The sequence below is a fragment of the Rhizobium glycinendophyticum genome, from assembly GCF_006443685.1.
Classification (GTDB): Bacteria; Pseudomonadota; Alphaproteobacteria; order Rhizobiales; family Rhizobiaceae; genus Allorhizobium; species Allorhizobium glycinendophyticum.
On sequence record NZ_VFYP01000001.1, the window covers coordinates 2,191,237 to 2,305,505 of the forward strand.

General features: G+C 61.4%; 102 protein-coding genes, 1 pseudogene and 1 riboswitch (2 of these 104 only partly in view). Of the genes and pseudogenes, 52 read left to right on the forward strand and 51 right to left on the reverse strand.

The annotated features are described in order from the left end of the window. The 3 genes in view from FJQ55_RS10745 to FJQ55_RS10755 are tightly spaced (at most 24 nt apart) and all read right to left on the reverse strand, a layout consistent with a single transcriptional unit that may run on beyond the window. A protein-coding gene (locus FJQ55_RS10745; RefSeq protein WP_140827818.1) for a vWA domain-containing protein crosses the window boundary here: on the reverse strand, positions 1 to 975 show its 5' portion. Its footprint begins 303 nt before the window's first position; 975 of the gene's 1,278 nt are visible here — the first part of the coding sequence; it begins with the start codon at positions 973 to 975; the stop codon falls past the left edge of the window. A 2-nt stretch (positions 976 to 977) separates the two neighbouring features. After that, entirely contained in the window at positions 978 to 1,910 is a 933-nt protein-coding gene (locus FJQ55_RS10750; protein ID WP_140827820.1) for an AAA family ATPase, read from the reverse strand. Positions 1,911 to 1,934: 24 nt separating this feature from the next. Further along, the gene (locus FJQ55_RS10755) at positions 1,935 to 2,426 is read right to left on the reverse strand and encodes a flavin reductase (protein WP_246085073.1); all 492 of its coding nucleotides are present in this window, start codon (positions 2,424 to 2,426) and stop codon (positions 1,935 to 1,937) included. A gap of 176 nt (positions 2,427 to 2,602) precedes the next feature. Here FJQ55_RS10755 and FJQ55_RS10760 point away from each other — a divergent pair, with 176 nt between their 5' ends. Beyond that, a complete protein-coding gene (locus tag FJQ55_RS10760) occupies positions 2,603 to 3,679 on the forward strand; it encodes a branched-chain amino acid ABC transporter substrate-binding protein (protein WP_140827822.1) in 1,077 nt (358 codons plus the stop codon). A gap of 6 nt (positions 3,680 to 3,685) precedes the next feature. Here the strand turns inward: FJQ55_RS10760 and FJQ55_RS10765 are convergent, their stop codons facing one another. After that, positions 3,686 to 4,450 (reverse strand): SDR family NAD(P)-dependent oxidoreductase, encoded by a 765-nt coding sequence (locus FJQ55_RS10765; RefSeq protein ID WP_140827824.1) that lies wholly within the window; start codon positions 4,448 to 4,450, stop codon positions 3,686 to 3,688. Positions 4,451 to 4,659: 209 nt separating this feature from the next. Here FJQ55_RS10765 and rpe point away from each other — a divergent pair, with 209 nt between their 5' ends. From rpe to purB, 4 genes are all read left to right on the forward strand, one after another. After that, the gene (gene rpe, locus FJQ55_RS10770) at positions 4,660 to 5,337 is read left to right on the forward strand and encodes a ribulose-phosphate 3-epimerase (protein WP_140827826.1); all 678 of its coding nucleotides are present in this window, start codon (positions 4,660 to 4,662) and stop codon (positions 5,335 to 5,337) included. Beyond that, positions 5,334 to 6,053, forward strand: a complete 720-nt coding sequence (locus FJQ55_RS10775; protein WP_140827827.1) for a DUF2259 domain-containing protein — start codon at positions 5,334 to 5,336, stop codon at positions 6,051 to 6,053. The genes rpe and FJQ55_RS10775 overlap by 4 nt, the downstream gene beginning before the upstream one ends. Positions 6,054 to 6,118: 65 nt before the next feature. Next, entirely contained in the window at positions 6,119 to 6,532 is a 414-nt protein-coding gene (locus FJQ55_RS10780) for a hypothetical protein (protein WP_246085074.1), read from the forward strand. A 61-nt stretch (positions 6,533 to 6,593) separates the two neighbouring features. Continuing rightward, complete coding sequence (purB, locus tag FJQ55_RS10785) at positions 6,594 to 7,895, forward strand: adenylosuccinate lyase (RefSeq protein WP_140827830.1); 1,302 nt, start codon at positions 6,594 to 6,596, stop codon at positions 7,893 to 7,895. A gap of 80 nt (positions 7,896 to 7,975) precedes the next feature. Here the strand turns inward: purB and FJQ55_RS10790 are convergent, their stop codons facing one another. Then, complete coding sequence (locus FJQ55_RS10790) at positions 7,976 to 8,782, reverse strand: DUF2189 domain-containing protein (RefSeq protein WP_140827832.1); 807 nt, start codon at positions 8,780 to 8,782, stop codon at positions 7,976 to 7,978. A gap of 326 nt (positions 8,783 to 9,108) precedes the next feature. Here FJQ55_RS10790 and FJQ55_RS10795 point away from each other — a divergent pair, with 326 nt between their 5' ends. Continuing rightward, the gene (locus FJQ55_RS10795) at positions 9,109 to 9,657 is read left to right on the forward strand and encodes an RBBP9/YdeN family alpha/beta hydrolase (RefSeq protein WP_140827834.1); all 549 of its coding nucleotides are present in this window, start codon (positions 9,109 to 9,111) and stop codon (positions 9,655 to 9,657) included. A gap of 135 nt (positions 9,658 to 9,792) precedes the next feature. After that, entirely contained in the window at positions 9,793 to 12,318 is a 2,526-nt protein-coding gene (locus FJQ55_RS10800) for a putative bifunctional diguanylate cyclase/phosphodiesterase (RefSeq protein ID WP_246085075.1), read from the forward strand. Positions 12,319 to 12,352: 34 nt separating this feature from the next. Here the strand turns inward: FJQ55_RS10800 and FJQ55_RS10805 are convergent, their stop codons facing one another. Further along, entirely contained in the window at positions 12,353 to 12,667 is a 315-nt protein-coding gene (locus FJQ55_RS10805) for a DUF1476 domain-containing protein (protein ID WP_140827836.1), read from the reverse strand. A gap of 243 nt (positions 12,668 to 12,910) precedes the next feature. On the opposite strand from FJQ55_RS10805, the gene purC reads away from it, so the two are divergent. Genes purC through FJQ55_RS10830 form a run of 5 tightly spaced genes read left to right on the forward strand, consistent with a single transcriptional unit; the run spans position 12,911 to position 15,330 of the window. Then, positions 12,911 to 13,675, forward strand: coding sequence for a phosphoribosylaminoimidazolesuccinocarboxamide synthase (purC, locus tag FJQ55_RS10810; protein ID WP_062278580.1), 765 nt, complete (start codon positions 12,911 to 12,913; stop codon positions 13,673 to 13,675). A gap of 18 nt (positions 13,676 to 13,693) precedes the next feature. Then, positions 13,694 to 13,936: a phosphoribosylformylglycinamidine synthase subunit PurS gene (gene purS / locus FJQ55_RS10815; protein ID WP_062278582.1), complete on the forward strand. Its 243-nt coding sequence runs from the start codon at positions 13,694 to 13,696 to the stop codon at positions 13,934 to 13,936. A gap of 19 nt (positions 13,937 to 13,955) precedes the next feature. Next, complete coding sequence (locus tag FJQ55_RS10820; protein WP_140827838.1) at positions 13,956 to 14,213, forward strand: hypothetical protein; 258 nt, start codon at positions 13,956 to 13,958, stop codon at positions 14,211 to 14,213. Then, positions 14,210 to 14,881, forward strand: coding sequence for a phosphoribosylformylglycinamidine synthase subunit PurQ (gene purQ / locus FJQ55_RS10825; RefSeq protein WP_140827840.1), 672 nt, complete (start codon positions 14,210 to 14,212; stop codon positions 14,879 to 14,881). Before FJQ55_RS10820 ends, purQ begins: the two co-directional genes overlap by 4 nt. A 59-nt stretch (positions 14,882 to 14,940) precedes the next feature. Continuing rightward, complete coding sequence (locus FJQ55_RS10830; protein WP_140827842.1) at positions 14,941 to 15,330, forward strand: hypothetical protein; 390 nt, start codon at positions 14,941 to 14,943, stop codon at positions 15,328 to 15,330. On the opposite strand, the gene FJQ55_RS23875 is transcribed toward FJQ55_RS10830, so the two are convergent. Further along, positions 15,331 to 15,684 (reverse strand): DUF1127 domain-containing protein, encoded by a 354-nt coding sequence (locus FJQ55_RS23875; RefSeq protein ID WP_140827844.1) that lies wholly within the window; start codon positions 15,682 to 15,684, stop codon positions 15,331 to 15,333. Here FJQ55_RS23875 and FJQ55_RS10840 point away from each other — a divergent pair. The 3 genes from FJQ55_RS10840 (at position 15,666) to FJQ55_RS10850 (ending at position 19,795) form a co-directional block, all read left to right on the forward strand. After that, positions 15,666 to 17,084, forward strand: a complete 1,419-nt coding sequence (locus tag FJQ55_RS10840; protein ID WP_140827846.1) for an aminotransferase-like domain-containing protein — start codon at positions 15,666 to 15,668, stop codon at positions 17,082 to 17,084. The genes FJQ55_RS23875 and FJQ55_RS10840 overlap by 19 nt on opposite strands. A gap of 145 nt (positions 17,085 to 17,229) precedes the next feature. Beyond that, on the forward strand, positions 17,230 to 19,452 hold the full coding sequence (purL, locus tag FJQ55_RS10845; RefSeq protein ID WP_140827848.1) for a phosphoribosylformylglycinamidine synthase subunit PurL: 2,223 nt from the start codon (positions 17,230 to 17,232) through the stop codon (positions 19,450 to 19,452). A gap of 109 nt (positions 19,453 to 19,561) precedes the next feature. Beyond that, complete coding sequence (locus FJQ55_RS10850) at positions 19,562 to 19,795, forward strand: BolA/IbaG family iron-sulfur metabolism protein (protein WP_062278593.1); 234 nt, start codon at positions 19,562 to 19,564, stop codon at positions 19,793 to 19,795. Positions 19,796 to 19,861: 66 nt separating this feature from the next. On the opposite strand, the gene FJQ55_RS10855 is transcribed toward FJQ55_RS10850, so the two are convergent. Continuing rightward, positions 19,862 to 21,004 carry a hypothetical protein gene (locus tag FJQ55_RS10855; RefSeq protein WP_140827850.1) on the reverse strand — a complete coding sequence of 381 codons (1,143 nt, stop codon included), beginning with the start codon at positions 21,002 to 21,004 and terminating at the stop codon, positions 19,862 to 19,864. 121 nt (positions 21,005 to 21,125) lie between these two features. Here FJQ55_RS10855 and FJQ55_RS10860 point away from each other — a divergent pair, with 121 nt between their 5' ends. The 3 genes from FJQ55_RS10860 (at position 21,126) to FJQ55_RS10870 (ending at position 23,123) form a co-directional block, all read left to right on the forward strand. Beyond that, complete coding sequence (locus tag FJQ55_RS10860; RefSeq protein WP_140827851.1) at positions 21,126 to 21,359, forward strand: hypothetical protein; 234 nt, start codon at positions 21,126 to 21,128, stop codon at positions 21,357 to 21,359. Between the two features lie 98 nt (positions 21,360 to 21,457). Further along, a complete protein-coding gene (gene grxD / locus FJQ55_RS10865) occupies positions 21,458 to 21,790 on the forward strand; it encodes a Grx4 family monothiol glutaredoxin (RefSeq protein ID WP_054149756.1) in 333 nt (110 codons plus the stop codon). Between the two features lie 127 nt (positions 21,791 to 21,917). Then, on the forward strand, positions 21,918 to 23,123 hold the full coding sequence (locus FJQ55_RS10870) for a multidrug effflux MFS transporter (protein ID WP_140829229.1): 1,206 nt from the start codon (positions 21,918 to 21,920) through the stop codon (positions 23,121 to 23,123). 61 nt (positions 23,124 to 23,184) lie between these two features. Here the strand turns inward: FJQ55_RS10870 and FJQ55_RS10875 are convergent, their stop codons facing one another. Continuing rightward, positions 23,185 to 24,009: an inositol monophosphatase family protein gene (locus tag FJQ55_RS10875; RefSeq protein ID WP_140827852.1), complete on the reverse strand. Its 825-nt coding sequence runs from the start codon at positions 24,007 to 24,009 to the stop codon at positions 23,185 to 23,187. Positions 24,010 to 24,185: 176 nt separating this feature from the next. Between FJQ55_RS10875 and FJQ55_RS10880 the strand changes: the two genes are divergently transcribed. Beyond that, positions 24,186 to 24,803 carry a thioesterase domain-containing protein gene (locus tag FJQ55_RS10880; protein WP_140827853.1) on the forward strand — a complete coding sequence of 206 codons (618 nt, stop codon included), beginning with the start codon at positions 24,186 to 24,188 and terminating at the stop codon, positions 24,801 to 24,803. A 15-nt stretch (positions 24,804 to 24,818) separates the two neighbouring features. Here the strand turns inward: FJQ55_RS10880 and FJQ55_RS10885 are convergent, their stop codons facing one another. The 5 genes from FJQ55_RS10885 to rpsD form a co-directional block, all read right to left on the reverse strand. Further along, positions 24,819 to 25,400 carry a protein-S-isoprenylcysteine O-methyltransferase gene (locus FJQ55_RS10885; RefSeq protein ID WP_140827855.1) on the reverse strand — a complete coding sequence of 194 codons (582 nt, stop codon included), beginning with the start codon at positions 25,398 to 25,400 and terminating at the stop codon, positions 24,819 to 24,821. Then, positions 25,397 to 26,602, reverse strand: coding sequence for a lipase (locus FJQ55_RS10890; RefSeq protein WP_140827857.1), 1,206 nt, complete (start codon positions 26,600 to 26,602; stop codon positions 25,397 to 25,399). The genes FJQ55_RS10885 and FJQ55_RS10890 overlap by 4 nt, the downstream gene beginning before the upstream one ends. A 181-nt stretch (positions 26,603 to 26,783) precedes the next feature. Further along, complete coding sequence (gene ttcA, locus FJQ55_RS10895; protein WP_140827859.1) at positions 26,784 to 27,671, reverse strand: tRNA 2-thiocytidine(32) synthetase TtcA; 888 nt, start codon at positions 27,669 to 27,671, stop codon at positions 26,784 to 26,786. A gap of 44 nt (positions 27,672 to 27,715) precedes the next feature. Then, on the reverse strand, positions 27,716 to 28,642 hold the full coding sequence (locus FJQ55_RS10900; protein WP_140827861.1) for a glutaminase: 927 nt from the start codon (positions 28,640 to 28,642) through the stop codon (positions 27,716 to 27,718). A gap of 108 nt (positions 28,643 to 28,750) precedes the next feature. Next, positions 28,751 to 29,368, reverse strand: a complete 618-nt coding sequence (gene rpsD / locus FJQ55_RS10905; RefSeq protein ID WP_140827863.1) for a 30S ribosomal protein S4 — start codon at positions 29,366 to 29,368, stop codon at positions 28,751 to 28,753. A 336-nt stretch (positions 29,369 to 29,704) separates the two neighbouring features. On the opposite strand from rpsD, the gene FJQ55_RS10910 reads away from it, so the two are divergent. The 3 genes from FJQ55_RS10910 (at position 29,705) to pepT (ending at position 32,947) form a co-directional block, all read left to right on the forward strand. Continuing rightward, entirely contained in the window at positions 29,705 to 30,703 is a 999-nt protein-coding gene (locus FJQ55_RS10910) for a TerC family protein (protein ID WP_140827865.1), read from the forward strand. Between the two features lie 154 nt (positions 30,704 to 30,857). Further along, positions 30,858 to 31,715 carry a D-alanyl-D-alanine carboxypeptidase family protein gene (locus FJQ55_RS10915; RefSeq protein ID WP_425467533.1) on the forward strand — a complete coding sequence of 286 codons (858 nt, stop codon included), beginning with the start codon at positions 30,858 to 30,860 and terminating at the stop codon, positions 31,713 to 31,715. Further along, on the forward strand, positions 31,712 to 32,947 hold the full coding sequence (pepT, locus tag FJQ55_RS10920) for a peptidase T (protein WP_140827869.1): 1,236 nt from the start codon (positions 31,712 to 31,714) through the stop codon (positions 32,945 to 32,947). The genes FJQ55_RS10915 and pepT overlap by 4 nt, the downstream gene beginning before the upstream one ends. 32 nt (positions 32,948 to 32,979) lie before the next feature. Here the strand turns inward: pepT and FJQ55_RS10925 are convergent, their stop codons facing one another. The 7 genes from FJQ55_RS10925 to FJQ55_RS10955 form a co-directional block, all read right to left on the reverse strand. Beyond that, positions 32,980 to 34,506 (reverse strand): helicase HerA domain-containing protein, encoded by a 1,527-nt coding sequence (locus tag FJQ55_RS10925; RefSeq protein ID WP_167507699.1) that lies wholly within the window; start codon positions 34,504 to 34,506, stop codon positions 32,980 to 32,982. Positions 34,507 to 34,772: 266 nt separating this feature from the next. Further along, the gene (locus FJQ55_RS10930; protein WP_140827870.1) at positions 34,773 to 35,009 is read right to left on the reverse strand and encodes a DUF1127 domain-containing protein; all 237 of its coding nucleotides are present in this window, start codon (positions 35,007 to 35,009) and stop codon (positions 34,773 to 34,775) included. Between the two features lie 416 nt (positions 35,010 to 35,425). Next, positions 35,426 to 36,706, reverse strand: a complete 1,281-nt coding sequence (locus tag FJQ55_RS10935; protein WP_140827871.1) for a hemolysin family protein — start codon at positions 36,704 to 36,706, stop codon at positions 35,426 to 35,428. Between the two features lie 114 nt (positions 36,707 to 36,820). Beyond that, on the reverse strand, positions 36,821 to 37,651 hold the full coding sequence (gene murI, locus FJQ55_RS10940; protein WP_140827873.1) for a glutamate racemase: 831 nt from the start codon (positions 37,649 to 37,651) through the stop codon (positions 36,821 to 36,823). Next, positions 37,629 to 38,465, reverse strand: a complete 837-nt coding sequence (locus FJQ55_RS10945; RefSeq protein ID WP_140827874.1) for an RNA methyltransferase — start codon at positions 38,463 to 38,465, stop codon at positions 37,629 to 37,631. The genes murI and FJQ55_RS10945 overlap by 23 nt, the downstream gene beginning before the upstream one ends. A gap of 64 nt (positions 38,466 to 38,529) precedes the next feature. Next, entirely contained in the window at positions 38,530 to 39,105 is a 576-nt protein-coding gene (locus tag FJQ55_RS10950) for a hypothetical protein (RefSeq protein WP_140827876.1), read from the reverse strand. A 9-nt stretch (positions 39,106 to 39,114) separates the two neighbouring features. Next, a complete protein-coding gene (locus FJQ55_RS10955; protein WP_246085076.1) occupies positions 39,115 to 39,654 on the reverse strand; it encodes a hypothetical protein in 540 nt (179 codons plus the stop codon). A gap of 286 nt (positions 39,655 to 39,940) precedes the next feature. Between FJQ55_RS10955 and FJQ55_RS10960 the strand changes: the two genes are divergently transcribed. Next, complete coding sequence (locus FJQ55_RS10960; RefSeq protein ID WP_140827878.1) at positions 39,941 to 41,155, forward strand: NADP-dependent isocitrate dehydrogenase; 1,215 nt, start codon at positions 39,941 to 39,943, stop codon at positions 41,153 to 41,155. A gap of 53 nt (positions 41,156 to 41,208) precedes the next feature. Here FJQ55_RS10960 and FJQ55_RS10965 read toward each other — a convergent pair whose 3' ends face one another. Continuing rightward, entirely contained in the window at positions 41,209 to 41,730 is a 522-nt protein-coding gene (locus FJQ55_RS10965; protein ID WP_140827880.1) for a hypothetical protein, read from the reverse strand. Positions 41,731 to 41,827: 97 nt separating this feature from the next. Between FJQ55_RS10965 and FJQ55_RS10970 the strand changes: the two genes are divergently transcribed. Then, the gene (locus tag FJQ55_RS10970) at positions 41,828 to 42,457 is read left to right on the forward strand and encodes a glutathione S-transferase family protein (RefSeq protein ID WP_140827881.1); all 630 of its coding nucleotides are present in this window, start codon (positions 41,828 to 41,830) and stop codon (positions 42,455 to 42,457) included. Between the two features lie 148 nt (positions 42,458 to 42,605). Beyond that, a complete protein-coding gene (locus FJQ55_RS10975; RefSeq protein WP_140827883.1) occupies positions 42,606 to 44,228 on the forward strand; it encodes a SulP family inorganic anion transporter in 1,623 nt (540 codons plus the stop codon). A gap of 96 nt (positions 44,229 to 44,324) precedes the next feature. On the opposite strand, the gene alaS is transcribed toward FJQ55_RS10975, so the two are convergent. Beyond that, a complete protein-coding gene (alaS, locus tag FJQ55_RS10980) occupies positions 44,325 to 46,979 on the reverse strand; it encodes an alanine--tRNA ligase (RefSeq protein WP_140827885.1) in 2,655 nt (884 codons plus the stop codon). 164 nt (positions 46,980 to 47,143) lie between these two features. Next, positions 47,144 to 48,232, reverse strand: coding sequence for a recombinase RecA (gene recA, locus FJQ55_RS10985; protein WP_140827887.1), 1,089 nt, complete (start codon positions 48,230 to 48,232; stop codon positions 47,144 to 47,146). Positions 48,233 to 48,474: 242 nt separating this feature from the next. Between recA and FJQ55_RS10990 the strand changes: the two genes are divergently transcribed. Continuing rightward, positions 48,475 to 49,419, forward strand: coding sequence for a carbohydrate kinase family protein (locus tag FJQ55_RS10990; RefSeq protein ID WP_140827888.1), 945 nt, complete (start codon positions 48,475 to 48,477; stop codon positions 49,417 to 49,419). Between the two features lie 28 nt (positions 49,420 to 49,447). Continuing rightward, positions 49,448 to 50,374, forward strand: coding sequence for a pseudouridine-5'-phosphate glycosidase (locus FJQ55_RS10995; RefSeq protein WP_140827890.1), 927 nt, complete (start codon positions 49,448 to 49,450; stop codon positions 50,372 to 50,374). An 80-nt stretch (positions 50,375 to 50,454) separates the two neighbouring features. On the opposite strand, the gene cckA is transcribed toward FJQ55_RS10995, so the two are convergent. Further along, positions 50,455 to 53,082 (reverse strand): cell cycle histidine kinase CckA, encoded by a 2,628-nt coding sequence (gene cckA / locus FJQ55_RS11000; RefSeq protein ID WP_140827892.1) that lies wholly within the window; start codon positions 53,080 to 53,082, stop codon positions 50,455 to 50,457. Positions 53,083 to 53,344: 262 nt separating this feature from the next. On the opposite strand from cckA, the pseudogene FJQ55_RS23985 reads away from it, so the two are divergent. Beyond that, positions 53,345 to 53,626: pseudogene (locus FJQ55_RS23985) on the forward strand (flagellar biosynthetic protein FliO); the annotation flags it as partial. A gap of 1,575 nt (positions 53,627 to 55,201) precedes the next feature. On the opposite strand, the gene dksA reads toward FJQ55_RS23985, so the two are convergent. Then, the gene (gene dksA / locus FJQ55_RS11010) at positions 55,202 to 55,621 is read right to left on the reverse strand and encodes an RNA polymerase-binding protein DksA (protein ID WP_062278662.1); all 420 of its coding nucleotides are present in this window, start codon (positions 55,619 to 55,621) and stop codon (positions 55,202 to 55,204) included. A 275-nt stretch (positions 55,622 to 55,896) separates the two neighbouring features. Between dksA and FJQ55_RS11015 the strand changes: the two genes are divergently transcribed. The 4 genes from FJQ55_RS11015 to FJQ55_RS11030 all read left to right on the forward strand — a co-directional run bounded on the left by FJQ55_RS11015 (position 55,897) and on the right by FJQ55_RS11030 (position 59,796). Continuing rightward, positions 55,897 to 56,388, forward strand: coding sequence for a SixA phosphatase family protein (locus FJQ55_RS11015; protein ID WP_140827896.1), 492 nt, complete (start codon positions 55,897 to 55,899; stop codon positions 56,386 to 56,388). Positions 56,389 to 56,533: 145 nt separating this feature from the next. Then, positions 56,534 to 58,003, forward strand: coding sequence for a YcjX family GTP-binding protein (locus FJQ55_RS11020; RefSeq protein WP_140827898.1), 1,470 nt, complete (start codon positions 56,534 to 56,536; stop codon positions 58,001 to 58,003). Further along, positions 58,000 to 59,103: a YcjF family protein gene (locus FJQ55_RS11025; RefSeq protein WP_140827900.1), complete on the forward strand. Its 1,104-nt coding sequence runs from the start codon at positions 58,000 to 58,002 to the stop codon at positions 59,101 to 59,103. The genes FJQ55_RS11020 and FJQ55_RS11025 overlap by 4 nt, the downstream gene beginning before the upstream one ends. A 141-nt stretch (positions 59,104 to 59,244) precedes the next feature. Next, on the forward strand, positions 59,245 to 59,796 hold the full coding sequence (locus FJQ55_RS11030; RefSeq protein ID WP_140827901.1) for a hypothetical protein: 552 nt from the start codon (positions 59,245 to 59,247) through the stop codon (positions 59,794 to 59,796). 38 nt (positions 59,797 to 59,834) lie between these two features. On the opposite strand, the gene folK is transcribed toward FJQ55_RS11030, so the two are convergent. The 3 genes from folK to folP are packed head-to-tail and all read right to left on the reverse strand — an operon-like array spanning position 59,835 to position 61,583. Next, complete coding sequence (gene folK, locus FJQ55_RS11035) at positions 59,835 to 60,359, reverse strand: 2-amino-4-hydroxy-6-hydroxymethyldihydropteridine diphosphokinase (RefSeq protein WP_246085077.1); 525 nt, start codon at positions 60,357 to 60,359, stop codon at positions 59,835 to 59,837. Next, on the reverse strand, positions 60,340 to 60,711 hold the full coding sequence (gene folB / locus FJQ55_RS11040) for a dihydroneopterin aldolase (protein WP_140827902.1): 372 nt from the start codon (positions 60,709 to 60,711) through the stop codon (positions 60,340 to 60,342). The genes folK and folB overlap by 20 nt, the downstream gene beginning before the upstream one ends. After that, positions 60,708 to 61,583, reverse strand: coding sequence for a dihydropteroate synthase (folP, locus tag FJQ55_RS11045; protein ID WP_246085078.1), 876 nt, complete (start codon positions 61,581 to 61,583; stop codon positions 60,708 to 60,710). Before folP ends, folB begins: the two co-directional genes overlap by 4 nt. Positions 61,584 to 61,700: 117 nt before the next feature. Between folP and FJQ55_RS11050 the strand changes: the two genes are divergently transcribed. Next, positions 61,701 to 62,321 carry a DUF922 domain-containing Zn-dependent protease gene (locus FJQ55_RS11050; RefSeq protein WP_140827904.1) on the forward strand — a complete coding sequence of 207 codons (621 nt, stop codon included), beginning with the start codon at positions 61,701 to 61,703 and terminating at the stop codon, positions 62,319 to 62,321. Between the two features lie 292 nt (positions 62,322 to 62,613). On the opposite strand, the gene FJQ55_RS11055 is transcribed toward FJQ55_RS11050, so the two are convergent. Both FJQ55_RS11055 and FJQ55_RS11060 read right to left on the reverse strand, forming a co-directional pair. Next, positions 62,614 to 62,934 carry a 2Fe-2S iron-sulfur cluster-binding protein gene (locus tag FJQ55_RS11055; protein ID WP_062278681.1) on the reverse strand — a complete coding sequence of 107 codons (321 nt, stop codon included), beginning with the start codon at positions 62,932 to 62,934 and terminating at the stop codon, positions 62,614 to 62,616. Between the two features lie 118 nt (positions 62,935 to 63,052). Beyond that, a complete protein-coding gene (locus FJQ55_RS11060; RefSeq protein ID WP_140827905.1) occupies positions 63,053 to 63,427 on the reverse strand; it encodes an Hpt domain-containing protein in 375 nt (124 codons plus the stop codon). Positions 63,428 to 63,904: 477 nt separating this feature from the next. Here FJQ55_RS11060 and FJQ55_RS11065 point away from each other — a divergent pair, with 477 nt between their 5' ends. Further along, positions 63,905 to 69,604 carry an apolipoprotein A-IV repeat region-like domain-containing protein gene (locus tag FJQ55_RS11065; RefSeq protein ID WP_140827907.1) on the forward strand — a complete coding sequence of 1,900 codons (5,700 nt, stop codon included), beginning with the start codon at positions 63,905 to 63,907 and terminating at the stop codon, positions 69,602 to 69,604. 110 nt (positions 69,605 to 69,714) lie between these two features. Here the strand turns inward: FJQ55_RS11065 and FJQ55_RS11070 are convergent, their stop codons facing one another. The 5 genes from FJQ55_RS11070 to FJQ55_RS11090 form a co-directional block, all read right to left on the reverse strand. Continuing rightward, complete coding sequence (locus FJQ55_RS11070) at positions 69,715 to 70,374, reverse strand: ABC-type transport auxiliary lipoprotein family protein (RefSeq protein WP_140827909.1); 660 nt, start codon at positions 70,372 to 70,374, stop codon at positions 69,715 to 69,717. Beyond that, complete coding sequence (locus FJQ55_RS11075; RefSeq protein WP_140827911.1) at positions 70,371 to 71,744, reverse strand: MlaD family protein; 1,374 nt, start codon at positions 71,742 to 71,744, stop codon at positions 70,371 to 70,373. Before FJQ55_RS11075 ends, FJQ55_RS11070 begins: the two co-directional genes overlap by 4 nt. Before the next feature lie 4 nt (positions 71,745 to 71,748). Then, entirely contained in the window at positions 71,749 to 72,561 is an 813-nt protein-coding gene (locus tag FJQ55_RS11080) for an ABC transporter ATP-binding protein (protein ID WP_140827912.1), read from the reverse strand. 9 nt (positions 72,562 to 72,570) lie between these two features. After that, positions 72,571 to 73,722 carry an ABC transporter permease gene (locus FJQ55_RS11085; RefSeq protein WP_425467515.1) on the reverse strand — a complete coding sequence of 384 codons (1,152 nt, stop codon included), beginning with the start codon at positions 73,720 to 73,722 and terminating at the stop codon, positions 72,571 to 72,573. A 174-nt stretch (positions 73,723 to 73,896) separates the two neighbouring features. Continuing rightward, positions 73,897 to 74,745: a UDP-2,3-diacylglucosamine diphosphatase gene (locus FJQ55_RS11090; protein ID WP_140827913.1), complete on the reverse strand. Its 849-nt coding sequence runs from the start codon at positions 74,743 to 74,745 to the stop codon at positions 73,897 to 73,899. 210 nt (positions 74,746 to 74,955) lie between these two features. On the opposite strand from FJQ55_RS11090, the gene FJQ55_RS11095 reads away from it, so the two are divergent. The 4 genes from FJQ55_RS11095 to FJQ55_RS11110 all read left to right on the forward strand — a co-directional run bounded on the left by FJQ55_RS11095 (position 74,956) and on the right by FJQ55_RS11110 (position 80,104). Then, positions 74,956 to 77,271 carry an NADP-dependent malic enzyme gene (locus FJQ55_RS11095; protein ID WP_140827914.1) on the forward strand — a complete coding sequence of 772 codons (2,316 nt, stop codon included), beginning with the start codon at positions 74,956 to 74,958 and terminating at the stop codon, positions 77,269 to 77,271. Between the two features lie 125 nt (positions 77,272 to 77,396). Next, positions 77,397 to 78,146: a helix-turn-helix transcriptional regulator gene (locus FJQ55_RS11100; RefSeq protein WP_140827916.1), complete on the forward strand. Its 750-nt coding sequence runs from the start codon at positions 77,397 to 77,399 to the stop codon at positions 78,144 to 78,146. Between the two features lie 122 nt (positions 78,147 to 78,268). Continuing rightward, positions 78,269 to 78,910, forward strand: coding sequence for an acyl-homoserine-lactone synthase (locus tag FJQ55_RS11105; protein WP_140827918.1), 642 nt, complete (start codon positions 78,269 to 78,271; stop codon positions 78,908 to 78,910). Positions 78,911 to 79,039: 129 nt separating this feature from the next. Beyond that, positions 79,040 to 80,104: a DUF2865 domain-containing protein gene (locus FJQ55_RS11110; RefSeq protein WP_140827920.1), complete on the forward strand. Its 1,065-nt coding sequence runs from the start codon at positions 79,040 to 79,042 to the stop codon at positions 80,102 to 80,104. 9 nt (positions 80,105 to 80,113) lie between these two features. On the opposite strand, the gene bluB is transcribed toward FJQ55_RS11110, so the two are convergent. From bluB to FJQ55_RS11125, 3 genes are all read right to left on the reverse strand, one after another. Then, positions 80,114 to 80,818: a 5,6-dimethylbenzimidazole synthase gene (bluB, locus tag FJQ55_RS11115; protein WP_140827921.1), complete on the reverse strand. Its 705-nt coding sequence runs from the start codon at positions 80,816 to 80,818 to the stop codon at positions 80,114 to 80,116. A 44-nt stretch (positions 80,819 to 80,862) separates the two neighbouring features. Beyond that, a riboswitch (cobalamin riboswitch) is annotated at positions 80,863 to 81,054 on the reverse strand. A gap of 37 nt (positions 81,055 to 81,091) precedes the next feature. Beyond that, positions 81,092 to 81,928, reverse strand: coding sequence for a TolB family protein (locus FJQ55_RS11120; protein WP_140827922.1), 837 nt, complete (start codon positions 81,926 to 81,928; stop codon positions 81,092 to 81,094). A 30-nt stretch (positions 81,929 to 81,958) separates the two neighbouring features. Beyond that, a complete protein-coding gene (locus FJQ55_RS11125) occupies positions 81,959 to 83,638 on the reverse strand; it encodes an NAD+ synthase (protein ID WP_140827923.1) in 1,680 nt (559 codons plus the stop codon). Between the two features lie 227 nt (positions 83,639 to 83,865). On the opposite strand from FJQ55_RS11125, the gene FJQ55_RS11130 reads away from it, so the two are divergent. Together FJQ55_RS11130 and FJQ55_RS11135 are read left to right on the forward strand one after the other, a co-directional pair. Beyond that, complete coding sequence (locus tag FJQ55_RS11130; RefSeq protein WP_140829241.1) at positions 83,866 to 85,761, forward strand: LTA synthase family protein; 1,896 nt, start codon at positions 83,866 to 83,868, stop codon at positions 85,759 to 85,761. A gap of 212 nt (positions 85,762 to 85,973) precedes the next feature. Continuing rightward, complete coding sequence (locus FJQ55_RS11135; protein ID WP_140827924.1) at positions 85,974 to 86,867, forward strand: hypothetical protein; 894 nt, start codon at positions 85,974 to 85,976, stop codon at positions 86,865 to 86,867. Between the two features lie 16 nt (positions 86,868 to 86,883). On the opposite strand, the gene FJQ55_RS11140 is transcribed toward FJQ55_RS11135, so the two are convergent. Further along, a complete protein-coding gene (locus tag FJQ55_RS11140) occupies positions 86,884 to 87,282 on the reverse strand; it encodes a GFA family protein (protein ID WP_140827926.1) in 399 nt (132 codons plus the stop codon). Positions 87,283 to 87,370: 88 nt separating this feature from the next. Then, positions 87,371 to 88,747 (reverse strand): class II 3-deoxy-7-phosphoheptulonate synthase, encoded by a 1,377-nt coding sequence (locus FJQ55_RS11145; protein WP_140827927.1) that lies wholly within the window; start codon positions 88,745 to 88,747, stop codon positions 87,371 to 87,373. 242 nt (positions 88,748 to 88,989) lie between these two features. Between FJQ55_RS11145 and FJQ55_RS11150 the strand changes: the two genes are divergently transcribed. Beyond that, positions 88,990 to 89,862, forward strand: a complete 873-nt coding sequence (locus FJQ55_RS11150) for an alpha/beta hydrolase family protein (RefSeq protein WP_140827928.1) — start codon at positions 88,990 to 88,992, stop codon at positions 89,860 to 89,862. 472 nt (positions 89,863 to 90,334) lie between these two features. Here the strand turns inward: FJQ55_RS11150 and gor are convergent, their stop codons facing one another. The 3 genes from gor to rpiA form a co-directional block, all read right to left on the reverse strand. Further along, positions 90,335 to 91,723 (reverse strand): glutathione-disulfide reductase, encoded by a 1,389-nt coding sequence (gene gor / locus FJQ55_RS11155; protein ID WP_140827929.1) that lies wholly within the window; start codon positions 91,721 to 91,723, stop codon positions 90,335 to 90,337. Positions 91,724 to 91,838: 115 nt separating this feature from the next. After that, positions 91,839 to 92,378 (reverse strand): DUF2059 domain-containing protein, encoded by a 540-nt coding sequence (locus tag FJQ55_RS11160; protein WP_140827930.1) that lies wholly within the window; start codon positions 92,376 to 92,378, stop codon positions 91,839 to 91,841. 17 nt (positions 92,379 to 92,395) lie between these two features. After that, on the reverse strand, positions 92,396 to 93,097 hold the full coding sequence (rpiA, locus tag FJQ55_RS11165; protein WP_140827931.1) for a ribose-5-phosphate isomerase RpiA: 702 nt from the start codon (positions 93,095 to 93,097) through the stop codon (positions 92,396 to 92,398). Between the two features lie 146 nt (positions 93,098 to 93,243). Between rpiA and FJQ55_RS11170 the strand changes: the two genes are divergently transcribed. After that, positions 93,244 to 93,927 (forward strand): HAD family hydrolase, encoded by a 684-nt coding sequence (locus tag FJQ55_RS11170; RefSeq protein ID WP_140827933.1) that lies wholly within the window; start codon positions 93,244 to 93,246, stop codon positions 93,925 to 93,927. Between the two features lie 61 nt (positions 93,928 to 93,988). Here the strand turns inward: FJQ55_RS11170 and FJQ55_RS11175 are convergent, their stop codons facing one another. Further along, a complete protein-coding gene (locus FJQ55_RS11175; protein WP_140827934.1) occupies positions 93,989 to 95,845 on the reverse strand; it encodes a L,D-transpeptidase family protein in 1,857 nt (618 codons plus the stop codon). A 442-nt stretch (positions 95,846 to 96,287) separates the two neighbouring features. On the opposite strand from FJQ55_RS11175, the gene fumC reads away from it, so the two are divergent. Next, positions 96,288 to 97,676, forward strand: a complete 1,389-nt coding sequence (gene fumC, locus FJQ55_RS11180; RefSeq protein ID WP_140827936.1) for a class II fumarate hydratase — start codon at positions 96,288 to 96,290, stop codon at positions 97,674 to 97,676. 40 nt (positions 97,677 to 97,716) lie between these two features. On the opposite strand, the gene FJQ55_RS11185 is transcribed toward fumC, so the two are convergent. After that, positions 97,717 to 98,586: a GGDEF domain-containing protein gene (locus FJQ55_RS11185; RefSeq protein ID WP_140827938.1), complete on the reverse strand. Its 870-nt coding sequence runs from the start codon at positions 98,584 to 98,586 to the stop codon at positions 97,717 to 97,719. Between the two features lie 171 nt (positions 98,587 to 98,757). Between FJQ55_RS11185 and FJQ55_RS11190 the strand changes: the two genes are divergently transcribed. Both FJQ55_RS11190 and FJQ55_RS11195 read left to right on the forward strand, forming a co-directional pair. Further along, positions 98,758 to 100,365, forward strand: a complete 1,608-nt coding sequence (locus tag FJQ55_RS11190) for a fumarate hydratase (protein WP_140827940.1) — start codon at positions 98,758 to 98,760, stop codon at positions 100,363 to 100,365. 215 nt (positions 100,366 to 100,580) lie between these two features. Continuing rightward, positions 100,581 to 101,645 carry a GGDEF domain-containing protein gene (locus FJQ55_RS11195; protein ID WP_140827942.1) on the forward strand — a complete coding sequence of 355 codons (1,065 nt, stop codon included), beginning with the start codon at positions 100,581 to 100,583 and terminating at the stop codon, positions 101,643 to 101,645. 15 nt (positions 101,646 to 101,660) lie between these two features. On the opposite strand, the gene FJQ55_RS11200 is transcribed toward FJQ55_RS11195, so the two are convergent. Together FJQ55_RS11200 and FJQ55_RS11205 are read right to left on the reverse strand one after the other, a co-directional pair. Beyond that, positions 101,661 to 102,269: a pyridoxamine 5'-phosphate oxidase family protein gene (locus tag FJQ55_RS11200; protein WP_140827944.1), complete on the reverse strand. Its 609-nt coding sequence runs from the start codon at positions 102,267 to 102,269 to the stop codon at positions 101,661 to 101,663. A 59-nt stretch (positions 102,270 to 102,328) separates the two neighbouring features. Further along, entirely contained in the window at positions 102,329 to 103,261 is a 933-nt protein-coding gene (locus FJQ55_RS11205) for an alpha/beta hydrolase (protein WP_140827946.1), read from the reverse strand. Positions 103,262 to 103,309: 48 nt separating this feature from the next. On the opposite strand from FJQ55_RS11205, the gene FJQ55_RS11210 reads away from it, so the two are divergent. Beyond that, positions 103,310 to 103,813, forward strand: a complete 504-nt coding sequence (locus FJQ55_RS11210; protein ID WP_140827948.1) for a MarR family winged helix-turn-helix transcriptional regulator — start codon at positions 103,310 to 103,312, stop codon at positions 103,811 to 103,813. On the opposite strand, the gene FJQ55_RS11215 is transcribed toward FJQ55_RS11210, so the two are convergent. Continuing rightward, positions 103,794 to 104,156, reverse strand: a complete 363-nt coding sequence (locus tag FJQ55_RS11215; protein ID WP_140827949.1) for a gamma-butyrobetaine hydroxylase family protein — start codon at positions 104,154 to 104,156, stop codon at positions 103,794 to 103,796. The two genes, FJQ55_RS11210 and FJQ55_RS11215, sit on opposite strands and share 20 nt — an antisense overlap. A 204-nt stretch (positions 104,157 to 104,360) precedes the next feature. Between FJQ55_RS11215 and moaA the strand changes: the two genes are divergently transcribed. Then, on the forward strand, positions 104,361 to 105,347 hold the full coding sequence (gene moaA / locus FJQ55_RS11220) for a GTP 3',8-cyclase MoaA (RefSeq protein WP_140829243.1): 987 nt from the start codon (positions 104,361 to 104,363) through the stop codon (positions 105,345 to 105,347). A 29-nt stretch (positions 105,348 to 105,376) separates the two neighbouring features. Here moaA and FJQ55_RS11225 read toward each other — a convergent pair whose 3' ends face one another. After that, positions 105,377 to 107,911, reverse strand: coding sequence for a methyl-accepting chemotaxis protein (locus FJQ55_RS11225; protein ID WP_140827950.1), 2,535 nt, complete (start codon positions 107,909 to 107,911; stop codon positions 105,377 to 105,379). 233 nt (positions 107,912 to 108,144) lie between these two features. Here FJQ55_RS11225 and FJQ55_RS11230 point away from each other — a divergent pair, with 233 nt between their 5' ends. From FJQ55_RS11230 to mobB, 4 genes are read left to right on the forward strand one after another with little or no spacing between them, the layout of a single operon-like run. Continuing rightward, on the forward strand, positions 108,145 to 109,050 hold the full coding sequence (locus FJQ55_RS11230; RefSeq protein ID WP_167507700.1) for a DMT family transporter: 906 nt from the start codon (positions 108,145 to 108,147) through the stop codon (positions 109,048 to 109,050). A 31-nt stretch (positions 109,051 to 109,081) separates the two neighbouring features. After that, positions 109,082 to 110,296, forward strand: coding sequence for a multidrug effflux MFS transporter (locus tag FJQ55_RS11235; RefSeq protein ID WP_140827951.1), 1,215 nt, complete (start codon positions 109,082 to 109,084; stop codon positions 110,294 to 110,296). Next, positions 110,296 to 110,913 (forward strand): molybdenum cofactor guanylyltransferase MobA, encoded by a 618-nt coding sequence (gene mobA / locus FJQ55_RS11240; protein WP_342781707.1) that lies wholly within the window; start codon positions 110,296 to 110,298, stop codon positions 110,911 to 110,913. The genes FJQ55_RS11235 and mobA overlap by 1 nt, the downstream gene beginning before the upstream one ends. After that, positions 110,910 to 111,431, forward strand: a complete 522-nt coding sequence (gene mobB, locus FJQ55_RS11245; RefSeq protein ID WP_140827954.1) for a molybdopterin-guanine dinucleotide biosynthesis protein B — start codon at positions 110,910 to 110,912, stop codon at positions 111,429 to 111,431. Before mobA ends, mobB begins: the two co-directional genes overlap by 4 nt. A gap of 74 nt (positions 111,432 to 111,505) precedes the next feature. On the opposite strand, the gene FJQ55_RS11250 is transcribed toward mobB, so the two are convergent. After that, positions 111,506 to 113,857 (reverse strand): OmpA family protein, encoded by a 2,352-nt coding sequence (locus FJQ55_RS11250; RefSeq protein WP_140827955.1) that lies wholly within the window; start codon positions 113,855 to 113,857, stop codon positions 111,506 to 111,508. Positions 113,858 to 114,214: 357 nt separating this feature from the next. On the opposite strand from FJQ55_RS11250, the gene FJQ55_RS11255 reads away from it, so the two are divergent. Next, on the forward strand, positions 114,215 to 114,269 hold the beginning of the coding sequence (locus FJQ55_RS11255) for an ABC transporter substrate-binding protein (RefSeq protein WP_140827957.1). Its footprint extends 719 nt past the window's final position; the window shows 55 of its 774 coding nt (coding positions 1-55); it begins with the start codon at positions 114,215 to 114,217; its stop codon lies beyond the right edge, outside the window.

A 114,269-nucleotide genomic window follows, 5' to 3' on the forward strand; every position in this document is an offset into this window, starting at 1 on the left:
AAGCACGATCGCGCCCTGCCCCAGCACCCGACGCCCCCATTGGCGGTTGAACTGACGGAGTGTTTCGCCGATGCGCGTGCCGCCAGACCAGTCGGCCACGGCATCGCTACACTGGGCAATCGCCTCGTCCGGATCGCGATGGCGCAATTGCCGGGTGACATTGGTGAGCCGCGTGCCGAACAGAAAGGTGTGCACCCGTCGGCGCCGCTCGGTCAGAACATGCAGGAAATGCAGGAAGATGCGGGTGTACTGGCTCATCGAGCCGGAAATGTCGGCAAGCACCACGAGCGGCGGCGGCTGTTCGCGGTGCGTGCGAAAGCGCGGCAGCATCAGGTCACCGCCGGACCGCAGCGACTGGCGCATGGTAGCGCGTGCATCGAATATCCGTCCTCGATTGGACGGCCGGAAGCGCCGGGTCTGGACCGCGTCGTCCGGCATCACCAGCCGTCCGATCGCCCGTCTGGCCTCGGCGAGTTCGGTCGCCGTCATCTGGCCGAAGTCGAGACGGCGAAAGACTTCCTGGCCAGACACGGTGAGCCGCGCGTCGATCTCGACATCAGGTTCGTCACGCGGCGCCGGTTGCCGACTCTTCTCGGCAAACAGCGCATCGCTCACCCGCGCGCCGCCGGCCTTCGGCTTCTGTCGCTCGCCGATCGCCGCCACCGGGGACATCAGCGCGATCATCTTGCCGATGAGATCGCGCGATCGCCAGAAGACGGAAAAGGCCTCATCGAAGACTGGCTGGTCCTCGTGGCGTTTGACGAAGATCGCCGAGAGCGCTGCGTGAAACTCGATGCGGGAGCCGATGCCGATCGCGTCGACCGCAGCGATGGCGTCGATCACGGCGCCCGGCCCGGGCTTCAGTCCCGCCCTGCGAAGCACGCGGGCGAAATGCACGATGTTGTCGGCAAGCTGTCCGTCACCCTGGACCGGTAGCGGCACGAGGATGCCGTCCTGTGCCTGCCCTCCTGCCATGGTCACACCGCCGCCGCCAGCAGATCGGCCTTCACCTCGGACAAAAGCGCTTGGCCCTCGCTGCCCTGAATGCGGGCAATGTCTTCCTGGTATTTCAACAGCGTACCCAGTGTATCCCCGATCGTCTCCGGATCAAGTGCCAGCCTGTCTAGCTCAGTCAGCGCCGTTGCCCAGTCGATGGTTTCCGCAATGCCGGGGTTCTTGAAGAGATCGATGGTGCGCAGCTTCTGCACATAGGCGACGATCTGGCTCGACAGCTGCTCATTGCAGCCGGGCACCTTGCGCCTGATAATCGCCAGTTCCTCGGCAGCGGCGGGATAATCTACCCAGTGATAGAGACAGCGCCGCTTCAAGGCGTCATGCACCTCACGCGTCCGGTTTGACGTGACGATGACGATCGGCGGCTCGGCCGCCTTTACCGTTCCGAATTCGGGGATCGTGACCTGAAAGTCCGAGAGTACTTCGAGCAGGAAGGCCTCGAAAGCCTCGTCGGTCCGATCCAGCTCGTCGATCAGGAAAACGGGGGCGCGGCCGCCTGTGGATTTGAGCGCCTGCAGCACCGGACGACGGATCAGGTATCGTTCGGAAAAGATGTCGCTCTCCAGCCGTGAGCGGTCGGAAAGGCCGCTCGCTTCCGCCATACGGATTTCGAGCATCTGAGCCGGGTAGTTCCACTCATAGACAGCGGATGCGACATCCAGGCCTTCGTAACACTGCAGGCGGATCAGCGGCCGATCGAGCGCCTTGGCCAGCACCTTGGCGACCTCGGTTTTGCCAACGCCGGCCTCGCCTTCGAGAAACAGCGGCCGCTTCATCCGGAGCGCCAGAAACAGCACCGTGGCGAGTGGCCGACCGGCCAGATAATCCTCCTCCGCGAGCAGATCGATGACAGCATCGATCGTCTGCGGCAGTCCCGAGTCCGAGCTTTCTGCCATGTCTCCTCCTCTTGCGGGAAAAGCTTACAGCGTGTGAAAGCCCCGGTCCAGATAGATGAGCGCCGGCTGTTTGGGACCGATCTGGATGGCAAGAACCTCGCCGAAGAGCACGGTGTGGGTAGCCGTCACCTTGCGATCCACCACCCGGCAGTCGAAGGCCGCAAGCGCATCGTCGAGCACGGGTGCACCGGTTTGGAGGCTCCGCCAGCTGCCGAGGGCAAAACGCTCTTCCGAGGAAAGTTTGCCAAAGCCGGCAAAGGCGCCAGCGAGCGTCTCGTGGTGAGCGGCAAGAGAATTCAGCGCGAAAAAACCACTTTCGAACAGGACATCATTGCTGGGATTGCCATTGTTCAGGCAGACGAGCACCGTTGGCGGATTGTCGGAGACGGAGCAGGCCGCAGTGATCGTGACGCCACGCCGCACGCCCCGATGCTCTGATGTCACCACCTGCACATGGCCGGCATAATGGCTCATGGCTTCGCGGTAGGAGGCCGGATCCAGACGTTCAAGACTCAAATGCTGTTCCCCCTGCATGCTGTTCCCTCTTCGCAGGCGAATATGGGCGCCAAGCCTTACCTTTTCCACAACACGCGATCGGTTTTTCGGGAAAGTGGCTGAACCGGGCGGAAAGCCAGCATTTCCAAATGCCTAAGCTTTCGTCTAGGATAGGCGGGAACAACATGGATCCGCCGATGAAACGACTTCTGCTGACCGGCGTCATGACCGCCTTCGCCTGCATGCCGGCCCTTGCCGAACCTTTGACACTGGCTGTCGTTGCACCGAAGTCCGGCCTCTTCGACGTGCTGGGCGAGCAGGTCCGGCAAGGTGCGCATCTCGCAGCCGACCGGCTGTCGATCTCCCTCGTCGACATCGATGAAAGCTGCACGGAAGGCAGCGGCCCGAAGATTGCCGAAGAAATCCGCAAGGCAGGCGCCAGGGCGGCGATCGGCTTCCTTTGCAGCGAAAGCCTTGTCGGCGGGCTTCAGCCGCTGGCAGAGGCCGGCATCCCTGCCATCACCCTATCGGTGCGCTGGAAGGGCCTGATGGAAGATGCCGGCAAGGAAGGCTGGCCCTTCTTCCGGCTTGCGCCCGACAGCGATGCGGAAGCAAAGAAGCTCTCCGAGATCATCCTGCGCGACTGGGCGGGCGATGCCGTGGCACTCCTCGACGACGGCACCATCCGGGGGCGCGAACTTGCGGATGCCATTCGGGGCAGCCTCGAGGAAAGCGGTCTCAAACCGGTATTCACCGACACGTTCCGCCCGGGCCAGGAACAGCAGATTGCCCTCGTCCGGCGCCTGCAGAAGGCGGGCGCAACACGGATCTTCATCGGGGGCGATCGCAATGATGTCGCGGTTATTGCCCGCGACGCCAGGGCGGAAAATCTGTCTGTGACCATTCTCGGCGGGGATGCCATGCGCGCAGCCGATGAACCGGTTCCCCTGGAAGACGGCGTTCTTGCCGTGGGCCTCGATGAGACGCCGCAGGGACCCGTCTCGGAAGCGCTGACTGCGGAACTTGCGGAGAAGAAGGTCGTCGCCGAAGGCTATGTCCTGCCAGCCCATGCCGCCGTCACCATCCTCGCCGATGCCGCCGGCATCTCCTCGGCGATGGGCACGCCCCTGCCAGACGCCTTGGTCGGCACCTCCTTCGAGACGGTCATGGGGACCGTTACCTTCGGCGACGATCACGAGCTGAGCGAGAACCCTTACCGTCTGCTCGAATGGAAAGGCGACGCCTTCGTCGCCGTGCCGGACAAGACGCAGTAGCAGCGGTCAGTCGCGATAGGGCCAGAACGCCTGGGTGAAGACGCCCCCATCGACCCAGATGGTTTGCCCCGTGACGAACGAGGCCTGTTCGGAGCACAAGAACAGCACCGGCCCTGCGATATCCTCGGGCGTGCCGACGCGACGAAGCGGCGTCACGTCGCCCCAGGTCTTGGCATAGTCAGGGGCTTCAGCCTGGGTCCGGGCCGTCTCGATGGCACCGGGCGCGATGCAATTGACACGGATGCCCTGCGGACCCAGTTCGCAGGCCGACACCTTGGTTAGCTGCTCGATCCCACCCTTCGACGCCGTGTAGTCGACGAGCTTCGGGAAGGCGAGCTTGTTGCAGCCGGAGCCGAGATTGACAATCGAACCGCGCTTGCCGGCCGCCACCATGCGTCGGGCTACGCGCTGTGTGTTGAGGAAGGTGCCCTTCAGATTGGTGCTGATCACGGCATCCCAGCGCTCTTCGCTAAGTTCGAGCAGCGAGGCCCAGGTCTGGATGCCGGCATTGTTGATCAGCACATCCGGCGCCTGCCCTGCCCAGGCAATCGTTTCATCCAGAAAGGCTTCGATGGCGGCACTACCCGCAACTTCGCATTCGCGGCCGATTGCCCGACCACCAAGTGCGACCGCGTCCGCTTCGACCGCAGTTGACGCTTCCGGCTGGCCAAGATGGGTGAAAGCGACGTCATAGCCTTGCTTGATGAAGGCCGAGACGAGATGCCGCCCGATGCCCGAACTGCCGCCGGTGATGATCGCGAATTTGGCCATGTCGTCCTCCCAGACTGTCGCTTGCTGTCAGGTCAGAGGGATGGACGCCGAAAAGGGAGCCGTCAAGCGCCGATGCGTCTCATCCCAAGGCATGGTTGCCGCATGGCACCGCCGGTGCTATGCGGACCGGAAATGACTGCCATGATCCCGCATGGACCCGGCACCGGATATCGCCGAGGTCATGCAGCCGCGCTGCCGAGGAACACGCCATGACACGCCCCCTGCTGATCTCCCCCTCCATTCTCGCTGCCGACTTCTCTCGCCTCGGCGAAGAAGTCCGGGATGTCGTCGATGCCGGCGCCGAATGGGTGCATCTCGATGTCATGGACGGACATTTCGTGCCGAACATTTCCTTCGGCCCGGCGATCATCAAGGCGCTGCGCCCCTGGACCAAGGCCGTTTTTGACTGCCATCTGATGATCGCCCCCGCTGATCCCTATCTTGCGGCCTTTGCCGACGCGGGATGCGACGTGATCACGGTGCATGCCGAAGCCGGCCCGCATCTGCACCGTTCGCTGCAGACCATCCGCGCGCTCGGCAAGAAGGCTGGCGTGTCGCTCAATCCGGCAACGCCACTCTCGGCAATCGAGCATGTGATGGATGATCTCGACCTGATCCTGATCATGAGCGTCAATCCTGGCTTCGGCGGCCAGAAATACATCCCCGCCATGACCGACAAGATTGCCAAGGCGCATGCCCTGATCGGCAACCGCCCCATCACTCTTGAAGTCGATGGCGGCGTGACGGCCGACAACGCGGCAGAGATCGCAAAAGCCGGCGCCAATGCGCTGGTTGCAGGGTCTGCCATCTTCAAGGGCAAGGGTGTGGACGACTATCGCAAGACCGTAGATCTGCTGCGCAAGGCGGCGGAGAGCGGACGCGGATGAGAACGCGCCTCTCCGCCGTCGCAATACTGCTCCTGACGGCCTTTGCAGCGAGCGCTGGCGATGTGGCTGAGATGCGGCCGCTTGGTTATTCCCCCGACGGACGGTTCTTTGCCTTCGAGCAGTTTGGCGAACAGGACGGATCCGGTCTCCCCTATGCCGAAATTCAAGTGATCGACACCGAAACGGATACCTATGTCGAAGGCACGCCGGTCGAGGTTATGGTCCGTCGGGAAGAGGCCTCGATCGGCGAGGCGCGGCGGCGAAGCCTGAGCCAGGCAAAGGCGCTGCTAGAGAGCCGCAAGATCGGTGACGACCCCGGACATCTCGTCGCCTTTTCCCCAATTGGCGAACTCACAGAAAAGCCGCAGGAGTTGCGGTATCAGGCCTTCCCGAGTTTCTACGTTTCGGACGGCGTCTATAGAATGTCTCTGCAGCAATTCGATGCCAAGGGCGCGGAACTCTGCGGAAAGATGAATGTCAACGTTCGCGGATTTGCGCTCTCCATTGCCGATGACTCCAAGCCCGAGGCAAAACGTGAAGCCTACCGGGACAAGAGCGTGCCGAAGAGCCGCAACTGCCCGAGCGCCTATGCCATCGGCGGTGTCGTCACACCGGGGTCGGGGTCTACGGCGCCGCACATGGTCATGGTCCAGGTAGTCTCGCTCGGCTTCGAAGGCAGCAATCTGCGCTGGCTCGCCATTCCGGTGAAGCCTTGACCCGACGCTTCCGGCTCCCATCCCTGCCTTTGTGGAGCCTTGGCGCGCTGGCTTGGGGCCTTACGATGGCCTCGTGCTTTCTGCTCTCCATCCATGTCTTCGGACGCGCAAGCGGCAGCCACGACATGGCACTCACCGCCATCTATGCGGCAGGCGGCATGCTCGGCTGGCTGGTCGCACTTCCGCTGGTACAGGTCAGCGGCGATGGGCGGGATGCACCGAAAGTCTTCGCGGCCTGGTTCCTCCTGCTCGGGCTCGCGACCATGGCTGCAACGGCTGGTCTGTTTGCTCTGCAATACCGGTTCTTCTACGCCCACTGGCATGCGCCCTTCCCGTCCCGCATCTGGGTGTACCAGTTTGTATTCACGTCAGCCTCGGCGCTCTACCAGTTTGCCGTGCTGGGCCTGCGCCACTTCCTCCCAACGGCCTTCCTGATTTTGCTGCTGCTCGCCGTCCTCATGGCCCGCCGCAGCCGTTGAGCTTGCCGCCCCACTTTGCTAAGGGGGGCCAGAAATTCCGTTCCAACGAAAGACGAGCCCGATGATCCCGCGTTACTCCCGGCCGGAAATGGTCGCCATCTGGTCCCCCGAAACCAAATTCCGCATCTGGTTCGAGATCGAGGCCCATGCCTGCGACGCCCTCGCCGAACTCGGCGTCATCCCGAAGGAATCCGCCCGGATGATCTGGGAAAAGGGTGGCGCCGCCGAGTTTGACGTTGCCCGCATCGACGAAATCGAGGCCGTCACCAAGCATGATGTCATCGCCTTCCTCACCCATCTCGCCGAGTTCATTGGCCCTGATAGCCGTTTCGTCCACCAGGGCATGACCTCGTCCGACGTGCTCGACACCACGCTCAACATCCAGCTGGTGCGCGCCGCGGACATTCTGTTGGCCGACATGGACCGCGTGCTGGCGGCCCTCAAGACCCGTGCCTTCGAACACAAGGACACTGTTCGCATCGGCCGCAGCCACGGCATCCATGCCGAGCCGACGACGATGGGCCTGACCTTCGCCCGCTTCTATGCCGAGATGGCGCGCAACCGCACCCGTCTCGTCAATGCCCGCGCTGAAGTCGCAACCGGCGCGATCTCTGGCGCGGTCGGCACCTTCGCCAATATCGATCCGCGCGTCGAAGAACATGTCTGCGAAAAGCTCGGCCTCATCGCCGAGCCGATCTCGACCCAGGTCATTCCGCGTGACCGTCACGCGATGTTCTTTGCGACCCTCGGCGTCATCGCGTCGTCGATCGAAAACGTCGCCATCGAAATCCGCCATATGCAGCGCACGGAAGTGCTGGAAGCCGAAGAATTCTTCTCGCCCGGCCAGAAGGGCTCGTCGGCCATGCCGCACAAGCGCAACCCGGTGCTGACTGAAAACCTCACCGGCCTTGCCCGTCTGGTGCGCATGTCGGTCGTCCCGGCCCTGGAAAATGTGGCGCTGTGGCACGAGCGGGACATCAGCCATTCGAGCGTCGAGCGCGCCATCGGCCCCGACACGACGATCACGCTCGATTTCGCTCTGAACCGCCTTGCCGGCGTCATCGAGAAGCTGGTGATCTACCCCGAGAACATGTTGAAGAACATGAACAAGTTCAAGGGCCTCGTTATGAGCCAGCGCGTGCTGCTTGCGTTAACGCAAGCCGGCGTGTCGCGCGAAGACAGCTACCGTCTGGTCCAGCGCAACGCGATGAAGGTCTGGGAAAAAGGCGCTGACTTCCTCGAGGAACTGCTGGGCGACGCCGAAGTGCGCGCGGCACTCTCCGAGGAGGATATCCGCGAGAAATTCGACCTCGGCTATCACACGAAGCACGTCGACACGATCTTCAACCGCGTCTTCGGTTGAGACCTTTCAGGTGATCGTGACAATCGAGGCCCGACGGAAACGTCGGGCCCTTTTTGTTTCGAAGTTTATGTCTTGAAGGGTCAGACGCGCGGTCGCGCCACTACCAGCTTGCGATAGAGGTGCCAGGTGGCGTGTCCCAGCACCGGCACGATGATCACCAGCCCCACCATCAGCGTCGCCATGCCAATGGCAAGCAGTCCTGCAACCAAGAGCCCCCAGACAGCAACCGGCACCGGGTTGGCAAGGCTCGCCCGGATAGAGGTGGAAACGGCGGTGACAGCGCCGACATCGCGGTCCAGCAACAACGGGAAAGCCACGATGCTCACAACCAGAGCCACCAGTGCCAGCACGAAGCCCAGACCGTTGCTCCAGATCAGGAATGCTGTGGCATTGGGATGGTTGAAGACACCGGACATGAAATTGAACACGCCGGGCGCGAGATTATCGCTGATCATCGTGTCGTAGAGACCACGCGCGAGGAACAGCCAGACCATGAAAATCAGAAGCAGGCCGATGCTCATCATCAAAAGAGACGGCAGCGAAGGCGACTTCAGGATCGACGGCACCTGGGCCCAGCTTGCATCTTCGCCACGTTCGCGCCGACGGCTGATCTCCATGAGGCCCAGCGCCAAAAGCGGGCCGAGCAGGGCAAAGCCCGTCAGCAAGGGGTAGACCATCGGCAACAACTCGGCACCGGCGCTCCAGGCGATCATGATAGCGCCCGCGAGCGGATAGATCAGGGCCACGAATGCATAATGCGACGGCTTCTCGCGAAAATCGTCATAGCCTTTGGCAAGCGCATCGAACACGTCAGCCACCGAAATCCGGCGGATGTCGGGCCGCTCCAGAAGTCCGGCCGGGTTAGTCAAAACATGAAAAGACGACATTCTCACTTCCTCCTCGAATTCCCAGGAATTGCAGTCTGCAAAGTGAAAAGCACGAAAAACGGCATCCTCCCGATGCCGCAAAGACCGGAGGTGCGAGAGGCGTCAGACGCAGTCCCGGGCCGGCGGTCCCATGTGATGTTCCGCGCCTTGGCGGGAACATCTGGAATATCATACCACGCCTGCGCCATGGTGTCGCGCCATAGCAGCAATACGCACCGGATCGTGAAGGGGGAATCGCCGGCAGGCTTGTTGCTGGGCCGCATTTTTTGAGCGGCAACGGCCGTGAAAACCTTGACGTGAGGCGTCACCAAACGCAGATAGGCGCCATGAAAGTCTCAGACGTCGATATCCTCATCGTTCCCGGTTACACCAATTCCGGACCCGACCATTGGCAGAGCCGGTGGGAGCAGAAGCTGTCGACCGCGCGTCGCGTGGAACAGGCGGAATGGTCTAAGCCAGTTCGCGAAGACTGGGTCGCCCGTGTCGTTGAGGAAGTTAACGCCTCAACGCGGCCGGTCGTACTCGTTGCCCATTCACTGGGCGTGCCGACAGTGATCCATGCGATTCCGGAACTGAAGCAGAAAGTGGCCGGCGCCTTCCTCGTCGCCCCGCCCGACGTCGCGAACCCTGAAATCCGTCCGAAGCACCTGATGACCTTCGGCCCCTATCCACGTGATCCCCTCCCCTTTCCATCGATCACCATTGCCAGCCGCAACGATCCCTTCGGCGAATATGCCCATGCCGAAGATATAGCCAACGCCTGGGGCTCGATGTTGATCGACGCGGGAGAGTCCGGCCATCTCAATGCGGATTCCGGGCATGGACCCTGGCCCGAAGGAACGATGGTGTTCGCCCAGTTCCTGAGCCGCCTGTAGGGCGGCAAGACTCCGGCACAGTCGGAACATTGCTATCGCGTTAAGGCGCTCCACCTGCTTCGGCCAGACCGGTTAAGCGCTTCTTAAGTTAAGCAACCTAATGTTTCGGACAGCTTCCAGGTCCAGAGCACGATCTTGCGTAACGGCGCTACAGTAACAAAAGACCACCCAATCGACGGGATCAGCCTGACGCTCTCTGTCCTTGCTTGGCCCTCTGCCTGGCTTACCCCCGAAGGCAATCTCCAGCACCCCAACCCGCCTATGGAGAGGTGGCTCGCCGAGACGGGCATCAGCGCGGACGATCTTTTCGTCTTTCTGGATCTCGACGGCGCGACCGCCCTGCGTCTGGCCATTGCCAGACTCATGGCCTCGGGCGAGCCGGTCCGCACCGAACTCCGGCTCACAGGAAAGCGAACCCACCACGTCATCGCCTCTCTCTCGCTGCGATCAGCCGATTCCGGGTCGCGCACCATCCTCCTGCAGTTCGCCGACATCACGCAGCTGAAGGATGAGCTGGAAGACCTCGCCATCCGCGAGAGCCGGTGGAACCACGCACTCGTCTCCTCCGCTTCCGGAGTTTGGGATCAGCGCAGCACCGGCGACTACTACTATTCGGACACCTGGCGCCGTATCCGCGGCATGGAACCTGAAGACCCTATACCGCCGACCACGGAAGCGTGGCTTGAATCCGTCCACCCTCACGATCGGGATCACGTCGTACACTGCATCGAAAGACAAAATGCAGGTGATCCCGATTATCTCACCTTCCAGTACCGAGAACGCCATCGCGACGGCCACTACATCTGGATCGAATGCCGCGGCGCCTGCATTGAAACCGACAGTGAGGGCCGCGCGCTCCGCATCACCGGGACAGACACCGACGTAACAGCCCGCAAGGCGCAGGAGGAGTGGCAGGAAGGCCTCTCGCGGCGCCTGCGGCTGGCGCTGGACATCTCCCGAATCGGCGTTTTCGAGACCGATTTCGATTCCGGCACAAGCGTCTGGGACGATGCTATGCGCCGCATCTTCGAAGCGGACTCGCAGGACGACATTCGAATTGGCGAATTTTGGGAAAGCAAGCTTCATCCCGATGACCGCGAGCGCGTCCTCGCGCATGTGTCCGGTCGCATCGAGGCTCGGGAAACGTTCACCGACGATTACCGCATCATCGCCAAGGACGGCAGCGTTCGCTACATCCGTGCAAACAGCCTGCCCTACGTCGATCATGACGGCCGGCTGAAGATGATCGGCGTGAACTGGGACGTGACCGAAGACAGACGCCTTCGCGAGGAACTCGAGCAGCAGAAGGCGCTCGCCGAAGCTCGCAATGTCGAACTGGAACGGACGCGTCTGGCAGCCGAACAATCGGCCCTGCATGATTACCTCACCGGCCTGCCCAATCGCAGGTTCCTAGAAAGCGAGATCGACGCCTGGCGTGCCGCCCCCGAACTCGACCGCAACGGCATCGCCGTTCTCCACATTGATCTCGATCGCTTCAAGCAGATCAACGACACGCTCGGCCACAGCGCCGGCGATGCCATGCTCAAACATGCCGCACAGACGCTCCGAGACAATATCCGACCGGGCGATTTTGCAGCACGCATCGGCGGCGATGAATTCGTGCTCTTGGTCGAATTCGACGGGTCCTGCGATCCACTCGCCGATATCGCCAGCCGCATCATCGAGGCCATGCGTCAGCCGATCTCCTTCAACGGCCACGAATGCCGATTCGGCGCCAGCATCGGCATCGCCTATTCCAGCGACCGTCTGGCCGACCCGCGCCAACTGCTGCAGAATGCTGATATCGCGCTTTACAATGCCAAGAACCTTGGGCGAAATCGCTTCGAATTCTACAAGCCATCGAGCCGCAGCACCCTGGTCGACGCCCATCGCTTGTCCGATGAATTGCTCCGCGGCCTGGAGCGCGACGAGATCATTCCATTTTACCAGTTGCAGTTCGACGCCCGTACCCGGGAAATTGCAGGCGCCGAATGTCTGGCGCGCTGGCGCCATCCCGTCCACGGCATACTGGGACCGGACCGTTTTCTCGCCGTCGCAGAGGATTGCGGCGCCCTCGCCCAGATCGACCGGATCATCCTTGAAAAATCGCTTCAAGACGTGGCGCGCTGGAATGCACTCGGCCTGCACCTGCCGAAGATCTCCGTCAACGTCTCGGCACGTCGGCTGAACGATCCGGATCTGGCGCTGGGCCTGTCGAAACTCGACATCAAGCCGGGCACGGTGTCCTTCGAGCTGCTGGAAAGCGTCTTCCTAGATCGCCAGGACGAAGTGGTGCGCGCAAACCTTGCGACGCTACGCCGATTGGCCATCGGCATTGAGATAGATGATTTTGGTACCGGCCATGCCTCAATCGTCGGGCTCTTGAACCTGAAACCGGGGACGCTGAAGATTGACCGCCAACTGATCGAGCACTTGCCGGAAAGCCAGGAGCAGCGGGTGTTGGTGATGTCGATCATTCAGATCGCCCGGTCACTGAAGATCAAGGTCGTGGCAGAGGGCGTGGAGACGGAGGAGCATGCGCGCATCCTCAAGCGTCTCGGCTGCGACGTTTTGCAAGGCTATGGGCTCGCCCGACCGACGGATTTTTCCGAGACGACCCGACGATTGCAGGCGCAAAGAAAATCCGCCCAGACCGGTTAGCCTGGACGGATGAAATTGACTTGAAAACGCAGACTCAGGAATTCTGAATCTGTTCGATCGCCTGGCCGAGAAACTCGACCATCTTAGCCCGCAGTTCTTCGTCGGTGATCGAGACGCCGCCGGCCGAAAGATCGGCCTTCAACTTACGGATGACGTCCTCATCACCGGCTTCTTCGAAATCCGAAGCGACCACTTCCTTTGCATAGGCATCCGCATCCGCCTTGGCGAGCAGGCCGGCGGCCCAGAGCCCGATCAGCTTGTTGCGACGCGCTTCCGCCTTGAAGCGAAGCTCCTGATCATGTGCGAACTTGTTTTCGAACGCCTTTTCGCGATCACTCATGCCGCTCATCTTGTTCTCCCGTATTGTGCCGTCGTTGTGCGGTGACGTTTCCCCATTAATCAAAAGGGAGTACAAAGTGCAATGCAAAGTTCCGCGATTCCGGGTGAGTCTCCGCTGACGCGACGTTTTGGCAGGAAGGGGTGATCTGCGCATTGTGAAAACCGAGGTTTTCCGTTAAGGGACCGCCTTAAAGATCGATCCACTGCATCTGCGCCTTGAGCGCCGGGATGCCAACAACAGAGAAAACCATCCATGAACCGTCGCCGCCGCGTTTACGAGGGCAAGGCAAAGATCCTCTATGAGGGTCCCGAGCCCGGCACGCTGATCCAGTTCTTCAAGGACGATGCAACGGCATTCAACAAGAAGAAGCATGAAGTCATCGACGGAAAAGGCGTCTTGAACAACCGCATCTCCGAATATGTCTTCACGCATCTGAACAAGATCGGCATTCCCACACATTTCATCCGCCGCATGAACATGCGCGAGCAGCTGATCAAGGAAGTCGAGATCATTCCGCTCGAAATCGTCGTGCGCAACGTCGCCGCCGGATCGCTCTCAACACGCCTCGGCATCGAAGAAGGCGTGGTCCTGCCGCGCTCGATCATCGAGTTCTACTACAAGTCAGATGCGCTGGCTGACCCCATGGTCTCCGAAGAGCACATCACCGCCTTCGGTTGGGCAAATCCCGCTGAACTCGATGACATCATGGCGCTTGCCATCCGCGTCAACGACTTCCTCTCCGGTCTCTTCCTCGGCATCGGCATCCAGCTGGTCGACTTCAAGATTGAATGCGGCCGCCTCTACGAAGGCGACATGATGCGCATCATCCTGGCCGACGAGATCTCGCCGGACAATTGCCGCCTCTGGGATATCGAGACCCGCGAGAAGCTCGACAAAGACCGCTTCCGCCACGACATGGGCGGGCTCCTTGAAGCCTATCAGGAAGTCGCCAAGCGCCTCGGCATCATCAATGAAAACGAGCCCCTGCGCGGCACGGGCCCGGTTCTGGTCAAGTAAGTTTTGGAGAGAGTAGAAGTGATCAAGGCACGCGTCACCGTCACCCTGAAGAACGGCGTCCTCGACCCCCAGGGCAAGGCCATCGAAGGCGCCCTCGGCGCGCTCGGCTTCGACGGCGTCGGCCAGGTGCGCCAGGGCAAGGTCTTCGACCTCGAAGTCGAAGGCTCCGACAAGGCCAAGGCCGAAGCCGACCTGAAAGCCATGTGCGAAAAGCTCCTCGCCAACACGGTAATCGAGAATTATACTATCTCCATCGCCTGAGGGTTGAAGGAGAGACGCGATGGCTGAGGTGACCAGCGAATTGATGTTCGAGCTTCTCAAGAGGCTTAATCAGAAGCTCGACAAGGTCGACTTTGCCATCGGCGAATTGCGCGCAGATAATCAGACAATGCGCGCGCAAATTCATGCGCTGCAGGGAGACATCAACAACCTGCGCGCCACAGTCGGACACTTTGAAAGCCGGCTAGACCGCATCGACAATCGCCTGGAGCTGCGGGAGTTCCAGGAAGCCCAGCTAAGGTTTGAGCCCCAGCCATGAAATCAGCCGTCGTCCAGCTCCCAGGCCTCAATCGTGACCGTGACATGATCGCGGCGCTGACCAAGATCTCCGGCCACGCGCCTGTCACCATCTGGCAGACCGAAACCGAGATCCCTGATGTCGACCTGATCGTCATCCCCGGCGGCTTCTCCTATGGCGACTATCTTCGCTGCGGCGCGATTGCAGCCCGCATGCCGGTCATGCAGGCGATCAAGGAAAAGGCCGAACAGGGCGTCAAGGTGATCGGCGTCTGCAACGGCTTCCAGATCCTCGTTGAAGCAGGCATGCTGCCGGGCGCGCTGATGCGCAACCAGTCGCTGAAATTCGTCTGCAAGGAAATCAAGCTGGAAGTGGTGAACCCCGAAACCGACTTCACCCGCGCCTATGCCAAGGGCCAGATCATCCGCTGCCCCGTTGCCCATCACGATGGCAACTACTTCGCCGATGCGGAGACCCTGAAGGCGATCGAAGGCAATGGCCAGGTCGTCTTCCGCTATGCCGAAGGCACCAACCCGAACGGCTCGATGAACGACATAGCCGGCGTCGTGAATGCAAAGGGCAATGTGCTCGGCATGATGCCTCATCCGGAAAATCTCATCGAAGCCGCCCATGGTGGCAATGACGGTCGTGGCATCTTCGCCTCGGCACTGGACGTCATCGCAGCCTGAGGTAAGCTTCGCTTAACCCTGCGAATGTTAGAGAGGCGGCACACAGCCGAAAGATAGCCATGCGCCGCCTCAGCTTTTCCCTCTTCATGATTGCCGTCGCAGCGCTTTCGGCCTGCAAATCAGACACGCCACCGCCACGTCCTGCATCCAGCCAATCAGCCCTGGACGTCATGGAACTGGTCGCTGTCGGCGCCAATCGCTGCTGGTTCAAGTCCGGCGACCCGGCCTTCAAGGCCTATTCGCTCGCCCCGGAACTTACCTCCTTCTCCGGCCGGCCCCGCATCCTGATCGTTCGTAAGGGCTCAAGCGACATCCGCCCGCTGCTGGTCGTTCAGGCCGAGGGCAAACCAGCGCGTCTCGATGCCTTCGGACCTATGATGGGCGAGGCGCTCGCGCCGCGCATCCGCGCTGACGTCGTCCGCTGGGCAAAAGGCTCCAAGGACTGCTGATCAGAGTGGCGGCAAACGCGCCCTGTCCAGACGCACCATCAGGCTCTTGCCCGCTTCGCGCCGCGCTTCATGCTCGCTCAAGCCAATATCTCTCAGCTGATCTTCGGTGAGAGCGGCGAGCGACTGCCGCGACCGAGAGCGGCTGGACCTTGCCTGGACATGCCGGACCAACGCGTGCCACACACCCACAAACGTGGCCAGCCTCGAAGCGGATTGCACGGCAGGCGTGGTAATTGTATCTATTGTCATCATCACATCTCTGCAATAGTCATAATCCTCTTGAGAACGACGTATGAATTGACTCCTACTCAGTGACAATATACAGAATTGTCCCCATGACAAACTGGCTTCCATCACTCAGCAACGGGCACGGCCCACTCTATGTCCGCATCGCCGATGATGCCGAAAGGGCAATCAAATCCGGTGCATTGCTACAGGGGTCAAAACTCCCGCCGCAGCGGGACCTTGCTTATGACATTGGGGTGACAATAGGGACAATATCCCGAGCATACGCTCTTTTACGGGAGCGCGGGCTGGTCAGTGGCGAAGTTGGGCGAGGCACCTATGTGCAGGCGGACACCAGCGATCCGTCAACGTCTCCGCGCGATCCGGTGACAATCAACTACGGCGGGACACGCGCGATCACGCCGCCGCCCGGTAAGCTGCGCTTCGACACGACAGCTGCAATCGACGTGGGACAGGCCGAGATTGTCGGGCGGGTCATGACGGAGATCGCAGCCGCCCATCCCTCTGAGATTTCCAGCTACACCCGCACGCTCTCTCCCGACTGGCAGGAGGCCGGCAGACAGTGGCTGTCTAGCGGCACCTGGTCGCCAGAGGTATCGCAGATCCTGCCGCAGATGGGTGTTCATGCCGGCATCAATGCCGTAATCGCAGCCGTCACCGGCACGGGCGATCGCGTCGTCTGCGAACATCTGACCTATTCCCAGGTGTCACGCAGCGCCATGCTGATGGGCCGCCAGATCGCGCTCGTCGATTCGGATGCAGACGGCATCCTTCCGGAAGACTTCGAACGCGTCTGCGCCCGCGAGCATCCGAAAGCCGCCTTCATCATGTCGTCCGGCCAGAACCCGACGCTGGCCTGCCTGCCGCTCTCGCGCCGCAAGGACATCGTCGCCATCGCGCGCAAATACAATGTCTGGCTGATCGAGGACTATCTTTATGGGGGCATGATTGCCGATGGCATTCCGCTTCTGGCGGAACTTGCGCCGGACCGCACCTTTCTGCTCAACGGCCTGTCAAAATCGGTGGCAGCCGGTGTTCGCGGCGGCTGGGTCGCCTGCCCGCCCCATATGAGCCAGCGTGTGCGGGTCACGCAGAAGATGGTGAGCGGCGGCCTGCCCTTTCTGTTGGCCGAACTCTCTGCGAGGCTGGTGCTGTCAGGCGCCGCCGGTGAAATCCGGGGCAAGGTCTTGGCCGAAATCGCCTCGCGCGAAGCGGTGGTTCGCGAGCTTTTTGGCGGCAAGGAATTTCGGTCCCATCCCCGCCTGCCCTTCTTCTGGCTGAAACTTCCTGAGCCCTGGATGTCTGGCACCTTCAAACAGGCCGTTCTCGATGCCAATGTGCTGATCGACGATGAGGATGAGTTCAAGCCGGCGCGTTCCTCCCGGGTCTTTCACCACGTCCGCGTCGGCTTCAGCGAAGGCCGGGATCGATCAATCGCCATTGAAGGCCTGAAAACGGTCCGGCGTATCCTCGACCAGTCCCCGCTTGGCACAAGCGCCTTCGTCTGACCCTCCCACATGCGATGGCGCCCTCTGTGAAAGCGGCGGGAAAGGCCTGATGGGCCGCATTTTTCAAGTGCGTCGCGCGCAGGCTTGCGTTATAGCCTGCCTCGAAACCGATCTCCCCCAGATCTCCCCTTGCCCTGAGAGCCAGATGACCGTTTCCAACTCCCGTCCCATCACCGCAGAATTGATCGCAAGCCACGGCCTGAAGCCCGACGAATACGATCGCATCCTGAATCTGATCGGACGCGAGCCGACCTTCACCGAACTCGGCATCTTCTCGGCGATGTGGAACGAGCACTGCTCCTACAAGTCCTCGAAGAAGTGGCTGAAGACCCTGCCGACCAAGGGTCCGCGCGTCATCCAGGGTCCCGGGGAAAATGCCGGCGTCGTGGACATCGACGACGGCGACGTCGTCGTCTTCAAGATGGAAAGCCACAACCACCCCTCCTACATCGAACCCTATCAGGGTGCGGCAACCGGCGTCGGCGGCATTCTGCGCGACGTCTTCACTATGGGCGCCCGTCCGGTCGCGGCCATGAACGCGCTGCGCTTTGGCGCGCCTGACCATCCGAAGACCAAGCATCTCGTCGCTGGCGTCGTTGCCGGTGTCGGCGGCTACGGCAATTCCTTCGGTGTTCCAACAGTCGGCGGTGAAGTCGAATTCGACGCCCGCTACAACGGCAATATCCTGGTCAACGCCTTCGCAGCCGGCCTTGCCAAGGCGGATGGCATCTTTCTCTCGGAAGCCAAGGGCGTCGGCCTTCCCGTCGTGTATCTCGGCGCCAAGACCGGTCGCGACGGCGTCGGCGGCGCGACTATGGCGTCTGCAGAATTCGATGAGTCGATCGAAGAGAAGCGCCCGACCGTGCAGGTCGGCGACCCCTTCACCGAAAAATGCCTGCTCGAAGCCTGCCTCGAGCTGATGAAGACCGGCGCCGTCATCGCCATCCAGGACATGGGGGCTGCCGGCCTCACCTGCTCGGCGGTCGAAATGGGCGCCAAGGGCGACCTCGGCATCGAGCTGCATCTCGACAAGGTGCCGGTGCGCGAAGAGCGCATGACGGCCTATGAAATGATGCTCTCGGAAAGCCAGGAGCGCATGCTCATGGTGCTCGAGCCCTCCAAGGAAGAGGTTGCCAAGGCGATCTTCGTCAAGTGGGGCCTCGACTTCGCCATCGTCGGCTACACCACTGACGACCTGCGCTTCCGCGTCATTCACCAGGGCGAGGAAGTCGCAAACCTGCCGATCAAGGAACTCGGCGACGAGGCTCCGGAATACGACCGTCCCTGGATTGAGCCGAAGGTCCCTGCCCCGCTCGCCGAAAACGACATCCCGGCCGGCGACGTCGCAGACGCTCTGCTGAAGCTCGTCGGCTCAGCCAACAATTCCTCGCGCCGCTGGGTCTACGAACAGTATGACACGCTCATCCAGGGCAATTCGCTGCAGCTTCCGGGCGGCGATGCCGGCGTCATCCGCGTTGAAGGCCATGCCTCCAAGGCGCTCGCCTTCTCTTCCGACGTCACCCCGCGTTACGTCGAGGCCGATCCCTTCGAAGGTGGCAAGCAGGCAGTTGCGGAATGCTGGCGCAACATCACGGCAACCGGTGCCCTGCCGCTTGCCGCGACCGACAACCTGAACTTCGGCAATCCCGAGCGCCCCGAGATCATGGGCCAGTTCGTCTTTGCGATCAAAGGCATCGGCGAAGCCTGCAAGGCCCTCGATTTCCCGATCGTCTCGGGCAACGTGTCCCTCTATAACGAGACCAATGGCCAGGCCATCCTGCCGACCCCGACGATTGCCGGCGTGGGCCTGATGAAGGACTGGACGAAGATGGCCCGCATCCGCTTCGCCGCTCAGGGCGAAGCGATCCTGCTCGCCGGCGCTCCCTCCGGCTGGGGCACGCATCTCGGTCAGTCGGTCTACCTGCGTGACATCCATGGCCGGACCGACGGCCCTGCCCCGCATGTCGATCTGGCGCATGAGAAGAAAGTCGGCGATTTCGTCCGTGGCCTGATCGAGGACGGTCTCGCCACCGCCGTACACGACTGCTCGTCCGGCGGCCTCGGCCTCGCCGTCGCCGAAATGGCCATGGCCTCCGGTATCGGCGCGCATCTCAACGCCTTGAACGATGCGAACCCGATCGCCGTCTTCTATGGCGAAGACCAGGGCCGCTATGTCGTGACCGTCACCGAAGCCAATGTCAACCAGGTCCAGGTTCGTGCCGAAGCTGCAGGCGTCTTCTGCCCTTGGATCGGCCGCACCGGCGGCACCAATGTGGTGCTCGGCGACGCCAAGCCGGTTGCCGTGGAAGAGCTGCAGAAGGCGCATGAAGGCTGGTTCCCGGCCTTGATGGAAGGCGAATTGGCGTAACGCCGTCGATGCCTGTGGAGCATGGGGTAGGCTCGACCTACCCCATTGAAACGCTTCGGCGAATGCACGATAGTTCTCGTATTGCTGATTTGCATGAGGGGTGCGTTTTATGCCAATGAAACCGGGCGACATCGAAGACATGATCAAGGCTGGCATTCCGGGCGCGAAGGTTGTCATCCGGGATCTGGCCGGTGATGGCGATCACTACGCTGCCGAGGTTGTCGCCGAGGCCTTTCGCGGCAAGAGCCGGGTGCAGCAGCATCAGATGGTCTATGACGCCCTGAAGGGGAATATGGGCGGCGTTCTGCACGCCCTGGCTTTACAGACCAGCATTCCGGAATAGCCGACAATCATGCTGAAGATGCGAGCCTGCCGTGCTCACGGCAGGCTTTTCATTTGATGCCGTCCATCAGAAAGCCGGTGGCTGGGTGGCCTTCAGATTGGCGAAGGTGAGTGCCGGCAGCGGACCGGCGGTCATCAGCGTGAAGTCATAGCCACTCTTCTGGTCTGGCCCGAGGACATATTGCCGGTGCATGCGCAGGAAATCGCGGCGGTTCTTTGCGTAGCGTTGCGCCGACATGGCATGTTTGAAGCGAATAAAAGCAAGTTTCGGCTGCGGCGCATCGGGATGACCGGAGAGCGCGACCGTGTGGCACTTGTAGAGATGGATGGGGTCGGTCAGACACTGGACGTCGAACCAATCGATCTGAGCATGGCGCGCCACGAGCCCGATCCGACTGCGCAACACCTTCGCCCGTGACAGCAGGCTGCACTGGAGAGCAGCACCGCCAAGAGTGACAAAGGTGATCCGACGTCCCGCAAGAAGCGTGTGGTTCCGCTCGATCAGACGCCCGACCACGGAGAGCGCGAGGCTCGCCCCCATACTGTGAGACGTCACAAGTATCTCGTCAGCGGATGTGGCCAGAGCCCGTTCGGCGCGTTCGGTCTGCCGTTCAATCCAGGCTGCGACCTCAGGCCGATTTTCGGCGATTGCGACCGCCAGTCGCCAGTCCGCGAGCAGATGCAGGACATGATAGCGATCAGAAAACCGCATCCAGCCATACCGGAAGAAGGCGTAGCCGACCGGCAAAGACAGGAGGAGCCAAAACGGGTGGAGATCGAGGGTCCCTGGCAAGACTGCGATCTCGAGCCCAATCACGGCTCCAAGCGCAAGAAACAGATAGGGGAAGAGGAAGAACAGCGCGAACCGCCAAGCATGACGAAAATAGGCCGCGGCCGCTCCTTGTTTTATGACGGAAAAACCAGCGGCATAACCGGCGGCGATCTGCCGCCAGATGCTATCGCGGCGCAGACTCGTGATCAGGTCGTTGTGATCGAAAATATGGATCTCGCTCTGCGCCGTCCAGCCAAGAGCCTCTGCACGAACGGTGAAGTTTGCATCCGCCGGGGAATCCATCAGGGGACCAACGTCGAAGCGACAGTTCCAGACTTGAGCCGCCTGGGCCGCTGATCGCTGATATCGCTGTCGATGTGCCTCGGCATCCAGGGGCTCGAAACCCGGAAAATGCAGGACGACGCGGCTGTTGATCATCGGGGCGTTCACTCGTTTCACGGCGTTGGGCCGCAGGCTGCGCTTGCTAGACGAGAATGACGTTGATTAAAAGATGAAACGGATAAATTTCCTGCGAACCTGGCTGGGAGGGCATGGGCTGATGGCTGATTTGGTTTCTGACATCGTGAAGAACGTCGTCGAAGGCGTGCTCAAGGAGATCCTCAAGAAACCGTCGAGCAAGCGTGCGAGCCGACGCAGACAACCGGGCCGTTCGGCCACGACGGGCCGTTTCGTAAAGAAGAAGGCCAAGGCCAAACGCGTGGCGACTGCGCCGCGGAAGCAGCAGAGCCGACGCCGCACTGCCGCCAAGCGTAGCCGTCAACGCACATCCTGACACTGAGGCGGCTTACGCCACTGGCAAAATCAGTTTCCACTTGCTATCTGTAGCGCATGCGAACCTGCCGCCTTGACCGGCATGTGAAAGGATAAGCCATGAGCGCCCACGAATTCATCGACAACGAAGTGAAGACCAATGATGTGGTCCTGTTCATGAAGGGCAGCCCGCAGTTCCCGCAATGCGGTTTTTCGGGTCAGGTCGTCCAGATCCTCGATTATCTCGGCGTGGACTACAAGGGCGTCAACGTGCTGGCCGACATGGAAATCCGTGAGGGCATCAAGCAGTATTCCAACTGGCCGACCATCCCGCAGCTCTACATCAAGGGCGAATTCGTCGGTGGTTGCGACATCGTCCGCGAAATGTTTCAGGCGGGCGAGCTTCAGAAGCATTTTGAAGACCAGGGCATCGCCGTCCGCGGCGCTGCCTGACCATTCACCAAGAGGTTTTTCCATTCCAAGGCTGACTAGGCGTTGCCCCGGGCAACGCCTTTTGGCCGTTTGAGGGTAATTTACTGTGTCAGAAGCATTACAGTCCGCGCAAAAGGCGCTGGGCAAGATGGGCCGCGCCGAATTCATCGCGATGATGGCCTTCCTGATGGCGCTGAATGCGCTCGCCATCGACATCATGCTCCCCGGTCTCCAGCAAATCGGGGCAGCGCTTAACGTCGAAAACGAAAACCACCGCCAATATGTCGTCTCCGCCTACCTGATCGGTTTCGGCTTTGCACAGCTCTTCTATGGCCCGATCGCCGACCGCTTCGGTCGCCGCATGCCGATGATCTTCGGGCTCGGCATTTACGTCGTCTCCTCGCTTGCCGTGGTCTTCGTTCCCTCTTTCGGCATGCTTCTGCTCCTCCGCTTCATCCAGGGTATCGGCTCGGCCGCGACCCGCGTCATCACCGTCTCGATTGTCCGTGACGTCTTCGGTGGCCGGCAGATGGCGGAAGTGATGTCGCTGATCATGATGGTGTTCATGGTCATCCCCGTCGTTGCTCCCGGCACCGGTCAGGTGATCATGCTGTTCGGCGACTGGCATTGGATCTTCGTCTTCATGGCAGCCATCGCGCTCATCGTCGGAACCTGGATGTTTATGCGCCTGCCGGAAACGCTGGCCCCGGAGGACATGCGTCCCTTTACACCGAAGGTGATCCTCGATGGCTTCCGTATCGTCCTCACCAATCGTGTCGCCCTCTGTTACACGATCGCCAGTACCTTCATCTTCGGCGCGCTGTTCGGCTTCATCAACTCGGCTCAGCAGATCTATGTCGGCATCTATGGTCTTGGTGTCTGGTTCCCGGTTGCGTTCGCGGCGGTGGCGCTCTTCATGGCGCTTGCCTCCTTCGTCAACGCCAAGCTGGTCGGCCGCTTCGGCATGCGCAAGCTCTCGCACGGATCTCTGCTCGGCTTCATCGGCATCAATGCCCTGTGGCTGGCGGTGCAACTGCTTGGCCCGCAGCCCATGCCGTTTGCCCTGTTCCTGAGCTTCTTTGCGCTTGCGATGTTCCAATTCGGCTGGATCGGCTCGAACTTCAATTCGCTCGCCATGGAACCGCTCGGCCATGTCGCCGGCACGGCCTCTTCCGTCCTCGGCTTCATGGGCACGATCGGCGGCTCCTTGATCGGTGCAGCGATCGGACAGGCCTTCGATGGTACGGCACTGCCGATGGTCACCGGCTTCTTCGTCGTCGGTTTCATCGGCCTGATCTTCGTCCTGATCGGCGAAAAAGGCCGCCTGTTCCACGCGCACAACAAGCCCGTCTGACAGGCCCGCCAAGACATCAAGAGAAGCGAAAGGCCCGGTCTCTGCCGGGCCTTTGTCGTTCTCAGACGGTGAAGATGCGCTCGCGCAGTTCCTGCCAGGCATCCGGATCGCCGGCGATCAACAAACCACCCTCGGTATGGTGCGGCAGATAGGCTGAACCGTCAAAGCGTGCGACATGGGCGCCGGCCTCCTGCATCATCAGTGCACCGGCCAGGTGATCCCAAGGCATCAGCTTGTTGTACATGGCAAAATCGAGGTGCCCCTGCCCGAGCAGGCGGTATTCATGGGCGGCACAGCGATAGCTGGTAAAGAGGCGGACATCAGCGAGGTTCGAAAGAATCCGGCGGCGGGTGTCGATGTCGAAGAAGCCGGTATTGGCAATGCCGATCATTTGTTCGAGCGGGCCGCTCGGGCGCACGGACATCTGCTCCTGCGATCCGTCCGGACGGCAGAGCCAGGCCCCACCACCCTTCTCGACGAGCGCCCAGTCATTGCCGATCGGGTCATAGATTACCCCCGCCACGGTCTCGCCTTTGGAGACCACGGCAAGCATCACGCCGAACAGCGTGAGACCCGAGGCAAAATTGAAGGTGCCGTCGATCGGATCGACGATTACGGCGAGATCGGCATCGGCAATCTTGCCGAGCAGGGTCGGATCGGCGGCCACGGACTCCTCTCCGACGAAGAGCGCATCCGGGAGAAGCGCCGCCACGCCCTTGCGGATCAGCCGCTCTGCTGCCTCGTCAGCCTCGGTCACGAGATCAATCGCCTCCGTCTTCATGCGAACATCACCTTCGCCGAGATTGCGAAAGCGCGGCAGGATCTCCTCGACGGCCGCCTCCTGAAGCAGATTGGCCAATGCGGCAATATCGATCGTAGCAGTCATGAAATCTCTCCAATCCGGCAGCTCATGCCCGCCGTTTTCCTGCACTATCCCAGCCCGGCTCTTCTAGCCGCAAGGCTGCGGTAAAGTACAGCGGGAAAGGCCGCCGTCGCAGTTGCCTGCGCTTGGGAAAAGTGCATGATTTCGAAAACACGGGGTTAGTCGGAGCACACCTTCCCATGATGTCCAGACGTTCACTGCTGGCGGCCGCGTCGGCACTTTTCATGACGTCCTTCCTGCCGGCAGAAGCAGCACCGAAAGCCAAGCCCAAGCTGAGGACCGGCCAGGTTTATCTGATCCGCGGCTTTGCCAATGTTTTTTCAACCGGCCTGGATACGCTGGGCAAGCAGCTTGCGGCCGACGGTGTCAAGGCGGAAGTCCTGTCGCTACCCAATGCCGATTTCTTCGCCCGCCGCATCGCCGACAAATATCGGGCTTCGAAGGAGGCCCGTCCGATCGTGCTGGTCGGACATTCTCTCGGCGCAGACATGACCTTCGCGCTCGCCCGCGCATTGGAGCCGATGAAGATACCGGTGGCGCTGATCATCAGCTTCGACCCAACCGGCAAGGGACCGGTGCCGAAGAACGTGAAGAAGGCACTGAATTTCTATACCGGCGGCGAGAACCTCTGGTCGCCCGTGACCCCGATGCCGGGCTTCAAGGGCGACCTTGCCAATATCAACCTGCGGCAGGGCGACACCGCCATCAAAGGCATCGGTCATTTCAATATCGACAAGAACCCGGGCCTGCACGACCGCGCCATCAACGAGATCATGAAAGCCCTTCGCGCCCGCTGACTTCGATTGGCAGCTTCAGAAAACGCCAGGGATCAGCCGTTTTGTGCGGGCGCAATATGCGTCATATTCCGTGCCGAAGGTCTGGCGCATCATCGCCTCCTCACGTGACTGGCGCACGGTATAAAGTGCGAGAACAGCCGCAAGACCGGATAACCCGGCGATCCAGTTCGGGATCAGCAGCGCCTGGGCGATCCCCCACAGGATGAAGGAGGCATACATCGGGTGGCGCATATGGGCATAGACGCCCCCCGTTACCAGTTGATGCCCCTCGCGCACTTCCAAGGTGACCGACCAGTTGCGCCCGAGATCCTTGTGGCTGCGGCGAAACAGCCAAAGGAAAACGATACCCGTCAGCAGGCCAACCGCGAGAATGAGGGCAGACTGGCCGCGATTGGCAAAGCCTGAGAAAATTCCCAGCCGCCAGGCGATCGGCATGACCACCAGCCCGATCACGCAGAGCGTGAGGAGCGAGATGTCGAGGGTGGTGCGATTATCGACGCGTGTCTTCTGGCGCCGAGCGCGGCGCATGGCCGGATAGCGCATGGCGCACCAGACGAGCAGCATGAGAGCCCAGATGATGAAGGAAATGCGGATCATGCCTCGACCTTTGTCCGTTGCGCCTCGACCGCCGTCTCTGGCAGGTTTCCTGGCCGCACCTCTTTGAGCCGCCGCGTTCCACAGCAGATCAGGAAGAAATCATAAAAGTAGCGCCGGCTGTTCGCCGAGATGAATTGATAGTGGACGCGGAAAAAGTTGCGTTTGATCCGTTGGTAGCTCTCCTTCTCCAGCATGTCGCGGAACCGCACCTGAAACATGCGCGGGAAAGCATCCGCGCGCTGGTGGGTCAGCCCGGCCAGGCGATAGGGATCGCATTTGTAGAAATTGATGATGTCGGTCAGCGCCTGAAATTCGGTCCAGCGCAGGCCTGGATGGGAGGCGAGAGCTTCGAGCCGGCTACGCGCGCGCTTAGCGGCCGGATGGAGACCCACCTTGAGCGAGGTCGAGCCGACCGTGAGCAGGGTGAAATCAACCGGATAGCCCTCGCCTGTCAGGCGCTCGGCCAGCAGATGGGCGACATCGAGGATCAGGGCCCCACCCGTCGAATGGCCGACCAGCAACACCTCATCATAGGGGTTGTCCTTCAGTCGTGTCTCGATCAGCCGCGACCAGGCTTCGAGCCTCTGATCCATATCCGGCCGCCGGCAGCGCAGGTGCTCGCGACTGAAGGACCAGAGGTCCATCAGGTGGAAGACAAAGTAGCGCCGCCCGATGCTGCGGCCAACGGCATAGGCGACGATCAGACCGAGAAAAGCACCCAGGATGCCGCTCCCCGCAAATCCTGAGAAGGAGACCAACCGGAAGACAAGATAGCCGATGCCAGCAAAAGCCGCGAGCGACAGGGCCGGATAGAGGAAATAGAGGGCAAAGCGCCAGTTGGTCTGAAAGAAGCGGAACATGGTGCCGCTGGCAACATAATCGAGGAATGAGATCAGATAGACCCACAGGCGCTGTGCAAATGGGCGCGCGCCATCGCGCTTTACCAGGTCATCGAAGCTGAGAAACGTCAGGTCGGTGGTGCACTGGCCATCGCTCCCCTGATAGGTCACTCGTGCCGTGGCAGCGATCCCGTCAGGCGCCTGCTGCGGTTCCTCCATCCGCGCGACGATCCCCCAGCACGCGCTGAACCTGGCCATCTCGCGGCCGATCCGGCGAAAGAAACCTGCCGAATCGTTGCGCTCATAACCGCCGACGAGAAAGACGGCACGCCGCGCGACCGACGCCTGAGAACCCTCAGTCATCCATACTCCCACACTTGTTCTTCCACCCGGTCGGCACAGCCAAACCGGCCCCTCGGCACTTTCTAAAGTGCAACAGCGCTTAAGGACAGTCCGCAATGCGCATGAAGTCGGGGAAATTGTGCAGGAGCGCAGAAATTTGTGCAGGGCACGCAGAAGCCAGTGGTCAAAAGGTGAACCGACTTCACGCCTGCGGGCGCGCCACCAGTCCGACGAAATCGAAAAGCGTCGGATCAAGCAGGTGCGACGGATCGACATGCGCGAGCGCCCGCAACATCGTATCCTTGCGGCCCGGCATCTTCGCCTCGATGCCCGCGAGCATCTCCTTCATCGCATTGCGCTGCAGCCCGTCCTGCGAGCCGCAGAGATCGCAGGGAATGATCGGGAAGGCCATGGCTTCGGCGAACTTCGCCATGTCGTCTTCGGCTGCATAGGCGAGCGGACGCAGCACGAAGAGATCCTTCTCGTCGTTCAAAAGCTTGGCCGGCATGGCTGACAGTCGTCCACCATGGAAGAAGTTCATGAAGAAGGTTTCGAGGATGTCTTCCCGGTGATGACCAAGCACCAGCGCATCGCAGCCTTCCTCACGGGCGATGCGGTAGAGATTGCCGCGCCGCAGCCGCGAACAGAGCGAGCAGTAGGTCCCGCCGCTGGGCACCTTTTCCTTCACGATCGAATAGGTGTCGCGATACTCGATCCGATGTTTGACCCCGATCGACGCCAGATAATCCGGCAGCACATGTTTGGGGAAGTTCGGCTGCCCCTGATCGAGATTGCAGGCAACGATTTCGACGGGCAGCAGGCCGCGCCATTGGAGATCGAGCAGGATGGCGAGCAGGCCGTAGCTATCCTTGCCGCCGGAAAGCCCAACCAGCCAGCGCTTCTGGCCCTTCAGCATGTCGAAATCGGCAAGCGCCTGGCGCACCTGGCGGATCAGCCGCTTGCGCAGCTTGTTGAAGGACACGGACTGCGGCGCAGACGCAAAGACCGGGTGTACGGTTGCCAGGTCGAGGTCGTCCTCGGCGTCCAATGCTGCGGCACTCTTGCTGTCGATCGTTTTGACGAGGTTCATCTACGGCTCCGTTCGCCTTGCAATGCCCTTTGCCGTCGCGAAGATCAAGCCCCGAACACTGACCAGCCCGTGCGGGTCGCGAGCATTTCGAGCGCCGCCGAGCCGAGCGCCGAATTGCCGACCTTATTGAGCCCCGGCGACCAGACAGCAATCGACGCCTTGCCCGGAGCCACGGCAAGGATACCGCCGCCGACACCGGACTTGCCTGGCAGGCCGACCTGATAGGCAAAATCGCCGGACCCGTCGTAATGGCCGCACATCAGCATCAGCGCATTGATGCGCCGCGCCCGCTTCGGAGAAACGACAGAAAAGCCCGTGAGCGGATTGGTGCCGCGATTGGCAAGGAAAAGGCCGGCATGGGAGAGCTGTACGCAGGAGAGCGCCAGCGCGCATTGGTGGAAATAGACACCCAGCGTGTGTTCGACCGGATGTTCAAGATTGCCGAAGCCGCGCATGAAATTGGCAAGCGCAAAATTGCGGTAACCGGTGCGTTGCTCGGATTGCGCCACCTTCTCGTCGATCGACAGCGTTTCATCATCGGCCAGATAGCGCATGAAACGCAGATATTCGCCGATCGCCTCGCGCGGTTTGTGGCCGGCAAGCACCATGTCAGTGACCACGATGGCGCCGGCATTTATGAACGGATTGCGCGGGATGCCGTGTTCGTGCTCGAGCTGGACGATGGAGTTGAAGGAGGAACCCGAAGGCTCCCGGCCGACACGTTTCCAGATCGCCTCCCCGGCCTTGCCGAGCGCAAGCGTCAGCATGAAGACCTTGGAGATGCTCTGGATGGAAAACGCAGCATCCGCGTCGCCTGCCTTGTAGGTCTGGCCTTCCACAGTGGTGATGGCGATGCCGAACTGCTTCGGATCCACCCGGGCGAGTTCCGGGATATAGTCGGCCACCTTGCCTTCGCCCAGGCGCGGCTGAAGCACTTCCACGATCTCGTCGATGACCTGCTGCAGATCCATCTCTCGCCCCTTACCCGATAACGCGCCATCTTCCCCATGCCGCGCTGCACTGCAAACAGAAAAAGCCGCCCCGAAGGGCGGCTTTCCACAAATCCGTCTCGCTTGGAATTAACGCGAGTAGAATTCGACGACCAGATTCGGTTCCATGATAACTGCGTACGGAACGTCCGACAGGGTCGGGACGCGTACGAAGGTAGCAACCATCTTGTTGTGGTCGGCGTCGATGTAGTCAGGAACGTCGCGTTCTGCGAGCGAAACCGACTCAAGAACGGTCACGAGCTGCTTCGACTTCTGGCGAACTTCGATCACGTCGCCAGCCTTGCAGCGATACGAACCGATGTTGACGCGAACGCCGTTGACGGTGACATGGCCGTGGTTGACGAACTGGCGGGCAGCCCAGACGGTCGGTACGAACTTGGCGCGGTAGACGATGGCGTCCAGGCGCGATTCGAGCAGGCCGATCAGGTTTTCCCCGGTATCGCCCTTGCGGCGGTTGGCTTCGTCATAGATGGCGCGGAACTGCTTCTCGCGGATATCGCCGTAATAGCCCTTGAGCTTCTGCTTGGCGCGCAGCTGCACGCCGAAGTCCGAAAGCTTGCCCTTGCGGCGCTGGCCGTGCTGGCCAGGACCGTATTCGCGGCGGTTCACCGGGGATTTCGGACGGCCCCAGATGTTCTCGCCCATACGGCGATCAATTTTATACTTGGATGATGCGCGCTTGCTCATCGTATTTCCTTCTCAACAGGTTACAGCGGCTTGTTGCCAAACCGCCTTAAGGAAACACGCCCTCCTCTGAGCCTCCTTTTTCGAAGCTCTGACAGGTATCTCACGTAAGCTGACGGAGAAAACCACGGGACATGTTAAAACAAACACCGGGCGTTTCGGCCCGGCGTTGAGGGGCTCATTAGTTGGCTTGGCGAAAAATGTCAACAACGAGACTTGAATCGGGCTGGAACAAAACCATCTTTGGAAAACGCAGCACCGGGCCCCTCTGACGCGAGTGCCGGATTCCCGTGATGTCGGAGCTGCGAACCTCAACTATCCGGCAAGGGAAACCCCGTCGTGGATTTTCTTTGGATTGATTTTCTGGGCAAGCCTGCCTGGATGTGGCTCACCTTCGTCGTCGTCGTTCTCTTCCTCCTCGCTCTCGATCTCGGGGTCCTCCACAAGGATAGCCGCGAGATCGGTATCAAGGAGAGTTTTGCGCTTTCCGCCTTCTACATCACCCTCGGCCTCGCCTTTGGCGGCTGGCTCTGGTACCAGAGCGGCGAACAGGCCGGTCTCGAATATCTGACCGGTTTCGTGGTCGAAAAAAGCCTCGCGATGGACAATATTTTCGTCATCGCGATGATCTTCAGCTACTTCTCCATTCCCAGAGCCTATCAGCATCGTGTCCTGCTCTGGGGTATCATCGGAGTGATCGTCCTGCGCGGCATCATGATCGCTGCCGGTGCAGCGATCGTCGAAAACTACAGCTGGGTACTCTATATCTTCGCGGCCTTCCTCATCGGCACCGGCATCAAGATGCTGCTGACGGCCGACCAGGAATACGACGTGTCCACCAACCCCGTCCTGAAATTCCTGCGCCGCAAGCTGCCGGTGACGGACGGGTTGCGCAAGGAACGCTTCTTCGTTCGCGAACCGGATGAGAAGACCGGCAAGCTGAAGACCTTCATCACGCCGCTCTTTCTGGCGCTGGTGATGGTGGAACTGGCCGACGTCATCTTTGCCGTCGATTCGATCCCGGCGATCTTCGCGATCACTACCGACCCCTACATCGTCTACACCTCGAACATCTTCGCGATCCTCGGCCTTCGCGCTCTCTACTTTGCGCTGTCTGCCCTGATCCACCGCTTCGCCTATTTGAAATATGCGCTGTCGGTCGTGCTGATCTTCATCGGCTCGAAGATCTTCCTGGCCGACATGCTGGGGCTCGCCAAGATCCCGCCGGTGGTGTCGCTGACGGTCACGCTCGGCATCCTTGCCGCCGGCATCCTTGGTTCTCTCTGGGCAACCAGAAACGTGCTGCCGGAGAAACACGGCACGGGCCAGGAAAGCTGATCAGATCAACAAGGGCGGCTCTCGGGCCGCCCCTTTTCGGTCTGGGCTCGGGTTTTGCTCAGCCAATGGCGCTTGCACCCAACCGGAGTGCTGACACGCGAGCCGAACTCCGCTATCCCCTGGGTCCCGCCACCAACTTGCGTCTCCCCCGATGATCCTGCGTGTCCCTTCTTTCTGCCTGCTGTTCTTGCTGTGCCTATCGATGCCGATTGCTGCGACCCGCGTCGAGGCCGCAACACATGCCAACATTCTTGTTGACGCACGGACGGGCGAAGTGCTGGAGGCGATGAATGCCGATGCGCTCACCTATCCCGCATCGCTCACCAAGATGATGACCTTGTACCTCACCTTCGAGGCCCTGCATTCCGGGCGCCTGTCCTGGGACCAGCGGCTGGTCATCTCCAAGAACGCGAATGACAAGGAACCCTATAAGTTCGCCATCGGCGCCGGCAACACCATCAGCGTGCGCGAAGCGGTGCTGGGCATGGTGGTACTCTCGGCCAATGATGCGGCAACGGCGGTCGCCGAAACGCTGGCAGGCTCCGAATCCGCCTTCGGCGTGGTCATGACAGTCAAAGCCCACAAGCTCGGCATGAACGACACCGTCTTCACCAACCCCTCCGGCCTGCCCGATCCCTCCCAGGTGACCACGGCCACGGACATGGCCCGTCTCGGCCTCGCCCTGATCCGCGACTATCCGGAGGAATACAAACTGTTCGCCTCGCGCGGCATGACTTTTCGCGGCATGAAGTTTCGCGGTCACAACCCCTTTCTCGTTCGTTATCCCGGTGCAGACGGCATCAAGACCGGCTATACCAAGGCGGCCGGCCACAACATCGTGACATCGGCCACCAATGGCGAGCGTCGCCTCGTCGGTGTGGTCCTGGGTGCTGCGAGCAACGACGCGCGCAACACCGAGATCATCAACCTCTTCGACAGGCATATGGCACCGGTTTCGGTCAGTGCGAGCCAGGCGCCCGTCCGGGCCCAGATTGAAGGACAGCAACCATGAGCGATACCGTTCTCGACCGCTTCCTCCGCTATGTCGTCATCGACACACAGTCGGACCCGACGTCTGATGCCCAGCCGTCAACGGAAAAGCAGAAGGATCTCGGTCGGCTCTTGACCGCCGAACTGCTCGCACTCGGGCTCGCCGACGCGCACCTGGACGAACACGGCAACGTCTATGCGACGATCCCGCGCAACACGTCCAAGGACGTCCCGGTCATCTGCTTCTGCAGCCACATGGACACCGCCCCCGATTTCACCGGCACCAATGTCCGCCCGCAGATCCTGCGCAACTATCAGGGCTGCGACATCACGCTGACCGGTGACACGAGCCAGGTGATCCGCGTCGCTTCCCATCCGCAGCTCAACAAGCAGATCGGCAACGACATCGTGACGACCGACGGCATGACACTGCTCGGCGCCGATGATAAAGCCGGTGTCGCCGAGATCATGACGGCCGCAGCCCATTTGATGGCGAACCCTCAGATCAAGCACGGCACGATCAAGATCCTCTTCACCACCGACGAGGAAATCGGCCGTGGTGCCGACAAGGTGGATCTCGCAAAACTCGGCGCCCGCTTCGCCTATACGCTCGATGGCTCGACCGTCGGGGAGATCGAAAACGAGACCTTCTCCGCCGACGGCGTCGTGATCGAGATCACCGGTGTGGCAATGCATCCGGGTTATGCCAAGGGCAAGATGGAAAACGCCATCAAGGCGGTGAGCGACATCGTCGCCCGCCTGCCCCGCGACATCGCTCCGGAGACCACCGACGGGCGCCAGGGCTTCATCCATCCGGTCGATATCTCCGGCAGCATGGAGAGTGCGAAGCTGCAGCTCATTGTCAGAGACTTCACCGAAGCGGGCCTCAAGGAGAAGGAAGCCCTTTTGGAAAAGATCACCCGGGAGGTCATGGCCACCTATCCGCGCTCCAGCCATTCCCTCACGGTCAAACACCAGTATCGCAACATGAAGGAAGTCCTCGATCGCCATCCGGAGATCATGGACAATCTCGAGGAAGCCGTCCGCCGCGTCGGACTGGAACCCGTCCGCCACAGCATTCGCGGCGGCACCGACGGCTCGCGGCTCTCCTTCATGGGCCTGCCCTGCCCCAATATCTATACAGGCGGCCACGCCTATCACTCGCCGCTCGAATGGGTGAGCGTCCAGGATATGGAAAAGGCCGTGGAAACGATCGTGGCTCTGGTGCAGGTCTGGGAAGAGCGGGCGGCATAAGGCCGCGCAAACCAATCTCCCGCCGAAGGCTGTTACTCGGCGGCAGACTGTGATGGCGCCTCGGCATCCACTTGATTGGGATCGCCGGGCCGCGTCTCCGCTTCGAGATCTGGAAAGGCAACGATGCGCTTGCCGGAAAAATCGGTATGCACGACCACCAGACCCTGCTCCTCGAAATAGCCGAGCAACCGGCGAGCACGCCGCGCCGAATGGGTGCCATAGGCACGCGCGATCCGCATGTCGGACGGGCACTCCTCATTGCGCAAGGCTGCCTTGGCGAGCAGCAAGAACACACCCTGGAGATCGTCTGAAACGCGGACGGAAAGCGACAGTGCCGTCTGCCAGCCTTCGCTCGCCGCAGTCTCCTCGTCGACACCGGCGCGAGCCACGGCCACACGACGGCGGAACTCGCCCATCGGCATAGGCGGGCCTGAGACGCGGCGCATACGAGCACGCACCAGGAATTCCTGATAGAGCACGCTGTCGGTGCGATAGGCGGCCTGCGGATCGGCGAGGATTTCCGACAGCACCGCCGCCAGCCGCTCCTCGCGTTCCTCCACCGACAGCTCCGCATGGCGGGACGGCATCGAAACGTCAGCGCTGACAGGCGTGTCGGAGGCCGGTGTCGAGCGCGACAGTTCGGCCAGAATATCGGTCGTCGGCCGCGGCGCCGGCGGCGCGCGTCGCACGATCGGTCGGGTGAACTCTTCCGGATCGGGAGTGAAGATCAGATCCTCGACATCCTGCGGCGCATCGGGAAGCGGCATCAGGAGCGGCGACGAGGAACGTGCCGAGGTCTCGACGGTGCCGATGACGATCGGCAGCGGACGGCGCGACAGAGCCGGGCCCAGCGCCACGAAATTTCCGCGCTGCAGATCACGGAACATCTCGGCCTGGCGCCGGTCCATACCGAGAAGATCGGCGGCGCGCGCCATGTCGATGTCGAGAAAGGTTCGGCCCATCAGGAAGTTGGAGGCCTCGGCCGCAACGTTCTTGGCGAGCTTGGCCAATCGCTGCGTGGCGATCACGCCGGCAAGGCCGCGCTTACGTCCACGGCACATCAGGTTGGTCATCGCCCCAAGCGAGACCTTGCGCGCATCTTCCGACACGTCACCACCCACTGCAGGCGCAAACATTTGCGCTTCGTCGACGACGACGAGCACGGGATACCAGAATTCGCGATCGGCATCGAAAAGGCCATTGAGGAAGGCCCCAGCGGCGCGCATCTGCTGCTCGACATCCAGTCCTTCGAGTGTGAGCACGCAAGAGACCCTGTGGCGGCGGATACGGTCGGCAATGCCGACCAGTTCCGCCTCGGTGCGTTCGCCATCGACGACCACATGGCCGTATTTATCCGAGAGCGTGACGAAGTCGCCCTCTGGGTCGATGATCACCTGCTGCACCCAGGGCGCAGACTGTTCGAGCAGGCGCCGCAACAGATGCGACTTGCCCGAGCCCGAATTGCCCTGCACGAGCAGGCGCGTGGCGAGAAGCTCCTCGATATCGAGCTTGGCAGGCTGACCACCTTGCACCGTTCCCATATCGATACCGACTTTCAACTGCACAGACTCCTAAATGCTTGGAATGCTCTGACTGCATTGACCAGACGTCTCTAACAGACTTGCGCCCCTCCGTCCGAAGATGGCGCAGGAAACCCACAGGCAATACGGTGGCGGATGCCAAAAATCGGCACGTCCGCAGACGATCGAGATGGAGATTCGCTGGCGCCTTCTGTCTATCAGTCATTGCCGGTCATCACCAAGATGAAGCGCGGCAACAGACCACGGCAATCCGACCCCCGAATGCGGGAGCCGGATTGCTCGGATCAGACACGGAGGTCCCAAAGCGACAGTCGAGAAGGCAGGCGCCGGTCCCCATCGACCGGCAGACCGATATCTTCCCGCATGCGGTCCGAGAGACCAGAGGTCAGGTTGCGGCGTTGCTGCTGACGCCAGGCAGCCGAGAGAACGGCAAGCGCAATGCGCCAGGCCCCGAACCGCTCGACCAGATCCTGTATTTTGTCTTTGAGAGAAATCTCAACCAGTGATTGTTCATTGTGCATGGTTGTTCCGCCCCGGAACGCGCCTGCGACCGGGTCCTTTCGATGATGAAAAGCGACGCGGATCGAACCTGAAGACACGACAAAGCGTGCAAGAGGCCATTCACGTCAGAAGGATGAAAATGCCTAAAGAGGCCGGAAACTGACCGATGAAACGATCAGCGGGTGGTTCGCACGCAGCCGAGGGAGGCTTGATAGTATGCGAACACCGATCCGCCAGAAAGGCGCATAAACGTCGAAGTATGAGTCATCGGTCGCCTCCTGTTGTTTGAGTTGCGGATGGAGGGAACATGCCACGCAGAATCACGGCCCGCAACCCCGCAATTCGAGATTGCAAAACTTCACCGCATCCGTTGCATAGATGCAACATGATGTCGCAGGCGAAGGCGGACCAACGGAGAACGCGGCGGCGCTAGCGCCTAGTCCTGATGGCGCGAGACCAACAGCTTGTCGATTCGACGACCATCAAGGTCTACGACTTCAAACCGCCAGCCGCCCTTCACGAAGCTTTCGCCGAGGTCTGGAATGCGCTTCATCTCGTCGAGCACGAATCCGGCGACGGTGGTGTAGTCGAGATCAGGATCGACAGGAACGCGGATAACCTCGACAAATTCATCGATCGGTGTCCAGCCGGCAACCAGGTAGGATCCGTCCTCGCGCTGGAACATCGCCTGCTCCTCACCCTCGTCCTGCTGGAAGGCGCCGGTGATTGCCTCCAGGATATCGCCCGAGGTGACGATCCCTTCGAAGTGCCCGTATTCGTCATAGACAAGCACCATATGCAGCGGCGTCCGGCGCAAGGCCTCGATGATGTCGGTCGCCTTGGACAGGTCAGAGACCACGGGCACATCCGTGACCAGGCTTGCAAGGTCGCTGGCGCTCCCCATGGCGAGCCGCTCGTAAAGCGTCTTGGCCAGCAGCACGCCGATGATTTCATCGGAATCCCCCCGTCGCACGGGGATGCGGGAATGCGGGCTGTCACGCAGCACCTCGCGAACTTCGTCGATCGTATCCTCGACATCGAGAATCAGGACGTCGCGGCGTGGCGTCATCAGTCCGCGTGCTGTCCGATCGGCGAGGCGCATGACACCCGAAAGCATGGCAGATTCGCCGGCCTCGATGACCCCCGCGCTATGGGCCTCGGCCAACACCGAGCGAATTTCCTCATCCGTCACCTTGCCGCCGCCGTCACCGCTCTGGCCAAGCAGAGACAGGACCAGCTTTCCCGAACCGTCGAGCAGCCAGACCAGCGGAGCCGCGACCTTGGACAGAATTGACATGGCTGGCGCCATCCGGGCGGCAACCGCCTCGGCATTGCGCAGCGCCACCTGTTTGGGCACGAGCTCACCAACGATCAGCGACAGATAGGTGATGAGGACAACCACGGAACCGACGCCCAGCGCATCGGCTGCCGTTTCAGACAGACCCTGTGCGATAAGCCATGCGGACAGCCGAGCCCCGAGTGTGGCGCCGGAAAACGCACCGGACAGCACACCGACCAGGGTGATGCCGATCTGCACGGTGGACAGAAAACGACCGGGATCTGAAGCGAGGCGAAGAGCAATCTGTGCGCCACGGCTACCCTGCTCCGCCAGCACTTTAAGGCGTGCCGGGCGGGCGGAAACGACGGCCAGTTCCGACATGGCAAGGATACCGTTGAGCACGGTCAGGAAAAACACGATTGAAATTTCGATAAACAAAACGCTGAGCGAGGCTCCTCTACACCGACACGACGGCCGGCCAATGGTGTCCCGTTCCTAGCATGCCACGCGACGCCGACAAAGCCGAAAGCCTCGAAATCTGGGAGGCTCCGTTCAGGCCAACGCCATGGCAGGCCCGTCGGAGACCGTAAGCCCCATGCCCTGCATCAGCCGGCGGGTCGAGAAATCCTGGCGGCCGGACGTGAAGACCGCGAAGTCGAACCCGTCGGGATGCTCCGCCCCCTCTGCCAGCGGCACGAGCCGTCGGGCCTGTCGCGCAATGGCTTCCGCCGGATCGAGCCAGTCCACCGGCCAGGGTGCCAGCCTTCGAAAGACGTTGGCGAGGAAGGGGTAATGCGTGCAGGCAAGCACGACAATATCGGTGCGTGCCCCGTCTTTTTCGACAAAGCAGGGCGTGATTTCAGCCAGCACCGCCGCGTCGTCCAGTATGTCGCCCCGGATATAGGCTTCCGCCATGCGTGCAAGGTTTTCCGACCCGACAAGACGCATATGGCATTGCGAGGCAAAGGACTGGATGAGATCGCGGGTATAGGCGCGCTTTACGGTCCCCGGTGTCGCCAGCACCGAGACGAGACCGGAGCGCGTGCGCTCGGCGGCAGGTTTGATGGCCGGAACAGTGCCGATAAACCGCATTGCGGGAAAGGCTTCGCGCAGTTCAGCACCAGCCAGCGTGAAGGCGGTGTTGCAGGCAACGATCACCGCCTCCGGTTCGTAGCGTTTGAGAAGCCCCTCGAAGAGCGTGATGATACGCGTCTTGAGCGGCCCCTCTTCCCAACCGCCATAGGGAAAGCCGGCATCATCGGCCACGTAGATGAAGCCGCGCTCAGGCATCAAAAGCCGCGCCTCACGCAGCACGGTGAGGCCGCCGATGCCCGAATCAAAAACCAGGATGGGCTTCAGATCATTCGCCGCTGGCATCGCCATCTGTGTCTGTGTCCTCATCGCCGCGCACAGGAACCGCCGGAGCTCGCTGCCCCCGCCGGGAGAAGCGGTCGAGAGACGATATCACGCCGCGCACCACGTGGATCTCGGGCGTGGTGAACGCGCGCCGGCTCAGCACCGCCCTCAGGTTCTCCACCATCCTGGCTTTTTTATGCGGTGGATGGAAATAACCACGTGCATCGAGCGCCTCCTCGACGTGATCAAACAGACCAATCAGCTCGTCCTTGGTCGCCATGGGCTGCTCCGGCGCATCGAAGGGCACGGCATGTACATCGTCCAGACTGGACTTCATCCATTCGTACGACATCAACAGCACCGCCTGTGCGATATTGAGTGAGGCGAAGGCGGGATTAACGGGAAAGGTGACGATCTCGTCGGCAAGTGCCACATCCTCGTTCGAAAGGCCGGATTTTTCGCGGCCGAACAGAATGCCGGTCTTTTCCCCGGCCTTGAATCTGTGGCGCAGCGTTTCGGCAGCCGTAACGGGGGAGCGCACCGGCTTGAACCCGTCGCGGGACCGCGCTGTCGTGGCATAGACGAAATTGAGGTCGGCGATCGCCTCTTCGAGAGTGTCGTAGACAATAGCACCGTCAATCACGTGGTCCGCCTTGGAGGCGGCGGCTCGTGCCTTGTCTGAGGGCCAGCCATCTCGCGGCTTGACGAGACGAAGCTCGACGAGGCCAAAATTCGCCATCGCGCGCGCCACCATGCCGATGTTTTCGCCGAGCTGCGGCTCCACCAGAATGATCGCCGGCCCTTCGGCCAGCATGATGCGCTCGCTGTTCGTCCCCGCCATGATCTGCCCTTCTTGAAACTGACGGGTCCCCTTGGCACAAATTCGCCGCGCAGCAAAGGGCAGTTCAGGGCTTGGCCCAGGACCCGGTCAACAGAAAGTTCAGGTAGGAATGCGTCAGGTCCGCGTAATCGGCCTTCACCGAACTGTCGAGCTTTCCACCCTCGTAGTCACGGCTCCAGAAGTTGTCGATGACGTAGCGGCCATCCTGCTCGACCACGTGGAAGATTGTGTTGGGCTTGGTAAGATCCGGTGTCTGATCAAAGCAGGACACCGCATCGAAATAGACGGCAATCGGCGTCACGCCGTCGACGGCAGGTCTCGTCTCGAATCGCACGTCTTTCAGCGGGCAAGAATCCTGCCCGCCAATCACTTCGTCATAACCGGTCATGTAACCCTGGCCGTCCGACAGTTCGTCCACCTTCTGCGCAATACGGTAGACCTCGACGAAGCTCGCGCTGTAGATGGAAGCCAGCAGTGTCTCGTCGAAATAGTGCTTCGCCTCGACCGGAGGGGCGCCGTCCCCCGTCCAGCCGGCAACCGCCATCAATGTCTTCACCGGATCAACCGGATCGGCAGCCAAAGTCGGCAGAGCCAGCAGACTTGGCGTAAGCAAGGACAGGACACGGATGAATTTCAACATAGTCCCGCCTCACTCGCTGCCCTGCGCCTTCAAGTCCTGTTTGATCGAACTGCCGGAATTGCCGTCAACGACCGGATGGATGTCGTCGATGACAGCATGTCCGTTCTCGGTCACGACGTGGAAGATCAGCACGGTATCGGCGGTCTCGGTTGCATCGGCGGCGTCTGTAAAACAGCTTCTGTTGTTGAACTGGGCGGTCACCTGACCATCACCGTCATCCTCAATGCGGATGTTCTTGAAAGGGCAGCCGTCCTGGCCTTGAGCGATCGGGTCATAGTCGAAAGGAAAACCGGTCGTTTCTCCCTCCGGCAAGTCGAAGGGTGGGTTTTTCGATGCCGCATGAAAGGCGGCGACGAAATCCGCGCTGAACAGGCGCTTCAGGCGTTCCTCGCTGAAGACCTCCTTTTCGCGCCCACTGGAGCCCTCTTCCCAGTTTCGCGCCGTCGTCTCGATGATTTCCCGCACCGGTGCGGTGACATCGGCCGCAAGCACGCATGTGCCCGGTACCATCATCGCGAACAAGATCAGACCGGCCCTCAGCGTCTTCATCGAAATATCCTTCCTCATTCTTGCCCCGTCCGGCATGGTTGCCAACGGAGGCCCCAGCCCCAAGCGACCACGCCGACAGTGCGTTTAGTCCTAGCGCAAGTCTACGGTCACGACCGCGTCCAAGTTTGGGAGAATCGTCCCTTTCTCCGCCCAAAGTCGCGGGGGCAGAATCTGCCCTAAAGCCCCCGGGACTGTTTGCCTTCAGATGAGAGAATGTTATAGGCAGCCATTGGCGCAGCGCCCCTCCCCTTGGCCTGCGCGTCAGGCAAAACCCGTGAGGATATTCATGACCAAGATCAAGGTAGCCAACCCGGTCGTCGATCTCGACGGCGACGAGATGACCCGCATCATCTGGCAGTTCATCAAGGAAAAGCTGATCCTGCCCTACCTGGACCTCGACATCGAATACTACGACCTCTCCGTCGAGAACCGCGACGCGACGAACGACCAGGTGACCGTCGACGCTGCCCACGCCATCAAGAAGCACGGCGTCGGCATCAAGTGCGCGACGATTACCCCGGACGAAGCCCGCGTCAAGGAATTCAACCTCAAGGAAATGTGGAAGAGCCCGAACGGCACGATCCGCAACATCCTCGGCGGCGTCATCTTCCGCGAGCCGATCATCTGCAAGAACGTGCCGCGCCTCGTTCCCGGCTGGACCAAGCCGATCGTTGTTGGCCGTCACGCCTTCGGTGACCAGTACAAGGCAACCGACTTCAAGTTCCCCGGCAAGGGCAAGCTGACGATCAAATTTGTCGGTGAAGACGGCGAAGTGATCGAGAAGGAAGTCTACAACGCACCGGGCGCCGGCGTGGCGCTTGCCATGTACAACCTCGACGAATCGATCCGCGAGTTCGCCCGTGCCTCGATGATGTACGGCCTGATGCGCAAGTGGCCGGTCTACCTGTCGACGAAGAACACCATCCTCAAGGCCTATGACGGCCGCTTCAAGGACATCTTCGAAGAAGTCTACCAGAACGAGTTCAAGGCGAAGTTCGACGAGATCGGCATCGTCTACGAACACCGCCTGATCGACGACATGGTCGCTTCCGCTCTGAAGTGGTCCGGTGGCTATGTCTGGGCCTGCAAGAACTATGACGGCGACGTCCAGTCTGACACGGTTGCGCAAGGCTTCGGCTCGCTCGGCCTGATGACCTCGGTTCTCTTGTCTCCGGATGGCCGCACGGTTGAAGCCGAAGCCGCCCACGGCACGGTGACCCGTCACTACCGCCAGCACCAGAAGGGTCAGGAAACCTCGACCAACTCGATCGCCTCGATTTTCGCCTGGACCCGTGGCCTCGCTCACCGCGCCAAGCTGGACGACAATGCGGAACTCGCCCGTTTCGCAACGACGCTGGAAAAGGTCTGCATCGACACCGTCGAAGCCGGTTACATGACGAAGGACCTGGCGCTCCTCATCGGCCCAGATCAGCCATGGCTGTCGACCACCGCCTTCCTCGACAAGGTCGACGAGAACCTGAAGAAGGCCATGGCCGCCTGATCGGCGATCAGTGCTGCCTCATAACAAGCCCGGCCAGTATTGGCCGGGTTTTTTCATGCCTCGACGACCTCCTCTGAAACCGATCCGCTGTCGGCGTCTTCGGCATCGAGCCGGGCAAAACGTTCGCGGATCTGGTTTGTCAGACGCACGCTCGAAACGCTGAGACCGCTTACGACCACATCGGCGAAATGCTCCACCTCCGGCGCTTCCTCATCAAGATAGCGGAACCGCATGAAGGTTCGCCGGCCGTCGCGCCGTTGTTCGAACTCGATGATGGTTTCCCAGGGAATCCGGGTATCACTGCGATAATCGACGATCTCCTCGTCATTCAACTCCAGCGCCGGCTTCAATGCCTTGACGATCCGTCTGAAGCTTCTGTGCAATCCCAGAAAACTGAGCGCCAGGAGCACAAGGTAGAAGAAGCTGGTGAAGGAGCCGAATCCGCCACCCAGCACCTGCGCCAGAACGCCGCCGAAAGCGACGGCAAAGACGATCGTCAGCAGGGTGACACCGAGGAGCGGCACGGCACGCGCCGGATAGGCGACGAGAAGGAAAGGTCTGTTGTCATTGGCCATGGGAAAACTGTAATCAAAAAGGCGGAGGCTGGACACCCGGTGGCAGACGCCCCACGCGCCATCTCCGGGGATAACATCCGCTCGCGGGAGGAAGACGATGTCGGATCTGCATTTGTATACACACCCTATGTCGCGCGGACGCATCGCCCGCTGGATGCTGGAGGAACTGGGCGAACCCTACGAGACCGAAATCATCGCCTTCGGCCCACAGATGAAGGCGGAAGGCTATCGACGCATCAATCCGATGGGCAAGGTGCCGGCCATCCGCCACGGCGACACTGTCGTCACAGAATGCGCGGCCATTTGCGCCTATCTGGCCGATGCCTTCCCTGAAGCCGGCCTTGCGCCGGCCCTGAACAGGCGCGGCGACTATTATCGCTGGATGTTTTTTGCAGCGGGGCCACTGGAGGCGGCCGTCACCAATCGCAGCCTGAATGTCGAGGTGCCGCAGGAGCGCAAAGGCATGGTCGGCTACGGCTCCTTCGAGACGGTCATGGACACGCTTGAGAAGGCGCTGTCGGGCCGCCAGTTCGTTGCCGGCGATCGCTTCTCCGCTGCCGATGTCTATGTCGGCGCCCATGTCGGCTGGGGACTGCAGTTCGGATCGATCGAGAAACGCCCCGCCTTCGAAGCCTATTTCAGCGCTCTTTCCGCGCGACCCGCCTATCAACGGGCGCGCGCGCTTGACGATGCCGCGGTGGCGGAACTGCAGAAGACAACGGCTTGAAAAGTCAACGGGCGTACCAGATCGGAGGATAGGAAATCGGCCGGCAGATGAAGCCGGCGATTGCAAAACGGGCCGGACTCGGTGTCCTATGCGATCAGATGCTCTGAGCCCAGGGAGCGCGCATGCCAGACATCGTGTGTGACACGGAATGAAGGAAGACCTTCTCCCGAAGACCATCAGTGTGTTTCGCGAGGGTTATGATGCCGCGAGGCTGAAGGCGGACGCCTTGGCGGGCCTGACGGTCGCCATCGTCGCCCTTCCCCTTTCCATGGCAATTGCGATTGCCTCCGGCGTCACACCCGACCGCGGCCTCTACACCGCCATCATCGGCGGCTTTCTCGTCTCGGCACTCGGCGGTAGCCGCCATCAGATCGGCGGCCCTGCGGGAGCTTTCATCGTGCTGGTGGCTGCCACCGTCAGCCGCCACGGCGTCGACGGGCTGTTGCTGGCGACCGCAATGGCCGGCCTCATGCTGCTCGCGGCCGGCTTCTTAAGGCTCGGAGATTATATCAAGTTCATCCCCTACCCCGTCACCGTCGGCTTCACCGCTGGCATCGCCGTCATCATTTTTGCAAGCCAGATCGGCGAGTTTTTCGGCCTGACCTTCCCAGCAGGCGAACCTGGACCGCTGATCGACAAGATCCCGGCCATCGCAGCCGCCCTGCCCAGCTTTTCTCCATCGGCAGCCGCGATTGCCGGACTAACTGTTGTGATTATCCTCCTCATCCGCCGTCTCCGGCCGACTTGGCCCGGATTGCTGATTGCGGTGGTCACAGCCTCGATAGTCGCCGCATTGCTGTCGCTGCCGGTTTCAACGATCGGCTCGAAGTTCGGCGGCATCCCCTCAGGCTTGCCGCTGCCGAGCCTGCCGCAGCTTTCGCCCGACCTTGCCCTCGCCGTCCTGCCCGACGCAATCGGCTTTGCGCTCCTCGGTGCGATCGAATCTCTGCTGTCGGCGGTTGTGGCGGACGGCATGACCGGACGCCGGCATCGCTCGAATGTCGAACTGGTGGCACAGGGCATCGCCAATATAGGCTCCGCCCTATTCGGGGGCATCTGCGTCACCGGCACCATCGCCCGCACTGCCACCAATGTCCGGGCTGGTGCCACAAGCCCGGTTTCCGGCATGCTGCATTCCCTCTTCCTGCTGGCCTTCATGCTGGTGGCCGCGCCGCTGGCGGCCTATATCCCGCTGCCGAGCCTGGCTGGTGTTCTCGCGGTCGTCTCCTGGAACATGGTGGAGCGCGCGGCAATCCTGACCTTGATTCGCTCCTCGCGCGGCGAAACCCTGGTGCTGGCAGTCACATTTCTGCTGGTAATCTTCCGCGACCTCACCGAGGGAATCCTCGTCGGCGTCTCCCTCGCTGCCCTCCAATTCATCCACCACATGGCGAAGGGTCTGCGGGTGACCAGCCAACAGGAGGAACTGCCGCTCGACAATAGCGATTACGGCACAGTCATTTATCGCCTGGACGGCGCCTTCTTCTTTGGGGCAGTCGCGGCCGCAAGCGCAGTGCTTGATCGCATTGCAGACGGCCACCGCAACCTCGTGCTGGATTGTACCGGAATCCAGTTCATCGATACGTCAGGCGCCAATCTGCTGGCGGGAGTGATCCGCAAGGCACAGAAGGGCGGCGTCAAGGTTTACGTTGTCAGTGACCGACCGGAAATTCGTGTGATGCTCTCCCATCACGAACTGCATGCGCAGGACATTGTCTTCACTTCGACACTCAGCCAGGCGCAGTGGGCGATCCGCGGCAACAGGATCTGAGGCGTGCAGAGGCGAAGCACTCGATCGCACCTCACCTGAAACGGCAAGGGCCGGCGAAGAACGCCAGCCCTTGATGCTTATAAAACTTTGATCGCGTTACAATGCCGCTTCAACAGCTGCGATCGCGGCCTCTGCCTGGGCGCCGTCCGGCCCACCAGCCTGGGCCATGTCCGGTCGCCCACCGCCGCCCTTGCCACCGAGGGCCGCCGATGCGACACGCACGAGATCGACAGCGCTCAAGCGCGCGGTGAGATCGGGCGAGACGGACACGACGGCACTGGCCTTGCCGTCTTCCGAAACGGCAATCAGCAACACGACAACCGATTCCAGGCCCGCCTTAGCCTCGTCGGCCATGCCCTTCAGGTCCTTGGCGTCGACGCCCGCGACAACGCGGCCGATGAAGTTGACACCATTAACGACCTTCGGCGCTTCGGCGCTACCAGCACCGCCCCCACCCATTGCGAGCTTGCGCTTGGCGTCTGCCAGTTCCTTTTCGAGCTTGCGCCGCTCATCGACCAGCGCCTCGACGCGGGCAACCACATCGGCCGGTTGAACCTTGAGAGAGGCAGCAAGCGTCTTCATGCGCTCGTCCTGCTCGGCAAGATAAGCGCGAGCGGCATCCCCGGTCAGCGCTTCGATGCGCCGAACGCCGGCACCAACCGCACTTTCCCCGATCAAACGCACCAGACCGATATCGCCGGTCGCGTTCACATGCGTGCCGCCACACAACTCGGTGGAATAGGACTTGCCAGCCTTTTCGCCGCGCAGCGCTGTCCCCATCGAGACCACGCGCACTTCATCACCGTATTTTTCCCCGAACAGCGCCATCGCGCCTTCGGCGATCGCATCGTCCACGGCCATCAGGCGCGTGGTGACAGGCGAATTCTGCAGCACGATCTCATTCGCCATTTCCTCGACCACTTTCAACTCTTCGGCCGAGATTGGCTTCGGATGGGAGATGTCGAAACGCAAGCGCTCGGGCGCCACCAAAGAGCCCTTCTGAGCCACATGGGTGCCGAGGATTTCGCGCAACGCCTCATGCAGCAAATGGGTTGCTGAGTGGTTGGAGCGCAGGCGCTGGCGACGCGCGTGGTCGACGTTGAGCACAACCGGCTCGCCCGCCCGCACGACGCCGTTGCGAACCGTCGCGACATGCACGAAAACGCCCTCACCCTTCTTCAGCGTGTCGGTCACTTCCAGGGCAAAGCCTTCGCCGATGATTTCACCGGTGTCACCCATCTGGCCGCCGGACTCGCCGTAAAACGGCGTCTGGTTGACGACGATCTGCACCTGGTCCCCAGCAGCCGCCTGTTCGGCGATCTTGCCCTCGGCAACCACCGCGAGGATCTGGGCTTCTGCCGTTTCGGCAGAGTAACCCAGGAACTCGGTTGCTCCGAACTTCTCTTTAAGCTCGAACCAGACAGTCTCCGTCGCCTTGTCGCCTGAACCCGACCAATGGGCCCGTGCCTCAGCCTTCTGCCGCTGCATGGCATCGTTGAAACCGGTTAGGTCGACACCGATGCCACGGTTGCGCAGCGCATCCTGAGTAAGGTCAAGCGGGAAGCCATAGGTATCGTAGAGCTTAAAAGCGGTCTCACCATCGAGGCTATCACCCTTGTCGAGGCTCGATGTGGCTTCGGAGAGCAGCGTCAGACCGCGCTCCAGCGTCTTGCGGAAGCGGCTTTCCTCAAGCTTCAGCGTCTCGGAAATCAGCGATTCTGCACGCACAAGCTCCGGATAGGCGCGGCCCATCTGCTGCACCAGCACCGGCAGCAGCTTGTAGATGATCGGATCCTTCGCACCGAGAAGCTGCGCATGGCGCATCGCGCGGCGCATGATTCGGCGAAGCACGTAACCACGGCCCTCATTCGACGGCAGGACGCCATCGGCGATCAGGAAGGCCGAGGAGCGCAGATGGTCCGCGATGACGCGGTGGCTGGCCCGGCGACCGCCTTCCGCCTTCACACCGGTGAGTTCGACGGAGGCTTCGATCAGGGCACGGAACAGGTCGATATCGTAATTGTCGTGCTGTCCCTGCAGAACGGCAGCAACACGCTCCAGCCCCATGCCGGTATCGATCGACGGACGCGGGAGATCGACGCGCTGCTCCTTGGTGATCTGCTCGTATTGCATGAAGACGAGGTTCCAGATCTCGATGAAACGGTCGCCATCCTCTTCCGGCGACCCCGGAGGGCCGCCCCAGATGTGATCACCGTGATCGTAGAAGATTTCGGAACAGGGCCCGCAAGGACCGGTGTCTCCCATGGCCCAGAAATTGTCGCTTGTGGGGATACGGATGATCTTGTCGTCGCTGAGCCCGGCAATCTTCTTCCACAAGCCGTGCGCCTCGTCATCGGTGTGGTAGACAGTGACCAGCAGTCGATTGCGGTCGAGCCCGAATTCCTTGGTGATCAGGTTCCAGGCAAGCTCAATGGCGCGTTCCTTGAAGTAGTCGCCGAAGGAGAAGTTGCCGAGCATTTCAAAGAAGGTGTGGTGGCGCGCGGTATAGCCGACATTGTCCAGGTCGTTATGCTTGCCGCCGGCGCGCACGCATTTCTGCGCGGTCGCGGCGGTCGTGTATGGGCGTTGTTCGAGACCGGTGAAGACATTCTTGAACTGCACCATGCCGGCATTGGTGAACATCAACGTCGGGTCGTTGCGCGGCACCAGCGGGCTGGAGGAAACGACCTCGTGACCGTTCGTCTTGAAGTAGTCGAGGAAAGTCGACCGGATGTCGTTTACACCGCTCATGTCACGCCCTTCATTCGGGCCGGAGGCCCGGCCAATTCGCAAAATCAATGGCTTTTATCGCCCGGCATGCCCCCTGTCCAGCGGCGTATCCGCGCGTGCAAATGAAAACCGGCCGCGTTTCCAGTGAAACGCGGCCGGTGGAAATTTCCGAAAAGCAGAGCGCCTCAGAGATCTTCGGCAGTGTCCCCGTCATTGGCGTCGGGACCACCATTCTGCAGGAACTTCTCGGCAATCAAACCGGCATTCTGACGGAGCGCCATTTCGATCTCCTGGGCCACAGGCGGATTGTCACGCAGGAACAGCTTGGCGTTTTCACGACCCTGGCCGAGGCGCTGACTGTTGTAGGAGAACCAGGCACCCGACTTCTCGACGATGCCGGCCTTGACGCCGAGGTCGACCAGTTCGCCGGTCTTCGACACGCCTTCACCATACATGATGTCGAATTCGACCTGCTTGAACGGAGGGGCCATCTTGTTCTTGACGACCTTGACGCGGGTCTGGTTGCCGACAACCTCTTCACGATCCTTGACCGCACCGATGCGGCGGATGTCGAGGCGCACCGAGGCGTAGAACTTCAACGCATTACCGCCGGTCGTCGTTTCCGGCGAACCGAACATGACACCGATCTTCATGCGGATCTGGTTGATGAAAATAACCATCGTCTTCGACTTGGAGATCGAAGCCGTGAGCTTGCGAAGCGCCTGGCTCATCAAACGAGCCTGCATGCCCGGCAGGCTGTCACCCATTTCGCCTTCGATTTCAGCCCGCGGGGTAAGGGCCGCGACCGAGTCGACGACGAGAACGTCAATAGCGCCGGAACGCACGAGCGTATCGGTGATTTCGAGCGCCTGTTCGCCCGTGTCCGGCTGCGAGATCAAAAGATTCTGCAGATCGACGCCGAGCTTACGGGCATAGACTGGATCGAGCGCGTGTTCAGCGTCGACAAAGGCGCAGATGCCGCCCTTCTTCTGCGCTTCCGCAATCGTCTGCAGCGCCAGCGTCGTCTTACCCGAGCTTTCAGGCCCGTAAACTTCAATGATACGGCCCTTCGGCAAACCGCCGATACCGAGCGCAATGTCGAGGCTGAGCGACCCCGTCGAGACCGTCTCGACTTCGACCACGCTCTCGTTCGCGCCGAGCTTCATGATCGAGCCCTTGCCGAACGAGCGTTCGATCTGCGAGAGCGCCGCTTCCAATGCCTTGCTTTTATCCACCGATTTGTCCTCTACAAGCCGCAAAGAATTCTGTGCCATTCGATCCACCTTTAGGTTATTGAGGCCGCATAGGCAATGAAGCCGCCGATGGACATTATGTACTCTATTTGTTCTCATTCCGCAAGGGGGCGCGAAGTCTTTATTCCGACAGCGTTTTCGGGCGCGCGTTCGAATTATGTTCCGCCAATGCGAGGGCTCGTCGGGTGCATTGTGCCGGACGGTGCTCAAAGGCAGCCGGTTGAGGCTTCGATTCGTGATGCGCGTTGTGAGGTGTGGCTGCCATGACCATCGAAATCCTTGCTGTTGGCGGTGCCCATCTCGACCGCCGCGCCCGTATCTCAGGCGACACCAAACCGGGCGCCAGCAATCCCGGGCGCTGGTTCGAGGAGCCAGGTGGCGGCGTCTTCAATGCAGCCCGCAACCTCGCCCGTCTCGGCCGCGCTGTGCGGCTGATCGCGCCACGCGGCGGCGACGCGGCCGGCCAGGCGGTTGCGGACGCAGCAGAACGCGCCGGCATCGAGGACTGGCCCGTCGTGTTCCTCGATAGGGCGACCCCGAGCTACACGGCCATTCTGGAGAATGACGGAAACCTCGTCATCGCGCTTGCCGACATGGCCCTTTACGATGCCTTCGTCGCAAGGCGGCTAAGAGCGCGCTCGATGCGCGAGAGCCTCACGGTGGCCCGCCACCTGCTCTGCGACGCGAACCTGCCGCCGGAAACCCTCTCGGCACTCGCAGCTTCGGCAGCCCGGCTCGGGCGCGGCGTGTCCGCCATTGCCATCTCGCCGGCCAAAGTCGTCCGGTTGCGGGGGGCCTTCCCGCATCTCGATCACCTCTTCATGAACGGCGCCGAGGCCGAAGCGATTGCCGGCATAAGGGCGGACCAGCCGGAAGACTGGCCAACTCTCCTGCGCGCCTGCGGCTTGCGCGGAGGTTCGGTCACGTCGGGCAGCGGACGCACGATTGCGTTCGATGCGGAGCGCATTGCCGTCATCGAACCTGCCACGATCAAGACAATCGGCGATGTCACCGGGGCCGGCGACGCCTTCGCCTCGGGCTTCCTGCATGCAAGGCTTGCCGGCGGCGACCTTTGCGAAGCGCTACGCCTCGGCACCGCCTGCGCCGCCATTACCCTTGCCTCTCCCCATGCGACCGATGAAAATCTGTCGGCAGCCCGGCTCGACACGCAGTTGTCACTTGTCCCGCCGGCCCGTTTCCTGCCATGACGGGCCGTTCCAGCTTGAAAGATCTCCCATGACCCGTTCCATCTCCCCCCTCCTGCCGATCGCTTATTCCAGCGAAGTGACGGCTGCCAAGCAGCGTGGTGCTGCCATCGTCGCGCTCGAATCCACCATCATTACTCATGGCATGCCCTATCCCGGCAATCTGGAGATGGCGCTGAGCGTCGAAAATATCATCCGCCAGCAGGGCGCAGTCCCTGCCACCATCGCCGTCATTAAGGGCGTGCTGCATATCGGACTTGAGCCGGCCCAACTGGAAGAGCTGGCACAGATGGAACACGTGATGAAGCTGTCGCGCGCCGATCTGGCCTTTGCCATCGCCGAACGCCGCAATGGCGCGACCACCGTCGCCGCGACCATGATTGCCGCCTATCGCGCCGGCATCCATGTCTTTGCCACCGGCGGCATCGGCGGCGTCCATCGCGGCGCCGAAGAAAGCTTCGACATTTCCGCCGACCTCGAGGAACTTGCCCGCACCGGCGTCATCGTCGTCTCCGCCGGTCCGAAGGCGATCCTCGACATCCCGAAGACCTTGGAAGTGCTCGAAACCCGCGGCGTTCCCGTCGTCACCTATGACAGCGAGGAGTTCCCGGCTTTCTGGTCGCGCAGTTCAGGTCTCAAGAGCCCGCTCAGCCTGCCGAGCCCTGCGGCCATCGCCAACTTCCAAAAGATGCGCGACGAACTCGGCATTGCAGGCGGTATGCTGATCGCCAATCCCGTTCCCGAGGCGGACGAAATCCCGCGCGAGGAGATGGAGATCTATATCAGCCGCTCGCTCGCCAATGCCGAGCGCGACGAAATCGTCGGCAAGGCGGTTACCCCCTATCTGCTCGACAACCTCTTCCACCTGACCGGCGGCCGCAGCCTCAAGACCAATATCGCCCTGGTCGAGAACAATGCCCGCCTCGCCGCCGAAATCGCCGTCGCGCTGAACAGCTGACGCGAGGTACGTACGAAAACGAAAGAGCCCGCCGGATCCCTCCGGCGGGCTCTTTTACATCTAATGCAGACCGTTTCGGCTCAGCCATCACCATCGAGCATTTCGCGCACCGCAACGGCCAACTGCTTTAGCGAGAAGGGCTTCGGCAGGAAGCCGAATTTGGCATCGGCAGGCAGGTTGCGAGCAAAGGCATCTTCGGCATAACCCGAGACGAAGATGAACTTCAGATCAGGATATTTCTTTCTGAGTTCGGTGAGCAGGGTAGGCCCGTCCATCTCCGGCATGACCACGTCGGAGACGACAATGTCCACCTCTCCGTTGAGCTCGTCCATGATATCGAGCGCCTCGACGCCCGATCCCGCCTCGTGGACGGTATAGCCCCGCGTTTCCAGCATGCGCTTGCCGCCGCGCCGCACGGCCTCCTCGTCCTCGACAAGAAGGACCACGGCCGACTTGCCAGTAAGATCCTTGCCATCGGCCGACGGATCGGCGGCATTTGAGGGTGTGGCAGGCGGGAGATTGCCGGACGCAGCAACCGCCGCAGCCTTGGCTTCCTCGGAAACAACGGCAACCTCGGGAATATGGCGCGGCAGGAAAATGCGAAACGCGGTCCCCTTACCCACTTCCGATTCCGGATAGATGTAGCCGCCCGATTGCTTGACGATGCCATAGACCATGGCGAGCCCAAGCCCGGTGCCCTTGCCGACTTCCTTGGTGGTGAAAAAGGGCTCGAAGATCTTGTCCATGATCTCGGGCGCGATGCCGGTTCCGGTGTCGGCCACTTCAACCAGCACCATCTCTTCCGCCGGCAAACCGCGATAGCCAAAATCCGCAGCCTCGTCACCGCTGACGTTGCGCGTCGACACGGTGATCGTGCCGCCTTGTGGCATAGCGTCCCGTGCATTGACGCAGAGATTGATAAGCACCTGCTCGAACTGCGACAGATCGGTTTTGACCGGCCAGAGGTCACGGCCATATTCGACCTTGAGCTTGACGTTCGAACCGGAAATCAGCCGGTCGACCAGCATGCGCAGGTCTCCGATGACATCGGTCAAATTCAGCACGCTCGGCCGCATCGTCTGCTTGCGCGAAAAGGCGAGGAGCTGACGCACGAGGACTGCCGCGCGATTGGCGTTGCGCTTGATCTCCATGAGATCGGCAAAGCTGGCATCCGAAGGCCGGGCCTGCAAAAGCAGGTGGTCGGACGACAATAGGATCGCCGTCAGCACGTTGTTGAAGTCATGCGCAATGCCGCCAGCAAGCGTTCCCACCGCATTCATCTTCTGCGTCTGCGCCATCTGCGCCTCAAGCGCCTTCTGGTCGGTCACGTCGACCGCATAAACGATCGCGGCCTCTTCCGGCGCCTCGTCGCTTTGGTCAATCACCGCATTGACGTAGAAGCGGAAATGCCTGGTGTCATTGGTCGGGTGACGGCTGTCGATAGGCGTGATGTCGACCTGCCGGTCCATGGCAGCTGCCAAAGCCGCTTGAAAGGCTTCGCGCTCGCTCTCGTGCAGGACGACCTCGATACGGCCGTGCCGCTCGATTTCATCGCGCGAGATGATGTCGGCGAAAAGCTTCATGAACGGCGCATTGGTGCGCAGAATGCGGCCTTCGCCATCAACCGAAGCAATCGCCATCGGCGTATTGTTGAAGAAGCGCGTAAAGCGCATCGAGGCAACGGAATCGGACTGGTCGGAACCTTCGCCCTGCTGGCGGGCGAGCACGATCGACCGACTTTCGCCCGGCGCGCCGTCACGGGCAGCGCGAACCCGGTGCACCAGACGCACCGGCAGGCTTTGACCGTTCACCCGGCGGAGATCGAGATCGAGCGTTTCCGTCCGCGCCTGGCCGGGCTCCGCCTGGACCGAGTTGATCAACGCCATGCCTTCACCGGCAACGAGATCGCTGATCGACATCGAACCCGGGCTGAACTGGGTCAGATCGACGCCCAACCATTCGGCGAGCGTCGCGTTGAGATAATAGATTTCGCCCTTGCGGCCGGCGGAGAAAAAGCCGGCCGGCGCATGATCAAGATAGTCGATCGCGTGCTGCAGTTCCTTGAAGAAGCGCTCCTGATCGTCCCGCTCGGACGTAATGTCGGAGATCTGCCAGACATGAAGACTACGGCCACGACCCTCACCCGGCAAAAGTCGCGCTTTCAGCCGGTACCAATGCGCGCCGGAACCGTTTGCCGTCAGGCTGCCGATCGGCTTCAGCAGGCGGAATTCCTCGTAGCTTTCGCGGCCCTCGCGCAATCCGTTGGTCAAGCGGTAAAGCGCTTCGCTCGACTCGCGGTACCGCGACAGAAGAGCCTCCAGCGTCTGCACCTCCGTCGCCTTCTTCGCGCCGGTCATGGCACCATAAGCGGCATTGGCAAAGACGATCCGCCCTTCGGCGTCGGTGATCAGCGTACCCTCCGGCTGGCTCGCAAGGAAGTGCCGGGCCAGACCGTCACCATGCGGCTGCGGCATGACCTCAACAAAGCCGATCACCGCCGAGACGATGAAGAAAATCCCCATCATCGCCAGAATACCGAGTACCCCGAGGACGACCTGGTTGTCCAACTGGTCGCGGAACACGACGAAGGCTGCAGCGGCTGCGAGCAGCACCAGCGCAAGCAAGAGGATGCGCAGCGCGGCACCAATTCCACCCCGGCGATCAACCAGCGGGCTGTCTCCGTCGCGGTCGTTGAGCTCTCGTGTCATGAATGCCTCTTGCCTTTAAGCGCGCCGTGTCCCGAACATCGCCCGAGAATCGGTGCAGCCTCCTGTTTAACAATTTGCCCGTACCGCAAAAAGCGAAGAAAGGCTGAGAATAACGGCTGCGACGACTATCCCACAGGATTGCCGCATTCAGGACTGATAGCATGATGGCGGTTTGCCGTCCTCAACATCGACAGGACAAAAACCGCGGATTGCAGACAGCAACGTCTTCTGCCAGAAAAGCCTGCTAAAGGGAGCGTTTAACATGCTGGATGAACTGATTTCCGCCTATGGCAACCGTTTTCTGGTCGCGGCACTTGGGGTCAGTCTGGCGTTGCTGTGTCTTTTCATCGTCCTCTGGGTTCTGCGCAACCGGGCGCCCTCGCCCTTCGTGCGCGGCGGACGCAACCGTCAGCCGCGTCTGCAGGTGCTGGATGCGGCGGCTGTCGATACCCGCCGGCGCATTGTTCTCATCCGCCGCGACAATGTCGAGCATCTCGTCATGATCGGCGGCCCGACGGATCTGGTAATCGAGTCCGGCATTGGCGACGAGCGCCACTATCTCAATGCGCGCGCCGTCCAGGCGCAGCCGATAGAGGACGAGGCAAGGCTCGCGCAACAGCACGCAGCCAGCCTTCCCGCCACAGAACCGTTCGAGCGCGCCCCGGTGCCCCCCACCGCCATGGTCGCGCCGAAAGCAGATCTGGTCGAGCGTGATCTGCCAGTAACCGCCCAACAGCAGCCGGCGAAACCACAAGTTGACGCCTCGCATGCCGAAGTCTCTCAAATCCGCGCACAACAGGCCGCCGCAGCCGATCGCCCGCGCCCGGCCCCGATTGCAGACCGCGATCTGGTCCCGCGACCGACGGCAGAGCAGGCCGCATCTGTGACGGCTGAACCCGCGAGTCTTTCTCGACCGTCAGTCTCCATTTCAGCCACGCCGGCCAACGCAGCACCGCAACCGGCAGCGGCGCCGATTGTTGCCGCTGCAGCGACACCAGCGCCCGTGGTGGCGGTGCAGACACCGACACCCCCGGCAAGGCAGTCCGAGCCGGCAAAGGTATATACGCCCAACGCCATACCACTTCGGGAACAGCTGAGAGAGACAGAATCCACCTCCGCCACCTTCACTCCGGCACTGCATGCCGCACCGACGGCCCCCGCACCGGTCAGCGCCTCGCAGGCGGGACGAATGGATAGCCCAACAGCGCCGCTCGGCCGAGTGATCGAGGAGCCGGCGCCGGTCGTTTCGATCGATGCACCGGTTCGGACTTCGGCAAGTGAAACGGCAACGGCCCCTGCCGCACAGCCATCACCGAGTGCCGCAGTGACCAGTGAGCCCGACCGTGCCATCGCTGATCTCTCTCTCGAGCAGTCGCAACAGCGCTTTATCGCCGCTGAGCCTCCCGTGATCGAGCCATCCATTCAGATTTCTTCGCCGGCCGATGATGAGGTCCAGCCCCCTCGTGACGTCGCACCGCCCGTGCGTGCCGAAATCGACGCCCCCTTGGCCGAAGACGTTCTGGAGGCCGCCCGCGCGCGGGTTCTGTCAGTGTCTGTCAATGAAGGCGCGCCCCGCCCCTTCGAGGCGGCACGTTTCGCCTCCTCTGGACCGGGCGCCATGACGGCCAATACACAGCAGGGGATTGCTCTCGACGAGAGCCCGACCAGGGACCTCAGCGATTTCGAGCGCGTCCTGGAAGAGGAAATGGCCCTGCATATTGCAGCCGATCCGGGTCCGCAGAGATCACAGCCGGCAGCCGCGCCGGCCGTTCCCCACCTTCTGCCAGAAACACGACCGGACCGTCCAAGGCTTCCGATCGGCGCCATCGCTGCCGAGCCACGCGCCTCCGCCACACCTACTGCAAGCGCCAATGCCGCTCAGCCGGCGGAAGAACCCAATCTGCAGACGGAGATCGCACGGATCTTTGGTGAAATGTCCGCGAGCCGCAATCCGTAAACGATGGACAAGGCTTAGCGTCGGCTCGTTGATCAGGCCCGCGCTCACCTGCAGCAACCGTCTTGCAAATCACACCAGCCAGCAAAAAGGCCCGCCAAAAGCGGGCCTTCGACAAAATGTCGGCAATTCGGGTTTTCCACCCGCCGGGCAAGAGCACCGGCTTTATTCGTCGCGATAGACCTTTTCCCGGCGCTCGTGACGCTCCTGCGCCTCGATCGACAACGTCGCGATTGGGCGCGCATCCAGCCGCTTCAGGCCGATCGGCTCGCCTGTCTCTTCGCAGTAGCCGTAAGTGCCGTCTTCGATACGCTGCAGCGCCGCGTCGATCTTCGAGATCAGCTTGCGCTGACGGTCGCGGGCTCTGAGTTCAATGGCACGGTCGGTTTCTGAAGAAGCCCGGTCGGCGAGATCCGGATGATTGGCGCTTTCTTCTGCGAGGTGTTCGAGGGTCTCGCGCGCTTCGCGGAGAATGTCGTTTTTCCAGGCGATCAGCTTTGCCCTGAAATAGGCCCGCTGGTTCGCGTTCATGAACTCATCGTCTTCCGAGAGCACATAATTGCTAAGATTGATCTTCTCACTCAACGCGATTCTCCTGAAGAACATCTCAATGGGCGGCTGTATATCCTTTCAACGCAAGCGGTTCAAGCCTTGTGAATGTTTCGCCGGCATTTTTAAATCTGTTATATTTTTGGGCTAAATTTCTATTTTTTAAGCATAAATTGGATTGATGCTCGCGCGCGCATGCAGAGCCTACGCTACGGCAGGTTTGCCGGATGCTGGGCTTCACACCGGTTGACGCCGACGCCTCGGACCCGCTAGTTCAGTAGTCTGGACGATCACACCCGAAAGCCTGACGGATGACGCCTTCGATCTTGGTTCCCAAACGCATCTATCTGCTGCGGCATGCAAAATCCGGTTGGGCAGAGCCCGGTGGCCGGGATTTCGACCGCAGCCTATCTGATGCCGGATTTGCCGAAGCGGAGCTGCTCGCCGAGACGGCAGCAGACCGGAACTACCGTCCCGATCTCGTCATCGCATCCACCGCCAAGCGTTGCCGGCAGACGGCGGAGGCCCTCAACCGGGTCTTCTCCGGCCTGGTCGAATTCCGCTATGTCGACGAACTCTACAACGCACCGGCCGAAACCTATCTTGAGATCATGAGCTCGACCCGGGGCATCCCGGCCTTGATGCTGGTCGGGCACAATCCCGCGATCGAGGAGGTTTTTGCCAACCTCTGCGGCAACGAAACCGTCGCCCGAACCGTGCCGGAAGGTTACCCCACTGCCGGCCTTGCGGTCATTGATGCCGTAGACGACAGCTGGCGCCTGCGCGATTTCGTCGTCGGCTGAACCGGGCTTTTCGCGAAGGTTGGAACGGCAAGTGTGCACTGGCCTTTTTTGGCCATGCTGCAAGGCCTATATCCGAGGCGTCGCCCGCGCGGCTGCAGACGCGAAAGCGCACCAGCGACCCTTTTTTGCCAGCGCAGGATCCCGAATGCCTCCCTCCCTAACCAGCCTGACCGATGAAGCCGCGATCGCCTTCGACAATCTGACGGACCGTGCGGCCCATTTGATCAACCCGACGATCCGCCTCGGCGTCACGGGCCTGTCGCGCGCCGGCAAAACGGTCTTCATCTCGTCGCTGGTGCACAACCTGCTGCATGGCGGCCGTCTTCCACTGTTCGAGCCGCTGCGGGCCGGCCGCATAACGGCAACGTCGCTGCAGGAGCAGCCCGACGACGCCGTGCCGCGTTTCCGGTATGAGGACCATATTCGCGCGCTGGTGGACGACCGCATCTGGCCGGACTCGACGCGCGCCATTTCCGAGCTTCGGCTGACCATCGAGTACCGCAGCGCCAGCGCCTGGAGCCGCATGCTGTCCCCCGGTCGCCTGTCGATCGACATCGTCGACTATCCAGGCGAATGGCTGCTCGACCTGCCGTTGCTCGGTCAGGACTATCGGAGTTTTTCCGAAGCGACGACGACCCTCGCTCGAACCGGGATCCGCGCTGAGCTCTCCCGTCCCTGGCTGGACCTCGCCGAAACCATAGACCCGGACGCGCCCGCAGACGAGATGACGGCTCGGCGACTGGCGGAAGCCTTCGCCGAATACCTGCGCCACTGCAAGTCGGACGAGCGTTCGCTTTCCACCCTGCCGCCTGGCCGTTTCCTGATGCCGGGCGACCTCGAAGGATCCCCTGCCCTCACATTCGCCCCGCTTCCCGCACTCCCCGAAGGACGGGCCCCGAAAGGCTCGCTCCGGGCGATGATGGAGCGCCGCTTCGAGGCCTACAAATCGGTGGTGGTGAAGCCATTCTTCCGCGAACATTTCGCGCGGCTCGATCGCCAAATCGTCCTTGTCGACGCGCTACAGGCGATCAATCGTGGCCCGGAGGCCGTCCAGGATCTGGAGCGGGCGCTCGCGGAAGTGCTCGCCTGCTTCCGCGCCGGTTCGAACTCTTTCCTCACCTCGCTCGTGCGTCGTCGCATCGACCGCGTGCTGGTCGCCGCCACCAAGGCGGATCACCTGCATCATGAAAGCCATGATCGGCTGGAAATACTGACTCGTCGCCTCGTCAATCGCGCGATCCGCAGCATCGACATGAACGGCGCAGGCATCGAGGTCATGGCGCTTGCCTCCGTGCGCGCCACCCGCGAAGCAAACGTCAAGCAGGACGGCCACGACCTGCCCGTCATCGTGGGCACTCCGATGGCCGGGGAGCGGATCGGCCAGGAAACCTTCGACGGCAACCGGAAGACCGCCGTTTTCCCCGGCGACCTGCCGCAGGATCCGGAAGCCTATTTTCGCTCTGTCGACCAGGGCGATGCATCTGTTTTGCCGGACCTCAGTATCGTCCGTTTCCGCCCGCCCCATCTCGACGAAAAGGCTGGCATCACGCTTTCGGTGCCGCATATCCGCCTCGACAGGGCATTGCAATTTCTGCTGGGGGACCGCCTCACATGACCAAGAGAACCGGACAGGACGAAACGTCCCGCGCATCCGCGCCGGGCCGCACACCGACAGCCTTCACCGTCGAGCCTGACACGACGCGAATCGAGAACCGCCGGGTCGAGAAGACTAGCCGCGCGCCGCGCAGCTTTTCCGGCGAGATCGAGATTGTGCCGGATGAACGAGATCCTTTCACCGGCGCCGCAAGCGAGGCCGAGAGTTTGCCGGTCGCGCTTCCGCGTCGACGCCGCTTTTCCTTCGCCCGTATCGCAATCGGTGCATTTGGCTTCCTGCTTTCGCTCGCCTTTGGGCTCTGGGTCGACCGCCTGATCCGCGATCTCTTCTCCCGTGCCGACTGGCTCGGCTATACGGCTATCGCAGTGCTCGCAGTCGGCATTTCTGCCCTGATCATCGCCGTCGGGCGGGAGGTCGCGGGGCTCTATCGGCTGGACGCGGTGCAGAACCTCAAAGCCGATGCGCAGGTGGCGGCATCAAGCATGAAGCGCAAGGACGCCACCGCCGTCGTCAACCGCCTGTCGAGCCTTGTCGCCCATCGTCCGGAAACGGCGCGCGGTCGTAAGACATTAAAATCTGTCGAGGAAGACATCATCGACGCGCCGCAGCTGATCGATCTTGCCGAACGGGAATTGCTCGGCCCGCTCGACATCAAAGCCCGTGCGCTGATTCTGACTTCCTCCAAAAGGGTCTCCGTCGTGACCGCTGTCAGCCCGCGGGCGCTGGTCGATCTGGCCTATGTCCTGTTCGAGGTGGTGCGACTGGTGCGAGCCATGGCCGAGCTTTACGGGGGGCGGCCGGGCTCCCTCGGCATGCTGCGGCTGCTGAAAGATGTTTTTGCCCATCTCGCCGTGACCGGTTCGATCGCGATCGGCGACGGGTTGGCGCAACAGGTGCTCGGCCATGGACTTGCCGCCCGACTATCGAGCCGCCTCGGCGAAGGCGTGATCAACGGATTGATGACGGCCCGCATCGGGATCGCCGCCATGGACCTCTGCAGACCGCTGCCTTTCCGCGCCAGCAAACGCCCCGGAATCAGCGATTTCATCGGCGACCTGACACCAAGCATGACCGGTAAAAGTGACGGCGGGACCGCCTGAGTCTTTTCAGTCACACAGCGAGATCGAGTGCTGTTTGCCAATTGTCGAAAGTCTCAATTGAGGCTATTGGCAATGATGCATTAACCATTATTCCGCTAGGGTTCTTGCGGGGCTTCTGGTTTCTCGTACCAAGGTAAATCGATGTTTGACCGCTTCTCGACAGTCGGCCGCTGCGCCGCAATTTTAGCTGCCGCGACTCTGCTGCCGGTCGCAGCCGCCGATGCTGCTTCGCGTGACAAGCGCTTTTTCGAATCGGTCGCCGGCGTCTGGAAAGGCCCGGGCGAGATCGTAGCCGGCAAGTACAAGGGCACCAAGTTCACTTGCAACTTGATCGGCCTGCCGTCTGAAGGCAAGGAAACCGGCCTGAAACTCGACGGCACCTGCCGCGTCGGCGTGTTCAGCCAGCCGATGTCGGCGGTCATCTCGCAGAACGGCGGCTCATACAAGGGCCAGTTCCTCGACGGTGCAGACGGCAAGGGCCTCGACATCGTCTCGGGCACCATAACGGGCAATCGCGCCGTCATGGGCATCAACCGCGCCAAGCTGAACGGCGCGATGGTCGCTCGCCTCGAGCAGGACGATGCGATGAACATCACGATTTCGGTGAAGGTCGAAGATCGCATGATCCCGGTGATCGGCCTGAAGCTGAACCGCCAGGCAACCGCCATGGCCGAGACTGCGGACAACGAATAACAGCCGCACGCCTCACCAGAACTGCTCACCGATAAGGTTCAACCGCGCCACCAGGCGCGGTTTTCGTTTGCAACGGCAATGCCAGCACCATCTGCCTGGGCCAGCCAGTCAGCCACACTGCGTTGAGACACGGTCATGTCGCCAGCGAAATCGGCAAGCGGCATCAGCACGAAGGCACGCTCCGTCATGCGTGGATGCGGGATCGTCAAGTGCTCGGTATGCAGCGCTATCGCCTCATAGGTCAGGATATCAATATCGATCGTTCGCGGTCCCCAGCGCTCGATGCGCACCCGCTTCATATCCCGTTCGATTTCCAGACACGCGAAAAGCAGCGCCTGCGGATCGAGCAGGGTCTCGACAGCCGCACAGCAATTGTAGAAATCCGCCTGGTCGGTCTTTCCCCAAGGCGGCGTGCGGTAAAGCCGCGACACCTCGGTCACGCGACAGTCGTCGCGACTGTCGAGGCGGCGCAGCGCCTCTGCCATCGCGGCCTGCGGATCGCCAATATTGCCACCAAGACCGAGCGTGGCGAAGTGCCACGCGTTACGTTCTGAACTGTTCAACACTCACCTGCACATGGTCTAGGATCCCGGCGATCGGGGCACTGGGCTTGCGCACGGTGATCCGGCAGCGCAGCATTCCGGGAAAACGATCAAGAAGCCCGCGGGCGATTGCCAGCGCCAGCGCCTCGATCAACTGCCGGCGGCTGCCAGTCACGATCTCCTGGATAATCTCGAAGGCGATGCCGTAATGCACCGTCCCCTCGAGCGTATCCGTCTCCGCAGCCTCTAGCGCATCAACATCGAACTCCGCATCGACGAAAAAGCGCTGACCGAGCACGCCCTCCTCGGGAAAGACGCCGTGATGGGCATAGAAGGCGCAGTTCTTCAGGGTGATCGTAAAAATGCCGCTCATGTCTTGGCGCTCCCTGCAGTCTCGATCCGTCCTTGCGCCGCCAGCATAGCATCGGCCATGGCAAGAGCGTCCCGGTTGATCGCGACATTGTGGACCCGGAAAACGGAGGCTCCCTTCAATCGGAGCGCCACGGTCGTCGCAGCCGTTGCAGCGTCCCGCTCAGAGGCATCCCGGCCGGTGATGCTGCCGAGGAAACGCTTGCGGGACGTGCCCACCAGAAGCGGCAAGCCGAAGTCATGCAGTTCCTCGATGCGCGAAAGAAGCACCATATTCTCCTCCACCGTTTCCTTGGCGAAGCCGAAACCGGGATCGAGCATGATTGTTTCCTGCGCAACACCGGCAGCTTCCGCGATCGCCAACGACCGGGCGAAGAACCAGCGCTGGTCCTCGATCGGATCTGCGAGCTTCTCGCGGCCGCGTCCCGTATGCATGATGCAGAGCCCGGCCCCGAAGCGGGACGCCACATCGGCGATCTCCGGCTCGCGCTGCAGGCCATGGACGTCGTTGATGATATGCGCGCCGGCCTCGACCGCCGCGAGCGCCGTGCTCGCACGATAGGTGTCGATCGACAGCAGCGCCCCGGTGCGACCGGAAAGTTCACGGATCACCGGAAGCACCCGCGCCAACTCCTCGTCGGCACTGACGGGTGCGGCGCCGGGCCGTGTCGATTCCCCGCCGATATCGAGGATCTGCGCGCCGTCCTCGACACACTGCAGCGCATGAGAAACGGCCGCCACCGTATTGTCGTGCAACCCGCCATCGGAAAAGGAGTCGGGCGTCACATTGATGATTGCCATCAGTGCACCGCGTTCCGTTATGTCGAGGTTGCGGCCATGCGCCACACGCCAAATTGTCCGTTTGCCGGTCGCCAACTGGGTTCTATCCTCTCGACGGAAATCTGCGAAGCTGCGATAGTGGAGCTGCGTTGGCTATGCCCCAAGGGCGAGGCGAACACAACATCGCGGACATGAAACATCGCGGATAGAAGCATGACATCATACAGCCGTCTGTGGGCGATGCTCATATTGGGCGCCCTGACCGGCCTCTTCCCGAACGCGGCGCAATCGGAAACCATCGTTCGCAAATCCATCAGCTATTTCCAGATCGGCGGCACCACGGCGTCGGATCTCGATGATGAACTCGCCCGCAAGGGTCCCTTCACGCAGGCGACAGGCAACCGGCATCCCGGCGCCACCCAGATCCGCTTCGGCGGCGACCTCACCTACACGAAACGCGGCACGCGCTGCGCGGTCGAAGGTGCGACAGTGACGCTAGAAACCAAGATCATCCTACCCCGCTGGAAGAACCGCAAACGGGCCTCGGCCGAAATGGCCATGATCTGGGACGCACTCTCTGCCGACATCAAGCGGCATGAGGAGCGCCACGCCGAAATTGCCCGCCAGCACGCTAAGCTTCTCGAAGCACGGCTGATGAAACTTCGGCCTGAGCGGGATTGCGAGCGTCTTCAGGAAAAGGTCACGGCTGTGACCGACGAAGTCACGCGCGCTCATGACGCCGCGCAGATGAAGTTCGATCGCATTGAGTCGCAGAACTTCGAGGATCGCATGCTGCGCATCCTCCGCCACCGCAGTGGCAACGCGCAGAATTAACAGCAAATCACCACTCAATTTTGACAGGCCGCATTGGCAGCAACGCCACGGCTTGCCCGAAACTTGCACCGCAGCCTGTGAATAACCGGCGATTTCTGCTCGTGGCTCTTGATACAAAACTTAAATATAAGTGTCATCGAAAACGTTGATTGAGCGTTCCCGATTTTTCCCTGTTCTCCCGGCGCGTCCTGTTGCCACAGGTGCTTCCTCCCTCGCCTGTTTTGGCGATGCGCCCGCTTGCCCCGTCGCCCGGATTCCGGGAGGCGGGGCTTTTTTTACGGGATGAGGAACGTCAGCCCTGTCGCTCGGGTACGTGGACGATGAGCCCGTCGAGTGCCGGACCCACCTTGATCTGACAGGAAAGACGCGACGTTGGGCGAACGTCGACCGCAAAGTCGAGCATGTCTTCTTCCATGGCGGAAGGCTGACCGGTTTTCTCTGTCCAGGCATCGTCGACATACACATGACAGGTCGCACAGGCGCAGGCACCACCACATTCCGCATCGATGCCGGGGACGGAGTTCCGGACGGCATTTTCCATAACCGTCGAGCCGTCCTGAGCGGCGATGTCGAAGCGCGTACCGTCGAATGCGATGATGCTGATGTTTGTCATGATGTGCGTATCCAGACTTCGCCATTGTGAAAAATCGGCGAAGTCTTCTCGCAATTTCAGAGCCCAGTCAACTCACGGAGAGGCGCCTGGCAGACGTCGTGGAATCACGGATGATCGGTCAGCGCGCCAGCTTGAGAATAAAATGTTCTGCTTCCAGAACTGCACTGGCAACTGAAGCCAGAGTGTCACTGTTGACGCCCTTGCTGTCGACCAGCTCGGCAGAGCTCGCGACCCGCAGAGCTCCAACCGAAATTGCGGCATTGCGCAGACGCTGGGCAGCAGACTTGATCTCAGCCTGCTCGGACTTGGCCGAAAGCGCCTGGAGACAGCCGCGGGCCTGGCGAGCAAACATCTGCAGGATTTCGATCTCTACCGCCTTATCGCCCTTGGTCTGGGTTGCCAGATGGACCAGGTCGATCGGCCGATCCTTGGAGGGAGTGCGAGCCTCGCGGCTCTCGGGAGCGTCGAACGCGACGTTGAATGCTGCAGCCATGCCAGGAAACCTTCTTTTCTTGTTATTTGACAGGCGTACCCTGATCAACGAACGTGGCAATCACGTTAAACCGCCGAATTCCGCCCTGAAAAAGCTCGCATCATGGTTAACGAAATTTAAACCCCCGCAAAAATTAGCTTTTACGCCTAAACCGAGGTTTAAATACTGTTAACAATGACAGCACTCTTCAAAGCGCAGCGGCGCCGTTAATTGTATCGGACAGCCAAATGTGTCAGTACGATACGGCTGATTGTGCCGAGGTTTGGAAACTTTGCCCCCAGGCAGGTCGGTGCTAGAAGCTGGGGCAAGGTTCGCCCGAGGGTGAAAGCGAACTGCCCATTTTTGAGAACGCGCTCCGCATGGCGTGGCGACATGCGGACTGTGATTGTACGGCAGGCATCCGAAAGAGCGGCATGGCAGGCGGCCATCCCATTGTTTTCAGCCTTCCGAGCGTAAGTTGTAACGAGGCGTAACCCGATGGCGAACAAGAAGTCCGACTCGATTGACGAAAACGCGTTTCAGGCACTCGAGGCGGCCCTGAGTATCGATTTCGACGGTGACGAAGCGCCCGTGGCTCCGAAGGCCCGGTCGCAGACGCGCGGACCGGAGGCCCCTTTGTCGGACAACACGCAGCGCCCAGCACCCAAGAAGCCAATTGACCGCCGCTCGGCGCGCTCCGCCGAACTTGGTCCGGAACCCGCACCGCCACAGCCGCGCTCGCCCAACCTCGCACCTGCCAATGACGGCTCGCGCCGTGCGCCTTCCGCCATGTTGAAGTCGCTCGAAGCGACATCACTCACGTCGGCGCTTCGCAACGCGTCCATTATCTCCGTTCTCTGGGTCCTCGGCGCCGTCGGTCTGGCGCAGTTGCTTTATGGCAGCGCCATCTGGCAGGCGCCGTCAGTGGCCGACATCGTCGCCATGCCGGGCGTTGTCGCAATCTTTGTCGGGACCTTCCTCCCGATCCTGCTGTTCTTCGCTTTCGCCATCATGATGGCGCGCGCCCACGACCTGCGCAATGCGGCACGCTCCATGGCAGAAGTCGCCCTGCGGCTGGCAGAGCCGGAAACCATTGCGTCCGAACGCATCATGACCGTCGGTCAAGCCGTGCGTCGCGAGGTCTCCGCGATGAACGAAGGCATCGAACGCACCATCGCGCGCGCCACAGAACTTGAGACGCTCGTTCACTCTGAAGTGACCGCACTCGAACGCAGCTACACCGATAATGAACTGCGTGTCCGCGGCCTCGTCCACGAGCTCGGCTCTGAGCGCGATGCAATCGTCAACCATGCAGAGCGCATTCGGTCGTCCATCGTAGGCGCCCACGAGCAGCTGAAGGAAGAATTGTCGCTGGCGACGGAGGAAATCTCCGTGCGCCTGCAGACCTCGGGCGAAGCCTTCGCCTCGATGATCGACACGCGCGCCGCAACATTGATGGAGAAATCCGACGCGGCGGTCACCGCGCTGGGCTCGCTTCTGGCGCACAAGACCGACACCATGGTCCAGACGCTGGCTGCCTCCGGCATCTCGCTTTCCACCGAATTCGATTCGCAGCTAAAGACGCTCACCTCGACGCTCAACCAGCGCGGCCGCGAACTGCTTGGCGAGTTCGAAACCCGTGCCTCGACCCTCGACGCAAATACGGAGAAGCTGAATGCGGCCCTGAACGAGCGCGCCCGCCAGCTCAACGAAACGCTGGTCGAACGGACACGCGACATCGCGGAGAGCCTGAAAGACGGCGAGACCGCCATCAGCTCGTCGCTCGATGACGTCTTGTCACGCCTCAATACGTCGCTGGAAGAGCGCAGCCGTCATTTTCGTCAGAGCCTGCAGGCGAGCGCCGACGACGCGATCGTTGACCTCGACCTGCGCTCCGGCCTCTTCGAAGACCGCTTCCAGACCACGATCGGCCAGATCAACTCGACCTTCGACACCCGCGTTGCGGAATTTGCCAGCGCCTTCGATCAGCGTGCTGGCACCCTCGACAGCAAGCTGATGGAAAGCCTCGCCCGCATCAACGAGACTGTCAACGGCGGCTCCGACGCGATCAACGGCATCCTGACTTCGAGCATAGACCGTCTCGGCTCGACGCTCACTGACAACTCACTGTCACTGGCTGTCACCCTGAGCTCGGGTCAGGAAATCCTCGACGACGCGCTCGCCGGTCGTGCGCAGGAAATTGCAGACGCGATGTCGGCCCGCGCCGCAGCGCTCACCGAAAGCCTGGATGCTGCGCAAAAGCGCATCGACCAGGTCATGGAGGAGCGTTCCGGCTCTCTCTACGGCGCCCTCACCGACCACCAGTCGCGCTTTGAGCAGACGCTTTCCAGCCGCGCCGAGCACATCATCAATGCGCTTGAAAACAATCAGGACCGTCTCGCCGAAACGCTTGACCAGAAGGTCGGCGGCATCGCCTCGATCCTCGACGCCAAGAGCGACGACCTGATCGACGCGCTCAACACCAAGAGCCTCGAACTCGACCTGACGCTCACTGCACGCAGCCAGGATCTGGCAGAAACGCTGAATGACAGCCAACGTCGTATTGACGAAACCCTGAGCCAGCGCGCCTCAGCCATCATCGACACTGTGGCCGATGCCGATCGGCGCATCGACCTGGCCTTCTCGGAAAAGGCAGAGGCAATTCGCACCGCCTATGGCGATAACCAAGAACGCCTGGAGATGTCGCTCGCCGGCCATACATCCTATCTTGTATCGACACTCGAAGATGCATCTACGGACATCGAACGGGCGCTGGGCGCAGCCTCCGGCACGATCGCGGCATCGTTGAACGCCGGCGTCACCGACATCGACGGCAAGCTTGCCGAGACTGCGGAGCGCCTGCGCACCAACCTCGACGATGCGACGCGCAACCTCGCGGAAACCCTCGGCGCAACCTCCGGCACGATCGCCGCATCCCTCACCTCGGGCATCAACGAAATCGATGGCAAGCTCGGCGGAACCGCGGAACGTCTGCGCATGACGCTCGACGACGCGACCGGCACGCTCGCAGATACGCTCGGCGAAAACGTCGCCAAGATCACCGACACGGTAAACAGCGGCGTACGCGAGATCGACACCCGCCTCGTCGACACCCATGAGCGAATCCGCTCCACACTGGACGATCGCACACAGGCGATTACCCTCAGCCTCGGCGCAGCGCAGAACTCGCTTGAGACGGCACTGACCGAACACGCGACCTCGCTCGGCACATCACTCGCTGCCAGCGCCGGCATGCTGGAAATGAGCCTCGAAGATCACGAAGAGAGCCTACGAAAGGCAATCGAGGAAAGCAGCCGCGCGCTGGACGAACGCCTGCGGGGAACGGCCGGTACACTCACCGAACAGATTCGTGATGCAGCCGGCGACATCACCCGCTCGGCGCAGGATTTCTCCGGAACGGTCGAGCAGTCGGTCAGCGGCATGACCATGCGCCTGGATGAGACCAGCACCCGCATCGAACAGAGCCTTGGCACCCTCGAGGATCGCCTGCGCAATGGTCTCGATGGCGTCGACGCGCGCGTCACCGATGCCGGCGAAAAGTTCGCCGCCCGCCTTGATGAAAAAGTCTCGACCATCGAACGCGTCGGTGACGAAGCCTCTATGCGTGTGGCACAGGCACTCGATGAAGGCACGAACCGGGTGGCTGAAACTTTCGACAGCCGCACTGCTCTGATCGATGAACGCCTCTCCACAATGGACCGGGCGCTGAACGTTGGGCTGGAAAACGTCAACCGGACCATCGAAGGCAAGGCTGCCGGCCTTGCCACAGCCCTGCGCGGCGCCGTTGCCGATGCCGCTCGCGATATCGATGCGGAAGCACAGCGCTCTCTGGAACGCCTCAGCGAAACCAGCAGCAATTTCGTCGGTCAGATCGATGAGCGCAGCGCGCAGATGAACCGCACGCTGGAGCAACGTTCGGCAGAACTCGCCAGCCGGATCTCTGATGCCGATGCTCTGGTCAATGCCCAGGTCGCCAGCGTTAGCGGCACGATTTCGCAGGCCAATGCCACTCTGTCGGCCACAATCGCCGACGCCAACACGACCTTGTCCGGCGCAATCTCAAGCGTCAACGACACCTTGTCCGGCACGCTGTCGGAAGTGAGTTCGACGCTGGAACAGCGGGCCGCCGCGATCCGCGATGCCATCTCCGGAAATACCCAGGAACTGGCCGTCACCATGAACGCCGTGGAGAAGGCGCTCGAGGCCCGCGGCAACTCCATCCGTTCGGTCCTAGACGATCGCACCCGCGAACTGAACTCGATGCTGTCAAGCCGCTCGGCGGAACTCTCACGCCTCATCGACGAGAAGGCAGCGCCGGTCGTCGCTTCGTATGCAGAGACGGGGCGTGTGGCAGCCGAACAAATCACCGCTGCCGCAGCGCAGAGTGCCGAGCGTCTGCGGGCAGAAAATGCGGCTCTGGTCGGCGCAATCAGCGAGCGCACGGAACGCGCGGTTGCCAATCTGGGCGCCGCCGAGCAGAACCTTGCAGCGAGCGCATCGCAACTGATCGAGCGGCTTGGCGAGAGCAATACAGGGATCTCCTCCGTTATCGAGCAGGCCCTCGAAAGCATCGGTGCCCTCGACAGCCGCCTCGGCTCCACCGCATCGCGCTTCACCGAGACGGCGTCTCAGGCGACCGACATGTTGTCGACCTCGAACCGACTGCTCGACGACAAGCTTGGCCGCCTGACCGCGATCTCCGGCGAGACGCTGCAGCAGGTCTCCTCAATCGTCAGCCGCTTCGGCGACCATACCAAGGTGCTCGGCAAGGCATCCGAACTGCTGTCGGCGGCCCAATCCAACCTGGTGGGGACGCTGGAAGAGCGCCAGCAGGCGCTGCGCGACCTTTCGGTCGGCCTCGTCAAGCGGTCGGAAGAGATCGAAACCACGATGCAGAACCTTGGCCGCATGGTCGAGACCGCGTTCGACCGCGCCGAGCAGCGCTCCGGCCAGATGGCCGGCAGCCTGCGCCAGGGCGTCCAGGCGTCACTGGCCGATATTGGTCAGATCCTCGGCGAGACCGAGCAGAAGGCGCTGAGCACCGCAAACAATATGCGCAATGCGCTTGTATCGGCCGAAGAAGAGGCCCGTCAGTCGATCGACAAGACCCTGTCGGAAGCGGAAAAGCGCTCTGGAGAGCTGGCAAGCCGTCTGCGTGGCGGTCTCGCGGTTTCGCTTTCGGATATCGACCGACTGCTCGGTGAAGCCGGCCGCAAGTCGGAAGGCGCCGCTGCCGCCCTCAAGCAGGCCATGCAAGGCGCCGTCGAGGAAGCGGTCAGCCGCTTCTCGGGCGCAACGGAGGAAATCCGCCGGTCCGCAAACGACATCCGCAAGGAGCTCGATCTCACCCGCAACGAGCTGAAGCGTGGCGCCTTCGATCTTCCGGAAGAAGCTAAGGAAAGCGCGGCCGCCATGCGCCGCGCCGTGTCCGAGCAGATCAAGGCGCTGCAGGACATCTCGCAGTTGGTTGGCCGCACCAGCCAGACGCTGGAGATATCCGAGCCGGTCGCCCGCCGGCTTGCAGAGGCACAGGTCGAGCAACCGCGGCGCGCCGCGCCTGCATCTGCACCCGTGGCACCTGCCCCGCAGACTGTCCGTCCGGCAGCCGATTACGCCTTGCGCGGAAGCCTCGGCACCACGGAAGGCTATTCGGCTCCAGCGCCGAGCCGCACTGAAGGCGGCGGTTGGATCAGCGACCTCTTGCGTGGCGCATCGCGCGAAGAGCCGGCAGTTGAGCCTGTGGCAGCACGCCAAGCACCGGCCCCCGCCCCAAGCCGTCCGGCGCCGGAAGCGCCGGCAGCCAATCGGCAGAGCGACAACCGCAATCCGCGCCACATGGTCGAATCGCTGAACTCGCTGTCAGTCGACATCGCCCGCGCCATCGATCACGACGCCTCTGTCGACCTATGGCGCCGTTACCAGCGCGGGGAACGCGACATCTTCACCCGTCGCCTCTATACGCTGAAGGGCCAGCAGACCTTCGACGAGATCAAACGCAAATATGACCGGGAACCGGAATTCCGCGTCGCCGTGGACCGCTACATCGCCGATTTCGAGAAGCTGCTGGCGGATGTCGCCCGCACCGATCGCGACAAGTCGATCACCCAGTCCTATCTGACCTCCGACACCGGCAAGGTCTACACTATGCTGGCCCACGCAGCAGGTCGCTTCAGCTGAAGCAGCCTGAGAGCGGCAGGGGCACAAGAAAACCCCGGATCCTGAAAAAGGATCCGGGGTTTCGTCGTTTGAACCCGAAGCGCGCTTCAGCCGATCTTTGATGATCGAATTCAGAGTTCCTGGAGCGTCCAGGCAACAATCTCCGCAGTGACACGCCCAAAGGCCTGATCGAGAGCAGTGACATAGGCGGCGCTGCCGCTGCCGGCCGACGGCGCTTCAGCTCGGAAGACTTTCTGCGCCTTGACCGTGCCGTTGCGATCATTAAGCAGCTTCGCTGAAATCTCGACGACGCCACGATCTCCGCCGCCCGTTGCAATCTCGAAGGCGCGGACATCGGTGATCAGCTGGTAATCGATCGCAAGGCCCTGCCCCGGTTTTCCGACGCCACCGAGACGGCCGGTGTCCTCGAAGGCCTCGACAAGTTTGGACTGGACCACGCGAGTCAGCTTGTCGCTCCACTGCGATTTTTTCAGATACTGCACCTCGGAACCGGCGACGCGCACCAGGATCTGCTCACTGTCGAGCGCCTTGAGCGCCGAGGGATCGGCGACCAGCAGCTGTCGGTTTTTCGCACTGGCGGTCGTGGAAACAGGCGCGGAAACGGCCGAGAGATCAAACGTATCGTTCGGTGCCGAGCCGCAACTGGTGAGCGCCGCCAGCATCATCGGCAGAGCGATGCTGCAGCCGAGAAGGCGGCGGCGGTTGGCTGCGGACAGACCTGGACGGCCGGAGAAAACCATAGTGTCACCCTTTCCGGTCGTCGGCGTCATCGGCGCGTCCTTCCGTCGAATTCCTTGACCGTATCGCCGCCGAAGAGCAGGCGCTGCGGATTCTGATCGAAATTGGTAATGGCGTCGTTCAGGCCCCGCACCGTCTGGCGGGTATCCGTCACGAGTGTCTGGATATCGCGCAGACCCGAATTTGAGAAGCGCTGAAGGTTCTCGGCAATCGGTCCAATGCGCGCATTGAGGTTCTCTGCGGCAAGCCGGATCGATTCCAGCGTCTTGCGGGCTTCAACACTCAGCGAATTGGCGTCGCCCGAGCCAAGGAAACTGTCGACCTTCTTCAGGATGCCGTCGACCTGGGTCGAGGCGTTGTTCAGACGGTTGGCAAGCTGCGTGAAGTCATCGATCGCCTTGTCGATGTCGTCCTTACGGCCCATGATGCTGTTTGAGAGATCGCGGAAGCCGGCGATCGCCTGACGCGCGTCTGCCGATGCGACGGAGACGTCGTCGACGACCTTGCCGACCTTCTGGCTGTCGACTGCATCCACCAGCTTCGAGACCTTGAGAAGCGTCTGGTCGGCATTTTTTCCGAATGTCTGGAACGTATCAGCCGTCTGCTTGAAACTGTCGATCGCCGGCCCGATCTTGTTCGATGCATCGGCGAAGCTTGCCGTGGCTTTCTCGGTATTGCTGAGGATCTTGTCGATCTTGTCGGAGTTCAGCGCCTTGAACAGATCTTCCGCCGCAGCCAGCGTCCCGTCCAGGCGACCCGACAAGCCCGACACAGACTGCGAAAGCGACGTAACGCTCTTCAGGAACTCGTCGATCCCCTTGGCATTGTCAGCCAGCGATTTCGAAAAGGTCTCGGCGTTGCGAACCGTATTGGTGAGCGGCGCACGGGCGTCGACGATGAAACCCTGGAGCTCACCGATGGCATCGTCAGCACGCTTGAGGATGCGGTCTGCTGTGGACAGAAGGTTGGTAACGCTAGACTGGTCCGCGGTGAGGATTGCCGCCTCGCCCGTATTGATGGCGCGCTCTAGGATCTTATCGCCGCTCCCCGCGCCACCGCCCGACAGTTCGATATAGGCAGCACCGGTGAGACCCTGAATTTCAAGAATGGCCCGCGTACCGGACGTCACGGGAGCGTCGGCGCGCACTTCGGTAAAGGCGACAGAGAACTCCGGATCGTCGTTGTCGATATAAAGATTGCGCACCGAGCCCACCGCAATCCCGTTGAAGCGCACGGGCGAGCCGATGCTCAGGCCGTTGGCGGAACCGGGAATGCGAATGGCGAGCGGCGCCATAGGGCCGCCGCGTCCATACTCCGCCATCCAGTAGACGAAGCCGAAGGCTGCCCCGATAACCAGGATCGTAAAGAAGCCGACGATGGCATAATTGGCTTTGGTTTCCATATGTCTACTCTACCGGCTGCACGGCGGTCTCCGCGCGGGGAATGGAACGGGCACGCTTGCCCCTGAAATAGGATTGCACCCAAGGATCGTCATAGGCGAGCATGTCGTCCAGCGTCCCCTCGACCATCACCTTCTTCTCGCCCAGAACCGCAATACGGTCGCAGACGGAGAAGAGACTGTCGAGGTCATGGGTAACCATATAGACCGTCAATCCAAGGGTATCGCGCAGTTGTGCGATGAGTTCATCGAATTCGGCAGCCCCGATTGGGTCAAGACCCGATGTCGGCTCGTCCAGAAACACGAGGTCCGGGTCGAGCGCCAAGGCCCGGGCGAGAGCCGCGCGCTTGATCATGCCACCGGAAAGTTCGGAGGGATATTTATCCGCCGCATCGGGCTTCAGACCGACAAGCTCGAGCTTCAGAAAAGCGAGCTCGTCCATCAGCCACTGCGGAAGATCCAGGTATTCGCGCATCGGCAGCTGAATGTTCTCCTTGACCGTCAGTGCCGAAAATAGAGCACCATGCTGGAAAAGCACGCCCAGCCGCGTATCGAGCGCCATGCGCTCCGCATCGCTCACCGCATCGTAATCGGCACCGAGAATCTCGATCGTGCCGCCGCGCCGCGGCAGGAGCCTCAGCACGGTCCGCATCAGCACCGATTTGCCGGCACCGGAAGCCCCGACAAAGCCGAGAATTTCACCGCGATAGATATCGAGGTTGAGCTTGTCGAGCACGACCTTGTCACCAAACCCGACGGTCAGATCCTTAACGGAAAGGACCGCTTCGCGCTTGCCAGATTTTCTCTCTGTATCCGACATCCCGGCCCCTCAGAAATCGATGGCCGCGTAGAACATGGCAAACAGCCCGTCCACGAGGATGACGACGAAAATGGATTTGACGACGGAGGCGGTCACGTGGCGACCGAGCGATTCGGCGCTGCCGCCGACCTTCATGCCCTCGACGGCCGCAATGATGCCGATGATCAGTGCCATGAACGGCGCCTTGATCATGCCGGTGGCGAGCGTCGAATAATCGACGGCGTCGTGCAGGCGGGTAATAAACACCTCGAAGGTGATGCCGGAATAGGCCCAGGCAACGACCGCGGCACCATAAAGAGCCGCGAAATTCGCAACGATGGTCAGAAGCGGCAAAGCGATCGTCAGGGCGACGAGACGCGGAAAGACCAGAACGCCGATCGGATTGAGCCCGATCACCTTCAGCGCATCGATTTCCTCGCGCATCTTCATCGAGCCGATTTCGGCAGTGATGGCGCTGCCCGATCGGCCGGCAATCATGATCGCCGTCAACAGTACGCCGATTTCGCGCAATTGCAAAATACCGACCAGGTCGACCACGAAGACTTCCGCGCCGAAATAGCGCAGCTGGAAGGCCCCCTGTTGCGCGATGATCGCCCCGATCAGGAAGGACATCAGGACGATGATCGGGACAGCTCGCACGCCCATATGATCGAGTTGATTGATGACCGAAGCGGGTGAGACACCAGCACCGCGTCCAAGCTTGGTCTGCGCCCCGCGCACGGCAGACCCCAGCACAAACATCATTGCGACCGCATCTTCCCACAAGCCGACCGTCAAGCGACCGACCGGGTCGAAGACCCGCTCGAAGAGTCCGCGACTGCTGGCGACCTGTTCCGGCGCCTCGACACGCTCCGGCAGAGCGTTGATCAGTTCGCGCATCTGCGGGTCGCCACCGGCAAGGGTGATCTCGCGGCCACGCGCCCGGCGCTGGGTCATGAAGCGCCGGATCAGCCAGGCCCCCGCCGTGTCCATGGCGGTGATCCCGTCGATATCGATGACTTCGCTGCTGTTGCCCTGATCCTCGACCAGGGGGCCTGCAGACTTGATCATGTCGGAAAGGCTGGTGTTTTTCCAGCTGCCGCTCAGTCGAATCACATGGTGATCGACATGCGCCTGGCGGTCGATCTCGATATGAGCGTTTTCAGGATGAACCGACTTCAAGGGCGCGACAACTTCCAAACCTGCGCCGGTCGTCTTCCGGTTCGCAAATCACGTGATTGAATGCTGCGCACTATAACGACCGGGGACGGCGATGTAATCCTTGATGAACCGTTAAATACACGACTCACAGACGATTGATGGATGCGATGGCCTGATTGCAACAACCGGTCGCAATCACGCGGCCCGCGCGCCTTCCTTCTTGGCACTGTCGAGCGACGGGATCATCACCGGAACCATCTTTTGCACCGGCTTGGGTGCACCGGAAGCGCTGATCTTGTGCGCCCAGGAGATGAGCTCCAACCGCCCGTCCGGATGCTCGGCGACCGCCGTGCAGCTTTCTACCCAGTCACCGGTGTTGACATAGTGGATGCCGTCAATGTCTTCCATAAGCGCGTGGTGGATATGCCCGCAAATAACGCCGTCCACATCGTTACGGCGGGCCTCTTCGGCAACGACACGCTGGAATTCGCCGATGAAGTTCACCGCATGTTTGACCTGCAGCTTGGCCCAGGCCGAGAATGACCAGTAGGGCATGCCGAGCTTGCGGCGCACGGCGGCGAGCATGACATTGATCGCAATCGCCGTGTCATAGGCCCAGTCTCCGAGATAGGCCAGCAGACGCGCATTGCGCACCACGACATCGAACTCGTCGCCATGCAGCACGAGATAGCGCTTGCCGTCGGCCATCTCGTGGATCATCCGCTCGGCAACCTCGATGCCGCCGAAATGGGTGCCCGGAAAGTCCCTCAGGAATTCGTCGTGATTGCCGGGGATATAGACGATCCGGGTGCCCTTGCGCGCCTTGCGCAGAAGTTTCTGCACCACGTCATTGCAAGGCTGCGGCCAGTACCAGCTGCGCTTCAAGCGCCAACCGTCGACAATGTCACCGACCAGGATGATCGTTTCGGCTTCGTGAGTGCGCAGGAAGTCGAGCAGGAAATCGGTCTTTGCAGCCTTCGAACCCAGATGCACGTCCGAGATGAAAAGGGTCCTGAAATGGCGAACTTCGCTTGCGTCTTCCACGGCGCTATCCTCTTGCACTGACTGCACAAGCCTTAACCAGACTCGTGTTTCAGGAAGATGACACGGCCAAAATGGGCCCTGATGCAGCGGATGTCGGTGGCGATTACAGCTGTCGGGCGTACCGGCGGCCGGAACTAAGGTCTACCACTCGAAGCTGTTTCGTGTATGACGGATCTGAACCACTCGATGACATGAATTGCCGGTGACGCGATGAATTCCCACGACAAGACCAAGACCGATGCTGTGGCAGCGACTGCCGATCTCGACGAACAGGCGCTCTTTTATCATCGCTATCCGCGTCCCGGGAAACTCGAGATCCAGGCGACGAAGCCGCTCGGCAACCAGCGCGATCTGGCCCTTGCCTACTCGCCTGGCGTCGCAGCGCCCTGCCTTGCCATCAAGGACGATCCGGCGGCGGCCGACGATTATACGGCCCGTTCCAACCTTGTCGCCGTCATTTCAAACGGCACGGCTGTGCTCGGGCTCGGCAATATCGGGCCCCTCGCCTCCAAGCCCGTGATGGAAGGCAAGGCGGTCCTGTTCAAGAAATTCGCCGGCATCGACGTCTTCGACATCGAGATCGAGGCACCAACCGTCGACCAAATGGTCTCGACCATTTCGGCGCTGGAGCCGACATTCGGCGGCATCAATCTCGAAGACATCAAGGCGCCGGAATGCTTCCAGGTCGAAGACCAGCTTCGCGCCAAGATGAACATTCCGGTCTTCCATGACGACCAGCACGGCACCGCCATCATCGTCGCCGCCGCCATCCTCAACGGCCTGGAACTGGCCGGCAAGAAGATCGAGGACGTCAAGATCGTCGCCTCGGGCGCCGGTGCCGCAGCGCTCGCCTGCCTCAACCTCCTCGTCATTCTCGGCGCGAAGCGCGAAAACATCTGGGTCCACGACATCGAAGGCCTTGTCTACAAGGGCCGCAACGAATTGATGGATCCGTGGAAGGAAATTTACGCCCAGGAGACCGACAAGCGGTCCTTGTCCGAGAGCATCGACGAGGCTGACGTCTTCCTCGGCCTGTCGGCTGCCGGCGTCCTGAAGCCAGAACTCCTGGCGCGCATGGCGCCGAGCCCGCTGATCATGGCGCTTGCCAACCCGAAGCCGGAGATCATGCCGGAGGAGGCGCGCGCCGCCCGACCCGACGCCATGATCTGTACCGGGCGCTCCGATTTCCCCAATCAGGTCAATAACGTCCTGTGCTTCCCCTATATCTTCCGTGGCGCTCTCGATTGTGGTGCAACCACGATCAACGAAGAGATGAAGATGGCGGCTGTGCGGGCCATTGCAGCGCTCGCCCGCGAGGAAGTCTCGGAAGTTGCCGCCCGCGCCTATACCGGCGAAACGCCGACTTTCGGGCCGGATTATCTGATCCCCTCGCCCTTCGATCCACGCCTTATCCTGCGCATTGCGCCGGCTGTCGCTCGCGCAGCCGAAGAAAGTGGCGTCGCCCGCCGCCCGATAGCCGACTATGACACCTATCTGGACCAGTTGAACCGCTTTGTCTTCCGCTCGGGCTTCGTCATGAAGCCGATCTTTGCAGCGGCCAAGGCTGCTGCCAAAAAGCGGGTGATTTTCGCCGAAGGCGAAGACGAGCGTGTTCTCAGGGCCGCGCAAGTCTTGCTCGAAGATGGCATTGGCGAACCGATCCTGATCGGACGCCCGCAGATCATCGAGACTCGTCTGAAACGCTACGGCCTGCGCATCCGCCCGGGCGTCGACTTCGACCTCGTCAACCCCGAAGACGACCCGCGCTACCGCGACTATGTCGATGACTATTTTGCCCTTGTCGGCCGCGCCGGTATCAACCCGGAAGCCGCCCGCACCATCGTGCGCACCAACACGACAGTCATCGGAGCGCTCGCCGTAAAGCGTGGTGATGCAGACGCGCTCATCTGCGGCGTCGAAGGCCGCTTCGACCGCCATGTCCGAGATGTTCGTCAGATCATCGGCAAGCGCCCCGGCGTTCGCGACTTCTCGGGTCTCAGCCTGCTGATCTCACAGCGCGGTGCGATCTTCTTCACCGACACCTTCGTGACCGACGACCCCTGCGCCGAAGAGATTGCCGAAATGACGGTGCTTGCCGCAGAGGAAATCCGCCGCTTCGGGATCAGCCCCAAGGCAGCCCTTCTTTCGCATTCCAACTTCGGTTCGCGCCCCTCGACGAGCGCCACGAAGATGCGACAGGCCCTGGAAATCATCCGCCAGACTGCACCAGACCTTGAGGTCGACGGTGAAATGCAGGGCGGTTCGGCCCTGTCGGAGAGCCTGCGCAAGCGCGCGATGCCCGATAGCACGCTCACAGGCGAGGCCAATCTGCTGGTCTTCCCGAACCTCGATGCAGCCAACATCTCGCTCGGCATTGTTCGCATGATGATGGACGCCCTACATGTCGGCCCGATCCTGCTCGGCGCCGCACTGCCGGCGCATGTGCTGTCGACCTCCGTGACCTCGCGCGGCGTCGTCAACATGGCGGCTTTGGCAGTTGTCGAAGCGTCTCAACCCGAAGCGTGAGGAGCGGGTTCGTCGAGAAAAGCTCCTGACGAAAACACGTTGGGGGTGGTGACGCGCAGAATTGGCGCTGGACAAGTCAGAGCTGTACCCCTGAAATTGTATCCCTGAGAATCTAGGGTCAGTGGATGGGGCAAGAGGGCATCTATTTCGACCTGCTGGACTGGCTCGATCACCAGACCCGGCTTGAGCCGTCGATATTTCTGCAGAAGCTCCAGGCCGCCTACCGGACGGGTCCCATCGTCTATATCGATGGCGCGTTCGGGGCCGACCGGGTGAAGTTGCAGCGTCTTGTCCACAGCCGTCCAGCCGACGCTGCACGGGTCACGCGCCTATTGGGCGACCGCCCGCTGCGGGACCAACTTGACAGCCTCTTTGCCGAACTTGAGCCTGTTCAGCTCGATTTGACCTTGATTGCCGCATCCCGACCCTCGCACCAAGAACCAACTGGCAGAGACAGCCCGGCGGCCGATATTGGCTACCCACTGCTGGCCCGTCCGGGGCGGCGAGCCTGTCTTCTGGTGGCAGCGGTTACCGACCCGGCGCACCTTTTGGACTGGCGGCGCGAGAACGACCGGGACTTCTGGAGCCTTGCCGCACGCTTTCACGCCATGATGGCCCAAGCCTCACCGCCACAGCCTCGACGGAGGCTTGCGAGCAAACTTCTGACACCGCGTGAATGTGAAACGCTCGCCTGGATCGCCGCCGGCAAAAGCTATTGGGAGGCCGCGATCATTCTTGGCATCTCCGAGCGCACGGTTCGCTATTTCATGGCCAATGCGCGCAACAAGCTCGATGTCGTCAACAATGCCCAGGCGGTCGCCGAAGCCGTCTGGCTCGGTCTCATTCCCCGCCTCGCCGAGAGGCCAGTACACTAACCAAAGACGTGGCGCGCCATCGTATCACAGATTGCATCGACAAATGCTGTCGCGACCGCCAGTTTCATCACCACCATCTGAACTTCATGCTGCCAGCTCCACCGTTCTTCAAGGAGTTCAGTATGATCAGGATCATCAACGGCGCTCGGCGCCAGCAATTTCCCGCCGACATCGACGCCATGCACCGCTTGCGCAAGCGGGTGTTCCACGACCTCCTGGGTTGGGATGTCCAGGTCCGGGACAGCTGGGAGATTGACGACTATGACCGCGCTAACCCGCTCTACGTGCTTTCCTACAGCGAAGTAGGCGCCTTGCGCGGAGCTCTGCGCCTGCTGCCAACCCTTGGGCCGAACATGCTCGACGACACCTTCCCGCAACTGCTGGGGCGTGGCCCGCAGATCAGGAGTGCTGCCATCTGGGAATCCAGCCGTTTCTGCATCGATCCGCAGATTTCGCAAGACCGCGGCAGCAATCAGGTCACGATCGCGGCTGCAGAATTGATGTGTGGCGTGGGCGAACTCGGCATCGCCTCCGGGCTGAGCCACATCGTCACCGTCACCGATGTGTTCCTTGAGCGGATGTTCAAGCGCATGGGCTGCCCCGGTGAGCGCATCGCCGATCCGCAGCGGATCGGCTCTGTGCAGGCAGTCGCCGTCTCCTGGGAGATCAGCCAAGATCTGCTCGACCGGATGAAGGCTGTCGCCGCAATAGCCGGCAGTGTGCTCGAACAGCCGATGACGCTGGCCTCGGCCCGCGCCGCCTGAGGAACGGTGGTCGCCGCATCGCCCGGCGACCGCTCTCTCCAGTGTCATTTTACTTTGTGGTCGGGTGCCGTATTGTGCAGTTCATGTTACACAACGGTCCATCCCCAAAGGGTGTCCCCCGTCGGAGCCATGAAGCCGCTGAAGAGACTGCTGCTCCCCCTGCTCGCCGTCGCCTGGCTTGCGTCAAGCGCGCCGCACGCTGCCGCCGCGTCGCTGGCCTGCGAGAGGCTGCGCGATCGGCTGGCGACGGTCGATCAGAGCACGTCTTCGGAAGAGGTGAATCGCTACGCTGGCGCGATCGCGCAGCAGAATCTGGAGCTTCGAAAAGCCCGACAGGACCAGCGGCGGCTGCGTTGCCTCACCTCGGCGATCACCACCATCCGCGCCGATGGCGGCAGCGATTGCGGCGATCTGAGCCAGGCGATTAGCCGCATGGAGGCCAACAAGAAAATTCTCACAGACAAACTGCGCGCATTGCGCGAAGGTGTGGGATCGGCCGAAACAGCAGATCTGCAGCAGGCGCTCGCCGAAAACGGCTGCACGGCGGACAGCGCAGGCCCTGCCGAACCCGAGGAACCGGCCCGCATCCCCTATCTCGACACGCTCAAGCAGCCTTACAAGCCGGATCGCACCGGTGAAGCTCTGGCCTCCTTCCGCCCCACGATCGGTGTTCAGCCCTCGGGCGAGGTCCGCACCTTGTGTGTGCGCACCTGTGACGGAGGCTTCTTCCCGATCTCCTCAAGCACCACCGCGCTCAACTTCGCCCGTGACGCGGTTCAATGCCAGCAGATGTGCCCGGGGGTCGAAACCGAGCTCTATTTTCACCCGGCCGCTTCCGGCGAAACCGCAGACATGGTCTCTTCGGCCACGGGTCAGTCCTACCGCGACATGCCGAATGCCTTTGTCTATCGGACCCGAAAGCCCTCGGAAGATCCTCAGTGCCGTTGCGACCTTGCCCGCTACTATCAGAAAATGACACCTCGACCGCCCGTGCCGGACTATCAGTCATCGATCGTAACGGTGAAGCCAGAAAAGGCACCGACGACGCCGGCAGCTCTGCCGGCCGCTGAACGCGAACTCGATGAAGCGGCTCTGCAGGTTCGCCAGGTCGGACCGGTCTTCCTGCCACCTCAGAACGGCGCGATCGACTTGAAAAAGCCTGCCGCATCAGGCCCGCAACCGCTGCAGGAATAGCCGCTGCCTTTAGCCGCCGCCGTCAGAAACTGCGTCTGCCGGCCAGCGTTCTTCAAAAACGAGATCGTCCAGCGACAGCCTTTGACGCCAGCCCTTGATTTCCAGTTCCGGCTTCTCGTAGAGCTGATCGACATATCCGAGACAAAGGTAACCGATGATCTCGACCCGCTTCGGGATGCCAAGGATTTCCTTCACGTCCTGATCGTGAAAGATGCTCACCCACCCGACCCCGACACCCTCGGCGCGGGCGGCAAGCCAGAGGTTCTGGATGGCGCAAACGGTCGAATAGGCGTCCATCCGGGGATTGTGCGTGCGTCCGAGCACGATAGGGCCTGCACGATCGGGATCGCAGGTGATGCAGATATTGAGCGGCGCCTTACGGATACCCTCCAGCTTCAACGAGCGATAGGCCTGCCGGCGCTCTTCCGTGAACATCGCGACCGCCTCTTCATTGGCTCTGGCAAAGGCATGCCAGATTGCCTCGCGCTGCTCGCGGCTGCGGATCAGGAGAAAATTCCACGGCTGCATGAATCCGACCGAAGGGGCGGCATGGGCTGCAGAAAGCAGCCGACGGATCAGGGCATCGGGTAAGGGATCAGGCAGAAACTGGTCGCGCACATCCCGGCGGGTTTCGATGGCGCGGTAGACGGCGGCCCTTTCGCAATCCGAAAAGGCGTCGGCCCGGACGAGGGCCTCGTACGATGAGTCGTGCATCCTGTTGTCTCCAACAATGCGCAACCGCCCGCCGTCCGCGCGGGCTAAGTCTATGGTGTCAGGCCGGTCTTCTGACTTGGCTTCTACCGCATCCGCCGCCTTCCCGGTCTTCTCGACCAGTGGCAGGGCTTCCCCTGGCAAACACGTCCGCCTCACAGCGCTGGGCACGTCCCGGATTCTCACCGGCTTCCCGATTCTCCTGCCATAAGGCAGGCACCTGACCTCGGTCTTTTATCGCATCGCGATGCCCTGCAATAGACACGAAAGCGACAGTCAGGAAATTTCGGAGGAATAGCGCACGAAGGCAAAAGCCGATCCATCGGGTGACCAGTTCGGAACGTTGATCGACCCCTGACCGCCAAAGAATTCGAACAGCGTCTCGACATTTCCACCGTCGGCGTCCATCAGCCGAAGCCGGACCTGCTTGTCGCGCGGATGACCCGCCACGTCGGCGTCGTAGGAAAGGAACAGAACCTTTTTGCCATCCGGCGACGGATGCGGGAACCAGTCGCCATAACCGTCTGCGGTCAGGCGCTGCAGATCGCTGCCATCGGTCCGCATACGCCAAATCTGCATCGTGCCCGTGCGGCTGGAGTTGAAATAGATCCACTGCCCGTCAGGCGAATAGTCGGGACCGTCGTTATGGCCCTCACCATGGGTCAATCGTTTCTCAGGCCCACCCTTGGTCGAGATCGTGTAGATGTCGAAAACGCCGTTCCGGTCGCCGCAATAGGCAAGCTCCTTCCCGTCCGGGGACCAGCCATGCCAGTAGGACGGCATTTTATCGGTCACCTGACGCGGCTCCTCATCTCCATCGCCGAGCAGATAGATGCACGACTTGCCGAAGAGCGTATGGTCGGAAAACGCGATCGACGCGCCATCGGGTGAAATGCCGTGATCATTGTTAAGACGGACGGCAAAGCTAGTATCGATCAGTTCCGGCTCTGGATCGTCATCGTCAAGCGACAAAGCATAGAGAAGCCCATCGCCGTTGATGAGAAGAAACTCGCCGTCACGCGACCAGTTCGGCGCCTCGACGAGATCCTCCGTCTGCCAAACGACCTCGCACTCGCGTGCCGTCATGTCATAGATTTCAACGGAACTGCGCATTGTCGAATTCTCCTGGCCGTCTGGGACCGCTCAGCGATCCCGGAAACGGTTTGTAATCGGATAGCGGCGATCGCGCCCGAAATTCTTCTTGGTGATCTTCACCCCCGGTGCCGACTGACGTCGCTTGTATTCGGCGAGGTACAGCAGATGTTCGACCCGGTGAACGGTTGCGACGTCATGGCCACGCGCGATGATTTCGTCGACACCCAATTCCTTCTCGACAAGGCATTCCAGGATGTCGTCGAGCACCGGATAGGGCGGCAGGGAATCCTGGTCGGTCTGGTTGGGGCGCAGTTCGGCTGATGGCGCCTTGGACAGGATATTGGCCGGAATGACCTCGCCAGACGGGCCGAGAGCGCCCGGCGGCACATGCGCGTTGCGCCATGCCGACAGACCATAGACCTGCATCTTGTATAGGTCCTTGATCGGATTGAAGCCACCATTCATGTCGCCGTAAAGCGTGGCATAACCCACCGACATTTCCGACTTGTTACCCGTCGTCACGACCATCGATCCGAACTTGTTGGAAACGGCCATCAGGATCGTGCCGCGGGTACGGCTCTGCAGATTTTCTTCCGTAATCCCGCTCTCGGTTCCCTCGAACATCTCGGAGAGGCTTGAGAGAAAACCCTCGACCGGATCGGAAATGGGCACAATGTCGTAGTTGCAGCCGAGGGCTTTGGCACAGGCCGCAGCATCGGAGAAGCTTTCTTCGGAGGTATAACGATAGGGCAGCATCAGCGTGCGCACCCGCTCCTCGCCAAGCGCGTCGACGGCAATGGCAGCACAGAGCGCGGAGTCGATCCCCCCCGACAGGCCGAGCACCACACTCTTGAAGCCGTTCTTGTTGACGTAGTCGCGGAAGCCAAGCACGCAGGCCCGGTAGTCGGCCTCCTCGTGCTCGGGAGTGTGAGACATAGGACCGCCGTCACAGCGCCAGCCATTCGCCGTGCGCTTCCAGGTGGTCACCGCAAGCGTCTCTTCGAACTGGCTCATCTGGAAGGCGAGCGACTTGTCCCCGTTGAAGGCGAAGCTCGCGCCGTCGAACACCAGTTCATCCTGCCCGCCCAGTTGATTGGCGAAGATCAGCGGCAGCCCCGTCTCGATCACCTGGCGGAGCGCCACCTGATGGCGGACATCGACCTTGCCGCGATAATAAGGCGAGCCATTGGGCACGAGGAGCAGTTCGGCCCCCGTTTCGGCCAGCGTCTCGCAAACGCCAAGATCGTTCCAGATCTCCTCGCAGATCGGCACGCCGATCCGAACGCCCCGGAAGTTGACCGGACCCGGCATCTCGCCTTCCACGAAAACCCGTTTCTCGTCAAATTCGCCGTAGTTCGGCAGGTCGATCTTGTCGCGGAAGGCCAGGATCTTGCCGCCATCGACGATCGCAACGGAATTGTGCCGTCCCTTTTCACCCTGGCGCGGAAAGCCCACGATGACACCAGGACCGCCGTCGGCGGTATCTGCGGCGAGTGCTTCGACAGCCTGCAAGCAAGCCTTGAGGAACGCAGGTTTCAGCACGAGGTCTTCAGGTGGATAGCCGGAAATGAACAGTTCGGTCAGCAGCAGCAGTTCAGCACCTTGCGCGGCCGCTTCCGCCCGGGCCGCCCGGGCCTTCCCCAGATTGCCGACGACATCGCCGACCGTGGGATTGAATTGCGCAACGGCAATGCGCAGGACGTCAGTCATTTTCAGTTCTTCGCTCATGGTCTCGATTTAACGTTATGCCAGGCGAACATCAACGGCGCTGCGCCGTCGTTGTTCGCACTGTCTGAAAAAACGACGGATTTCCTAGGGGAACACAGAGGCTTATCGCTTGGTTCATGTAGCATTCATGACCGTTATGTGACAGCTATGCGACAGTTTTAATACTCCTACCAGATCCGCCGGAGAAAGACGTGGCCGACAACAGTTCGAAATCGGTAATCGCCAGTATGTTCCCGGCCATCGGCAGATCCGGCGATGCATCGTTCGAGAATGCCAAGGTGCTGCAGGTCGTTCTGCAGGTTCTGACAACGGGCTTGATTGCCTTGCTTACAGTCGTGGCGAGCGAATGGCTTGCTCGTGGCACCTTCGTCGATATCGGCGACTATATGACGTCCACCAGCCGCGCGGGTATGGTCGCAGTCGGCATCGTCTTCTTACTGTTGCTCTTCATGGACGCGCTTGTCGGCCGGGCGCATCAGTCCTCGGTCCTGCTTGTTCCCTTGGCCCTGCTGCCCGCATTCTTCTCCGGCCAGAAGCAACTCTACCTGTCCGACCCGCTCTATCCGAGTGACCTTCTTTTCGGCCGACAGATCATGGAACTGCTGCCTGTGATGGTCGCAGCCCAGCCGCTGACGGCGCTTGCCGTCGCTGCTGCGACAATCGCGATCACCGCCATCCTCGGCATCTTGATCTACAAGAGCCGCAAACTCTTCGTGCGGATCAGCATGCGCTCGCGCATCGCCCGGCTCGCCGTTTCGCTGCCGATCCTGGCTTCCTTTGTCTCGCTGATGGATCCGATGGCCTTCTCGGCGGTCCGGGATCGACTGAACATTGTCCCAATGATGTGGGACCAGAAGGAAAACTATCGCCATAACGGCTTCCTGATGGCTTTTGCCTTCAACGTGCCGATGGCCCGCATCAGCGCGCCGGACGGCTACAGCCAGCCCGCCATTACCGACATCCCGTCTGATCGGGTGCCGGCGTCCTTCTACTCCGGTCGCCAGGCTGATGTGATCGTCGTGATGAGCGAGAGCCTCTGGGATCCCACACGCCTCACCAGCGTACGCTATTCGCAAGACCCGATGCCGACGATCCGGTCGGTGGCATCAGGCAACATGTTCTCCCCCGAATTCGGTGGCATGACCGCCAATGTCGAGTTCGAGGCCCTCACCGGCTTCTCCAACGCCTTCCTGCCCTATGGCAGCATCCCTTACCAGCAGTATATCCGCCGCCCTCTGCCGTCGCTCGCGACCTTCTTTGAATCGAAGGGCTATGTCACGAAGGCATTCCATCCGTTCCAGAGCTGGTTCTGGAACCGTCAGAATGTCTATCAGGCGCTCGGCTTCCAGCAGTTCCGCTCGGAAGAGAACATGCCTGCCATGGACAAGCGCGGCATCTTCGCCTCCGATGACGCGCTGACGCGCTACATCATCAAGGAAGCGGACAATACCGCGCAGCCTTTCTTCTTCTTCGCAGTGACTCTACAGGGTCATGGCCCCTATGAAGAACACCGCTATGTCAAGAACACCGTGGAAGTCGATGCGCCGACGCTGTCCGACGCGCCGACCAAGACACTCGCAACCTATACCCAGGGCGTGAAGGAAGCGGACCAGAGCCTGAAGATGTTGATGGACTGGGCCAAGAAGCGCCAGCGCGAAACCATCATTGTCATGTTCGGCGACCATCTGCCACCGCTCGGCGAAGTCTACACCGAAAGCGGTTACATGCCGAACGTGGTCGCGACCCGGAAGGCTTCGGTTCCGACGATGAAGCGCGAGCATGAAACCCCGCTCGTTGTCTGGTCGTCCAAACGCGGTGTGCAGAAGGACATCGGCTCTGTGAGCCCCTCGCAGCTGCCGCACGTGATCGTGCGTCTCGCCGGCTACCGGCACCCCTATTACACCGGAGTCTTGGGACGCGTGGCGGAACGATACACGGTGGTAGACCGCCACCAGCTGATTGGTCGGAATGCCAAGTCCCAGGCTGACTGGTCCATGGCCGGTGTCGTCGATCCGTTGATCCGCGACTATCGCATGCTACAGCATGATGTCATGTTCGGCGAAGGCTACGGCCTTGGACGTTTCTTCCCCGAACAGGCATTGCGGCTTCAACCGAATAGCTGAGATGCGCAGAACCGTGTCCCGTCAAGAAGTTGCCGGTATCGTCTATTTGAATGCCGCGATATCTTGCGGCATCCCTTAAATTCCGGCATAGACTTTTTTTGTTCAGTCATTTGTTGCGCTTGACAGCATTCCACCTGTCCGCGGCGCTTCTCCTTGACCGGGCAAACGCTTTTGTTAATGCGACAGTCAATAATGTGAAGCAGAGCTGTGCCATGCCGCCAATGACGCGTGCTGAAATCGCGGCCCATCCGCTTTTCCCCTCGATCGAGAAACAGATCGCCAAACATCTGATTGGCATTCACCTGCGCACGCCACGCATGTCGCGCCTCAAGGCGTCGCACCGAAAGTGGCTGATGACGCAGTCACTGTTTGCGCTGGCATTGCGACGGAGGCCTGATGATCCTCTGTCTGGCTTGACTGCAACACGCTTTGTCGAAACCGTCATGAGACTGGGTGCGGCAAGCCGCAACACGGCAACCGGCTATCTCGCCGAACTTGTCGCCTACAAATTTCTTCGGGACGTGCCAGATGTACCGGACAGACGCGTGCGCGTGCTCGAGGCAACCGAACTGAGCCTTGGCGGCATGCGCAGCTGGTTCAATGGACACATGGCCTGCCTTGATCGCATCGATGGCGGCAATCGGGAACAGATGTCGATCGACCATGAAGCAATCTTCGTCATCGCCCAACCCCTCGCCGCTGACATGCTGGTCGACGATCCCCTCTGGCGGGATCCGCCGGATTCGATCGGCCATTTCCTGTGGTCGGACCTCGGCGGCATGATCCTGCACGATCTGATCGCCCGCCTCGACCAGGTCGATCGCGAAGCACCTCGTGTCCTCGCCGGTCCGGTTACGCTGGCAGAACTGAGCGAGATCTATCAGGTCTCCGCGACCAATCTGAAGCGCATGTTCAAGAAGGCGGAGACGGACGGACTCCTGGGTTGGGAACACCCTCGCCGCCGCGGCAGTCTCTGGCTGAGCCAGGGATTCCTTGACGATTACTTCACGTGGCAGTCTGCCAAGTTTGCAGCACTGGAACTTGCGTACCACCAGGCCTGCCTTGAGCTTGGGCTGAATGCCACGAAAGACGTGGTCGCCGCCTGATGGGAAGCGCAATCCATCAGCTCTGGCTTGCGGCGAACTGCGGCAGCCCATCCGTGATCTCATAGAAATCACCCTTGTCAGCGCAGTAGATATGATAGCCGCCAGTGAGCCCTGTCGGGCTATCGAACAGACCTGCCATCAGCGCAATCGTGTTCTCACGGTCACCTTTCCAGTACAAGGCTGATCCGCAGATCCGGCAGAAACCCCGGTCCGCCTCGGAGCTCGCGCGGTAGCGGCTGATATTCTCTTGGCCGGTGATGGAAACACTGTCTACAGGTGCATTGGTCGTGGCGTAATAGAGCCCCGTCTGCCGGCGGCACTGGGTGCAGTGGCAATAGCCCACCGGCCCGAGCTCGCCTGCGACCGTAATGGTTACCGCGCCGCAGAGGCACTTGCCCGAAAGCTTCTCTGTCATGTCGCCCGCTCTCCTTGTCCAAAACGACTTCGGGCGAGCTTCGTCGAAGCCCGCCCGATCGTCAAACTCGGAAAACTGAAACTTTGTTTCAGCCGTTCGCAACCATCATGCGCTTTTCGTCGCGACCGCCCTTCATCCGCTCGGCGAGCAGGAAGGCCAGTTCCAGCGCCTGGTCGGCATTGAGACGCGGGTCGCAATGGGTATGGTAGCGATCCTGCAGATCCTCGGCCGACACGGCGCGGGCACCACCGGTGCACTCCGTCACGTCCTTGCCGGTCATCTCGATATGGATGCCGCCCGGATGCGAACCTTCGGCGCGATGGATCTGGAAGAAGCTTTCGACTTCCGACAGCACCCGCTCGAACGGACGGGTCTTGTAGTTGTTGAGCGTGATCGTGTTGCCGTGCATCGGATCGCAAGACCAGACGACCTTGCGGCCCTCGCGCTCGACCGCGCGGATAAGACGCGGCAAATGCTCGGCAACCTTGTCGTGACCGAAGCGGCAGATGAGGGTTAGACGCCCAGCTTCGTTCTGCGGGTTCAGGATGTCGATCAGGTTCAAGAGATCGTCTGCCTGCAGCGACGGGCCGCATTTCAGACCGATCGGGTTCTTGATCCCGCGGCAATATTCCAGATGCGCATGATCGGCCTGACGGGTCCGGTCGCCGATCCAGATCATATGGCCGGACGTGGCATACCAGTCACCGGAGGTGGAATCGACGCGGGTCAGCGCCTCTTCATAACCGAGAAGCAGCGCCTCATGGCTGGTGAAGAAATCGGTTTCGCGCAGGCTCGGATTGTTGTCCGAAGTGATACCGATGGCCTTCATGAAGTCCATGGTCTCGGAAATGCGATCCGCGAGCTTGCGGTAGCGCTCGGCCTGGGGTGAATCCTTGATGAAGCCGAGCATCCACTGGTGCACGTTGTCGAGGTTGGCATAGCCACCCATCGCGAATGCGCGCAAGAGGTTCAGGGTCGCGGCCGACTGGCGATAGGCCATCAGCTGGCGTTCCGGGTTCGGAATGCGCGCATCTTCGGTGAATTCGATACCGTTGATGATGTCGCCGCGATAGCTCGGCAGCTCCACATCACCGATCTTCTCCATGTCCGACGAACGCGGCTTGGCGAACTGACCGGCAATACGTCCGACCTTGACCACCGGCAGCTGTGCACCGAAGGTCAGCACGACGGCCATCTGCAGGAAGGCGCGGAAGAAGTCGCGGATGTTGTCGGCACCATGCTCGGCGAAGCTCTCGGCACAGTCGCCACCCTGCAACAGGAAGGCATTGCCTTCCGCGACCTGGGCAAGCGACTTCTTCAGGCGACGGGCTTCGCCCGCAAAGACCAGCGGCGGATAGGATGCGAGCTGCTCTTCGGCAGCCTTCAATGCATTCTGGTCCGGATAGGCCGGAACCTGCTTGATCGGCTTCTGCCGCCAGCTGCTCGGGGTCCAATTCTGCGCCATTGTCGTCACCTGTCTCATACTGGAACTGCGGCAACCTCCCGGCCGCAAGGGATGGGGGCTTATAAACGGTTATCTAAGGCTTGGAAAGCCGAAGTTTAAGGCCTTCGAACGGGATTGGAAGCACTGATCCCACACTCTCTGTCGCCTTTCAAACAGCGCGCGCCGCGATCCGCAACTCCTCGTCGCTTGCATTGACCTGGACGTAAACGTAAGATCATTGGCATGGGCCAAGGAGGAGCCGCATGACGGCACAACAAAGCGGGCAGCAAGCGGCAAAGCGCGAGTTCGTAATCACCACCTCGGACGGTTTTCCGATCGCCGCGACGCTTTTTGCCGGAACCGGCGACGGGCCGCTTGCGCTGATTTCCTCGGCCGCCGCCGTTCCACGCGGCTTCTATGCGCGCTTCGCACAGCACCTCGTCCAGGACCATGGCTTCCGCGCTGCGCTCACCTACGACTATCGGGGCGTCTCCGACTCCAGCCGGCCGCCAGGCTGGAGACGGCCGATGCTGATGCGCGACTGGGCGCATTTCGACATGCCTGCGGCTCTCAAGGCTCTGGACATGGAGGCACCAGGCCATCCCCTCGTCGGTGTGGGCCAGTCCTTCGGCGGGCAGGTGCTGGCGCTCGGTGGCGGCTCCGAACGGTTTCGACGCTACCTGATGGTGGCCACGATGACCGGCTATTGGGGCAATACGAAGCCTCGTTACCGGGTGTTCAGCCAGATGAATCTGGTCGGCGTGCCGCTTGCGTTGCTGCTCGGCAAGGTACCCGGCCAGATCGGGCTCGGACAGACACTGCCAGGCACCGTGTTTCGCGAATGGGCCCGCTGGGGGCGGCATCCGGAATATTTTTTTGCCGATCCCACCATGGATGCGGCCCGGCGCTTTGCAGAAGTCGAGACCCCGATACTCTCACTCGGCATGACTGACGACCCCTGGGGTACGCCCAGGGCCCAGCACGCACTCATGAAATATTACCATCGTGCGCCCACGGAAATCCGCTGGCTGTCACCCGCGGAGGCTGGCGGTCCGATCGGACATCTCGGTTTCTTCCGCGCGCAATTCCGGGACACGCTCTGGCAAGCGCCGATCGAATGGCTGTTGCAGCCATAATTGCTGCACTGCACCCCGGTTTCCCACAGTTTCCACAGCCCCCATATCACGGTCAGATGAGACGCGATCTTGCTCCCGGGGAGGTGCAGTCGCATCATCTCGGATCTCCGAAATACCGCGGCGCCGAAACGCTCTCGGCCCCTGCGGCCAGCTTCACACAAGCCTCACCGGTTACTCGCCTTGGTGGGGGCAGTGCAGTGAGTTGGGAAGCCGTTGGTTTCTCGCGTTGATCATGAGGATCATGGTGATGGCGTATGACTGGAGTGGCGTACAAACCCGTCGGAACCGCAGGCTGCGGTTCGTTCTATTGTCCCTGCTGGCGCTGGCCGTATTCACGGTCCCAATCGTCGCCACGGAATTCGCAAAGCATTTCTGAAAGCGCTTCAACCGGCGCCACCGCTGAAATCATCGCACTGGAAAAGGCCCGCCCCAATCTGTGCATCTGCAAAGAAGGGTGGGCCTTTCCGCGTTTCTAGACACGTTCGCCGTTTCTCACCCGGTAGGTCGGGTTGTACATGGTGACAAGCTCCTCCGCCGCTGTCGGATGGACAGCCATGGTGCGATCGAACTCGTCCTTCGTGCAGCCGGCCTTGAGTGTGATCCCGAGAAGCTGCGCCATCTCGCCGGCGTCGTGACCGAGGATATGGGCGCCGACGACCTTGCGATCCGCCGCATTGACGATCAGCTTCATGATCATCTTCTCGGCCCGGCCCGACAGGGTCGCCTTCATCGGCCGGAACTGCGCCCGATAGACCTCGATTTCCTCGAACTTCTTCGCTGCCTGCTCCTCCGACATTCCCACGGTGCCAATCTCTGGCTGGGAGAACACGGCAGTCGCAATCAACTCGTGGTCCGGCGAGGTCGGATTGTTCTTGTATTCCGTCTCGATGAAACACATCGCCTCATGGATCGCGACCGGGGTGAGCTGGACGCGGTCCGTCACGTCGCCAAGGGCAAAGATGCTGGGGACATTGGTGCGCGAATAGCGATCGACGATAACCGCACCACGCTCATTGATCTCGACGCCGGCAGCCTCCAGACCGAGCCCCGTCGTGTTCGGGTCGCGTCCGAGCGCCAGCATGACCTGCTCGACCACAAGCACGCCATTGTTCATCGTCTCGACCTGAAGATTGCCGGCTGGCGACTTCTCGACCTTCTGAATGTGGTCATGGCAAAGGATGCGGATTCCCTTCGCCTCCATCGCCTCGTGCAACCCCCGCCGCATGTCCTGATCGAAGCGGCTGAGGATTTCTGCGCCGCGATAGATCAACGTGGTCTCGACGCCGAGTCCGTGGAAGATGTTGGCGAATTCGACGGCAATATACCCACCGCCGGCGATCAGGATCGATCGGGGCAGGTTCTCCAGATGGAAGGCTTCGTTGGACGAAATGCAAAGATCATGGCCTGAAAGCGAGGCATGCGGGTTGGGCGCTCCGCCAACCGCAATGATGATCCGCTCAGCGGTGACTTCCCGTCCGCTGGACACGAGCCTTACGCTATGCGGCCCGGTCAGTTCGGCGCGGGTTTGCAGGATCTCTGCTCCCGCCCCTTCCAGGCCCTTCCGATAGAGGCCCTCGAGCCGGTCGATTTCCTTGTCCTTTGCTGCCACCAGCGCATGCCAGTTAAAACGGCTCTCGCCGACCGTCCAGCCGAATCCGGCCGCGTCTTCGAAGTGCTCGTGGAACTGAGAAGCGTAGACGAACAGCTTCTTCGGCACGCAGCCGCGGATGACGCAGGTGCCGCCGAAGCGGTATTCTTCGGCGATCGCCACCTTCTTGCCCATGGCTGCCGCCAGCCGTGCACTGCGCACGCCGCCGGAGCCGCCCCCGATGACGAACAGGTCATAGTCGAATTGGGTCATGGAAGAAGCTCCTGCTCTTGGGCGTGCTGGCGTTGTCAGCCTGATATAGGTGGCCGGTGGACCAAAAGAAAAGCCCGGGACAATGCCCGGGCTCGGTAATTCAACAGGGAATGGATCAGGGCTTCGCGGCCGGGGCGGCCGGCTGGTCCGCCTGAACGATCTTGAGCAGCGCGTCATTGGACTGCTTTTCAAGATCACGCGCCATGCCCGACGTCCAGATGTCGGCGGCCTTCAGCAGCTCGCGGGTGGCGATCGGACCATCCTTGAGTAGCTTCTTGCCGGCGTCGCTCGAATAGAAGGCGGTGATCGCCTGCAGTTCTTCCGGGGTGAATGCCTTGGCATAAACCAGAGCCGCCTCGCGCTCCAGATCCGCGCGACGGGCTGCGAGCTTCAGCGCTTCGGCTTCGATCGTGGACGAGATCTGATCCTGCAGGTTCGGATAGGCCTGGATGAGCTGGACCGTCAGGCGGTCCATGATGTTCGGCAGAATGGCGTCGAATCGGTCGGTCACGCCGAGCGCGTCGATCGCGGCCCGGGCGGCCTGGAGATGCTCCGGCGGAACGTCCTGCGCCTTGGCAGACAGCGCGCCCAGCATGACGCTACCGGCAACGATTGCGATCGAGGCGAAGCGGCCCATACCCGAAATGCTGATCATGTAATTCTATGCTCCTGTTAGATTTTTGGCTCCATCACGCGCGCTCCCGCCGGACCGGCGATGATCGCGAGGGATGCCAAGTTTATGAATAGGCCGTGTTCGACAACGCCGGGGATCGCATTGAGCTGTTCCGCCAAAGCGTCTGCATCAGGAATGCGGCCAAAAGATGCGTCGAGAATGAGGTGACCGCCATCGGTCATGTACAGGCTGTCGTCGCTCCGTTTGCGCAGGTCAAGCGCGCCGGACAGGCCAAGCCGCGAGGCCAGCGCTTCGACGGCGATGCGTGTCGAAACCTGACCGAAAGGATTGATCTCGATCGGCAGCGGGAAGGCGCCGAGCGTATCGACGATCTTGGTTTCATCGGCAATGACGATCATCCGGTTCGAAGCCGCAGCGACGATCTTTTCGCGGAGCAAGGCACCGCCGCCGCCCTTGATCAGCCGCAGCTGCGGATCAATCTCGTCTGCACCATCAATGGTCAGATCCAGTTGCGGCAACTCATCGAGCGATCGCAGTTGCACACCGAGCTCAAGGCAAAGGCGTGCCGTGCGCTCCGAGGTTGGCACACCCTCGACCTTCAATCCGCCCGCGACCCGTTCGGCCAGCAGACGGACGAACTCTTCAGCCGTTGAACCGGTGCCGATGCCAAGCCGCATGCCGTCTTCGACATGGGTCAGTGCCTCGGCTGCAGCCTTGATCTTCATTTCCCGCGCGTCCATGCGCCGAAAGCTCCCGTCTGTTGCGTTGAAAGCTGTTTACACGGCTCGTTCCACAAACGAAAGCCCCGCAACGGGGCCTGCATTTGCCTTTTGCGGGGATTTCCCCTAACGCCGGAGGCCAGACTGATCAGCCCGGGAGCGTGACCTTGACCAGCCCAGCCACGACCATTGTCTTCGACCTCGACGGAACACTGGTGGATACGGCACCCGACCTCGTCGCCAGCCTCAATCATACCATCGCGATCAAAGGCCTTCCCCCGGTCAGTTATGAGGATCTGACGCATCTGGTCGGTCAGGGCGCCCGCGTCATGATCGCCCGCGCCTTTGCACTCAGAGGCGCATCGCTGGCGGAAGACGAACTCCCTGCCCTGCTCGAGCGCTTCATCGATCACTATGCCGCCGGCATGCCGGGACAGAGCCGTCCTTATCCGGGTTTGACCGAAGCACTGGAACGCCTGAGGGACGCCGGGCATCTGCTTGCAGTCTGCACCAACAAGATGGAAGGCCTTGCCCGTCCCTTGATCGAAAAGCTCGGCCTCACCGGCTATTTTACCGCAATCACCGGCGGTGACACGTTTGCCGTGCGTAAGCCGGATGCCGCCCACCTGACCGGCACTGTCGAAATGGCCGGCGGGGTGGCGCACAAGGCGCTGATGATCGGTGACAGCATCAACGACATCCTAGCCGCCCGCAATGCCGGTATTCCATCGATCGCCGTGCCCTTCGGCTACTCGGACGTGGCCATCGACACACTCGGCGCCTCCGAAGTCATCGGCCATTTCGACGAACTGACGCTGGAGCTTGTCGAGCGTCTTACCGCCAAAGCCTGACCGGAAACCAAAACGGCGGGCCTTAGCCCACCGCCTGTTGATAGATCTTGCCATTGCGCCGTCAGGCGCGCGGAGCCCGCGCATCCGTGGTCGCCTTAAACGCCTTACCGGTATAGTCGTCGCGTCCATAGACATCGTCAAAATACTCGATCACGCCGTCCTTGTTCGGCCAAGCCGTGAAATACGAGACATAGACCGGGATCTTCTGCGGCACCTGCACTGCGCGGTTCTGCCCCGACGAGATTTGCTTGCCGATCTCCTCCACGGTCGTTCCCATGACCGCAGCCGCCATGACGCGTGGCTGGGCCAGACGCACGCAGCCATGGCTGAGGGCGCGCATGTCGCGATTGAAGAAGCTCTTCGACGGCGTGTCATGCATGTAGATCGCGTGATCATTGGGGAACAGGATCTTCAATTCGCCGAGCGCATTGTCGCCACCCGGCGGCTGGCGCACGTCGACCGAATGGGTGGTGTTCCAGTCGATCTGGCTGGACGCGACCTTGCGGCCACCATAGGAGACCTCGTAGCCGAGGCGATCCAGATAGGACGGATCTGCGCGAAGCTTGGGCAGCATCTCGTTGACGATGATCGACTGCGGCACGCCCCAATAGGGATTGAACTCGACCGTCTCGATCTGGTCCTGGAAGAAATACGTCTGGTTCGACTTTGAGCCGACAACCACCCGCATCGACAGCTGTTCCTTGCCGTCATTGATGTAGTAAGCCTGGAATGCCGGCTGGTTGATGAAAACATAGCGCTGGCCGAGATCGGACGGCAGCCAGCGAACAGCCTCCATGGCCACCTGAAGCTTTGCGATCTTCTCGGCATTGCTATGGCCCGTCATGGCGCGGATTGTTGCCGGACCGACGACGCCATCAGCCTTCAGGCCCTTTTCCTTCTGGAACGTCTCGACCAACGACACCAGCTCCGGCGTATAGTCGGGCGTGCCGGTGTAGGAGGCCAGCGTCGCGGCATGCTGAGTCAGCACCGCCTCCGACGCCACCTGCTTGACCGCGCCGACGATGCGCGAGAGTTCCGGATTGCTCTGGCCGGGCTTGAGCAGCGTACCCGGCGCGATGGTGATCGGCTCGACGGACGCCTGTGCGTCTTCCGCACGAAGCCGGGCAAGCTCGTCGCGCAGAGCGACAAACTGTGGGCTCTTCGGATCGCGGTTGCGAAGATAGGCGCCAACGTCAGGGCTCTTGCGTAGCATATCCAGCACGGGTGCCAGGTTCACACCCTTGCGTTTGAAATCGTGATAGCCGGAGATCTTGTTCGGATCGATACGCCCGCGAACCGTGTCCTGCACATAGGTCAGCACCTTCGCGGAGAGCGCAATTTCGAAACCCATCAGTTCGCGCTGGCGCTGGTCCGGGTCGGCAACGGTATCCGAAGGAACTGCGACGGCATAATCTTCCGGCGACAGACCGGCGGCACCGGCATCGGCGAGTGCGGCAATCATCTGCCGGCCGCGATCGGTGAGACCATTCGCATCCACCCAGATCAGAGGCTTGGTCCGATCGGCATAATAAGCCTCGACTGTCTTGGCGACGTCTTCGGTCGCCCGAACATTGACCTCGGAGAGGAACCGGCGCGGATCCTGCATGTCGCTTGCAGCGGCCGCTTCGGTGCCTGCTGCGGCCACAGGCGCAATGCGGATCGCCCGCTGCGCCTCAGGCTTGTAGGTATAGTAGCGTGGTCCTGTGACCTTCGGCAGCGGCTCAGGATCGCCCATTTCAAGACCGCCGAGCGCCTGCTGCTCCAGCAGATTGGGCTTTGCCTGCTCGCGCGTGCTGCGGCCGGGGCCACCCCGCAGGAGATCGAGAAGTGTCGTGGCTGAGGCCTCTCCCGGCATTGCGCCGAGGGCAGTCGTTGCTGCCAAAAATGCCGTCACTACAAATGTGGAGGTTCTCGTCATTCTCGCTCTCATTTCACGCCGAGCCCCTTGGACTCGCGGCTTGCTGGCCATGTGCGCGGTTCACTAGCCCATCAGCCTTTACTTGGGAAGTTCGGCGCCGAAACCGTGAACGGATCGCCGGACGAAATTTGGCGCGACCGCAACGTCGCAACGACGGGGTTCGCCGGCAAACTAAATGGAAACATTCGTTAATTTTTCATTGACGTTAATGGATGGTGTCCCGCCGTCTTCAGAGAAGCCCGGTTACCGGCGGGACAAATTGTCGTGACACGTGCCAGAATTGACACAAGCCGCTGGCTGAAAGCCCCTCTTGGTATTTATCCGACGACCAAAATAGTTGACAATTCGACGCAACTTATTGCCATCCGTTTGCAACAACAGCGGCACCACCTACATTGCTCTCTGGGCAGCCCCCCTGAGCCACGCGAAAAGGCAGATCCCTATGACGAAAAGAACCGAAACAGACACCTTTGGACCGATTGAGGTCGAGGCTGACCGCTACTGGGGCGCCCAGGCGCAGCGTTCTCTGGGCAATTTCAAGATTGGCTGGGAAAAGCAGCCTCTGCCCGTCGTCCGCGCACTCGGCATCGTCAAGCAGGCAGCCGCGCGGGCAAACCTCGCGCTCGGCAAACTCGACCCGAAACTGGCAGACGCGATCATTGCGGCCGCCCAGGAAGTAATCGACGGCAAGCTCGACGCCCATTTCCCGCTCGTGGTGTGGCAGACCGGCTCCGGCACCCAGTCGAACATGAACGCCAATGAGGTGATCTCCAACCGTGCCATCGAAATGCTCGGCGGGACCATGGGATCCAAGAAGCCCGTTCATCCAAACGACCACGTCAATATGAGCCAGTCGTCGAACGACACCTACCCTACGGCCATGCACATCGCGGCAGCCGAGCATGTGGTGCATCACCTGCTCCCTTCGCTCAAACACCTCCATTACGCCCTGGATGCCAAGGCGAAAGCCTTCAACCACATCATCAAGATCGGCCGCACCCACACGCAGGATGCAACGCCGCTCACGCTCGGCCAGGAATTCTCCGGCTATGCCGCCCAGGTCGCCTCCTCGATCAAGCGCGTCGAACTCACCCTGCCGGGCCTTTACGAACTCGCCCAAGGCGGCACGGCCGTCGGCACCGGCCTCAACGCCCCGATCGGCTTTGCCGAGAAGGTGGCGGAAGAGATCGCTGCGATCACCGGCCTGCCCTTCGTCACAGCCCCGAACAAGTTCGAGGCTCTAGCCGCCCATGACGCCATGGTCTTCTCCCATGGTGCGATCAACGCGGCGGCCGCTGCCCTCTTCAAGATCGCAAACGACATCCGCTTTCTCGGCTCCGGCCCGCGCGCGGGTCTGGGCGAACTGCAATTGCCGGAAAATGAACCAGGCTCCTCGATCATGCCGGGGAAGGTGAACCCCACCCAGTCGGAAGCGCTGACCCAGGTCTGCGCCCACATCTTCGGCAATCAGGCGGCAATCACCTTTGCCGGAAGTCAGGGGCATTTCGAACTCAACGTCTACAATCCCATGATGGCCTATAATTTTCTGCAGTCGGTCCAGCTGCTCGGTGACGCGGCCGTATCCTTCACCGACAATTGCGTGGTCGGCATCGAGGCGCGCGAGGACAACATCCGAAAGGGCGTGGAAAACTCTCTTATGCTGGTGACGGCGCTCAACGGCAAGCTTGGCTATGACGCCTGCGCCAAGATCGCCAAGACCGCCCACAAGAACGGCACGACGCTCCGTGAGGAAGCAGTCGGCGGCGGATATCTCACCAATGAGGAATTCGATCAGTATGTTCGTCCCGAATTGATGATCGGTCCGCACTGAAGCAATCGCAGGCGACAGTGACAACCGCTGTCGCCTGCGTCTACGGCAGAGCTTGCAAAACCTCGAGGCCGGTGCGCCGCGTGTCGCGGGCGCGAAAGAGTGCCATATCGGCCTTGTGGATGAGGTCGGCCATGGTCTCCTGGTCGTGGCGCATAGCCAGGCCGAAGGTGGCGCAGAGACTGCCGCGCGCGACCGGACCAACCTCGAGATCGGCTACCGCCCGCCGCAAGTCCTCGCAACAACGAAGCACCGCGCTCGGCTTGTCGCCGGCAAACAGCAGGACGAATGTCGTGCCGGACATACGTGCCGCGACCGGGCGCGGCGCGAAATATTGTCGGACGAGGTCACCCACGGCCACCAACGCGCGGTCGGTCACCTCGCGATCGTGTAGGGCCTGCACGGCATCCACCCCCTCCAGTTCGAACACGGCAACCGTCACGTCTGATCCGCCGTTTCCTTGCCGCTCGACCTGCACACTGTAGACGGCGCTACCGTTCAATAGCCCCGTCAGCGGATCAAGCGCCGGCTGCCCTTCGGCCCGCTCGGCGAGGGCAGCGATCTCTCCGACCATGCCGCAGACAGCACGCGTAACGACGGCGATCTCGTCCTCACCATGCTTGTCGAGGCGGTCTTCGGCAAAACTGCCACCTGTGCGATAGCGCGTGATTGCAGCCGCCAGATACCGGAGTGGCCGCGTCAGCCACCACATTGTGGCAAGACACGCGACGGTACCGATGAGGGTGGCACCAAGAACGACCAGCGCGACCCGGAAGCCATCCGATTGAGATGTCGTTCCCAAAAAGAGCAGGAGAGCGATGAGCGGCAGATGAATGCACACGAAACTCACCAGAAAGATCTTGATCACGATCGAACGTCGCCAGCTGTCCTTGTTAGCGCTGTCGAAAGCCATCCCTGCTCTCCTCCGAATCTGCAGCCCGACGACACATGCATGACGGACGCCGTATCCTCAAGACATTGGTGAAATAACAACGCCCGACCTGCGGCTTTCGACGCATTGAAATCTTAAGTCCTTCCCCGTAAACCACCGGAATTTCCAGCTGATGCCGCGAAAGGCCCCGTGATGGCAGACGATCTGTTCCCAATTGGCGAAGACCTGACCCCCTACCGCAAGATCACCTCGGACTATGTGTCCGTCGAAACATTCAAGGGTCAGGAAATCTTGACCGTCGAGCCTGAGGGGCTGCGCCTGTTGGCCGAGACGGCTCTGTCGGACATCAACCATCTCCTGCGTCCCGGCCACCTGAAGCAGCTCGCCTCTATTCTCCAAGATCCCGAAGCGACCGACAACGACCGCTTCGTCGCCTTCGACCTTCTGAAGAACGCCAATATCGCCGCCGGCGGTATCCTGCCGATGTGCCAGGACACCGGCACCGCCATCGTCATGGGCAAGAAGGGCCGCCGCGTCTGGACCGATGGTCACGACTACGAGGCTTTGGCGGCCGGCGTGCGCGATGCCTATGAGCGCCGCAATCTGCGTTATTCCCAACTCGCGCCGATCAAGATGTTCGAGGAGAAGAACACCAAGACGAACCTGCCGGCCCAGATCGACCTCTATGAAGAGGGCGAGGACGCCTACAAGTTCCTGTTCATGGCCAAGGGGGGCGGCTCGGCCAACAAGACATTCCTTTACCAGGGCACGCCTTCGCTTCTCACCCATGACCGCATGATCGACTTTCTCAAGGAGAAGATACTGACGCTGGGTACGGCAGCCTGTCCCCCCTACCATCTGGCGATCGTCATCGGCGGCCTATCCGCCGAAATGACGCTGAAGACAGTCAAGCTCGCCTCGGCCCGTTACCTCGATGGTCTGCCGACGGAGGGATCGGAAAGCGGACACGCCTTCCGTGACATCGAGATGGAGAAGGAAATCCACAAGCTCACCCAGTCCCTGGGTGTCGGGGCGCAGTTCGGTGGCAAGTATTTCTGCCATGACGTCCGCGTCATCCGCCTGCCCCGCCACGGCGCCTCACTCCCGATCGGGCTCGGTGTCAGCTGTTCCGCCGACCGTCAGGCGGTCGGTAAAATCACCCGAGACGGCATCTATATCGAGCAACTCGAAACCGATCCGTCGAAATATATGCCCGAGATCGACGAAACCGCGCTGTCCTCCTCGGTGGTCAAGATCGACCTCAATCAGCCGATGTCGGCGATCCTGGCCGAGCTCACCAAACACCCGGTCAAGACCCGCCTGTCACTGACAGGGACGATCATCGTTGCCCGCGATCTTGCCCATTCCAGGATCCGCGAGCGGCTGGAGAAGGGCGAAGGCATGCCCGACTACATGAAGAACCACCCGGTTTACTACGCCGGCCCGGCCAAGACGCCGACAGGTTACGCCTCCGGTTCCTTCGGGCCGACCACAGCCGGGCGCATGGATAGCTATGTCGATCAGTTCCAGTCCTTCGGCGGCTCGATGGTCATGCTCGCCAAGGGCAACCGCTCCCGCGCGGTGCGCGAAGCCTGCAAGAGCCATGGAGGCTTCTACCTCGGCTCAATTGGCGGCCCGGCCGCCCGTCTCGCCCAGGATTGTATCCGCAAGGTCGAGGTACTGGAATATCCGGAGCTCGGCATGGAGGCCGTGTGGAAGATCGAGGTCGAGGATTTCCCAGCCTTCATCGTCACCGACGACAAAGGCAACGATTTCTTCCAGGAGTTCAACCTCGGCTGATTTTTCTCCGATTACTTGCTTGCCGCGACGTCAGGCCACGGGTGTCGCGGCAGCAAAAGAATATCAAAAACAAAACCTTAAGCCGATAGGTCGATATTGACACGAATTTCTGCCAATTACTTGTCGTAACGGCAGCATTAAAGCTTTCAAAATTATTTGGCTCTAACATCTTATTGAGCTGTAAAAGCCCCCAGAGGATAAATGGAGTTGGCCGAATGACCACGGCAGCGCCGTCCAAGACGCAAGCACCCGACGTTGCGGCACAGATCACCTTTGCCATGCGTTCGATGGGTGTTGCGCCCATTCCGCGCAACTACGAACTGTTTTATGAGGCTTTCATCGGCTCAAACCCGACACTGTCTCGCGAACTGGCAGCATTAGGAAGCCGTGCGAGCCAGGACGAACTCGACGCCATTGGTCAGCAATATTTCGGCAATCATCAGTCGCGCGCCATCGAAGCCGTCCACGGGAAGCTGCTCAGCGAACTTGATGGGTTGCTGCGCGTGTTGCGCCAGGAGCAGACATCTCTCGAAAGCTACAACAAGTTGCTCGGCGAGACCTACAGCCGTATCAATTCGAAAAGCAGCAACAGCGCCGACATCCTCCGCAGCGCGATCAACATCCTGACGGAAGCGACCGGCAGCACCATGGCGCACGGTGAAGAGACCGTCGTTCAGATGGCGCAGCGTTCGCAGGAAATGGACGAGGTCCGCCGTGAACTCGACGAATACAAACGCATCGCCAACACGGATTCGCTGACGCGGATCGCCAACCGCCGTGCCTTCGACGAGAAACTGGCATCGGTTTATGCCGGTGGATCACGCCCACTGGCCGCTCTGGTCCTTGCCGACATCGACAACTTCAAGAAGGTCAACGACGTCTACGGACATCCGGTGGGAGACAAGATCCTGGCGACGGTTGCGACAGTTCTGCGCAACAATGTACGTCGGGACTGTTTCGTCGCCCGCACCGGTGGCGAGGAATTCGCCATCATCGTTGAAGGCAATACTAGCGAGGAAGTTCTACAAGTCTGCGAGCGCGTGCGGACCGCTCTCGAGACGACGCCTTTTAAGAATTCGAAGACCGGGGTGAACTACGGCCCTGTGACAATCTCGCTCGGCTTCAGCATGGCGACCGAATCCGAAGACGCCGGGGAACTTTACGCGAAGGCCGACATAGCCCTCTACTGCGCCAAGAACGCGGGACGCAATCGTTCACGCGCCTATGAAGACGGCATGAAGAAGGACTTCACCAAGAGCTGGCTGATCTACAAGCGCTGATCAACGCCTGCGGCATCACCACATTGTCTTGGCGGCGCGTTCTGGCCATTCGCGGTCATAGGTTTCCTGGTCGAAACCGGCTTTTGCTTCCTTCAGCATTTCGCCCGGCGTCGGCAGATCGCCAGCGGCAACGCGGCGATCTGGATTCCAAAGGTCTGCGCGCATCACCGCGCGAGCGCACTGGAAATACACCTCGTCTATCGTCACGACGGCCACACTGCGCGGATGCCTGCCATCCATCTCGAAGCTCTCGAGCAAGGCTGGATCGACAGAGACCACCGCCTGCCCGTTGACGCGCATCACCGAATTGGACCCGGGGATCAGAAACATCAGCGCAACGCGCGGGTCACGCACGATGTTGAGCAGCGAGTCGATACGGTTATTGCCGCGCCAGTCGGGTAGCGCGAGCGTCCGGTCGTTCTCGATCCGCACGACGGCCTGTGCGTCTCCGCGCGGCGAACAGTCCAGCCCCTCCGGGCCGACCGTCGCCAGCGCGACGAAGGGCGAAGACTCGATCATCAGCCGATAGGCTGGGGTCAGGCCAGGCACGACCTTCGCTACCGAGGCTTCGGAAACATCGCCATAGATCGCCTGGAGCTCTTCCGGATTTTTGATGATCGTCACGCTCTATCTCCCCGCCACACCGTCAGCCAGACTCGCGATAGAGATGCCTTATGACAACTTCAAGACACGACGCGCTGACGATCCGTTTGTGGCAAATGCTCGGCCAGAAGAAACTCCGCAACCGCCTGGATCACCTCGGGCGCACTCACGATCCGGCGGTGGCCGTGGCCATTCGCCCAGATATGCCGTATCTGCGGCGAGACACCGATATAGCGCTGCGCATGACCGACATTCACCTCCTTGTCATCCTCGGCATGGACGACAAGCATGGGGCGCCCCAGCCTGCGCGCAACGGCGACGCCATCCAGTTCCTCGATGCGCCGGCCTGACAATTCGTGCACGCGCCCCCTCATGGCATCAAGGCTTGCCCGCCCAAGACCGACGGCGCCGGCAAAACCACTAAAGACCTCGCTGATGCTCGACGGCGCGCCGATCAAGGCGATGCGCGGTGTTTTCAGTTTCGGCACGTCGCAGAAGATGCCGCCCGCCGCCATCATCACCGAAGCCCCGCCGAAGGAATGTCCGACGACCCCGTCGAAATGGCCGAAATGGCGCTCGGCCGCCACGATCGCCTCGGCCGCGAGCCTGAGATCGAGCCGTCGACCACTCGATGCACCGTGCCCGGGCAGATCGAGCAGCACGACCTCGGCACCTGCGCGCAGCAGACCGACTGCCATCTCCGACAGATACTCCGCCCGCGACCCCCAGCCGTGTACGACGAGGATACGGGGCGCTCCCGTGACGCTGCTCGGCTGGCCGGACGTCAGGTGGTGGGCCGCCGCCATTCCTCGCGACAAAGCGAGACGGACCGTCTTTGCATCCCGCAGTCTCTCGGATCCTAGACGAAAGACGGCAAGGGCTTTAGCTCCCTTCGGCTTGCGCGACGGCGTACGGCAGAACAGCTCGAAGGCCAACCGTCCCGAGATCCGGGGCGACAGCCTCTCCAACTGTGCGAAAGCCAGGCGGGTGACCTTGAGACCAAAGGATGTCATAGTCGGGTTTCCACAGATATGTTCAATGCTGAACAATAAAGTACAAGAATGAACAAAAAACAAGCCTTCCCCTGGGACCATCCGCGTTTTCGCAGCTGGATCGCCGTGGGCCGCGCCTGCCAACTCATGCAGCAGGCCCTCACCCGGGCGCTAGGGCCTCTCGATATCAAGCCACCGCATCTCGACATTCTCGTCAACCTGTATCGCTTCGAGGGCATCTCACAGCAGGAACTGGCCCGAAAGCTCCTGGTCGGTCGCTCCAATATGAGCATGTTGCTGCCGCAAATGGAAAAGCGCGGGCTGCTGGAACGCCGCCCCGACGATCGGGACAAGCGCATCCTTCGCCTTTTTCTGACCGCAGACGGAAGGTCGGTGAGCGAGAAGGCGATGGTTATTCAGACGGGCCTGATCGAAGACATGCTCTCGGCGACGCCGCTGGAAGACTGCACGCGCATGGCAGAGACGATGGAAACGCTCATTCAACGGATGATGGCTGCCGACCAGGCTACCGAATCCGCTTTCGCAATAACGCTCAGCGAGGATCGCGACTGAGGCCCTTTTCAGCGAGCGAGCGTTCGTAATCGGCAAATTTCTCTGCCCCGCGCTCACCCAGCTCCCGCATATAGGTCCAGGTAAAGATGCCGGTGTCATGCCCGTCATCGAAACCGATCCGCACCGCGTAGTTGCCGGTGGGTGTCATTGCACGAATTGCAACATCGCGTTTGCCGGGCACGGTTACCGCCTGGCCCGGACCATGGCCCTGCACTTCCGCCGAGGGTGACAGAACCCTGAGCATTTCCGCCGGAAGGGTGACGACGACCCCATCGTTGAAGGTGACGGTCAGCGTCCGGCGATCTTTGGACACCTTAAGTTCGCTCGGCCAGAAATCCGACATGTATGCACTCTTCTCTTCGCCAGATGGAGCGTGAGAGTTAAGGCGAAGACATTGCCCGTGCAAGCCAATTCCGCCTTCCGCCCGCAAGCTCGCTTGACGCCGGTTGCCGGCGGTCCCACATTAAGCGCACAACACGGGAGCGATCACTTGCAGCAGATTTCAGGCGCGTTGACGGCGACACCCCTTGGCGATCCGGGCGCGCCCATGATCGATCCGTTCGGTCGCGCAGTCACCTATCTCCGCGTCTCCGTGACCGACCGTTGTGATTTCCGCTGCACCTATTGCATGGCGGAAGACATGACCTTCCTGCCCAAGAAGGACTTGCTGACGCTGGAAGAACTCGACCGGCTCTGTTCGGCCTTCATCGCCAAGGGTGTGCGCAAGCTGCGTCTCACGGGCGGCGAGCCTCTGGTGCGCAAGAACATCATGCATCTGATCCGCGGCCTCTCGCGCCACCTGGGCAGCGGCCTCGACGAACTGACGCTGACCACCAACGGCTCGCAACTCGCCCGTTTCGCCGGTGAGCTCGCAGATGCCGGCGTCCGCCGCATCAATGTCTCGCTCGACACGCTGAATGCGGCCAAGTTCAAGGCGATCACCCGCTGGGGCGACTTGGACCGGGTGATGGAGGGTATCTGCGCGGCGCAGAAGGCCGGCATTGCGATCAAGCTGAACGCGGTCGCTCTCAAGGAGTTCAACGAACATGAAATTCCGTCTCTGATGGAATTCGCCCATGCCGAGGGCATGGAACTGACCCTCATCGAGACAATGCCCATGGGCGAGATCGGCGAGGACCGCACCGACCAGTATTTGCCCCTCTCGCTCGTTCGTCAGCGGCTAGAGGAGCGCTACACGCTGACCGACATTCCGTTCCGCACCGGCGGTCCGGCCCGGTATGTCGAGGTGAAGGAAACGGGTGGGCGGCTCGGCTTCATCACCCCCCTCACCCACAATTTCTGCGAAAGCTGCAACCGGGTGCGGCTCACCTGCACCGGCACACTCTATATGTGTCTTGGTCAAGACGATGCCGCCGACCTCCGCACGGCGCTTCGCGCCTCAAACGACGACGCCTTCCTCTCCTCGGCTATCGACGAGGCGATCGGCCGCAAGCCCAAGGGTCACGACTTCATCATCGACCGCACGCACAAGAAGCCTGCCGTTGGCCGACACATGAGCGTCACCGGCGGCTGAGAGCCGCCGGCAAGATTGATCTGAAAGCTTCAGGCCGAGCGACGAAAATCTCGCTGCTCGGAAGCCGTGATCTCGGTGCGGAAATGGCCAATCTTGCGCATCAGGACGTCGACCCGCTGCCGCAATCCATGGATCTCGGCATTATTCTCCTCGACCATGGCCGCATTCTGCTGCGTGATCAGTTCGACGTCGCGCACAGCACTCGTGACTTCGCTGATGCCGGTCGACTGCTCGCGGGTCGCTGCCGAGATTGTCTCGACGAGGTTCTGGACCTCTTCGACCTGATCGATAATCGACTGCAAGGCAACGCCCGTGTGTTCGACGAGCTCCACACCGGAACGGACCTGTCCGCCAGATGCAGTGATGAGGGCCTTTATCTCCTTGGCGGCATTAGCTGAGCGCTGGGCGAGTTCACGCACTTCCTGCGCGACCACGGCAAAGCCACGCCCCGCCTCGCCGGCACGCGCGGCCTCGACCCCTGCATTGAGCGCAAGCAGATTGGTCTGGAAGGCGATCTCATCGATGACGCCGATGATCGTCGAGATCTTCTCCGAAGATCGGCTGATCTCGGACATGGCATCCACCGCCTTGCGCACCACGACGCCCGACTGGCGTGCATGGTCTCGCGCCGCCTGAACGGACTGCGCCGTGCGCCCTGCCCCCTCCGCCGTCGAACGCACCACATCGCTCAAATGCGAGAGTGCCCGCACGCTTTCCTCCAGTGCCGCCGCCTGCTGTTCGGTGCGGCGCGCAAGATCGTCAGCGGAAACGGCAAGGTTCTCGGTGCCCGCATTGATGTCGGCGCTTGCCGCACGCACCTCTTCCAGCGTCGCTCGCAGCGTTTCGACGGCTTGGTTGTAGGTCGACGCCATGGCGACGAAATCGGCCGGCAGGTCGTTGCGCATGGTGACATTGAGTTGCCCGGTGGCCAGCGCTTCGAGGACGGATGACAAGGCTTCCAGCGCAGCGCGCTGATCGGCCTCGACCCGCGCCCGCTCTTGCGAGCGATGCGCACTTTCCTGTTCGGACTGCGCCCGGGCTGCGGCTGCCTCTTCCTCAAGCCGCTTGTTCTCCAGGGCTGCATCACGAAAAACCGTGACAGAGCGCACCATGTCGCCAATCTCATCGCCGCGATTGCGGCCCTCGATCGGGACGGAGAGATCACCACTGGCAAGGCGCGACATCACCCCTGTAATCCGCTTCAGCGGCGCGCGCAGCGTCTCGATCAGCATCAGGCCGCCGATGATGGCGAGCAGCGTGCCGACCACCATGGTGATGACAGAAATCGACGCGGAGCGTTCGCTGTCCTCACGGCCAACTTCCTGGGCGTGGCTGACGAAATTGCGTAGCGCTTCCATCGCGTCGGAGACATGGCCATTGGCCGAGAGCCGGCGTGCCTGCCAGTCTCGACCGGCATCAAGCCTTTCCTGCGAGGCCGAGACGAGCGAGGCGAGCGACGGCTCGATCTTATTGGCGAAATCCCGCAGAGCACTGTTCTTCGAACCGAGCTCCGAGATCCGGGCGCCGATCCCCTTGAGTGTTTCGACCTTGCCGACGACCGCTTCGCGACTGGCATCGTCAAGCGTGCCCAGCATCTGCTGAACCTTGAGTTCCATCGTCGCGATCTCCATGACCGCGTTATCGACGAGACCCATCAATTCCTTCTGCTCGGCCATCAGTTTGTCGAGGTTGACGAAGCGGTCGGCAGCCACGTCGGAATTCTTCGCGCCCTGCAGCGTGATCTTCTGTTCGATCACCACCAACTCAGCCAGAACGCGGCCGATCTCCTGCGCTTTCGCCTCGTCGGTCGCTTCACCCTTCAATGCAGCCTCGATCTTGGTCATGGCTGCTGAAATTTCATCGACCAGAGCCTTGCCCTTGGTCGAGACAATCGCCTCCGCCTTCTTGATGTCCTTTTGCAGTGGCGCGATATACAGTTTTGTCTCGGAGAGCTGTTCCTCCGGTGTAAACGCCATCTGCACGCCGACACGAAGCTTGCCGAGCCGGTCCAGCAGGCTCTTGAAGGCCGACGCGTCAAATAGAAGCTCCTTGGCGAAGCGCTCCTTACCCGACAGATCCGTGCGCACGAAATCGACCTGCTTCAGGATCGTCTGCCCCTCATCCTTCAATGAGGCGACCACATCGGTCAGCCCGGCATCCAGCGTGTCGCGCCGAACCTTGTTTTCCCAAAGAGCCGCCGTCTCATCACGCATCAGCGCGGAAAGATTGCGAAGCGCGCCGAGATCGGCTGTCGCCGCCTGCTTGGCCAGCACGCCATCAAGAACGCCCAGACCTTTTTCCTGCGCATCGATCGCCTTCAGGAGAGCCTCCCTGCTCGCCTCCGTCGGATCGAGGCTGAATTCCTGCAGGCCCTTCTGCAACTGTTCCAGATCACTGATATTGCCGATCGTGGCACGGGTAACGGTCATATGGCCGTTCAGCATGGTCGCCGTGCGATAGCCGAGAAGGCCGACACCGGCCATGAGAAAAACAAGAGGAATAACGAAAAGCAATACTTTGGTGACGATCCTGCGGCTCTGCAGGAGGCGATCGATAAAACTCATGGAACCCTCGGGAGGTTCGACGGTCCTGCGCCACCATCGGCGCAGCGTCGAGCGGGCGGCACCACCTCATGCGGAGCCATGGCAAGCTTCGCCGGTGGAACATTGAACAACGGTTAACGGGGAATCGGGTTTTTGGCATTCCACGGTCTGGCCGGACAAGATTGTGGAGAAATGCGGTTTCTCCGCCCGGCCCCATGGTCTACAACCGCTCCGCAAGCATGGGAATCCCTGAAATGGCCTTATCCGAGAATACCCGAGGCGCGCTGTTGATGGCTGCCTCAATGGCAGGTTTCACCTTCAACGACGCGCTTACCAAATCCGTCACCGGGGATCTGACGGTCGCCCAGATCATGTTCGTGCGCGGTGCCATCACCACGATCCTCGTCTATGCGGTGGCCCGGCGGCTGGGTGCGCTTGATCATATCCGCAACATCCTGCAGCCGCTGATCCTCTGTCGGATCGCCTTTGAAACCCTTGCGGCGGTCGCATTCCTGTCAGCGCTCGGACAGGTGCCGCTCGCCAATGCGTCGGCCATCCTCCAGTCGCTGCCGCTCGCGGTCACCTTGGGCGCTGCTCTGATCTACCGCGAACCGGTAGGCTGGCGACGCTGGACGGCGATCGGTCTCGGTTTCCTCGGTGTCATGGTCATCATCAAGCCCGGCCCTGAGGGTTTCACGCTCGCCTCGCTGTATGTTGTGCTGAGCGTTATTACTGCGGCCGGACGCGATCTTGTCACCCGCAAGATCGATCCGCGGGTCTCCTCGCTCACGGTCACCCTGTTTACCGCCTCGTCGATCTCGCTCGCCGGTCTCCTGCTCGTCCCGGCCTTCGGCGGCTGGCAGCCGGTGTCGGTCAACACCTTCGCCCGGATTGCACTCGCGTCCGCCTTTCTCTTTGTCGGATATCAGTCCATCATCATGGCAATGCGCCTCGGCGAGATCTCTTTCATCGCACCATTCCGCTACACCAGCCTGCTCTGGGCCGTGGCTCTCGGCATGATCTTCTTCGGAGAGACACCTGACCTCTCGATGGGCGTCGGGGCGGCCATTGTCATCGGCTCCGGCCTCTATACCTTCTATCGGGAGAAACAGAGGAAGGCAGCGCTGGCCAGTGCCTCCGAACCGGGCTCGCCCGGCTGATCCCGCTCGATCATCGCCAGAAGGAGCGCCCGTGCCGCCGACCCGCTTTCTCGACCGGACCAGCCCGCCGCATATCGTCAGCCTCGTCGCAATTGCAGGACTGTCGGCGCTCACGATGAACATATTCCTGCCCTCTCTGCCGGCCATGGCGAAGGAGTTGGCGGTCGATTACGATCGCGTCCAGATCCTCGTTTCAGGCTACATCGCCATGACAGCGCTGGTGCAGTTGATCATCGGCCCCTTGTCGGACCGTTTCGGTCGGCGACCGGTCATGCTGGGCGCGCTGGTCATCCTGCTTGCAGCCTCGCTCATCTGTATGGTCGCCACCTCGATCGAGGTGCTCACGGTCGCTCGAATGGCGCAGACCGCGGTCGTTGCAGGCCTTGTCTTGTCCCGCGCCATCATTCGCGACATGGTGCCTGTCGAGGAGGCTGCCTCGATGATCGGCTATGTCACGATGGGCATGACGCTGGTTCCGATGGTCGGACCGACCGTCGGTGGCCTACTGAGCGACGCCTTCGGCTGGCGGGCGAGTTTCGCGGCGATCGCCATTGCCGGCCTGCTGGTCCTCGTTCTGGTGCGCAATGACTTGGGCGAAACCAACCGGCAGAAGAGCAGCAGCTTCACCGCCCAGTTCCGCGCCTGGCCCGGCCTTCTGACCTCAGGCCGCTTCTGGGCCTTCACTCTTGCCGCCACTTTCACGTCCGGAGCCTTCTTCGCTTTCCTTGGCGGCGCGCCCTTTGTCGGCGGCACATTGATGGGCATGAGCCCGAGCGTGCTGGGCCTGCAATTCATGTTTATCGCCTCCGGCTACATCGTCGGTAACTTCTTCTCCGGCCGCTATGCCCGCCGCGCCGGCATCGAAGCAATGATGCTGATCGGCGGCGGTGTCGCCCTAGCCGGCGCCGCACTTCCCGTCCTCCTCTTCTGGCAGGGGATCACCACCGCCCTCGCCTTCTTCGCCCCGCAGATCATCGTCGGCTTCGGGAACGGGCTGTCTCTGCCGAGCGCCAATGCCGGCATCGTTAGCGTGCGCCCGGAACTGGCAGGCTCCGCCTCCGGTCTCGGCGGCGCGATCACCATGGGCGGCGGCGCCTTCGTCTCCTGGCTTGCCTCCGCCATTCTCTCGACGCAGACCGGCGCCATGCCGCTTCTTCTCGTAATGCTCGCCTGCTGCGTTCTCGCACTGGTCGCCATCGGTGTCTTGTGGCTACAGCGACACCCGTCCGTTGGAGCAGCACGATGATGGCGAATGCTTTCCCCGGACTGATCCTCGGCGGAGGCCTCTCCCGGCGCATGGGAGAAGACAAGACCCAAGCCCTGCTCGGGGAGATTCCTCTACTCGAAATCGTCGCCAATCGTCTGCGCCCTCAGGTTTGGGCACTTGCCGTGAACCTGCCCATCGGCCACCCGCTCGCAGGGACATACAGGAACGTGCCTGACACCCTCGCCGAGCGCCCCGGCCCCCTCGCCGGCATCCTGGCCGGCATGCAGACCTTCGAGGATGAGGCGCAACACCTACTGACCGTTCCGGGTGACGCGCCGTTTTTGCCAGGCGACCTCGTGCAGCGCTTGGCAAACAAGCATTACGCGGACGAAATCGTCATCGCCACCTCGAACGGCCGCGAGCATCCGGTGGTCGGCCTCTGGCCGACGAGCCTGGCTCCAGACCTGCAAGCTTGGCTCGAAACGCCGGACAACCGGCGCGTCCGCGATTTCATCCACCGGCACCGTTTCCGCATGGTTGACTTCGCCATGCTCCCCAGGAGGGACGGCCGGGGCGAGATAGATCCCTTCTTCAACATCAACACACCCGCGGATCTAGCCTTCGCCCGCGAGGTTTTGGCGGGAGGCGGCGCATGACAGACAGGCCACGGATCTTCGGCATTGCTGGCTGGAAGAATTCCGGCAAGACGGGCCTCGCCGTCCGCCTGGTCGAGGAATTCACCCGGCGCGGTTTCCGCATCTCGACCATCAAGCATGCCCATCATGACTTCGACATCGACAAGGTCGGTGCCGACAGCTTTCGCCACCGCCAGGCAGGCGCCCACGAGGTGGCGATCGTCTCAGGCACACGTTTTGCCATCATGCATGAACTGCGAGGGGCGCCGGAACCGAGCTTCGAGGAAATCCTCAACCGGATCGCGCCATGCGATCTCGTCCTGATCGAAGGTTACAAGCGCGAGCCCGTCCCGAAGATAGAGGCAAGACGGCTGGAGGCGGCAAAGCGAGAACCGCTCAGCTTCTCCGACCCATGGATCAAGGCGATCGCCGCCGATCACCCTGTGCCGGGAGCGGATCTCCCGGTCTTCGATCTCGATGACACCATGGCCATCGCCGATTTCATCATCGCTCTCACCGGCTTGCCGCGGCGCGCTTAACACCTGCCGCAAACGAAGAAGGGCCGCCGGATCACACCGGCGGCCCCTTCTTTCATTGTATCAGACGGCTCGCATCAGTTCTTGGCGGACACTCCGTTCGGGCGCACCAGCGAGGTGACGCGGCGGATCGCAACGCGGCGATTCTGCTGCTCTGCAGCTTCCGTGCGGATCTTCAGGTAGCGCTCGCCATAACCCTGCACCGACATGTTTTCCGGCGGAATGCCGTAGACTTCGCTGAGCAACTGGGCGACCGTCGATGCGCGCTTGTCGGACAGGACAAGGTTTGCCTGGTCGGAACCCACGGCATCGGTGTGACCTTCGATCAGGAACACTTCGCCCGGATCCTTCTCCAGAAGCTTGCTCATGGCATCGGCAACCTTGCGCAGCGTCTTGGCCTGGGCAAGCGGCACTTCCGCCGACCCGGACGGGAAGGTGATCGTATCGAGGTCGATACGACGGACCTTGTCACGCAGACGGGCCGACGACTTAACCTCGTCGATCGAGTAGACACGCTCCACACGCTCGACAGGCGGCTGGCCGAGGAAGTCGTAATAGTCGCGGTCCGGTGCTCGAGAGGTGCTGATGATGTAGTCTTGGACCGGGACGGTCAGGCGCATCGGCGGCAGCGACAGCCCGACGTCGACGAAGACCTGCGGACGCTCGTTGTCGGCCTCGGGCGAGTACATCAGCACATATTCACGACCACGCGGCGAGATGCGCGAACGGATCACGATGTCGCCGTAGCGGTTGTAGACGGTCACGATCCGCGAGCCATCCTCACGGATAATCGTTTCGCGGGTCCGACCACGCGGTAGCTTCTCGTAATAGCTTTCCTGCGAGTCGTAGCGCAGGCGCTCGCGATCATCGCCACGCACGATGATCTGGTTGCCGACATTGATGACCGTCCGGTTGTCGACCTGTTCGATGACCTGGATCTGCGTCACCTGGTTTACGACATTGTTCTGGATCACCGTGTTATTGGTGGTGTTGTTGACCGTGTTATTCGTCGTGTTGTTGGTGATATTGGTCACGTTGGTGACATTGTTCACCACCGTCGTCGGCACGTCGAAGGTCGGCGCGGCGTCGAGGCGTGTGCCTTCCTCCGCGATGGTCGCTTTCACAGTTTCCGGCTCCACCTGCGTCACGTCGGCCTGAGCGTCCGCATCCGTCTGCGGCGGCGGCGCTACGTCTTCCTGGGCGCGCAGCTGGCTACGCTGTTCGCGGGCGGCATCGCCACCCGTATTGTCGGCGTCCTTGTCGCTGTCGAGAACGGCGGCTCCATTGTCGACAGGCAGGACCACGGTGTCGGTGCTCTGCGACGGATCTTCGGCGATCGTTTGCTTCTCTTCTTCGGTGCGATTGTCCGTGATCTGCTCGACCGGCTGGTTCTCCGGCGGCAGGACGGCAGGCACGACCACTTCTTCGGTCGGCGTCTGCTCGGACTGATCGGTCGCCTGCTCCGGCTGATCTGTTGTCTGATCGGGCTGTTCTGTACCGTCGGCCGGCGCCTGGGCATCCGTCTGGGTGTCCGTGCTACCATCGGCAGGCGTCTGAGCCTGATCCTCGGCCGGCTCTTCCGTGGACTGTCCTTCCGGGGCAGCCTGCTCCTGCGCGGGCTCCTCGGTATTCTGCTGGTCAGGCGACTGCTCTTCGGTCTGCTCAGCCGGCGGAACCGGGCATTCGGCTTCGCTGGTCGCCGTCGATCCGTCCGCGCAGGTTACGCTCTCTGCCGGGGTCTCCTCGGCGGGCTGCTCAGCCTGCTGCGGGGCTTCAGCGTCGGCATCCGCCTTGGCCTTGGCCTCGGCTTCAGCCTGCGCCTGGGCTTCGGCATCTGCCTGAGCTTGAGCCTCGGCCTGAGCCTTTGCATCCGCCTCGGCCTGAGCCTTTGCATCCGCCTCGGCTTGAGCCTGCGCTTCAGCTTCGGCCTGCTGACGCTGCGCCTCTTCTTCTGCCTGGCGCTGGGCTTCGGCTTCGGCTTCCGCCTGCTGTTGCTGAGCCTCGGCTTCAGCCTGTGCCTGAGCTTCTGCCTCGGCCTGTGCCTGAGCTTCGGCCTGCGCCTGCGCTTCCGCTTCTGCCTGCGCCTGCGCTTCTGCCTGCGCCTGGGCTTCTGCCTCGGCCTGCGCCTGGGCCTCGGCCTGAGCCTGTGCTTCCGCCTCGGCCTGCGCCTGAGCTTCTGCTTCAGCCTGACGCTGTTCTTCTTGCGCCTGTGCCTCGGCATCGCGGGCGTTGCAGGTTTCCTGATCGTCCGCCTCGGAGCCGTCGCTGCAGACAACGGCCTGTGCGAGCTCGATCAACCCTTGCTCAGCCTGACGTGATTGCGTCTGCGAATCCCCAAAGCGTGTGGCCGACGCGGCCACCGGCTCCGCCAGTACTGCCATGGACAGCACGGGTATCGCGACCGTGTTCAGCAATCTATTCTTGAACATCCCTGCGTTTCCTTCCTTCACGCCACCTGCAATCTTGGCGACTGCTTCAAGTGGCGCCGTTAATATCGACGTCGATTCCGCGAACCGAAACTGCGTGCAAGCTAGGTTCTGCAAAATTAACCTTGTCTGAACGAGTTGGAACCTTTTTTGCTCCATCCAGCAAGAGACGACTGACACTTCTCATGGTTCCATCCCGTATCCTTGCATTGCACCTAAATCTGGATGCGACACTCTTTGTTGTTGATTTCGGCATCGAAAGCAGACGAATATTGGGCCCAAGTGTGGCCCATCAGACCACACGATCCAGGATAGCCGCTTCAAAAAGACTAACGGCATCCGCCAACAGAGAGGGATCTCATGCGTATTCCGACACGTTTTCTGGCAGCCGCCTCAATCGCGGCGCTGTCGCTCT

Bases quoted from the DNA above. Each gene is read 5' to 3' on its own strand.
- FJQ55_RS11065 (WP_140827907.1), top strand. From the start codon at position 63,905: ATGGCGAACAAGAAGTCCGACTCGATTGACGAAAACGCGTTTCAGGCA.
- purC (WP_062278580.1), top strand. From the start codon at position 12,911: ATGAACCGTCGCCGCCGCGTTTACGAGGGCAAGGCAAAGATCCTCTAT.
- FJQ55_RS10965 (WP_140827880.1), bottom strand. From the start codon at position 41,730: ATGGCCAATGACAACAGACCTTTCCTTCTCGTCGCCTATCCGGCGCGT.
- FJQ55_RS11130 (WP_140829241.1), top strand. From the start codon at position 83,866: ATGTTCCCGGCCATCGGCAGATCCGGCGATGCATCGTTCGAGAATGCC.
- FJQ55_RS10955 (WP_246085076.1), bottom strand. From the start codon at position 39,654: ATGAAGACGCTGAGGGCCGGTCTGATCTTGTTCGCGATGATGGTACCG.
- folB (WP_140827902.1), bottom strand. From the start codon at position 60,711: ATGAGCGGCATTTTTACGATCACCCTGAAGAACTGCGCCTTCTATGCC.
- FJQ55_RS11025 (WP_140827900.1), top strand. From the start codon at position 58,000: ATGACCAAGAGAACCGGACAGGACGAAACGTCCCGCGCATCCGCGCCG.
- FJQ55_RS10820 (WP_140827838.1), top strand. From the start codon at position 13,956: ATGGCTGAGGTGACCAGCGAATTGATGTTCGAGCTTCTCAAGAGGCTT.
- FJQ55_RS11175 (WP_140827934.1), bottom strand. From the start codon at position 95,845: ATGACGAGAACCTCCACATTTGTAGTGACGGCATTTTTGGCAGCAACG.
- FJQ55_RS11105 (WP_140827918.1), top strand. From the start codon at position 78,269: ATGATCAGGATCATCAACGGCGCTCGGCGCCAGCAATTTCCCGCCGAC.
- grxD (WP_054149756.1), top strand. From the start codon at position 21,458: ATGAGCGCCCACGAATTCATCGACAACGAAGTGAAGACCAATGATGTG.
- FJQ55_RS11080 (WP_140827912.1), bottom strand. From the start codon at position 72,561: ATGTCGGATACAGAGAGAAAATCTGGCAAGCGCGAAGCGGTCCTTTCC.
- FJQ55_RS10960 (WP_140827878.1), top strand. From the start codon at position 39,941: ATGACCAAGATCAAGGTAGCCAACCCGGTCGTCGATCTCGACGGCGAC.
- FJQ55_RS10975 (WP_140827883.1), top strand. From the start codon at position 42,606: ATGAAGGAAGACCTTCTCCCGAAGACCATCAGTGTGTTTCGCGAGGGT.
- FJQ55_RS10765 (WP_140827824.1), bottom strand. From the start codon at position 4,450: ATGGCCAAATTCGCGATCATCACCGGCGGCAGTTCGGGCATCGGGCGG.
- FJQ55_RS10930 (WP_140827870.1), bottom strand. From the start codon at position 35,009: ATGCACAATGAACAATCACTGGTTGAGATTTCTCTCAAAGACAAAATA.
- FJQ55_RS11075 (WP_140827911.1), bottom strand. From the start codon at position 71,744: ATGGAAACCAAAGCCAATTATGCCATCGTCGGCTTCTTTACGATCCTG.
- FJQ55_RS11120 (WP_140827922.1), bottom strand. From the start codon at position 81,928: ATGCGCAGTTCCGTTGAAATCTATGACATGACGGCACGCGAGTGCGAG.
- FJQ55_RS11100 (WP_140827916.1), top strand. From the start codon at position 77,397: ATGGGGCAAGAGGGCATCTATTTCGACCTGCTGGACTGGCTCGATCAC.
- rpe (WP_140827826.1), top strand. From the start codon at position 4,660: ATGACACGCCCCCTGCTGATCTCCCCCTCCATTCTCGCTGCCGACTTC.
- FJQ55_RS10900 (WP_140827861.1), bottom strand. From the start codon at position 28,642: ATGGATCTGCAGCAGGTCATCGACGAGATCGTGGAAGTGCTTCAGCCG.
- FJQ55_RS10890 (WP_140827857.1), bottom strand. From the start codon at position 26,602: ATGACTGAGGGTTCTCAGGCGTCGGTCGCGCGGCGTGCCGTCTTTCTC.
- purQ (WP_140827840.1), top strand. From the start codon at position 14,210: ATGAAATCAGCCGTCGTCCAGCTCCCAGGCCTCAATCGTGACCGTGAC.
- FJQ55_RS10775 (WP_140827827.1), top strand. From the start codon at position 5,334: ATGAGAACGCGCCTCTCCGCCGTCGCAATACTGCTCCTGACGGCCTTT.
- FJQ55_RS11145 (WP_140827927.1), bottom strand. From the start codon at position 88,747: ATGGCGCAGAATTGGACCCCGAGCAGCTGGCGGCAGAAGCCGATCAAG.
- FJQ55_RS10830 (WP_140827842.1), top strand. From the start codon at position 14,941: ATGCGCCGCCTCAGCTTTTCCCTCTTCATGATTGCCGTCGCAGCGCTT.
- FJQ55_RS10970 (WP_140827881.1), top strand. From the start codon at position 41,828: ATGTCGGATCTGCATTTGTATACACACCCTATGTCGCGCGGACGCATC.
- FJQ55_RS10990 (WP_140827888.1), top strand. From the start codon at position 48,475: ATGACCATCGAAATCCTTGCTGTTGGCGGTGCCCATCTCGACCGCCGC.
- FJQ55_RS11050 (WP_140827904.1), top strand. From the start codon at position 61,701: ATGACATCATACAGCCGTCTGTGGGCGATGCTCATATTGGGCGCCCTG.
- FJQ55_RS11160 (WP_140827930.1), bottom strand. From the start codon at position 92,378: ATGATCAGCATTTCGGGTATGGGCCGCTTCGCCTCGATCGCAATCGTT.
- murI (WP_140827873.1), bottom strand. From the start codon at position 37,651: ATGGCGATGCCAGCGGCGAATGATCTGAAGCCCATCCTGGTTTTTGAT.
- FJQ55_RS10995 (WP_140827890.1), top strand. From the start codon at position 49,448: ATGACCCGTTCCATCTCCCCCCTCCTGCCGATCGCTTATTCCAGCGAA.
- FJQ55_RS11020 (WP_140827898.1), top strand. From the start codon at position 56,534: ATGCCTCCCTCCCTAACCAGCCTGACCGATGAAGCCGCGATCGCCTTC.
- FJQ55_RS10790 (WP_140827832.1), bottom strand. From the start codon at position 8,782: ATGTCGTCTTTTCATGTTTTGACTAACCCGGCCGGACTTCTGGAGCGG.
- FJQ55_RS10950 (WP_140827876.1), bottom strand. From the start codon at position 39,105: ATGTTGAAATTCATCCGTGTCCTGTCCTTGCTTACGCCAAGTCTGCTG.
- FJQ55_RS11215 (WP_140827949.1), bottom strand. From the start codon at position 104,156: ATGTCGGATTTCTGGCCGAGCGAACTTAAGGTGTCCAAAGATCGCCGG.
- FJQ55_RS11230 (WP_167507700.1), top strand. From the start codon at position 108,145: ATGGCCTTATCCGAGAATACCCGAGGCGCGCTGTTGATGGCTGCCTCA.
- FJQ55_RS10780 (WP_246085074.1), top strand. From the start codon at position 6,119: ATGGCCTCGTGCTTTCTGCTCTCCATCCATGTCTTCGGACGCGCAAGC.
- FJQ55_RS11150 (WP_140827928.1), top strand. From the start codon at position 88,990: ATGACGGCACAACAAAGCGGGCAGCAAGCGGCAAAGCGCGAGTTCGTA.
- moaA (WP_140829243.1), top strand. From the start codon at position 104,361: ATGATCGATCCGTTCGGTCGCGCAGTCACCTATCTCCGCGTCTCCGTG.
- rpsD (WP_140827863.1), bottom strand. From the start codon at position 29,368: ATGAGCAAGCGCGCATCATCCAAGTATAAAATTGATCGCCGTATGGGC.
- FJQ55_RS10860 (WP_140827851.1), top strand. From the start codon at position 21,126: ATGGCTGATTTGGTTTCTGACATCGTGAAGAACGTCGTCGAAGGCGTG.
- FJQ55_RS11015 (WP_140827896.1), top strand. From the start codon at position 55,897: ATGACGCCTTCGATCTTGGTTCCCAAACGCATCTATCTGCTGCGGCAT.
- FJQ55_RS10760 (WP_140827822.1), top strand. From the start codon at position 2,603: ATGAAACGACTTCTGCTGACCGGCGTCATGACCGCCTTCGCCTGCATG.
- purL (WP_140827848.1), top strand. From the start codon at position 17,230: ATGACCGTTTCCAACTCCCGTCCCATCACCGCAGAATTGATCGCAAGC.
- FJQ55_RS11205 (WP_140827946.1), bottom strand. From the start codon at position 103,261: ATGACATCCTTTGGTCTCAAGGTCACCCGCCTGGCTTTCGCACAGTTG.
- FJQ55_RS11195 (WP_140827942.1), top strand. From the start codon at position 100,581: ATGACCACGGCAGCGCCGTCCAAGACGCAAGCACCCGACGTTGCGGCA.
- purB (WP_140827830.1), top strand. From the start codon at position 6,594: ATGATCCCGCGTTACTCCCGGCCGGAAATGGTCGCCATCTGGTCCCCC.
- alaS (WP_140827885.1), bottom strand. From the start codon at position 46,979: ATGAGCGGTGTAAACGACATCCGGTCGACTTTCCTCGACTACTTCAAG.
- FJQ55_RS10870 (WP_140829229.1), top strand. From the start codon at position 21,918: ATGGGCCGCGCCGAATTCATCGCGATGATGGCCTTCCTGATGGCGCTG.
- FJQ55_RS11060 (WP_140827905.1), bottom strand. From the start codon at position 63,427: ATGGCTGCAGCATTCAACGTCGCGTTCGACGCTCCCGAGAGCCGCGAG.
- FJQ55_RS11070 (WP_140827909.1), bottom strand. From the start codon at position 70,374: ATGACGCCGACGACCGGAAAGGGTGACACTATGGTTTTCTCCGGCCGT.
- FJQ55_RS11030 (WP_140827901.1), top strand. From the start codon at position 59,245: ATGTTTGACCGCTTCTCGACAGTCGGCCGCTGCGCCGCAATTTTAGCT.
- FJQ55_RS11210 (WP_140827948.1), top strand. From the start codon at position 103,310: ATGAACAAAAAACAAGCCTTCCCCTGGGACCATCCGCGTTTTCGCAGC.
- FJQ55_RS11225 (WP_140827950.1), bottom strand. From the start codon at position 107,911: ATGAGTTTTATCGATCGCCTCCTGCAGAGCCGCAGGATCGTCACCAAA.
- FJQ55_RS10880 (WP_140827853.1), top strand. From the start codon at position 24,186: ATGATGTCCAGACGTTCACTGCTGGCGGCCGCGTCGGCACTTTTCATG.
- FJQ55_RS11110 (WP_140827920.1), top strand. From the start codon at position 79,040: ATGAAGCCGCTGAAGAGACTGCTGCTCCCCCTGCTCGCCGTCGCCTGG.
- FJQ55_RS10840 (WP_140827846.1), top strand. From the start codon at position 15,666: ATGACAAACTGGCTTCCATCACTCAGCAACGGGCACGGCCCACTCTAT.
- rpiA (WP_140827931.1), bottom strand. From the start codon at position 93,097: ATGGACGCGCGGGAAATGAAGATCAAGGCTGCAGCCGAGGCACTGACC.
- FJQ55_RS10750 (WP_140827820.1), bottom strand. From the start codon at position 1,910: ATGGCAGAAAGCTCGGACTCGGGACTGCCGCAGACGATCGATGCTGTC.
- FJQ55_RS11185 (WP_140827938.1), bottom strand. From the start codon at position 98,586: ATGGCTTTCGACAGCGCTAACAAGGACAGCTGGCGACGTTCGATCGTG.
- FJQ55_RS11125 (WP_140827923.1), bottom strand. From the start codon at position 83,638: ATGAGCGAAGAACTGAAAATGACTGACGTCCTGCGCATTGCCGTTGCG.
- FJQ55_RS23875 (WP_140827844.1), bottom strand. From the start codon at position 15,684: ATGGAAGCCAGTTTGTCATGGGGACAATTCTGTATATTGTCACTGAGT.
- FJQ55_RS11190 (WP_140827940.1), top strand. From the start codon at position 98,758: ATGGCAGACGATCTGTTCCCAATTGGCGAAGACCTGACCCCCTACCGC.
- FJQ55_RS10850 (WP_062278593.1), top strand. From the start codon at position 19,562: ATGCCAATGAAACCGGGCGACATCGAAGACATGATCAAGGCTGGCATT.
- gor (WP_140827929.1), bottom strand. From the start codon at position 91,723: ATGACCCAATTCGACTATGACCTGTTCGTCATCGGGGGCGGCTCCGGC.
- bluB (WP_140827921.1), bottom strand. From the start codon at position 80,818: ATGCACGACTCATCGTACGAGGCCCTCGTCCGGGCCGACGCCTTTTCG.
- recA (WP_140827887.1), bottom strand. From the start codon at position 48,232: ATGGCACAGAATTCTTTGCGGCTTGTAGAGGACAAATCGGTGGATAAA.
- FJQ55_RS10875 (WP_140827852.1), bottom strand. From the start codon at position 24,009: ATGACTGCTACGATCGATATTGCCGCATTGGCCAATCTGCTTCAGGAG.
- FJQ55_RS11135 (WP_140827924.1), top strand. From the start codon at position 85,974: ATGCCGCCAATGACGCGTGCTGAAATCGCGGCCCATCCGCTTTTCCCC.
- FJQ55_RS10805 (WP_140827836.1), bottom strand. From the start codon at position 12,667: ATGAGCGGCATGAGTGATCGCGAAAAGGCGTTCGAAAACAAGTTCGCA.
- pepT (WP_140827869.1), top strand. From the start codon at position 31,712: ATGAGCGATACCGTTCTCGACCGCTTCCTCCGCTATGTCGTCATCGAC.
- cckA (WP_140827892.1), bottom strand. From the start codon at position 53,082: ATGACACGAGAGCTCAACGACCGCGACGGAGACAGCCCGCTGGTTGAT.
- FJQ55_RS10795 (WP_140827834.1), top strand. From the start codon at position 9,109: ATGAAAGTCTCAGACGTCGATATCCTCATCGTTCCCGGTTACACCAAT.
- FJQ55_RS11095 (WP_140827914.1), top strand. From the start codon at position 74,956: ATGAATTCCCACGACAAGACCAAGACCGATGCTGTGGCAGCGACTGCC.
- mobB (WP_140827954.1), top strand. From the start codon at position 110,910: ATGACAGACAGGCCACGGATCTTCGGCATTGCTGGCTGGAAGAATTCC.
- ttcA (WP_140827859.1), bottom strand. From the start codon at position 27,671: ATGAACCTCGTCAAAACGATCGACAGCAAGAGTGCCGCAGCATTGGAC.
- FJQ55_RS11250 (WP_140827955.1), bottom strand. From the start codon at position 113,857: ATGTTCAAGAATAGATTGCTGAACACGGTCGCGATACCCGTGCTGTCC.
- FJQ55_RS10855 (WP_140827850.1), bottom strand. From the start codon at position 21,004: ATGATCAACAGCCGCGTCGTCCTGCATTTTCCGGGTTTCGAGCCCCTG.
- fumC (WP_140827936.1), top strand. From the start codon at position 96,288: ATGACGAAAAGAACCGAAACAGACACCTTTGGACCGATTGAGGTCGAG.
- FJQ55_RS11140 (WP_140827926.1), bottom strand. From the start codon at position 87,282: ATGACAGAGAAGCTTTCGGGCAAGTGCCTCTGCGGCGCGGTAACCATT.
- mobA (WP_342781707.1), top strand. From the start codon at position 110,296: ATGGCGAATGCTTTCCCCGGACTGATCCTCGGCGGAGGCCTCTCCCGG.
- FJQ55_RS11055 (WP_062278681.1), bottom strand. From the start codon at position 62,934: ATGACAAACATCAGCATCATCGCATTCGACGGTACGCGCTTCGACATC.
- FJQ55_RS10945 (WP_140827874.1), bottom strand. From the start codon at position 38,465: ATGGCGGGGACGAACAGCGAGCGCATCATGCTGGCCGAAGGGCCGGCG.
- FJQ55_RS10885 (WP_140827855.1), bottom strand. From the start codon at position 25,400: ATGATCCGCATTTCCTTCATCATCTGGGCTCTCATGCTGCTCGTCTGG.